This window comes from Achromobacter sp. NCFB-sbj8-Ac1-l (assembly GCF_052695805.1).
This window is the reverse complement of record NZ_CP199812.1, coordinates 1,472,254-1,587,096: the sequence shown is the minus strand read 5'-3', so window position 1 is coordinate 1,587,096 and position 114,843 is coordinate 1,472,254. Positions and strand designations below refer to the sequence as shown.

98 protein-coding genes and 1 pseudogene (2 of these 99 cut by a window edge) are annotated in these 114,843 nt (G+C 66.1%); 41 read left to right on the top strand and 58 right to left on the bottom strand.

Annotated elements, in window-relative coordinates; translation table 11 throughout:
- The 7 genes in view from ACUDP5_RS07275 to ACUDP5_RS07245 are tightly spaced (at most 28 nt apart) and all read left to right on the top strand, a layout consistent with a single transcriptional unit that may run on beyond the window.
- On the top strand, positions 1-955 hold the 3' portion of the coding sequence (locus ACUDP5_RS07275) for an alginate O-acetyltransferase AlgX-related protein (protein ID WP_263910665.1). 47 nt of this gene lie to the left of the window's left edge; 955 of the gene's 1,002 nt are visible here — the last part of the coding sequence; its start codon lies beyond the left edge, outside the window; it ends in the stop codon at positions 953-955.
- A gap of 28 nt (positions 956-983) precedes the next feature.
- On the top strand, positions 984-2,063 hold the full coding sequence (locus ACUDP5_RS07270; RefSeq protein ID WP_445658461.1) for an alginate O-acetyltransferase AlgX-related protein: 1,080 nt from the start codon (positions 984-986) through the stop codon (positions 2,061-2,063).
- A gap of 6 nt (positions 2,064-2,069) precedes the next feature.
- The gene (locus tag ACUDP5_RS07265) at positions 2,070-3,650 is read left to right on the top strand and encodes an MBOAT family O-acyltransferase (protein WP_263910662.1); all 1,581 of its coding nucleotides are present in this window, start codon (positions 2,070-2,072) and stop codon (positions 3,648-3,650) included.
- Between the two features lie 25 nt (positions 3,651-3,675).
- Positions 3,676-3,915 (top strand): acyl carrier protein, encoded by a 240-nt coding sequence (locus ACUDP5_RS07260; protein ID WP_263910660.1) that lies wholly within the window; start codon positions 3,676-3,678, stop codon positions 3,913-3,915.
- A 21-nt stretch (positions 3,916-3,936) separates the two neighbouring features.
- Positions 3,937-5,412, top strand: a complete 1,476-nt coding sequence (locus ACUDP5_RS07255) for an AMP-binding protein (protein ID WP_445658460.1) — start codon at positions 3,937-3,939, stop codon at positions 5,410-5,412.
- Positions 5,409-6,095 (top strand): alginate O-acetyltransferase AlgF, encoded by a 687-nt coding sequence (locus ACUDP5_RS07250; protein WP_445658459.1) that lies wholly within the window; start codon positions 5,409-5,411, stop codon positions 6,093-6,095. The genes ACUDP5_RS07255 and ACUDP5_RS07250 overlap by 4 nt, the downstream gene beginning before the upstream one ends.
- 9 nt (positions 6,096-6,104) lie before the next feature.
- Positions 6,105-7,235, top strand: coding sequence for an acyl-CoA dehydrogenase family protein (locus tag ACUDP5_RS07245; protein ID WP_445658458.1), 1,131 nt, complete (start codon positions 6,105-6,107; stop codon positions 7,233-7,235).
- 19 nt (positions 7,236-7,254) lie between these two features.
- Here the strand turns inward: ACUDP5_RS07245 and ACUDP5_RS07240 are convergent, their stop codons facing one another.
- The 5 genes from ACUDP5_RS07240 to ACUDP5_RS07220 all read right to left on the bottom strand — a co-directional run bounded on the left by ACUDP5_RS07240 (position 7,255) and on the right by ACUDP5_RS07220 (position 11,539).
- The gene (locus tag ACUDP5_RS07240; RefSeq protein ID WP_263910654.1) at positions 7,255-8,217 is read right to left on the bottom strand and encodes a DUF4434 domain-containing protein; all 963 of its coding nucleotides are present in this window, start codon (positions 8,215-8,217) and stop codon (positions 7,255-7,257) included.
- A 46-nt stretch (positions 8,218-8,263) separates the two neighbouring features.
- Positions 8,264-8,677: a YidB family protein gene (locus ACUDP5_RS07235; protein WP_445658457.1), complete on the bottom strand. Its 414-nt coding sequence runs from the start codon at positions 8,675-8,677 to the stop codon at positions 8,264-8,266.
- A 110-nt stretch (positions 8,678-8,787) separates the two neighbouring features.
- Entirely contained in the window at positions 8,788-9,984 is a 1,197-nt protein-coding gene (locus tag ACUDP5_RS07230) for a lytic murein transglycosylase (protein ID WP_263910652.1), read from the bottom strand.
- Positions 9,984-10,697 carry an MOSC domain-containing protein gene (locus tag ACUDP5_RS07225; protein WP_263910651.1) on the bottom strand — a complete coding sequence of 238 codons (714 nt, stop codon included), beginning with the start codon at positions 10,695-10,697 and terminating at the stop codon, positions 9,984-9,986. The genes ACUDP5_RS07230 and ACUDP5_RS07225 overlap by 1 nt, the downstream gene beginning before the upstream one ends.
- Positions 10,698-10,702: 5 nt before the next feature.
- Complete coding sequence (locus ACUDP5_RS07220) at positions 10,703-11,539, bottom strand: ferritin-like domain-containing protein (protein ID WP_445658456.1); 837 nt, start codon at positions 11,537-11,539, stop codon at positions 10,703-10,705.
- Between the two features lie 87 nt (positions 11,540-11,626).
- On the opposite strand from ACUDP5_RS07220, the gene ACUDP5_RS07215 reads away from it, so the two are divergent.
- Positions 11,627-12,772, top strand: a complete 1,146-nt coding sequence (locus ACUDP5_RS07215; RefSeq protein WP_445658455.1) for a GNAT family N-acetyltransferase — start codon at positions 11,627-11,629, stop codon at positions 12,770-12,772.
- Positions 12,773-12,854: 82 nt separating this feature from the next.
- On the opposite strand, the gene ACUDP5_RS07210 is transcribed toward ACUDP5_RS07215, so the two are convergent.
- Together ACUDP5_RS07210 and ACUDP5_RS07205 are read right to left on the bottom strand one after the other, a co-directional pair.
- Positions 12,855-13,325 carry a cyanophycin metabolism-associated DUF1854 family protein gene (locus ACUDP5_RS07210; protein WP_263910646.1) on the bottom strand — a complete coding sequence of 157 codons (471 nt, stop codon included), beginning with the start codon at positions 13,323-13,325 and terminating at the stop codon, positions 12,855-12,857.
- A gap of 21 nt (positions 13,326-13,346) precedes the next feature.
- Complete coding sequence (locus ACUDP5_RS07205; RefSeq protein WP_263910644.1) at positions 13,347-15,632, bottom strand: cyanophycin metabolism-associated ABC transporter; 2,286 nt, start codon at positions 15,630-15,632, stop codon at positions 13,347-13,349.
- 259 nt (positions 15,633-15,891) lie between these two features.
- Between ACUDP5_RS07205 and cphA (ACUDP5_RS07200) the strand changes: the two genes are divergently transcribed.
- The 5 genes from cphA (ACUDP5_RS07200) to ACUDP5_RS07180 all read left to right on the top strand — a co-directional run bounded on the left by cphA (ACUDP5_RS07200) (position 15,892) and on the right by ACUDP5_RS07180 (position 22,573).
- On the top strand, positions 15,892-18,507 hold the full coding sequence (gene cphA / locus ACUDP5_RS07200) for a cyanophycin synthetase (RefSeq protein WP_263910643.1): 2,616 nt from the start codon (positions 15,892-15,894) through the stop codon (positions 18,505-18,507).
- 61 nt (positions 18,508-18,568) lie between these two features.
- The gene (cphA, locus tag ACUDP5_RS07195) at positions 18,569-21,139 is read left to right on the top strand and encodes a cyanophycin synthetase (RefSeq protein WP_445658454.1); all 2,571 of its coding nucleotides are present in this window, start codon (positions 18,569-18,571) and stop codon (positions 21,137-21,139) included.
- A gap of 624 nt (positions 21,140-21,763) precedes the next feature.
- Positions 21,764-21,964 (top strand): CsbD family protein, encoded by a 201-nt coding sequence (locus ACUDP5_RS07190; RefSeq protein WP_025140133.1) that lies wholly within the window; start codon positions 21,764-21,766, stop codon positions 21,962-21,964.
- Positions 21,965-21,990: 26 nt separating this feature from the next.
- Complete coding sequence (locus tag ACUDP5_RS07185) at positions 21,991-22,155, top strand: DUF1328 domain-containing protein (RefSeq protein ID WP_006389411.1); 165 nt, start codon at positions 21,991-21,993, stop codon at positions 22,153-22,155.
- A gap of 79 nt (positions 22,156-22,234) precedes the next feature.
- Positions 22,235-22,573 (top strand): BON domain-containing protein, encoded by a 339-nt coding sequence (locus ACUDP5_RS07180; RefSeq protein ID WP_263910640.1) that lies wholly within the window; start codon positions 22,235-22,237, stop codon positions 22,571-22,573.
- Positions 22,574-22,699: 126 nt separating this feature from the next.
- Here ACUDP5_RS07180 and ACUDP5_RS07175 read toward each other — a convergent pair whose 3' ends face one another.
- From ACUDP5_RS07175 to ACUDP5_RS07130, 10 genes are all read right to left on the bottom strand, one after another.
- Positions 22,700-23,572 carry a PhzF family phenazine biosynthesis protein gene (locus ACUDP5_RS07175; RefSeq protein WP_445658453.1) on the bottom strand — a complete coding sequence of 291 codons (873 nt, stop codon included), beginning with the start codon at positions 23,570-23,572 and terminating at the stop codon, positions 22,700-22,702.
- Positions 23,573-23,635: 63 nt separating this feature from the next.
- Positions 23,636-25,033, bottom strand: coding sequence for a 4Fe-4S binding protein (locus ACUDP5_RS07170; protein WP_445658452.1), 1,398 nt, complete (start codon positions 25,031-25,033; stop codon positions 23,636-23,638).
- Between the two features lie 41 nt (positions 25,034-25,074).
- Positions 25,075-25,923 carry an FTR1 family protein gene (locus ACUDP5_RS07165; protein ID WP_263910635.1) on the bottom strand — a complete coding sequence of 283 codons (849 nt, stop codon included), beginning with the start codon at positions 25,921-25,923 and terminating at the stop codon, positions 25,075-25,077.
- Between the two features lie 14 nt (positions 25,924-25,937).
- Positions 25,938-26,231, bottom strand: coding sequence for a cupredoxin domain-containing protein (locus ACUDP5_RS07160; RefSeq protein WP_232786613.1), 294 nt, complete (start codon positions 26,229-26,231; stop codon positions 25,938-25,940).
- A gap of 62 nt (positions 26,232-26,293) precedes the next feature.
- On the bottom strand, positions 26,294-26,830 hold the full coding sequence (locus tag ACUDP5_RS07155) for an iron transporter (RefSeq protein WP_263910632.1): 537 nt from the start codon (positions 26,828-26,830) through the stop codon (positions 26,294-26,296).
- Between the two features lie 226 nt (positions 26,831-27,056).
- Complete coding sequence (gene phaR / locus ACUDP5_RS07150) at positions 27,057-27,623, bottom strand: polyhydroxyalkanoate synthesis repressor PhaR (protein WP_263910630.1); 567 nt, start codon at positions 27,621-27,623, stop codon at positions 27,057-27,059.
- 119 nt (positions 27,624-27,742) lie between these two features.
- Positions 27,743-28,480: a 3-ketoacyl-ACP reductase gene (locus tag ACUDP5_RS07145; protein ID WP_263910628.1), complete on the bottom strand. Its 738-nt coding sequence runs from the start codon at positions 28,478-28,480 to the stop codon at positions 27,743-27,745.
- A 76-nt stretch (positions 28,481-28,556) separates the two neighbouring features.
- Positions 28,557-30,194, bottom strand: a complete 1,638-nt coding sequence (phaC, locus tag ACUDP5_RS07140; protein ID WP_263910626.1) for a class I poly(R)-hydroxyalkanoic acid synthase — start codon at positions 30,192-30,194, stop codon at positions 28,557-28,559.
- 123 nt (positions 30,195-30,317) lie between these two features.
- Positions 30,318-31,082, bottom strand: coding sequence for a peptidoglycan editing factor PgeF (pgeF, locus tag ACUDP5_RS07135; protein ID WP_445658451.1), 765 nt, complete (start codon positions 31,080-31,082; stop codon positions 30,318-30,320).
- Entirely contained in the window at positions 31,070-32,077 is a 1,008-nt protein-coding gene (locus ACUDP5_RS07130) for an RluA family pseudouridine synthase (RefSeq protein ID WP_263910623.1), read from the bottom strand. The genes pgeF and ACUDP5_RS07130 overlap by 13 nt, the downstream gene beginning before the upstream one ends.
- Positions 32,078-32,184: 107 nt before the next feature.
- On the opposite strand from ACUDP5_RS07130, the gene ACUDP5_RS07125 reads away from it, so the two are divergent.
- On the top strand, positions 32,185-32,973 hold the full coding sequence (locus ACUDP5_RS07125; RefSeq protein ID WP_025140122.1) for an outer membrane protein assembly factor BamD: 789 nt from the start codon (positions 32,185-32,187) through the stop codon (positions 32,971-32,973).
- 48 nt (positions 32,974-33,021) lie between these two features.
- On the opposite strand, the gene ACUDP5_RS07120 is transcribed toward ACUDP5_RS07125, so the two are convergent.
- Entirely contained in the window at positions 33,022-35,106 is a 2,085-nt protein-coding gene (locus tag ACUDP5_RS07120; protein ID WP_263910622.1) for an ATP-dependent DNA helicase, read from the bottom strand.
- A 225-nt stretch (positions 35,107-35,331) separates the two neighbouring features.
- Here ACUDP5_RS07120 and tex point away from each other — a divergent pair, with 225 nt between their 5' ends.
- Both tex and ACUDP5_RS07110 read left to right on the top strand, forming a co-directional pair.
- Positions 35,332-37,713, top strand: a complete 2,382-nt coding sequence (gene tex / locus ACUDP5_RS07115; RefSeq protein ID WP_263910620.1) for an RNA-binding transcriptional accessory protein Tex — start codon at positions 35,332-35,334, stop codon at positions 37,711-37,713.
- Between the two features lie 351 nt (positions 37,714-38,064).
- Positions 38,065-38,568, top strand: coding sequence for a hypothetical protein (locus tag ACUDP5_RS07110; RefSeq protein ID WP_263910619.1), 504 nt, complete (start codon positions 38,065-38,067; stop codon positions 38,566-38,568).
- 103 nt (positions 38,569-38,671) lie between these two features.
- On the opposite strand, the gene ACUDP5_RS07105 is transcribed toward ACUDP5_RS07110, so the two are convergent.
- The 13 genes from ACUDP5_RS07105 to ACUDP5_RS07045 form a co-directional block, all read right to left on the bottom strand.
- Positions 38,672-40,024, bottom strand: coding sequence for a tryptophan--tRNA ligase (locus tag ACUDP5_RS07105; RefSeq protein WP_263910617.1), 1,353 nt, complete (start codon positions 40,022-40,024; stop codon positions 38,672-38,674).
- Between the two features lie 104 nt (positions 40,025-40,128).
- Positions 40,129-40,452, bottom strand: coding sequence for a DUF3325 domain-containing protein (locus tag ACUDP5_RS07100; protein ID WP_025140117.1), 324 nt, complete (start codon positions 40,450-40,452; stop codon positions 40,129-40,131).
- Between the two features lie 6 nt (positions 40,453-40,458).
- A complete protein-coding gene (locus ACUDP5_RS07095) occupies positions 40,459-42,087 on the bottom strand; it encodes a PepSY-associated TM helix domain-containing protein (protein WP_445658450.1) in 1,629 nt (542 codons plus the stop codon).
- Positions 42,084-42,365 (bottom strand): DUF3649 domain-containing protein, encoded by a 282-nt coding sequence (locus ACUDP5_RS07090; protein WP_445659137.1) that lies wholly within the window; start codon positions 42,363-42,365, stop codon positions 42,084-42,086. Before ACUDP5_RS07090 ends, ACUDP5_RS07095 begins: the two co-directional genes overlap by 4 nt.
- Before the next feature lie 23 nt (positions 42,366-42,388).
- Positions 42,389-43,021 (bottom strand): DUF4198 domain-containing protein, encoded by a 633-nt coding sequence (locus ACUDP5_RS07085; protein ID WP_445658449.1) that lies wholly within the window; start codon positions 43,019-43,021, stop codon positions 42,389-42,391.
- A gap of 145 nt (positions 43,022-43,166) precedes the next feature.
- Positions 43,167-45,677 carry a TonB-dependent siderophore receptor gene (locus tag ACUDP5_RS07080; RefSeq protein ID WP_445658448.1) on the bottom strand — a complete coding sequence of 837 codons (2,511 nt, stop codon included), beginning with the start codon at positions 45,675-45,677 and terminating at the stop codon, positions 43,167-43,169.
- A gap of 88 nt (positions 45,678-45,765) precedes the next feature.
- On the bottom strand, positions 45,766-46,734 hold the full coding sequence (locus ACUDP5_RS07075; RefSeq protein WP_263910610.1) for a FecR domain-containing protein: 969 nt from the start codon (positions 46,732-46,734) through the stop codon (positions 45,766-45,768).
- Positions 46,727-47,260 (bottom strand): sigma-70 family RNA polymerase sigma factor, encoded by a 534-nt coding sequence (locus tag ACUDP5_RS07070; protein WP_263910609.1) that lies wholly within the window; start codon positions 47,258-47,260, stop codon positions 46,727-46,729. Before ACUDP5_RS07070 ends, ACUDP5_RS07075 begins: the two co-directional genes overlap by 8 nt.
- 121 nt (positions 47,261-47,381) lie before the next feature.
- A complete protein-coding gene (gene zapE / locus ACUDP5_RS07065; protein ID WP_263910607.1) occupies positions 47,382-48,473 on the bottom strand; it encodes a cell division protein ZapE in 1,092 nt (363 codons plus the stop codon).
- Between the two features lie 81 nt (positions 48,474-48,554).
- Entirely contained in the window at positions 48,555-49,982 is a 1,428-nt protein-coding gene (lpdA, locus tag ACUDP5_RS07060) for a dihydrolipoyl dehydrogenase (protein WP_175195853.1), read from the bottom strand.
- 117 nt (positions 49,983-50,099) lie between these two features.
- Entirely contained in the window at positions 50,100-51,332 is a 1,233-nt protein-coding gene (gene odhB / locus ACUDP5_RS07055; protein ID WP_263910605.1) for a 2-oxoglutarate dehydrogenase complex dihydrolipoyllysine-residue succinyltransferase, read from the bottom strand.
- Between the two features lie 100 nt (positions 51,333-51,432).
- The gene (locus tag ACUDP5_RS07050) at positions 51,433-54,300 is read right to left on the bottom strand and encodes a 2-oxoglutarate dehydrogenase E1 component (RefSeq protein WP_445658447.1); all 2,868 of its coding nucleotides are present in this window, start codon (positions 54,298-54,300) and stop codon (positions 51,433-51,435) included.
- 328 nt (positions 54,301-54,628) lie between these two features.
- Positions 54,629-55,099 carry an Lrp/AsnC family transcriptional regulator gene (locus ACUDP5_RS07045; RefSeq protein WP_263910603.1) on the bottom strand — a complete coding sequence of 157 codons (471 nt, stop codon included), beginning with the start codon at positions 55,097-55,099 and terminating at the stop codon, positions 54,629-54,631.
- Positions 55,100-55,290: 191 nt separating this feature from the next.
- Here ACUDP5_RS07045 and ACUDP5_RS07040 point away from each other — a divergent pair, with 191 nt between their 5' ends.
- Positions 55,291-56,307: a 1-aminocyclopropane-1-carboxylate deaminase gene (locus ACUDP5_RS07040; protein ID WP_263910602.1), complete on the top strand. Its 1,017-nt coding sequence runs from the start codon at positions 55,291-55,293 to the stop codon at positions 56,305-56,307.
- Between the two features lie 65 nt (positions 56,308-56,372).
- Here ACUDP5_RS07040 and ACUDP5_RS07035 read toward each other — a convergent pair whose 3' ends face one another.
- Both ACUDP5_RS07035 and uraH read right to left on the bottom strand, forming a co-directional pair.
- Positions 56,373-57,578, bottom strand: a complete 1,206-nt coding sequence (locus tag ACUDP5_RS07035) for a urate hydroxylase PuuD (protein ID WP_445658446.1) — start codon at positions 57,576-57,578, stop codon at positions 56,373-56,375.
- A gap of 206 nt (positions 57,579-57,784) precedes the next feature.
- On the bottom strand, positions 57,785-58,135 hold the full coding sequence (gene uraH / locus ACUDP5_RS07030) for a hydroxyisourate hydrolase (protein WP_445658445.1): 351 nt from the start codon (positions 58,133-58,135) through the stop codon (positions 57,785-57,787).
- A 189-nt stretch (positions 58,136-58,324) separates the two neighbouring features.
- On the opposite strand from uraH, the gene puuE reads away from it, so the two are divergent.
- From puuE to ACUDP5_RS07010, 4 genes are all read left to right on the top strand, one after another.
- Positions 58,325-59,269, top strand: coding sequence for an allantoinase PuuE (gene puuE / locus ACUDP5_RS07025; RefSeq protein WP_263910598.1), 945 nt, complete (start codon positions 58,325-58,327; stop codon positions 59,267-59,269).
- 11 nt (positions 59,270-59,280) lie between these two features.
- Positions 59,281-61,062 (top strand): 2-oxo-4-hydroxy-4-carboxy-5-ureidoimidazoline decarboxylase, encoded by a 1,782-nt coding sequence (gene uraD, locus ACUDP5_RS07020; protein ID WP_263910597.1) that lies wholly within the window; start codon positions 59,281-59,283, stop codon positions 61,060-61,062.
- Between the two features lie 7 nt (positions 61,063-61,069).
- Positions 61,070-62,299, top strand: coding sequence for a M20 family metallopeptidase (locus ACUDP5_RS07015; protein WP_445658444.1), 1,230 nt, complete (start codon positions 61,070-61,072; stop codon positions 62,297-62,299).
- Positions 62,300-62,659: 360 nt separating this feature from the next.
- Positions 62,660-64,153, top strand: coding sequence for a purine permease (locus ACUDP5_RS07010; RefSeq protein ID WP_263910593.1), 1,494 nt, complete (start codon positions 62,660-62,662; stop codon positions 64,151-64,153).
- 70 nt (positions 64,154-64,223) lie between these two features.
- On the opposite strand, the gene ACUDP5_RS07005 is transcribed toward ACUDP5_RS07010, so the two are convergent.
- Entirely contained in the window at positions 64,224-66,275 is a 2,052-nt protein-coding gene (locus ACUDP5_RS07005) for an OPT family oligopeptide transporter (RefSeq protein ID WP_445658443.1), read from the bottom strand.
- 296 nt (positions 66,276-66,571) lie between these two features.
- On the opposite strand from ACUDP5_RS07005, the gene mdeB reads away from it, so the two are divergent.
- The 3 genes from mdeB to ACUDP5_RS06990 all read left to right on the top strand — a co-directional run bounded on the left by mdeB (position 66,572) and on the right by ACUDP5_RS06990 (position 72,391).
- Positions 66,572-69,259, top strand: a complete 2,688-nt coding sequence (mdeB, locus tag ACUDP5_RS07000) for an alpha-ketoglutarate dehydrogenase (protein WP_445658442.1) — start codon at positions 66,572-66,574, stop codon at positions 69,257-69,259.
- Positions 69,260-69,503: 244 nt separating this feature from the next.
- Complete coding sequence (locus ACUDP5_RS06995) at positions 69,504-71,801, top strand: NADP-dependent malic enzyme (RefSeq protein ID WP_263910588.1); 2,298 nt, start codon at positions 69,504-69,506, stop codon at positions 71,799-71,801.
- A gap of 137 nt (positions 71,802-71,938) precedes the next feature.
- Positions 71,939-72,391, top strand: coding sequence for a DUF2214 family protein (locus tag ACUDP5_RS06990; protein ID WP_263910586.1), 453 nt, complete (start codon positions 71,939-71,941; stop codon positions 72,389-72,391).
- A gap of 24 nt (positions 72,392-72,415) precedes the next feature.
- On the opposite strand, the gene ACUDP5_RS06985 is transcribed toward ACUDP5_RS06990, so the two are convergent.
- From ACUDP5_RS06985 to ACUDP5_RS06950, 8 genes are all read right to left on the bottom strand, one after another.
- A complete protein-coding gene (locus ACUDP5_RS06985) occupies positions 72,416-73,528 on the bottom strand; it encodes a hypothetical protein (RefSeq protein ID WP_445658441.1) in 1,113 nt (370 codons plus the stop codon).
- A gap of 124 nt (positions 73,529-73,652) precedes the next feature.
- Complete coding sequence (locus tag ACUDP5_RS06980) at positions 73,653-74,963, bottom strand: citrate synthase (protein WP_006393556.1); 1,311 nt, start codon at positions 74,961-74,963, stop codon at positions 73,653-73,655.
- Between the two features lie 19 nt (positions 74,964-74,982).
- Complete coding sequence (locus tag ACUDP5_RS06975; protein WP_263910584.1) at positions 74,983-75,243, bottom strand: succinate dehydrogenase assembly factor 2; 261 nt, start codon at positions 75,241-75,243, stop codon at positions 74,983-74,985.
- A 25-nt stretch (positions 75,244-75,268) separates the two neighbouring features.
- Positions 75,269-75,985, bottom strand: a complete 717-nt coding sequence (locus tag ACUDP5_RS06970; RefSeq protein WP_183003823.1) for a succinate dehydrogenase iron-sulfur subunit — start codon at positions 75,983-75,985, stop codon at positions 75,269-75,271.
- Between the two features lie 18 nt (positions 75,986-76,003).
- Positions 76,004-77,782 (bottom strand): succinate dehydrogenase flavoprotein subunit, encoded by a 1,779-nt coding sequence (sdhA, locus tag ACUDP5_RS06965; RefSeq protein ID WP_175191082.1) that lies wholly within the window; start codon positions 77,780-77,782, stop codon positions 76,004-76,006.
- Positions 77,783-77,785: 3 nt separating this feature from the next.
- Positions 77,786-78,169 (bottom strand): succinate dehydrogenase, hydrophobic membrane anchor protein, encoded by a 384-nt coding sequence (gene sdhD / locus ACUDP5_RS06960; protein WP_025141296.1) that lies wholly within the window; start codon positions 78,167-78,169, stop codon positions 77,786-77,788.
- A complete protein-coding gene (gene sdhC, locus ACUDP5_RS06955; protein ID WP_025141297.1) occupies positions 78,170-78,586 on the bottom strand; it encodes a succinate dehydrogenase, cytochrome b556 subunit in 417 nt (138 codons plus the stop codon).
- 121 nt (positions 78,587-78,707) lie between these two features.
- Positions 78,708-79,487 carry a GntR family transcriptional regulator gene (locus ACUDP5_RS06950; protein WP_175191121.1) on the bottom strand — a complete coding sequence of 260 codons (780 nt, stop codon included), beginning with the start codon at positions 79,485-79,487 and terminating at the stop codon, positions 78,708-78,710.
- A 382-nt stretch (positions 79,488-79,869) separates the two neighbouring features.
- Here ACUDP5_RS06950 and ACUDP5_RS06945 point away from each other — a divergent pair, with 382 nt between their 5' ends.
- From ACUDP5_RS06945 to ACUDP5_RS06875, 15 genes are all read left to right on the top strand, one after another.
- Positions 79,870-80,859 carry a malate dehydrogenase gene (locus ACUDP5_RS06945; protein ID WP_212318177.1) on the top strand — a complete coding sequence of 330 codons (990 nt, stop codon included), beginning with the start codon at positions 79,870-79,872 and terminating at the stop codon, positions 80,857-80,859.
- A gap of 189 nt (positions 80,860-81,048) precedes the next feature.
- The gene (gene prpB, locus ACUDP5_RS06940; protein WP_043542890.1) at positions 81,049-81,939 is read left to right on the top strand and encodes a methylisocitrate lyase; all 891 of its coding nucleotides are present in this window, start codon (positions 81,049-81,051) and stop codon (positions 81,937-81,939) included.
- A gap of 99 nt (positions 81,940-82,038) precedes the next feature.
- Entirely contained in the window at positions 82,039-83,259 is a 1,221-nt protein-coding gene (prpC, locus tag ACUDP5_RS06935; RefSeq protein WP_263910581.1) for a bifunctional 2-methylcitrate synthase/citrate synthase, read from the top strand.
- A gap of 79 nt (positions 83,260-83,338) precedes the next feature.
- On the top strand, positions 83,339-84,790 hold the full coding sequence (locus ACUDP5_RS06930; RefSeq protein WP_445658440.1) for a bifunctional 2-methylcitrate dehydratase/aconitate hydratase: 1,452 nt from the start codon (positions 83,339-83,341) through the stop codon (positions 84,788-84,790).
- 459 nt (positions 84,791-85,249) lie between these two features.
- On the top strand, positions 85,250-85,678 hold the full coding sequence (locus ACUDP5_RS06925) for a CopD family protein (RefSeq protein WP_445658439.1): 429 nt from the start codon (positions 85,250-85,252) through the stop codon (positions 85,676-85,678).
- A 35-nt stretch (positions 85,679-85,713) separates the two neighbouring features.
- Entirely contained in the window at positions 85,714-87,507 is a 1,794-nt protein-coding gene (locus ACUDP5_RS06920) for a THUMP domain-containing protein (RefSeq protein WP_445658438.1), read from the top strand.
- A 251-nt stretch (positions 87,508-87,758) separates the two neighbouring features.
- Complete coding sequence (locus ACUDP5_RS06915; protein ID WP_006393542.1) at positions 87,759-87,947, top strand: hypothetical protein; 189 nt, start codon at positions 87,759-87,761, stop codon at positions 87,945-87,947.
- 124 nt (positions 87,948-88,071) lie between these two features.
- Entirely contained in the window at positions 88,072-88,587 is a 516-nt protein-coding gene (locus ACUDP5_RS06910; RefSeq protein WP_445658437.1) for an RDD family protein, read from the top strand.
- Between the two features lie 149 nt (positions 88,588-88,736).
- Complete coding sequence (locus ACUDP5_RS06905) at positions 88,737-89,645, top strand: DUF2167 domain-containing protein (RefSeq protein WP_263910576.1); 909 nt, start codon at positions 88,737-88,739, stop codon at positions 89,643-89,645.
- Positions 89,646-89,665: 20 nt separating this feature from the next.
- The gene (locus tag ACUDP5_RS06900; RefSeq protein ID WP_445658436.1) at positions 89,666-90,391 is read left to right on the top strand and encodes a site-2 protease family protein; all 726 of its coding nucleotides are present in this window, start codon (positions 89,666-89,668) and stop codon (positions 90,389-90,391) included.
- A 70-nt stretch (positions 90,392-90,461) separates the two neighbouring features.
- Positions 90,462-91,334 (top strand): UDP-2,3-diacylglucosamine diphosphatase, encoded by an 873-nt coding sequence (locus ACUDP5_RS06895; RefSeq protein WP_263910573.1) that lies wholly within the window; start codon positions 90,462-90,464, stop codon positions 91,332-91,334.
- 128 nt (positions 91,335-91,462) lie between these two features.
- The gene (locus ACUDP5_RS06890) at positions 91,463-93,130 is read left to right on the top strand and encodes an acyl-CoA synthetase (protein ID WP_445658435.1); all 1,668 of its coding nucleotides are present in this window, start codon (positions 91,463-91,465) and stop codon (positions 93,128-93,130) included.
- Positions 93,131-93,176: 46 nt separating this feature from the next.
- Positions 93,177-93,698, top strand: a complete 522-nt coding sequence (locus ACUDP5_RS06885; RefSeq protein ID WP_263910571.1) for a gamma carbonic anhydrase family protein — start codon at positions 93,177-93,179, stop codon at positions 93,696-93,698.
- Between the two features lie 86 nt (positions 93,699-93,784).
- The gene (gene hslO / locus ACUDP5_RS06880; RefSeq protein ID WP_263910570.1) at positions 93,785-94,714 is read left to right on the top strand and encodes an Hsp33 family molecular chaperone HslO; all 930 of its coding nucleotides are present in this window, start codon (positions 93,785-93,787) and stop codon (positions 94,712-94,714) included.
- A 110-nt stretch (positions 94,715-94,824) separates the two neighbouring features.
- A complete protein-coding gene (locus tag ACUDP5_RS06875; RefSeq protein ID WP_445658434.1) occupies positions 94,825-95,568 on the top strand; it encodes a TadE/TadG family type IV pilus assembly protein in 744 nt (247 codons plus the stop codon).
- 67 nt (positions 95,569-95,635) lie between these two features.
- Here ACUDP5_RS06875 and ftsB read toward each other — a convergent pair whose 3' ends face one another.
- From ftsB to ACUDP5_RS06855, 4 genes and pseudogenes are all read right to left on the bottom strand, one after another.
- Complete coding sequence (gene ftsB, locus ACUDP5_RS06870) at positions 95,636-96,112, bottom strand: cell division protein FtsB (RefSeq protein ID WP_445658433.1); 477 nt, start codon at positions 96,110-96,112, stop codon at positions 95,636-95,638.
- 64 nt (positions 96,113-96,176) lie between these two features.
- Positions 96,177-97,463, bottom strand: coding sequence for a phosphopyruvate hydratase (eno, locus tag ACUDP5_RS06865; protein WP_175191069.1), 1,287 nt, complete (start codon positions 97,461-97,463; stop codon positions 96,177-96,179).
- A gap of 4 nt (positions 97,464-97,467) precedes the next feature.
- Positions 97,468-97,751: pseudogene (locus ACUDP5_RS06860) on the bottom strand (DUF1330 domain-containing protein).
- A gap of 202 nt (positions 97,752-97,953) precedes the next feature.
- Positions 97,954-99,606, bottom strand: a complete 1,653-nt coding sequence (locus tag ACUDP5_RS06855) for a CTP synthase (protein WP_175191068.1) — start codon at positions 99,604-99,606, stop codon at positions 97,954-97,956.
- A 205-nt stretch (positions 99,607-99,811) separates the two neighbouring features.
- Here ACUDP5_RS06855 and ACUDP5_RS06850 point away from each other — a divergent pair, with 205 nt between their 5' ends.
- Positions 99,812-100,834 (top strand): hypothetical protein, encoded by a 1,023-nt coding sequence (locus ACUDP5_RS06850; protein WP_445658432.1) that lies wholly within the window; start codon positions 99,812-99,814, stop codon positions 100,832-100,834.
- A gap of 78 nt (positions 100,835-100,912) precedes the next feature.
- Here the strand turns inward: ACUDP5_RS06850 and ACUDP5_RS06845 are convergent, their stop codons facing one another.
- The 9 genes from ACUDP5_RS06845 to ACUDP5_RS06805 all read right to left on the bottom strand — a co-directional run bounded on the left by ACUDP5_RS06845 (position 100,913) and on the right by ACUDP5_RS06805 (position 112,148).
- On the bottom strand, positions 100,913-102,703 hold the full coding sequence (locus ACUDP5_RS06845; protein WP_445658431.1) for an aminopeptidase P family protein: 1,791 nt from the start codon (positions 102,701-102,703) through the stop codon (positions 100,913-100,915).
- Positions 102,704-102,711: 8 nt separating this feature from the next.
- Positions 102,712-103,530 (bottom strand): M55 family metallopeptidase, encoded by an 819-nt coding sequence (locus ACUDP5_RS06840; RefSeq protein ID WP_263910564.1) that lies wholly within the window; start codon positions 103,528-103,530, stop codon positions 102,712-102,714.
- A complete protein-coding gene (locus tag ACUDP5_RS06835; RefSeq protein ID WP_445658430.1) occupies positions 103,527-104,645 on the bottom strand; it encodes a DmpA family aminopeptidase in 1,119 nt (372 codons plus the stop codon). The genes ACUDP5_RS06840 and ACUDP5_RS06835 overlap by 4 nt, the downstream gene beginning before the upstream one ends.
- Before the next feature lie 181 nt (positions 104,646-104,826).
- Positions 104,827-105,726: a glutathione ABC transporter permease GsiD gene (gene gsiD, locus ACUDP5_RS06830; RefSeq protein ID WP_263910562.1), complete on the bottom strand. Its 900-nt coding sequence runs from the start codon at positions 105,724-105,726 to the stop codon at positions 104,827-104,829.
- A gap of 7 nt (positions 105,727-105,733) precedes the next feature.
- Entirely contained in the window at positions 105,734-106,654 is a 921-nt protein-coding gene (gsiC, locus tag ACUDP5_RS06825; RefSeq protein ID WP_263910561.1) for a glutathione ABC transporter permease GsiC, read from the bottom strand.
- 88 nt (positions 106,655-106,742) lie between these two features.
- The gene (gene gsiB / locus ACUDP5_RS06820; protein WP_263910560.1) at positions 106,743-108,296 is read right to left on the bottom strand and encodes a glutathione ABC transporter substrate-binding protein GsiB; all 1,554 of its coding nucleotides are present in this window, start codon (positions 108,294-108,296) and stop codon (positions 106,743-106,745) included.
- Between the two features lie 66 nt (positions 108,297-108,362).
- Positions 108,363-110,249: a dipeptide ABC transporter ATP-binding protein gene (locus tag ACUDP5_RS06815; protein ID WP_445658429.1), complete on the bottom strand. Its 1,887-nt coding sequence runs from the start codon at positions 110,247-110,249 to the stop codon at positions 108,363-108,365.
- A 46-nt stretch (positions 110,250-110,295) separates the two neighbouring features.
- On the bottom strand, positions 110,296-111,276 hold the full coding sequence (locus ACUDP5_RS06810; protein ID WP_263910557.1) for an isoaspartyl peptidase/L-asparaginase: 981 nt from the start codon (positions 111,274-111,276) through the stop codon (positions 110,296-110,298).
- The gene (locus tag ACUDP5_RS06805; protein WP_445658428.1) at positions 111,273-112,148 is read right to left on the bottom strand and encodes a MurR/RpiR family transcriptional regulator; all 876 of its coding nucleotides are present in this window, start codon (positions 112,146-112,148) and stop codon (positions 111,273-111,275) included. Before ACUDP5_RS06805 ends, ACUDP5_RS06810 begins: the two co-directional genes overlap by 4 nt.
- Before the next feature lie 192 nt (positions 112,149-112,340).
- Here ACUDP5_RS06805 and ACUDP5_RS06800 point away from each other — a divergent pair, with 192 nt between their 5' ends.
- Positions 112,341-112,799, top strand: a complete 459-nt coding sequence (locus tag ACUDP5_RS06800; protein WP_445658427.1) for a GNAT family N-acetyltransferase — start codon at positions 112,341-112,343, stop codon at positions 112,797-112,799.
- 82 nt (positions 112,800-112,881) lie between these two features.
- Here ACUDP5_RS06800 and ACUDP5_RS06795 read toward each other — a convergent pair whose 3' ends face one another.
- The 3 genes from ACUDP5_RS06795 to ACUDP5_RS06785 all read right to left on the bottom strand — a co-directional run.
- Complete coding sequence (locus tag ACUDP5_RS06795; RefSeq protein WP_263910554.1) at positions 112,882-113,535, bottom strand: CoA transferase subunit B; 654 nt, start codon at positions 113,533-113,535, stop codon at positions 112,882-112,884.
- Between the two features lie 12 nt (positions 113,536-113,547).
- Positions 113,548-114,246: a CoA transferase subunit A gene (locus tag ACUDP5_RS06790; RefSeq protein WP_445658426.1), complete on the bottom strand. Its 699-nt coding sequence runs from the start codon at positions 114,244-114,246 to the stop codon at positions 113,548-113,550.
- Positions 114,247-114,504: 258 nt separating this feature from the next.
- A protein-coding gene (locus tag ACUDP5_RS06785) for an acyl-CoA thioesterase (RefSeq protein ID WP_263910553.1) crosses the window boundary here: on the bottom strand, positions 114,505-114,843 show its 3' portion. It continues 111 nt past the right edge of the window; 339 of the gene's 450 nt are visible here — the last part of the coding sequence; its start codon lies beyond the right edge, outside the window — the gene reads right to left on this strand; its stop codon occupies positions 114,505-114,507.

The following is a 114,843-nucleotide window of genomic DNA, read 5'->3' as shown; positions in this document are numbered from 1 at the left end:
TTCGGCCCTGTGCGGCGCGCTGCTGGCGCTGGCCGCAGCAGGCGCCCAGGCGCAGCAAGCCTCGTCCATCGTGATCCAGGGCAAGGACAATTGGCTGTTTCCCGGTTGGGGCAGCCTGACGCAGGTCGATACCCGCGGCATCGACGCCTCGACGCAACTGGTGCGCGAAACCCGCGATGCCCTGGCCGCCAAAGGCATCCAGCTGGAAGTGCTGATCCTGCCGGACAAGACCTTGTTCTACCAGGACAAGCTGCCGGATGGCACGACCCTGAGCGCCGAGGTCAAGAAGCGCTACCAGACCATCCAGGACAAGCTCAAGGCCGCAGGCGTGTCCACCTTCGACGACGAGGCCGTGCTGCGCCGCGTGAAGGACAGCGGCAAGGACGTGTTCTACCGCACCGACCAGCACTGGACCCAGGCGGCCGCCGACGCCACCGCCGAAGCGCTGGCCCAGCGCATCCAGCAGGACGTCAAGACGCTGGCCGGCAAGCCCGGCACCGGCATGCCGCTGGGCAGCGTGGTCAACGAGCGCCGCTACGGCGACCTGGCAGAGCTGTTTCTGACGCCCGACCAGCGCAAACAGGCCGGGCGCGAGACCTTCACGGTGCGCCGCCAGGCCGACAACCAGAGCCTGATCGATGATGCGCCGGCGCCGGTGCACGTCACCGGCCACAGCATGGTACAGCCGTACTTCGGCTTTCCGCAGAAGCTGTCCAACGTGCTGGACCGCCCCGTTTCCGTGAACTGGAAGCCCGGCAATGTCGGCCAGTGGATCATGCTGCTGGAATACCTGGAGTCGCCCGCGTTCAAGCAGAACAAGCCGCAGGTGCTGGTGTGGCAGATGTTCGAGCCCACCTTCGCCCAGGGGCCCGACGCCAAGGGGCTGTGGGACAACGCGTCCATCATGACCGCCGACAGCTGGCGCAGCCGCATGAAGGCGGCGGTGGGGCGCTAGCATCGTGGCGCAAGCGGACAAGGCGACATTGCCCCCGGCTTCCGGACACCGGCTGCACGCCATCGTCTTTGGCGTGCTGCTGGCGCTGGGCCTGGGCTGGGGCGCATGGTGCCTGGTTCAAGCCAGGCTGACCGCGGCCGACGTCGCGCCGTCGGCCTGGATGAACGGCACCGCGGGCACGGCATTGAACAAGTCATTGCGCCTGCCCGCGCAGGCCAGCCTGGACACCTGGAATTCCTCGGTGCGCTACCGCATGCTGGGAGCGCTGGGCGACCAGGTCGCCATGGGCTGCCCCCAATGGCTGTTCTATCGCGACGGCCTGCGGCCCCAGCCCGGCGTGCACGTATTCGACGAGCGCCTGCGCCTGATGCGGCATTGGGTCGAGGAACTGCGCCGCCAGCAGGTGCAGGTGCTGGTGGTGGCGGTGCCCGACAAGTCGCGCATCGAGGCCGACCATCTTTGCGGCCAGACCGTATCGCTGCCGATGCGAGGCACCCTGGATGCCTGGCAGGACGCCCTGCGCGCGCAGAACGTGCCCTTCGTCGACTTGCGCCAGGCGCTGCAAGCCGCGCAGGCGCCGCGTTTTTTCCGCACCGACGTCCACATGAACGCGACCGGGGCCCAGGCCGCCGCCCGACAGGTGGCCGAGGCCGCCCTGCCCTTGCTCAAGGGTCCCGGCACGCAGGCCTTCAACGAAGAAAAGCCGGGGCCGTTGCAACCCCGCATGGGCGACCTGATCGTGCTGGCCGGGCTGGAACACGCACGGCCGGGCTGGCGTCCCGAACTGGACCTCGCCGCGCCGCAGAAGATCGAGCCCGTGCGCGGCGGCGGCCTGCTGGACGAGACGCCACCGGTCGAAGTGCTGCTGGCGGGCAGCTCGAACGGCCGCCGCAGCAATTTCGCCGAGCGCCTCGGAATGGGGCTGGGCCGCGAGGTGTGGAACCTGAGCCTGGACGGCGGGCAATTTTCCGGGGCCTTGCAGGTTGCGCTCAAGCAGCGCGAACAATGGCCCAAGAGCTTGAAACTGGTGATCTGGGAGTTTTCGGAAATGGCGCTGTCGCTGCCCCTGACCGACGACGAGAAATCCGTACTGGCCCGACTGCCCTGACCCGAGATGCTATTCAATTCCTACCTGTTCCTGTTGGTCTTTCTGCCCGTGACGCTGGCCGTGTACTACGGCGCCGGACGGCTGAACCTGCGGCTGGCTGCCCTGTGGCTGTGCCTGACGTCGTTCGTGTTCTACGGCTGGTGGAATCCGCAGTTCGTGGTGCTGCTGGCCGGCTCCATCGCCTTCAATTACCTGGTGAGCCTGTTGATCCTGCACACGGCCAGCCGGCCGCGGCTGCAAGGACTGATCGTGGGCCTGGGCGTCGGCGCCGACCTGGCGCTGCTGTTTCACTACAAGTATTTCGCCACGCTGCTGAACTTCCTGAACGACCTGGGCATGACCAGTTCGACCATGGATTCGATCATCCTGCCGCTGGGGATCTCGTTTTTCACGTTCACCCAGATCGGCTATCTGCTCGACTGCCGCGCCGGCGTCGTCAAGGAACGCAGCCTGCTCAGCTACGTGCTGTTCGTGACCTTTTTTCCGCACCTGATCGCCGGCCCGATCCTGCATCACAAAGAGATGATGCCGCAGTTCGCGCAGCCGGAAAACTACCGCTTCAAGGCCGAGAACCTGTCGGTGGGCGGCATGCTGTTCGTGATCGGCCTGGCCAAGAAGGTACTGCTGGCCGACGGCATCGCGCCCTACGCCGATGCCGGTTTCGCCGCCCCGGGCGACCTGCAGTTCTGGGGCGCGTGGGGCGCCAGCCTGTGCTACGCGCTGCAGCTCTATTTCGACTTTTCCGGTTATTCGGACATGGCGCTGGGGCTGGCCAAGATGTTCGGCATCCGCTTCCCGCTGAACTTCAATTCGCCCTACAAGGCGGGCAGCATCATCGAATTCTGGGCGCGCTGGCACATGACGCTGACGCGCTACCTGACGGCGTACCTGTACTACCCCGTGGCCATGGCCGTGTCCAAGTGGCGCACCGACCGCAACCTGCCCGTGGGCACCGAAGGCGTGCGCACGCTGGGCGGCTTCATCGGCAGCATCGTCAGCCCCACGCTGTTCACCATGGCGCTGGCCGGCGTGTGGCACGGCGCAGGCTTCCAGTTCCTGGTGTTCGGCCTGCTGCACGCGATGTACCTGTCGGTGAACCATGCCTGGCGGATTTTCGTGGTGGGCCGAAAGCCCGCGGCGGCGCGCAACCTCAATGTGTTCAAGCGCGCCGCCTGCGTGCTGCTGACCTTCGTGGCCGTGCTGGTGGCGCAAGCGTTCTTCCGAGCCCATGGCGTGGGCGACGCGATGCTGCTGATGCAGGGCATGATCGGGCTGCGCGGCATGGAACCGCTGGACCTGGCCACCCACGCCAGTGGCCTGGCCTGGGGCGACGCCTGGCGCGTGCTGGTCGGCCATCACATGCAACTGATCTATGCTGTGGTGCTGCTGGGCATCGCCTGGTTCACGCCGAACGCCCACCAGATCCTGGGCCGTTATTCGCCCGCGCTGTTCAAGCCCCAGGAAGCGCCCTCGCCCTGGATGCGCTGGCGCCCCAACCTGGCGTGGCTGACGGTCATGCTGGTCCTGCTCTTTTTCTGCCTGGTCAACCTGCACAAGGAAACCCGGTTCCTCTATTTCCAATTCTGACCGCGGCGCGGTCGCGGAGCACGCTATGGACATCAACGAGATCGAAGCCAAGGTGGCCGACCTGATCGAAGGCATCATCCTCACCAAGGTCGACCCCGACACCCTGCTGATCGAATCCGGGCTGATCGACTCGCTGTCGGCAGTGGATGTGGCCCTGGCCGTCGAACGCCAGTTCGGCTGCAAGATCCCGCCGACCGAGATCGACGTGCACCTGGAATCGGTACACACGCTGGCGGCCTTCATTGCGGAGCATCCGCGCGCCTGACGCTCCCGGGAGGGCTGGACGATGCGTTTCGATTTCAACGCCTACGATTTCGTGGACACCGCCGCCGGCGCCGAGGCCGTGGCGGTGGTGGACGCCCAGGGCGCCTTGACGTGGGGCCAGCTGCAGGCGGCCACGCAGGCCTGGGAACAGGCGGCGCGGCAGGCTGGCGTCACGGCGGGCGTGCCGCTGGTGATCTCCGGCCACAAAGAGGCCGCGTTTCTCGTGGCCATCCTGGGTTGCCTGCGGTTGAAGGTGCCGTTCGTGCCGGTCGACGTGATCAACCCGCCCGAGCGCATCGCCCGTATCGGCGAGCTGGTACGGGCCGGCTTGCGCTATGACGCGCAGGCTGGCGGATTCGTCCCGGGCAGCGCTGCCCCGGCGCCGCTGGACGAGGCCGGACTGGCCTACATCATGTTCACCTCGGGCAGCACCGGGGACCCCAAGGGCGTGCAGATCGGGCGCGAAAGCGTGACGCTGTTCGCCGGCTGGATCCGCGACTGCCTGAACCTGGGACCCGCCCCCGCGTTCATGGACCAGATGCTGTTCAGCTTCGACTTCTCGCTGTTCAACTGGGTCGGCGCGCTGGAACTGGGCGGCACCTGCGTGCTGTGCCCGCGCGAGACCATCGCGCAGCGCGACACCTTCGTGGGCTACCTCGCCCACACCGGCATCAACGTCTGGGCGTCCACGCCGTCATTCGTGCGCCAACAGCTGTTCAATCCCGACTTCGACCGCGCCCACCTGCCGCAACTGCGCGCCTTCGTGTTCGGCGCCGAGTCGCTGACGCCGACGCTGGCCGAAGAACTCTGGCAGCGCTTTCCCGATGTGCGCATCATCAATTCCTACGGCCCCACCGAAGCCACCTGCTCGACCACCTGGGTCGAGATCGATGCGGACCTGCGCGCTCGCGCGCCCAATCCTTTTCCCATCGGCCGCGCCAAACCCTACGCCGAGGTCTTCATCGAGAACGGCGAAATCAGCATCGTCGGGGACCACGTCATGCGCGGCTATCTGAACCGCCCTGACCTGAACGCCCAGCGCATGTTCACCCGCAACGGCAAGCGCGGCTACCGCAGCGGCGACCTGGGAGAGATCGACGCTGCCGGCCTGGTGACGTTCCGGGGCCGGATCGACGACCAGATCAAGATGCACGGCTACCGCATCGAGCTGGCCGAGATCGACGCCGCCATTGCCGCCCTGCCCGCCGCGCGAGCCGGGGCGACGGTTGCGCTGCGCCGCCCCGATGGCGCTATCATCCGATTGATCGGGTTCGTCGAACCCGCCGAGGCCGGCCCCGCAGGCCTGCAACCGCTGCCCGCGGCGCTGCAGGACTGGAAGGCCACCCTGGGCCGCCGGCTGCCCCCTTACATGATTCCGTCCGAACTGGTGGCCTGCCACCGCTTCCCGACGACCAGCACCGACAAGGCGGACCGCAAGCAGCTCGAACGCTTGTACCTGGAGGCCCGCCTGAGCAAGAAACCGGAGTCCCAAGCATGACCCGTCATGTTCGTTTCCCCGTCCTCGCGTTGGCATTGACGCTGGGTCTGGCCGCCGGCGGCGGCGCGGCGCATGCTGAAGGCGCGTTTGCCCAGTTGTACGCCGCGCGCCCGCCCGCCGGATCGTCGTTCGTACGGGTCGTGAATCCGGAAGTCGGGCCGTTCCGCGTGCAGGTCGCCAACGGCCCGTCGCAGGAAATCGGCCCCACCAAGCCTGCCAGCACCTACGCCATCGTCAAGGGCAACCAGCCCTTCAACGTGCTGGTCGACGGCAAGCCGATCGCCAGCCTGCAAGTGGCGCCCGACACCTTCAGCACGCTGGTGGTGCACCGCGATGGCGTCAAGGTCACCTATGCCCTGGTGGACGACAGCAACGGCGCGCAGGACGCGCTCAAGGCCGAATTGCGCTTCTACAATCTGGCGGCCGACTGCCCCGGCGCCACGCTGGCGGTCAGCCCCACCGGGCCCACGCTGTTCCAGGACGTCAAACCCGGCGCCGCCGCAGCGCGGGCCATCAATCCTGTCAGCGCATCGCTGGCGGCCGGCTGCGGCACGGTGCTGTCGCCGTCCGTGCCCCTTCCCGCCTTGCAGCCCGGCGATCACTACAGTCTGTTCCTCACCGGCGGTCCCACCGCCCCCACCTTGAGCGGCCAGGTCAGCGCCACGGACCCCTATAGCAAGTAAGGAGGCCGCATGCGCCGCGTATTCAGGGATGATCACGAGCTGTTCCGCGACCAGGTCCGGCGCTTTGTCGCCGAAGAGATCGCGCCCCACTACGCCGATTGGGAAAAGGCCGGCATCGTGCCGCGCGCGCTGTGGCGTCGCGCGGGCGAAGAAGGCCTGCTCAATTGCGCCCTGCCCGAGCCCTACGGCCTGGGCGGCGACTTCGGCCATGCCGCCGTCGTCATCGAAGAACTGGCGCGCGCCAACTACCTGGGCATCGGCTTTTCGATCCACTCCGACATGGTGTCGCCGTATCTGCAAGCCTTTGGCACCACCGCCCAGAAAGAACGTTGGCTGCCCGCCATGACCCGCGGCGAAGTGATCGGCGCCATCGCGCTGACCGAACCCGGCGCAGGTAGCGACCTCAAGGCCGTGCGCACGCGCGCGCGCCGCGATGGCGACCATTACGTCCTGAACGGCCAGAAGACCTTCATCACCAACGGTGTCAATGCCGGGCTGGCCATCGTGCTGGCCAGCACCGATCCCGACCTGGGTGCGCGTGGCCTGTCGCTGTTCTGCGTCCAGGAGAACCTGCCCGGCTTCACCAAGGGTCCGGCGCTCAGCAAGATCGGCCAGCACAGCCAGGATACCTGCGAGCTGTACTTCGACGACGTGCGCCTGCCGGCCGACTGCCTGCTGGGCCAGGAAAACGCCGGCTTCGAATACATGACGCAGGAACTCGCACGCGAACGCCTGGCGATCGCGCTGCGCGCGGCCGCCTCGCTGGAGGGCATGTTGGACGAAACCGCCGAGTACACCCGCAACCGCAAGGTCTTCGGCCGGCGTGTCTTCGACTACCAGAACTCGCGTTTCAAGCTGGCCAGCGCCCGAGCCCAGAGCACGATGCTGCGGGTGTTCCTGGACGACTGCCTGGCCCGCCACATGGCCGGCGAACTGGACGCCACCACCGCCGCCATCGCCAAGCTCAACGCCACCGAAATACAGGGCGCCGTGCTGGACGATCTGCTGCAGCTGTATGGCGGCTACGGTTATATGGCCGAATACGGCATCGGCCGCGCCTGGGCGGATGCTCGCGCGCTGCGCATCTTTGGCGGCACCAGCGAGATCATGCGGGAAATCATCGGCCGCAGCTTTCTCTGAGCGCTGGCGGCCGGCGGCGTCAGACGCGCGCCGCCATCCAGGCGCGCATCAGCGCACGGGCTTCGGGCGTATCGCCGATGACCCAGGGGTCGACGGTGAAGGCGACGACCCGCTTGGCGCCGTAGCCGCGCGCCACCTGCCACTGCTGCTTGACCCGGTCGAAGTCGGCCGAGCGCGCCTTGAAGGTCGTGCCGTCGGTGCTGCCGGACGGCAATTCCTCGAACAACTCCATGACCAGGTCGAACGAGGCCCGGCGCTTGAGCAGCATGTCGTGCAGGGGTTCGAGCGACTGGTAGTTCGCCAGCCCCGCCACGCCCACGCCGTCCTGGATCATGGGATGGATGGCCACGTGGTCCAGCACCCGCGACCACAGCTGGGTCAACGAACCCTCGCCGCCCAGGCGGCTGAAGTAGGTAGAGAGGGTCGGCACGCGGTAACTGGTGGCCTGCGCGGCACGGGAGAAGGCGTCCAGCCACGGCACCAGCAGCGCCTGGCGCTCGGGGCGCGACCAGTTGTACTGCTCCAGTTCATAGGGCAGATACCAGCCGCGGAAGTTACGACGCTTGGACCAGGCCGCGCCATGCATGTAGGCCACCCCGCGGTCGCGGGTATGGTCCAGGTAGGCGGCCAGCGCCGTGTCGTCCGGCGAGGCCAGCATGTTCCACCAGCGCTGGTCGTAAGGCAGGCCCACATGCACGCCCAGTCCGCTGCGCTCGGCTTCGTCGAAGATCACGTCCAGCATGGCCTTGGGCGCCATCCAGTCGTCCGGGCGACCGCCTTCCAGGCCGGTCCATTGCAGGAAGATCTCGCGGCAGCCCAGCCGGCGATAGGCGGCGATGCGACGGCGCCAGTCGTCGGCGGTCAGGTCCAGGTGGCTGAGCCACAGCTGCAGGAAGGTCGCGTTCAGCGAGATGGGCGGCGCACAGGCCGCCAGCGGTGCAAGCGCGCCAAGCGCCAGCGCCTGCAACAGGCGCCGACGCAACAGGGACCGGGGCAGCGGGCGCGTCAGGAGCGTGTCTCCTGCCGCATCAGACGCGGTTACCGAACAGGCCGGACAGCGAGCCCAGCAGATCGGCGGGGTTGAACCCCTGGCCCGGCTGGACCGCGCCATCCGGCGTGGCCTTGTCGACCAGCTGCGGCAGCAATGCGGACAGCGAACCCAGCACCGAACCCGCGTCCTGGCCGGTCTTGGCGGCCAGTTCATCGACCACGCCCGGGTCCAGCACGCGCCCCAGCTGGTCGGCGCTGACGGGCAGGTTCTGACCCTTGCCGATCCAGGAGGCGACGATCTCGCCCAGGCCGCCCTGCTGGAAGCTGGCGATCAGGCCGGACAGGCCGCCGGGGTACTTGTTCAGTTGTTCGATCAGGGCGGGCAGCAGCGAGGCCGAGCCCCCTTGCTCACCGCCGCCAGCCATCGAGGCCAAGGTATCCAATAGACTCATCGCCGTGCTCCAAAAAGTCGGAAATCCAGTATAGGCCCAGGCCGGCGCAAATCCGGCCGCCGCCTCGGTCCGGACACCGATCTTTGCAAAACTTGTCTTTGCCGCCCCGCTCAGCCCCCATTTCGCAGGGCGTTCAACGCCTTCCGGCCAGCCCGGCCGTCCGCCGGCAGGCCCAGTTGCCGCTGGGCCGCCTGCAGCGCTTCGCGGGTGCGGGTGCCGATCATTCCATCGGGTTCGCCCAGTTCATAGCCGCGCGCGATCAGCAGGCGTTGCAGTTCGCGGCGCTCGGCCCGCGACAAGCCCGGATCGTCCGTCGGCCAAGCCTGGACCAGCGGCCCGCCTCCGCGCAAACGGTCGGACAGGTGCGCGATGGCCAGCGCGTAGCTCTCGGCCGCGTTGTATGAATACAGCGCGTCGAAATTGCGCGTCACCAGGAATGCCGGCCCCTTGGGGCCGGCCGGCAGCAGCAGGCCCACCGGTATGTCGCCCGGCGGCAGTGGGCGACCGTCGGCGCGGGTCACGCCCTGCTTGGTCCAGGACGACAGCGGACGCTTGTTCTTGCGCCCGGCCCCGGCCGTGTTCAGGCCCGCGGGCAGCTTGACCTCGTAGCCCCAGTCCAGGCTGCTGTTCCAGCCGGCGCGCTTGAGGAAGTTGGCGGTGGACGCCAGGGCGTCGGGCACGCTGTCGATCAGGTCGCGACGGCCATCGCCGTCGAAATCCACCGCCAGCCGCAGGTAGGTCGACGGCATGAATTGGGTCTGGCCGAACGCCCCCGCCCAGGAACCGGTGAATTTTTCGGGCGCAATGTGCTCGTCTTGCAGGATCTTGAGCGCGGCGTAGAACTCGCCGCGAAAGTAGGCCTGGCGCCGTCCGAAGCACGACAGGGTGGACAGGGACGTGAGCAGCGGCCGCCCGCCGAGCGTGCGGCCGTAGTTGCTTTCGACGCCCCACACCGCGGCGATGGTGGCCGGGTCCACGCCGAAGCGGGCCGAGGCTCGGTCCAGTTCGGCGCGCCAGCGTTCGATGCCGGCCCGGCCATCGGCCACGCGCTCATCATCGACCAGCGCCGCCATGTAGTCCCAGATAGGCGTCTTGAATTCGGGCTGCGCATCCAACAGGCCGATCACCGCCATGTCGGGCACCAGGCCGGCGGTCTGCGCATCGAAGGTGGCGCCGGACACGCCCGCCTTGGCGGCCGGGGCGCGCAACTGCGCCAGGCACGAAGCAAAGGCATCGGCGGCGTGGGCGCCTGCGCTCGGCAACGCCAGCGCGGCGACTGTCAGGGCGGCGGCAAGAGAGGGTTTCATCAACGAGGGGGGGCTCCAGGGGATTCGGCCGCGTCGCCTTCCAGGCGGCGCTTCCAGTCTTCGATTTCGCCCACGCGGGCGCGCTTCTCGAACAGGGCGCGCCAGTTGGGAGACAGTTCGGGCAGCGCGGCCAGTTCGGCCAGCACGGCCGCATCCAGCACGCGGCGGTTCAGGATGTCCTGCACCCGCGCCAGGGTCCATTGGGGATGGGGGCGGTCCTGCAGCGACAAGGTGTCGCCAGGCGCGAGCCAGCCTTCGCGCAGCACGCGGTAGTACCACCCCGTCTTGCCGCTGGCCTGTACCTGCGCCGACATGCCGGGCCAGGCAAACCGATGGTTCAGTTTCCAGCACGGTTGGCGAGCCTGCGATACCTGGATCAGCGCCTCACCCGCGGCAAGCACGTCGCCCACGCAGACATCGCTTTCCGTCATGCCCGTGGTGGACAGGTTTTCGCCGAAGGCACCCGGCGCGTCCAGCACAGCGCGCGGGCCGATCGCTTCGCGCCAGGCCGGATAATGTTCGCGCGCATAGTGGTGCAGCGCCTTTTCAGGGCCGCCGTGAAAGCGGCGGTCGGCCTGCGCGTCTCCCAGCAAGCCTTCGGGGCCCAGCCACAGGCGCGTGGCCACCGGATGCTTGTCGATGCCGCTATCGCGGCCGGAATCGCCCAGCGGGCGCACCGCGCCGGTGAGCAAGGCGTCAATGACGATGCGCATGTCGATCACCCTGCCTGCAACGCGGCCAGCTCGGCCTCGTCAAAGCCGGCGGCGCGGCGCGCCGCCAGGTTGAAGGGACCACGTTGGCGCGGCGCGTCGTAGCGGGCGGCCAGCTCGGCATGGCAGGCCACCGGCGTCTTGCCCTGTTCGGCGCACAGCCGCTTGTACCAGTCGTTGCCGATGGCCACGTGGCCGATCTCGTCGCGCAGGATGATGTCGACGATGGCCGCGCTTTGCGCGTCTCCGGCGCCGGCCAGCTTGTTGCGGATCAGCGGCGAGGCATCGAGCCCGCGCGCTTCCAGCGTGCGGGGCACCAGCGCCAGGCGGGCCAGCAGATCGTCACGCGTACGTTCGGCCATGTCCCACAGGCCGTTGTGGGCGGGGAAATCGCCATAGGCGTAGCCCAGGCCGGCCAGGCGCTGGTTCAGCAGGTCGAAGTGATGGGCCTCTTCGCTGGCCACCCGCAGCCAGTCGCGGTAGAACGCGTCGGGCATGCCGGCGAAACGCCACAGGATGTCCAGCGCCAGGTTCACCGCGTTGAATTCGATGTGCGCCAGCGCGTGCAGCAGCGCGGCGCGGCCTTCCAAGGTCGCCATGGAACGCTGCGGCACCTGCGCGGGCGGCACCAGTTCGGGGACCGCGGGCCGGCCGGGCAGGACGGCGGGCGCGACATACTGCCGTGTCCGGTCCAGCGGCGCGTCGGCATGGATGGCGCGCACCCGCGCCAGCTTGTCCGCCCAGTCGGTGGCGGCCAGCGCCTGCAACGCCTGGGCGCGCAGGCAAACCGTGCCTGGCGCGTACGGACCCGTCCCGTCCGTGGGAAGGATCGAATGGCTGTCCATGAGGATTCCCGGTACAGAGGCGGCCCGCGGCCGCCCGAAAAACAATGACAATGCGCCAAGCGCTGACGAAGACTTTATCATTCGCCCATGGATTCGCCGCTACGCCTGACCATCGAGACCGACCTGTCCCGCATCGACGCACAGCAATGGGACGCCCTGGCCGGCGACCAGCCGTTCCTGCGCCATGCCTTCCTGTGCGCCTTGCACGACACCGGCTGCGCCGCGCCGGATACCGGCTGGGCACCGCATTACCTGGCACTGTGGCGGGACGGCCAGCTGGCCGGCGCCGTGCCGCTCTACCTGAAATCCCATTCGCGTGGCGAGTACGTGTTCGACTACGCCTGGGCCGACGCCTTCCAGCGCCACGGCCTGCGCTACTACCCCAAGCTGCTGTCGGCCATTCCGTTCACGCCCGTCACCGGCCCGCGCCTCCTGGCCGCCAATGACGAAGACCGCGACACGCTCGTGCGCGGTCTGGTCGCGTTCGCCCAAGACGTGCAGGTGTCCTCGCTGCACCTGCTGTTTCCTGCCGCCACCGACCTGCGTGCCCTGCGCGAGGCCGGCTTCATGGTTCGCGAAAGCGTGCAGTTCCACTGGACCAACGCAGACTACGCCGACTTCGATGCGTTCCTGGCCACGATGAGCCACGACAAGCGCAAGAAGATCCGCCAGGACCGCAAGAAAGTCGCCCAGGCCGGGCTGGATTTCCAGTGGCGGCGCGGCGCGCAGATCCGCGCCGAAGACCTGGATTTCTTCTACCAGTGCTATTGCCACACCTACTTCAACCACGGCAATCCGCCCTACCTGAACCGTGAGTTCTTCCAGCGCGCCTATCGCGAACAGCCAGATGCTTTCGTGCTGGTGCTGGCCGAACGCGACGGCCAGCCGGTGGCCGCGGCCCTGAACCTGGTCGGCGGCGACGTGCTCTATGGGCGCTACTGGGGCGCGACGGAGTACGTGCCGGGGCTGCATTTCGAGACCTGCTACCTGCAGGCCATTGCCTACTGCATCGCTCATGGCCTGAGCCGCTTCGAAGGCGGCGCCCAAGGCGAACACAAGATGGCGCGCGGGCTGCTGCCCACGCCGACGTGGTCGGCGCACTGGGTCGCCGATCCGCGCTTCGCGGCCGCGATCCAGCACTTCCTGGACGAGGAAACCGCCGCGGTGGACGACTATCTGGGGGAATTGGAAGCGCACACGCCATTCAAGCGGCCGGCTGCCGACGGAACCTGAACAGGCGGGACGTTGGCGGCGCGCCCTCTGGCGGCGCCCCCGTCGCGCTGAGCAACAGCGGCGCGGCCGTGCGCCCGCGCAATCAGAGAAAGCGGTCCAGCAGCTTGCGGCTGTGCTTGTCCAGCGACGGCACGTCGCGCACCAGATAGAAGATGCCGTGGCTGTCGGCGATCAGCAGCGTGTGCTGGCTCAACCGGCGGATGTCTTCTTCGCCGCGCAGCGTGAACGTGGTGGGCCCGCGGTCGGTCTCCACCTTCCAGGTGCTGGGCGTGGCGTAGGTGGACACGCTCACCAGCTTGCGGATTTCGGGCATGAACTCGCGGCCCGCAAGCTCTTCCTCGATCAGCGCGCGTTCGGCGGGCGGCACGTCGGCCAGGTGTTCGATCCAGACCAGCTCGTGGCCGTCGCTGGTCACCAGCGACAGGCCGCGGTCGGCCTCGCTGATGGGAAAGGCCCGCACCGGGATCACACCCTCGTGGGTAGCGCCGTCGGCGCCCTGGTACACCAAACGCCCGAACGCATTGCGTTGCAGCTGAAAAACGGGAAGCGTCATGACGATTATCTCGATTCCGTGTCAGGCCACGGCGGCCATGTCGTCGCTGCCTGAGGCCTGTGCATCGGCTTCGGCCTGGCGCGCCTGCGCCTGGTAGAGGCGGTAGTACGCCCCTTCACGCGCCATCAGTTCCTCGTGCGGCCCCTGCTCCACGATCTGGCCACGGTCCAGCACGACCAGGCGGTCGGCCTTGCGCAACGTGCTCAGGCGGTGGGCGATGGCAATAGTGGTGCGGCCACGCACCAGATTGTCCAGCGCCTTCTGGATTTCCTTTTCGGTGGTGGTATCGACCGAAGAGGTCGCTTCGTCCAGGATCAGGATGCGCGGATCGATCAGCAACGCGCGGGCGATCGAGATGCGCTGGCGCTCGCCGCCCGACAGGGCCTGGCCGCGCTCGCCCACCAGCGAGTCGTAGCCGTGCGGCAGGCGCAGGATGAACTCGTGGGCGTGCGCGGCACGGGCCGCGGCCACGATCTCGTCGCGCGTGGCCTCCGGCTTGCCGTAGGCGATGTTCTCGGCAATGGTGCCGAAGAACAGGAAAGGCTCTTGCAGCACCAGGCCGATATTGCGGCGGTAGTCGGAAACACGCACCGAGCGGATATCCGCGCCGTCCACCAGGATGGCGCCCTCGGACACGTCGTAGAAGCGGCAGATCAGGTTGATCAGCGTGCTCTTGCCCGAGCCGCTGTGGCCCACCAGGCCGATCATTTCACCCGGGGCGATGGTCAGGTCCAGGCCGCGGATGACCTGGCGGTTGCCGTAGCGAAAACCCACGTCGCGCAGTTCGATGCGGCCGTTGATGTGCGGCAGCTTGGCGGGATTCTGCGGTTCCGGCACGCTGGACACGTGGTCCAGGATGTCGAAGATGCGCTTGGCGCCGGCGGCGGCCTTCTGGGTCACCGAGACGATGCGGCTCATGGAATCCAGGCGCGTGTAGAAGCGCCCGATGTACGCCAGGAAGGCCGCCAGCACACCCACCGTGATCTGCTTTTGCGAGACCTGCCAGATACCGAAGATCCAGACCACCAGCAGGCCCACTTCGGTCAGCAAGGTCACGGTCGGAGAGAACAGCGACCAGGTCGTGTTCACCCGGTCGTTGACTTCCAGATTGCGGTTGTTGGCTTCACGGAAACGCGCCACTTCGCGCTTTTCCTGGGCAAAGGCCTTGACCACGCGGATGCCGGGAATGGTATCGGCCAGCACGTTGGTGATTTCGGACCAGATGCGGTCGACCTTCTCGAAGCCGTGGCGCAGGCGGTCGCGCACCGAGTGGATCATCCAGATGATGAACGGCAGCGGCACCAGCGTGACCAGCGCCAGCCACGGATTGATCGAGAACAGGATCACCGCGGTCATGACGATCATCAGGATGTCATTGGCGAAATCCAGCAGGTGCAGCGACAGGAACACGCAGATGCGGTCGGTTTCGCTGCCGATGCGCGAGATCAGGTCGCCGGTGCGCTTGCCGCCGAAGTATTCCAGCGACAGTTGCTGCAGGTGTTCATAGGTGGTGGTGCGCAGGTCGGCGCCGATGCGCTCGCTGACCCAGGCCAGGATGTAGGTGCGGGCCCACCCCAGCCCCCATGCCAGGAAGGCGGACCCCAGCAGCCCGCCCAGATACAGGCGGACCTTGCCGTAATCGATGGGCGCGCCGTTCTGGAACGGGATCAGCACGTCGTCCATCAGTGGCATGGTCAGGTAAGGCGGCACCAGCGTCGCGGCGGTGCCCAGCAGCGTCAGCAGGAAGCCGGCCAGCAGGGGCAAGCGGTAAGGGCGGGCAAAGCGCCACAAGCGCAGCAGCGCCCAGGTCGAGGACGGCGCCGCCTGCTCCTGGTTGCAGGTCGGGCATTCGTCCTGCCCGGCGGGAATGGCGTTGTTGCAGATGGTGCACTGCCGCTCGGCGGCCTCGTCCGAGGGCTGGCCGGACAGGCGGATGGCCTGCTGCGCCTCGAACTGGCCCAGCAGCCGCAGGGCCGCCGGATTGCGCGCCAGCGTGAAACGCCAGATACCCAGGCGCGCGGTATCGTCGTGCAGCTCGAGCACCGCGGCGCCGGCATGGTCCGAAAGATTAAGGGACAGTTGAGGGCCAAAAGCCCAGGAATCCCAGCCGGTATCGGCCGGATTGCGGGCAATCAGCCGGCGGTCGGTGACCGCCAGCAGGCCCGGCTGGAACTTCAGGCGCTGGTCCAGGTCTATTTCAACCGAGGCCAGCAAGGTTTCGCCCGGCGCCAGTTCAGCGCGTAATTCGTCCCGCCAACGGGCAGGAAACGCATCGGCAGGGCCGGAAAGCAGGTGTGGTTTTTTCATTAGAACGCATACCGGGCCAGGACTCTGCCCTACAAGGCGGCGACCGTTCCCAACACCGGGCTGAAAACGTGTCCCTTCCTTACAACACAACGAGTTCACGCCTTTGAAGGCGTCGTATAGTATCAGCCGATTTTTCTAATTAGGAATATCTGGGATCCCCCACTCGTTGGCATTATTCTTAAGGCGCAACCCCAATAAATTCGCGGTCTTGCATAGGGGCGTCCGCGCGTGCCAACCTGCTTCTCAAGTAAATTAAAACATGAAAAAGAAAGACATTGAATTTCTCGATGTCGTGGCTTTGCGCGGCCCGAACATTTGGACGTACCGTCCGGTCCTTGAAGCGTGGGTGGATATCGGCGAACTGGAGGACTACCCCTCCAACACGATCCCCGGCTTCTACGAGCGCCTGACCGCATGGCTGCCGACCCTGATCGAGCACCGCTGCAGCCCGGGTGTGCGAGGCGGCTTCCTGGCCCGCCTGAAAGAAGGCACCTGGCCCGGCCACATTCTTGAGCATGTCACGCTCGAACTGCAGAACCTGGCCGGCTTGCGCGGCGGTTTCGGCAAGGCGCGCGAAACCTCCACCCGCGGCGTCTACAAAGTGGTCGTGCGCGCCTGGCAGGAACAAGTCACCCGCACCGCCCTGAACGAGGCCCGCGACCTGGTCATGGCCGCCATCGAAGACCGCCCGTTCGACGTCGACGCCACCGTGGCCCGCCTGCGCCGCCTGGTCGACCGCCATTGCCTGGGCCCCAGCACCGCCTGCATCGTCGATGCCGCCGACGACCGCGACATTCCCTATATCCGCCTGTTCGAGGGCAACCTCGTGCAGTTCGGCTATGGCGCGCGCCAACGCCGCATCTGGACGGCCGAAACCGACCGCACCAGCGCCATCGCCGAAGGCATCTCGCGCGACAAGGACCTGACCAAGGAATTGCTCTCGACCTGCGGCGTCCCCGTGCCCGAAGGCCGCCTGGTCGACAGCGAAGACGATGCCTGGTCGGCTGCCGAAGACATCGGCCTGCCGGTCGTGGTCAAGCCCTATGACGGCAACCACGGCCGTGGCGTGTTCACCAACCTGACCACGCGCGAAGAAGTCGTGTCCGCCTACCGCGTCGCGGTGGACGAAGGCAGCGGCGTCATCGTCGAACGCTTCGTGCTGGGCAACGAGCACCGCCTGCTGGTGGTGGGCAACCGCATGGTAGCCGCCGCCGCCGGCGAACCCGCCTGGGTCACCGGCGACGGCAAGTCCACCATCACCGAGCTGATCGACAACCAGATCAATACCGACCCGCGCCGCGGCCGCACCGAGAACCACCCGCTGAATCCGGTGCGCCTGGATTCGGCCGCGCAGCTTGAAATCGCCCGCCAGGGCCTGTCCGAAGACAGCGTGCCGGCCGATGGCCAGCGCGTGCTGGTGCAGCGCAGCGGCAACGTCGCCTTCGACGTGACCGACCGCGTGCACCCCAGCATCGCCGCCACCGTCACCCTGGCCGCCCGCATCGTGGGCCTGGACATCGCCGGGGTCGACCTGGTCGCTGAAGACATCTCGCGCCCGCTGGACGAACAGCGCGGCGCCATCGTCGAAGTCAACGCCGGTCCCGGCCTGCTGATGCACCTGAAACCGGCCGACGGCACCCCGCGCCCGGTGGGCCGCGCCATCGTCGACCACCTGTTCCCCGAAGGCGATGCAGGCCGCATCCCCATCGTGGGCGTCACCGGCACCAACGGCAAGACCGTCGTCGCCCGCCTGGTGGCCCGCCTGCTGCACCTGTCGGGCAAGCGCACCGGCCTGGCCTGCAGCGAAGGGCTCTACCTTGACCGCCGCCTGGTGCAAAAGGGCGACCGCGCCGATTTCGCCTCGGGCACGCGCCTCTTGATGAATCGCAACGTGGACGCCGCCGTCATCGAGAACGACAGCGGCGTGATCCTCGGCCAAGGCCTGGCCTACGACCGCTGCCAGGTCGGCGTGGTCACCAACATCGACGACGCCGATCACCTCGGCGACTTCGACATCAACGAAACGGAACGCATGTTCAATGTGTTCCGCACCCAGGTCGACGTCGTGCTGCCCACCGGCACCGCGGTGCTCAATGCGCGCGACCCCCGCGTGGTCGAAATGGCCGAGCTGTGCGACGGTGCCGTGATCTTCTTCGGCATCGATCCCGCCCTGCCCGCCATCGCCGCCCACCTGCAACAGGACGGCCGCGCGGTATACGTGCGCGACGGCGCCATCGTGCTGGCGCAAGGCGCCCGCGAAGAACGCCTGGCCGCCGTGGCCGCGATTCCCCTGACTCATGGCGGCCGCGTGGCCTTCCAGGTCGAGAACGTGCTGGCCGCCGTGGGCTCCGCCTGGGCGCTGGACATCCCCGTGGAACTCATCCGCGCGGGCATCGAGACCTTCGACATCGACCAGGCCGATGCGCCCTGGCAATTCACTCTGTTCGAACGCAACGGCAGCACCGTGGTGGTGGACGACGTGCACAACGCGTCCGCCCTGCGCCCGCTGATCGCGGCCATCGACCAGTTCCCGTCGACCACCCGCGCCGCCGTCTATTCGGCCGGCGCCGACCGCCGCGACGCCGACCTGATCGAACAAGGCCGCCTGCTGGGCGACGCCTTCGACCGCGTCGTGCTCTACGACGACGCCACGGTCGCCAGCAAGCGCCCGGCCGGCCAGGCGCGCGCGTTGCTGCGCCAGGGTCTGGAACAAGGCAGCCGCGTCAAGCAGATCCTGGACGAACCCGACCACGGCCGGGCCATCGAAAGCCAGCTGGACGGCATCGCCGCGGGCGATTTCGTCCTGCTGCAATCCGACGAGGCGTTCTCCGGCCCCACCATCGATCTCGTCCGCCGCTGGATCCAGCAACACTGACATCACTGTGCGCGCCCCGGCTCAGGCCCCGGCGCGCGTAAGCTAGACAGGAATACCTGCCATGGAAGTTTCCCGTATCCGAGCACTGCGCGGCCCCAATCTGTGGAGCAAGAACACCGCGATCGAGGCCATCGTTTCCTGCGCCGACGCCGAATGCTCCATCGATAACCTGCCCGACTTCGAAGCCCGTCTGCGCGCGCGCCTGCCGCAAACCGGCCTGCTGCGCCCTGAAGGCCACCAAGGCGCGGTATCGATCGCCCACGTGCTGCAGATCGTCGCGCTGACGCTGCAAGCCTATGCCGGCTGCCCGGTCACGTTCGGCCGTACCTCGTCCACCATCGAGCCAGGCGTGTTCCAGGTCGTGGTGGAATACAGCGAAGAAGAAGTCGGCCGGCTGGCCATGGACCTGGCGCAGGCACTGGTGCGTGCCGCCCTGGACGACACCCCGTTCGACCTCGCCGACGCCCTCAAGCGCCTGCGCGAACTGGACGAAGACGTGCGCCTGGGCCCCAGCACCGGCTCCATCGTCAACGCCGCCACCGCCCGCAACATTCCCTATCGCCGCCTGACCCAGGGCAGCATGGTGCAGTTCGGTTGGGGCAGCAAGCAGCGCCGCATCCAGGCCGCCGAAACCGACCTGACCAGCGCCATTTCCGAATCCATCGCGCAAGACAAGGACCTGACCAAGATGCTGCTGGACGCCGCCGGCGTGCCAGTCCCGCTTGGCCGCTCGGTCACCACCGCCGAAGACGCCTGGGCCGCAGCCCAGGAACTGGGCGGCCCGGTGGTGGTCAAGCCGCGCGACGGCAGCCAGGGCCGCGGCGTGGCCGTCAACATCGAAACGCGCGAGCGCGTGATCCAGGCCTTCGAGGTTGCCGAGGAAATCAGTTCCGAGGTCATCGTCGAACGCTACATTCCCGGCCACGACTTCCGCCTGCTGGTGGTGGGCGGCGCACTGGTGGCGGCCTCGCGCCGCGACCCGCCCCAGGTCACCGGCGACGGCGTGCAGACCATCCGCCAACTGGTGGACCAGGTCAACGCCGACCCCTTGCGCGGCGACGGCCACGCCACCTCGCTGACCAAGATCCGCTTTGACGACATTGCGCTGGCCACGCTGAAAAAGCAGGGCTTCGACGCCGACTCGGTGCCGCCGCCCGGCACCCTGATCTTCCTGCGCAACAACGCCAACCTCAGCACCGGCGGCTCGGCCACCGACGTCACCGACGAAGTGCATCCGGAAATGGCGGCGCGCGCGGTATCCGCAGCCCGAATGATCGGCCTGGACATCTGCGGCGTGGACGTCGTCGCCGAAAGCGTGCACTACCCGCTCGAAGAACAGAACGGCGGCGTGGTCGAAGTGAACGCGGCTCCCGGCCTGCGCATGCACCTGAACCCCTCGTTCGGCAAGGGCCGCGCGGTGGGCGAAGCCATCATCGCCAACATGTACGCGGACGGCGACGACGGCCGTATTCCCGTGGTGGCCGTGGCCGGCACCAACGGCAAGACCACCACCGTACGCCTGACGGCGCACATCCTGGGCGTGGCCGGCAATCGCGTCGGCATGACCAATTCCGACGGCGTCTACGTCGACAACCTGCGCATCGATACCGGCGACTGCAGCGGCCCGCGCAGCGCCCGCAGCGTGCTGATGCACCCGGACGTCGACGCCGCCGTGTTCGAAACGGCGCGCGGCGGCATCCTGCGCGAAGGCCTGGCGTTCGACCGCTGCAACGTGTCCATCGTCACCAACATCGGCATGGGCGACCACCTGGGGCTGGGCTACATCAGCACGGTCGAGGACCTGGCCGTGGTCAAGCGCGTGATCGTGCAGCACGTGCACCCCAGCGGCACGGCGGTGCTCAACGCCGCCGACCCCATCGTGGCCGACATGGCCGCCAGCTGCCCCGGGTCCATCACCTACTTCGCCGAAGACCGCAACCACCCCGTCATGGCGACGCACCGAGCCCAGGGCCTGCGCGTGGTCTACCGCGATGGCGATGCCATCGTGGCGGCGCAAGGCAGCGAGGAAACCCGCTTCCCGCTGGCCGAGATTCCGCTGACCCGCAACGGCACCATCACGTTCCAGGTCGAGAACACCATGGCCTCGATTGCGGCCGCCTGGGCGCTGAACCTGGACTGGGACATCATCCGCCGCGGCCTGGCGACCTTCATCAACGACGCCCAGACCGCGCCCGGCCGCTTCAACGTGTTCGACTATCGCGGCGCCACCGTGATCGCCGACTACGGCCACAACCCGGACGCCATCCTGGCGCTGGTGCGCGCGGTCGATGCCATGCCGGCGAAGCGCCGTTCGGTGGTGATCAGCGGCGCAGGCGACCGCCGCGACGAAGACATCCGGATGCAGACCGAGATCCTGGGCGCAGCCTTCGACGATGTGCTGCTCTACCAGGACCAATGCCAACGCGGCCGCGAAGACGGCGAGGTGCTGGCCCTGCTGCAGCAAGGCCTGGTGGGCGCCAGCCGCACCCGCCACATCGAAGAGATCCACGGCGAGTTCCTGGCGATCGACACGGCCCTGGCCCGGCTGGGCGCAGGTGACCTGTGCCTGATCCTGGTGGACCAGGTCGAGGAAGCGCTGGACCACATCGCCCGCCGCATCAAGGAAGCCTGACGGAAAGCCTGGTTCCGCCCGGCAAGGCCGGGGCAAGCAAACGAACGGGGCGCCCTTGGGCGCCCCGTTCTCATTGGCATGGCCGCGCGGCTCGCCGCCGCACGATGCCACGCTAGCTGGTGGCGTGGACCAAGGGCGCCTCGGCCTGATACCGGTCCGTGACGTGCGTGCACCCCAGCGCCGCCCATGCGGCCAGCGTCAATAACACCGCGCGGCAGAATCGTTGCGTCATGCCTGTTCCCTCCTGAGTTGAATGCCGGCGCTTGCGTGGCCCGGGGCCTCGCACAAGCGGCCAGGACCGACTATACCGGCGCCTCACCGCCACGGCCAGCACGCGCAAAAAGCACCCCAAAATCGCGCATTTTCCCGTTACTTGCCCTGCTCAAAACAGGACAATACGTTGCTCAACTGTAACTCCCTCTCTGCGTACGGCCTGCCCGAATCCCGTCACGCAACCCATGCTTTGCCCCGTCCCCGGCCGTTACATTTACCCACAGCGTCCTTTGACAGGCCGCGAGAGGCACCTGTACCTTGAACCCAAGCTGATCAGTGTCCAACTCACCCGCGACTGCCAGGTTTATCGGCCATAAACCCACGCAGCCGCCACTACGAAGAGAGGTCACCATGAATAACGACATCATCGCTGGCAAGTGGAAGCAGCTGTCCGGTAAGGCCAAGGCCGCCTGGGGTGAACTCACCGACGACGAGCTGACCCGTACGGAAGGCAACGCCGAACGCCTCGCTGGCCTGATCCAGGAGCGCTACGGCAAGACCAAGGAACAGGCCGAGAAGGACGTGCGCGATTTCTTCGATCGCAATCGTTGATCCCTCGCCACCCAGGAGAAGCTGACATGTTGCACTACGCCGTTGTTTTCTTCGTGATTGCGATCATCGCGGCCGTCCTGGGCTTCGGCGGCATCGCCGCCGGCGCCGCAGGGATCGCCAAGATCCTGTTCTTCGTCTTCCTGGTTCTGGCGCTGCTGTCCATTCTGGGCGGCGCATTCAGGAAGAAATAGAGCCATCGCACCCAAAGATTTTCCGCTAGCCGTTGCGTACCACCGAACGCGCTGAAACCCCTACACAAGGAGCATAACTATGGAATTCCGCAAGCTGATCGCCGCCGCCGCACTGGGTACGGGCGCTGTCTTCACTTCCATGGCCTTTGCCGCCAATGACGGCAAGCCCAAGCAATCCGTGGGCGAATACGCGTCCGACGCGACCGTGACCACCAAGGTCAAGGCAGCCTTCGTCGCCGACAAGCAGTTGAGCGCCTTGGACATCGCCGTGGAGACCACCGACGGCGTGGCCAAGCTGACCGGTACCGTCGGCACCTCCGCCGAAGCCGATCACGCCGCCACCGTGGCCCGCGGGGTCGAAGGGGTCAAGCAGGTCATGAACAACATCAAGGTCGACCCGGCCAAGAACAAGAAGTAAGCGCCGTCACCTTGACGCAACCTCCGCGGCGCCTGCGTGCAAACGCAGGCGCCGCGTTGTTTTTGGCGCCAGGCGGTCGTCCGGCCCGGTCAGCCGCTTGAGCCGCCGGCACGCCTCGCGGCGGACCTAGACGTTGACGGTACCGCGACCGATTTCAAGCGCGCGCCCGCCGACCTGGATGCGCCCATCGGCCTGCACGTCCAGCAAGAGGCGGCATGGCCGGCCCATCTGGTCGCCCTGCTCGACCAGGATGCTGGCCGGCAAGGCGCGGCCCTGGTGCCGCAGCCAACCGCCCAGGTTGGCGCACGCCGAGCCCGTGCCCGCGTCTTCGTCCACGCCGCCGCCCGCCTTGGCGAAAAAGTAGCGCGCCACCACCACGTCGCGCTCGTCCTGGCGACGCCCCGTGTCAAAGGCAAACAGGTAGCAGGTCTTGCGGCCCAGGCTGCTGGCCTGCCAGCGATGCAGCTGCGTGGCGTCGGGACGCGCGCGGCGCACGGCCTCGACGCTCTTGAGCGGCACCAGCAACTGATCGGCGCCGGTATCTACCCAGATCGGTTCGCCCAGCAAGTCATCGGGCTGCAATCTCACCAGTGCGGCAATGTCGGCGGCCGGCAATTCGGGCGGCGCCGTGCGCACGCCGTCGGGGCACGGCGCGGTGAAGGTCCAGGCATCGCCATGGGCCGTCACCGGCACGAGGCCGGCCTTGAATTCCAGCGTCAGGGCATCGCCGGATTTCAGCAGGTCCCGCAGCACCTGCGACGTGCCGATGGTGGGGTGCCCGGCGAACTTCATTTCGTAGCCGGGCGTGAAGATGCGCACCCGCGCATCAGCCTGTTCAGAAGGCAGGATGAAGGTGGTTTCGGAGAGGTTGAATTGCGCCGCCAGGTTCAGCATGGTGGCATCGTCCATGCCGCGCGCGTCTTCGAAGACGCATAGCGGATTGCCGCTGAAGGTGCTGGAGGCGAAGACGTTGATGAGACGAAACGCGTAGATGGCCATGATCGGATGAAGCGAGGGAAGCCGCCCAGGCGGCGAAGGCCCTCACTTTATCGCATCGCGCGCTTACCAGATCGCGAAGAACAGCACCCAGGCCCAGCAGAATGGCGTCAGGCCCGCCAGCAACACCAGCCAGGCCAGTGCTTTCTTGAAGCGGCTGGCCGGACGCTGGTTCAACAGCCGGGCAAACAGCCGCAGGGTCCAGAGCACCGCCAGCGCCAGCAACGTGAAGCGCACCGGCGCCGCCCAGGCGGCGCGCACGCCTTCGTGCTTGAGCAGGTTGACCGTCGTGGCCGACAGGCCCAGGAACACGCCGATGCCGGCCGAAGGAATCAGCGCCTGCGCCAGCTTGTGCAAACCCGGGCGGAACCCGCCGCCGGCCGATTGCGTGGCCGAGGGCGCCGCCGGCACCAGGCGGTCGGCGATCCAGAGCGACAGGAAGCTGGCGCCCCCCACGACGACCGTGGCGCCGACCACGAACAACAGGATGCCCGCGCCATCAAGCCACGAGAAGCTGTCGTTCACTTCCGGATAGTGGGTCAGGATGAACCACGGCGCGTTGTCCATCAGGGGCCACAGGATGTCGTGCTCGACCAGCCAGGTGGCGGCCCATTGCTTGGCGGCCACGTACCAGGGGCTGGCGCTCCAGAGGAACGCGCCCATGGCGATGCCCATCAGGCCGAAGCACAGCAAGACGGTCTGCCAGGCGTCGCCCTCGGTGACGTTGACGATTTCTTCTTCGGGCGAACGCGGCGTCAGCGCAATGGCGCCGCGATAGCCGCTGCAGCGGCCGCACATGTGGCAGTCGCCGGCGCCCTTCATGTGCCGCAAGGGCACCAGCGGCGCACAGTTGATGGGTTCGATCCGGATGACCGGATGGCGCCACTTTTCTTCGTCGACCTTGAAGTGCCACGGCGCCAGCTTGGCCAGCACATTGAACACGCCATTGACCGGGCACAGGTACTTGCACCAGACGCGCTTGCTGCGGCCGTATCGCCAGCCGACGATCATGGCCGCCACCGTGGACCCGCCCAGCACCGCCAGCACCGCCAGCGGATACTGATACACGCTGACCAGTTGTCCGTAGACGGTGGTCAGCGCGAAGGCCACGAACGGCCAGCCGCCCCACCGCATCCACCTCGGGATGGCATGCCCCTGGCCGCGTTCGCTGGCCCATTCGGAGAGCATGCCCTCCGGACAGAACCAACCGCACCAGGCCCGTCCCAGGATCGGCATGGAAATCAGCACGAACGGCCACCAGACGCCCCAGAAGGCGAACTGCGCGACGATGGTGAGATTGTTGAACACCGATGCCGAATTGCCGGGCAACGGCATGACGGCCGGCACGATCAGCAGGAAAGCGTATATCGCAACAATGCCCCACTGCAGCTTGCGCAGCAGCGGGGCATGGTCTCGAAGAAAGTCGGCGATACGGGAGGTTGCCCGCCCGAGTGCAGCTGCCATGGTTAAACCTTCATGAATTCATTCCGGCAATCGCGTCGGAATCAGGAGGCCGCGCGGGCCGCGGCGACCGGGGCGGGCTTGCCGCCCACCCAGCGCAGCAGCGCCCACACCACGATCCAGTAAGCGACCCACAACAATACCGAGATCAAGGCCGGCAAGGCGCGGTACCCGGCAAAATCAGCCAGAATCTTGCCAAAACCCGTGCTGTCGCTGAGCAGCCACGAACTGTCCCAGACCGGGTCGATGATCGTCGGCAGCACGTCCAGCGAAATCAGGTGATCCAGGCCGCCCACCAGCAGCGAGCCGGCCAGCAGCAACAGCAGGATTTCGGTCACGCGGAAAAAGCGGCGCCACGTGATGAGCTTGCCGCCCAGTTGCAGCAGCCAGAAGGTCAACAGCGCCACGACAAAACCGGCCACGCCGGCCAGGGCCAGCATCAGCATGTTGCTGCCGCCCTCGCCCGCCGCCACCGTGCCATACAGGAACACCACGGTTTCGCTGCCTTCTCGGGCCACCGCAATGGCCACCAGCACGAACAGGCCCCACCAGTTGTCGCTGGCAACGGAAGAACGGGCCCCGCTTTCGAGTTCGCCCTTGAGCGTGCGGCCGTGCTTTTTCATCCAGACGACCATCTGCACCACCAGCGCGCACGCCGCCAGCGACATGACCGCCTGGAACCATTCCTGCCCCTCGTCACTGAGCCAGGACGACACGCCCAGCAGCACCAGCGCCAACGCAATGGCCAACGCCAGCCCGGCGGCCACGCCGCCCCACAGATACTTCAGCCCGCGCGCGCCTTCCGGTGTCGAGCGCAGCCAGGTGTACAGAATGCCCACCACCAGCATGGCTTCGACGCTTTCGCGCCAGACGATAAAGAGGACCTGTTCCATGTAATGCAGCCTGCCTATTCCTTGGCCTTGACGACCAGGGTGCCTTTCACCGACTGGTGAAAGTCATCGAAGAAGGGATACTCGCCGGGGCGCGAGATGGTGATGACCACGAAGGACTTGACCCCGGGGCCCAGCACTTTTTCCTTGCGCAGCGGAATGCTTTCGAATTCCACCGGTTCGTTGCTCTCGTTGATGAGCTCGATCTTGAAGCGGCCTGCCGGGACTTCCAGACGTGCGGGCTCGAACGTGCCGTCAGGCTTGAACGTCAGGGTGAAGGTGGGCAGTTCGTCCGCCTGCGCGGGCGCCATGCCCGCCAAGCCGGCCACGCTGATCAACAGCGCGGCAACCACGCGTAGCAGGCGGCGCACGATCAGTAACCGCCCTTCTTGCCGGTGCCGGCATAGACGAATTCATATTCCAGGTCGAACGGTTCGAACCACTCGCCCACGCCGGTTTCCTTGTCGATGTGGCGACCGAAGTGGCTCATCTTGTTGGCCGTCGGCGGCAGGATCGAATACTTCAGCTTGTACTTGCCCGGGCCTTCGAGCTTGATGTTTTCGCCGTAGTGCGGGCCGTCGTTGGCGACCATGGGCATGAAGGTGCCTTTTTGCACGTTCTGGCTGCCGACCTTCTGGATTTCGTAGTTGACGACCAGGTAGGGCACCCACTCGCCTTCGGGGAAACCGGTCTTGTTGCCGGCCGTGGCGTGGATGTCGGCCTCGAGGTGCACGTCGGAGTCCTTGGCGGGACGCATCATTCCGGGCGGGTCCATTTCGATGGGCTGCAGATAGACCGCGCCGATTTCCATGCCACCCTTTTCTACCGGCTTGCCGATGGGGTATTCAGCCGCTTGGGCGACGGACACGCTCAAACCGACAATGGCCAGCGCCAAGGCTTTCTTGATCATGGGATATTCCTCGAGACACGAATGAAACGGCGGTTCTGAAAAATATAAACAAGAACCGTTTGCATTAATGTAACGAATAAAACTGACAGATCCCTGAACCTGGCGCGGGTGAAAGAGACTGATTGTTGCGTCCCATCAGGCAAAAGAAAAGCCGGCGGGCAACTGCCACGCCGGCGTCTTGCATGCGGGATTCTCGACGATGCCCAAGCCCCCGCTCGGTGGTTCCTTACTTGCGCCCGCTGCCCGGCGTGCCGCCCGGCGTGAACGGGAAGGTCGAGAACATGGCGCGGGTCTGGTCCTGCATCTGGTCCTGCATCTGCACGAACAGGTTTTTGCTCTGGTCGATGTAGTTGTTCATCATGTTCTGCAGCATGGGCGTCTGCACGTTCATGAATTGCGTCCAGGCTTCGGGGCCGAACTGACTGCCGTACAGACCCTTGGACTGCTCGGCCATCCGCGTCTGGATTTCCATGAAGGCCTGGATGTTCTTTTCCAGGTACGAACCCATGATGCCCTGCATGGCATGGCCGTAGAAACGGATGATCTGCGACAGCATGTTCGACGAGAACATGGGCATGCCGCCACTTTCCTCTTCCAGGATGATCTGCAGGAGAATGCTGCGCGTGAGGTCTTCGGCGCTCTTGGCGTCGACGACCTGGAATTCCTCGTTGGCCAGAACCAGCTGCTTCACATCGGCCAGGGTGATGTAGGTGCTGGTCCGGGTGTCGTATAGGCGACGGTTGGGGTACTTTTTAATCAGGCGCAGGCTGGCGCCGGTTTGTGCTTGCGTCATGTTTGTCCCCGGATCGGGCGATCTCTAAGACTTCGAATAGGGTGGAGTGTAATGCCGGGAGCCTTCTCCCCGAAGCTCTGCGGCGCGGAAGGGCCGCCCGCCGGGCGGCCCGCGATGCGTCAGCCCATGTGCAGGCCGCCGTTGAGCGAGAAATCCGCTCCGGTGGAAAAGCCGGACTCATCCGAAGCCAGCCACGACGTCATGGACGCGATTTCCTCGGGTGTGCCCAGGCGGCGCACCGGGATGGTGGCGACGATCTTTTCCAGCACGTCCGGGCGGATGGCACGGACCATGTCGGTGCCGATGTAGCCGGGCGAAATGGTGTTGACCGTGACGCCCTTGCTCGCGACTTCCTGGGCCAGCGCCATGGTGAAACCATGGATGCCGGCCTTGGCCGTGGAGTAGTTGGTCTGGCCGAACTGGCCCTTCTGCCCGTTCACCGAGCTGATGTTGATGATGCGCCCCCATTGGCGCTCGACCATGCCGTCGATGACCTGCTTGGTCACGTTGAACAGGCTGTTCAGGTTGGTGTCGATGACCGCGCGCCAATCGTCGGCAGTCATTTTCCGGAACAGCCCATCACGGGTGATGCCCGCATTGTTGACCAGCACGTCCACCGGGCCCAGTTCCGCGGTGACGCGTTCGAACGCCTCTACCGTGGATTCCCAGTCAGAGACATTGCCGACGGAGGCATGGAACGTGTATCCCTGTGCCGCCTGCTCATCCAGCCATTGCTGGTAGTTGCGGCTCGGGCCGCAGCCTGCCACGACGCGAAAGCCATCTTTGGCCAAGCGTTGGCAAATAGAGGTGCCGATACCGCCCATCCCGCCTGTAACGTAAGCCAGTTTTCCGCTCATTGGACTTCCTCCTGTGTGCGACGGACGCCTCGTTGATTAACTTTCTTATTGGCCTGGGCCCACCGCGTGCGCGGCTTCAGGCGGCCCTGACCTTCACATACCTGCCCGGCGCCGGCTCGATCGGCCGGTACTGGGCATTGCCCGATTTCGTACGCGCCTTGACCTGCTTGCCGGAATGCCCGGCCAGCCACTCGGTCCAGTCGGGCCACCAGCTGCCCGGTTTTTCCTGGGCCTGCGCAAGCCAGGCCTTGGGATCGCCGGGCAAGGGATGCCCCGCTTGCCCGGTATTGTCCGCTACCCAGTAGCTGCGGCGCTTCTTGGCAGGCGGATTGATCACGCCTGCGATATGGCCGGACGCGCCCAGCACGAAGCGCTGCGGGCCGCGCAGCACCTGGGTCGACGCATAGGCCGAGACCCACGGCACGATATGGTCTTCGCGCGAACCAAAAATATACGCCGGCATCGTCAGTCGCGTCAGGTCCAGCGGCAAACCGGCGGCCTGGGCCCGGCCCGGCACCTTCAGGTTGTTCTCGAGGTAGGTATTGCGGAAGTACCAGGAGAAGAACGGGCCCGGCAGGTTGGTGCTGTCGCCGTTCCAGAAGAGCAGGTCGAAGGCCGGCGGCTTCTGGCCTTTAAGGTAGTTGCCGACGACGTAGTTCCAGACCAGTTCGTTGGGCCGCAGGAACGAGAAGGTGGTGGCCAGGTCACGCCCGGGCATCAGCCCGCCGGCGCCCAGTTGGTGGTCGCGCCACAGCGCATGCGCTTCGTCGACAAAGACGTTGAGGATGCCGGTATCGTGGAAATCGAGCAGCGAGGTCAGCAGCGTGAGGGACGCGACGGGATGCTCGCCGCGCGCTTCGGCCAGCGCCAGCGCCGAGGCCAGCATGGTGCCGCCGACGCAGAAGCCCAGGGCGTTGACCTGCGGCTGCCGCGTGATGTCGCTGGCCACGCGCAGCGCCTGCAGCACCGCGTTGTCGAGATAATCGGACCATGTGGCGCGATCGACGCCGTCGGTATCGCTGGCCAGCGGATTGCGCCAGGAAATCAGGAACACCGTAAAGCCCTGCTCGACCGCGTGACGCACGAAGGAGTTCTCCGGCTGCAGGTCAAGGATGTAGAACTTGTTGATGTTCGGCGGCACGATCACCAGGGGGCGTTCGTGCACCGTGGCGGTGGCCGGCGAATACTGGATCAGCTGGAACAGCGTGTTTTCGTACACCACGTCGCCCGGCGTGACCGCCACGTTGCGGCCGATTTCGAACTGCGTTTCGTCGGTCTGGGTGATGCGCCCTTTCTTGACGTCGCCAAGCAGGTTGGCCAGCCCTTCGTTCAGGGCACGGCCGGCGCTTTCGACGATGGACTGCTGGGCGTCGGGGTTCAGGGCCAGGAAATTGGAGGGCGACAGCGCGTCGACCCATTGCATGATGGAAAAGCGCAGGCGTTCGCGCAGGGGTTCGCTGACCTGGGCGGCATCCACCATGCGCGACATGGCGCGGGCGGACAGCAGATAGGTGTGCGCCATCAGCAGATGCGAGCCATTGGCGGCCCAGGCGTCGCCGGAAAAGCGGCGATCGGCCGGCGGAGTCAGCGCGCCGCGACGGGCGTCGTCGCACAGGCGCTGCCATTCGCGGGAGAATTCAGCCTGGATGTCGGCCAGGACGTCCGGAGCCACGCTCACCGGAAGGGGCCCTGAGGCGGAGAGATTGGCATTCACTTCGACACCTTGTTATCGAGACTTCCCGATTGATGTTGCATGTCGGGTAAGGGGCTGTCAATGCGGGTATTCAATGAGGCCGGCCAGCCTGACAGCCCTTTTATCAAGCCGCTTTGCGCAGGATCAAGCCGGGTCCAGCCAGGCCAGCAGCGCCATCCGTCCGGTCTCGCCGTCGCGCCGGTACGAGAAGAAGCGCCCTGCGTCTGTCACCGTGCACAGACCGCTCTGGGTGATCTCTTGTACCCCGGCGCGACGCAGCCGGAAACCGGCCAGGCCGGCGAGGTCCGCCAGCCATTTGCCCGGCACGCCGGGCCGAGGACGAAAGTAGGACTCAGTCGCGGGGTCATCCGCCATGAAGGCGTCCAGCACGTCGCGCCCGACCTCGAATGCGTCGGGGCCGATGCCCGGGCCGACCCAGGCACGCCAGGCCGAGGCCCGCGGCGCCTTGGCGCGCATGGCAGCCAGGGTATTTTCCAGCACGCCGCCCGCCAGGCCGCGCCATCCGGCATGGGCCGTCCCGAGCACGCGGCCATCGGCGTCGGCCATGACCACGGGCAGGCAGTCGGCCGCCATCGCGACCAGCACCCGGCCCGGCTGCGTCGTGACGCTGGCATCCAGCGCCGGTTCTGGCGGCACGTCCGCCTGGTCGGCGTCGATGACGTCGCTGCTGTGCACCTGACGCAGCCAGAGCGGTTCGGCCGGCAGCGCGGCGCGCAGACGGCGGCGGTTTTCGGCCACCGTGTCGGGGTTGTCGCCGGCGCGCAGGCCCAGGTTCAGGGTGTCGTGCGGGGCAACGCCCACGCCGCCCGTCCGGGTGGTGCAGAAATAGTTGACGCCGGCCCACGCGGGGCCGGTCACCACGGGCAAGCCTTGAATCACGCGTTCCATGTGATCGCTTCCTGGACCAGGGTCATGTCCGCCGGCACGGGGGCGGCGAATCGGACTTCGCCGCGACCGCCCGGATCGTCGAAATGCAGGGCGCGGGCGTGCAGCATCTGCCGCGTCGCGCCGGCAATGTTCTTGCCGCCATAAATGGTGTCGGCCAACAGCGGATGCCCCAGGCTGGCCATGTGCACCCGGATCTGGTGGGTGCGGCCGGTTTCGAGGCGGCACACCACTTCGGTGACGCGTCCGCCCGGATCCACCTGGCCGCGCCGGGCGGGGGAGTAATGGGTGATGGCAGGCTTGGGCGCCACCGGGCGTTCGACGCTCATGCGCACCGGCACCCGCGGGTCGCGGCCGATCGGGCGGTCGACCTTGCCGGCCGCCGCCGCCCAGCCGTGCGCCAGGGCGATGTATTCGCGGCCCATGCTGCGGGCCTGCAATTGGCGTACCAGGTGGGTCTGCGCGATTTCATTGCGCGCCACGACCATCAGGCCGGACGTATCCTTGTCCAGTCGGTGAACGATGCCGGCACGGGCCACCTGGGCCAACTCGGGGTAGCGGTGCAGCAGCCCGTTGAGCAGCGTGCCGCTCCAGTTGCCGGCGCCCGGGTGCACCACCAAGCCCGCGGGCTTGTTGACCACGATCCAGTCGGGGCTTTCGTCCACCACCGGGAAATCGATGGCTTCGGGGGCGAACGCGAGGGTTTCGGGGGCGGGCTGGGCCCAGACGGTGATTTCGTCGCCGGGGCCGACGGTCTGGCGGACCTTGCCGGGCGCGCCGTTGACATGAACGTTGCCGGCTTCGATCCAGCCTTGCAGGCGACTGCGGGAGTGGTCCGGCAGCAGGCCGGCCAGCACCTTGTCCAGCCGGTCGGCGCGCGTGCCCGACGGCACCGTTACAAGTTGCGGCTCACCCCGGTTTTCGCCCGGATTTTCGCCAGGAAGACCCAGGAGTTCATCGTCGGAAACGAGATCTGCGCTGATGGCTGTATCAGACATGGAGACAAATCATATAATCAGCCTGCCATGCTAACACCAAGGATACGATTCTCGTGATTCACCACTCCGCAGCTCCCTTGAACCCCGCCTCCCGAAGCGGGTCGGTTTTGCGCGTGGTTATCGCGCTATTTGCCGTTATCGCCATTGCCGGTTGCGGCTCGACCAACAGCAAGTACGACAAGACCACCAACTGGAGCGCCGAACAGCTGTACGCCGACGCCAAGGCGGAAATCTCGTCCGGGGGCTGGAAAGAAGCCCGCGAGCGCCTGACCGCCATCGAAAGCCGCTACCCCTTCGGCGTCTACGCCCAGCAGGCCTTGCTTGAGCTGGCCTACGTCAACTGGAAAGACGGTGAAAACGAACAAGCCCTGGCAGCCATCGACCGCTTCCAGCAGCTCTACCCCAATCACCCCGGCACCGACTACGCGCTTTACCTGAAGGGCCTGATCAACTTCACGCCGGCCAGCGCCTTCATGAGCAGCCTGACCGGCCAGGATCCGGCCGAACGCGACCCCAAGGGCCTGCGCGCGTCCTACGACGCCTTCAACGAGCTGATCAAGCGCTACCCGGACAGCAAGTACACGCCTGATGCCGAAAAGCGCGTCGCCTGGCTGGTCAACACCATCGCCATGAACGAAGTGCACGTGGCGCGCTACTACTACGAGCGCGGCGCCTACATCGCCGCGGCCAACCGCGCGCAGACCGTCATCACCGACTTCGAAGGCGCACCCGCCACCGAAGAAGCGCTCTACCTGATGGTGCAGTCCTACGACAAGCTCGGCATGACCGAACTGAAGAACGACTCGCAGCGCGTGTTCGACAAGAACTTCCCCAACAGCTCGTTCAAGGACAAGGGCCTGAAGGCCGACAAGAGCTGGTGGAACCCGTTCAACTGACCGGCCACCGCATGGGAAAGAAGCCCCTCGATTTCTCGAGGGGCTTTTTTATTCCTGCTTGCGGCGGTAGAAGGCCAGGACTTCTTCCAGTTCGCGCGTTCGCGCGAACGGCGGCAGGCCGCGCCATAGCTGCTTGCCGTAGGGCTTTTCAACCAGGCGGGCATCGCCCACCATCAGCACGCCCCAATCGGCTTCGGTGCGGATCAGGCGGCCGGCGCCCTGCTTGAGCGAAATGGCGGCCTCGGGCAACTGGTATTCCGAGAACGGATTGCCGCCCTGGGCGCGACAGGCCCGCAGGCGCGCCTCGATGACGGGGTCGTCGGGCGGCGCGAACGGCAGCTTGTCGATGGCCACCAGGGTCAGGACGTCACCGGGCAGGTCGATGCCTTCCCAGAAGCTCGCGCTGCCCACCAGCACCGGGTGGGTCAGCTTGCAGAAGCGGTCGAGCAGGTCGCGGCGCGTGCCCTCGCCCTGCTTGAGCAGCGGCCAGTCATGGCCGGCGTCGTCGAAGGCGTCGGCCAGCAGGTTGGCGACCTTGTCCACCGCGCGCAGGGTCGTGCACAGCACCAGCGTGCCGCCGGGGCTGGCCTCGAGCAGCGGCAGCAGCGTCTGGACGAAGCGGTCCAGGAACTGCGGCGACTGGGGTTCGGGCATGCCGCGCGGCACGAACAGCAAGGCCTGCTGCGGGTAGTCGAAGGGCGATTCCCACTTGCCGGTGCGCGCGCGTTCCAGCCCCAGCTGGCTGGTGAAATGGTGGAATTCGCCGTTCACGGACAGGGTGGCCGACGTCATGATCCAGGCCTGGCCCGGCTTGCGGTATTTGGAGAAGGCCTGGGCCACCGACAGCGGGGCGGAATGCAGGCGCACGTGGTGCAGGCCATGTTCGACCCAGCGCACCGCGGGGCCGGTCCATTCGACCGCGGCGGCGGCGCCTTCGAGAAGGGCGGTCGGCGTGGACAGGCCATCGCCCAAGGCGGCGGCGGGCGGCTCGGGCGCCTGGTTGTCACGCCCCCAGCCTTCGTCGTCCAGGCCCGAACCACCGCGGCCGGGCGTGGCCCAGCGTTTCAGGCGCACGGAAATCTCGGCGCCGGTGCGCGCGGCGGCGACCAGGTCGGGGTGCCGCTCGGCGACGGACCCGAGCGCGTTGGTGGCGGTATCCACGGCTTCGCGCAGCACGGCCAGCGCGGTGTCGAACTCATCGGCGTTGGGAATGGCCTCGAACGTGGCCTTGCGGCCCGGCAGGCGTTCCAGCGGCGCACAGGCCAGCCGCAGTTCGCGCGCGGCGGTTTCCAGGTGGCGCGAGATGTCGCTCCATTTCGTGGCTTCGCGCGCATAGGCCAGGCCGGCAACTTCCAGCGCGCGGCCGAAATCCATGAGCTGGTGCGTGGACACGCTGCTGCCCAGAAAGCGCGTGGCGGTGTCCGGCAACTGATGCGCTTCGTCGAAGATGACGGTGTCGGCTTCGGGCAGCAGGTCGGTGACGCCCTCTTCGCGCAGCACCAGGTCGGCCATGAACAGCGCATGGTTGACCACCACCACGTCGGCTTCCTGGGCCTGGCGGCGGGCCTTGACCACGAAGCAATCGCGGATGCGCGGGCATTCCTGGCCCAGGCAGTTCTCGCGGGTCGAGGTGACGCGCTGCCAGATGTCGGCGTCTTCGGGCACCTGGGCCAGGTCGCCGCGATCGCCGGTCTTGGAAATGCCGGCGAACACCTGGATCTGACGCAGCTGCTGGATCTCGCTGCGCGACTTCAGGGCCCGGTCGTCGCCTTGCAGGCGGTCCAGGTGATAGTGGCAGACGTAGTTGCCACGGCCCTTGAGCAGCGCGGCCGTGACCGGTGCGGCCAAGGCGGCCCGCACGCGCGGCAGGTCGCGGGAAAAAAGCTGGTCCTGCAGGGTGCGGGTACCGGTGGAAATCAGCACCTTGCCGCCCTGGATGAACGCGGGTACAAGATAGGCCCAGGTCTTGCCGATGCCGGTGCCGGCCTCGGCCACCAGCGTGGCGCGGTCGGAGATGGCCTGGCCGATGGCCTGGGCCAGCTCGACTTGCGACGGGCGTGGCTTGTAGCCGGGCATGGCCGACGCAAGCGGCCCGTCCTCGGCGAAGAATTCGGATATGTCCAGGTCCAGCATTGAAACAGCCTAGTGTCGAAATCAACCGTGCCGGTCGACGGTCGGGGCGCCAGACACTGATGGTGGGAAAGGACCAAATGATACCCGCTGCGGCCGCGCTTTTCCGGTTGCCGTGTCGCGGTCGCCCCTGCTCGCAGGGACGGATCGGTCACCCCTGGCACGTTCTGTAACAGTGGCTTATGGCACAATCCGCCCCTTGTTTTTCCTTTTTGCCGTCGTATCGAGATGTCTGAAACTTCCGTTATCACGAACGTCGCCGCCGGCGTCGACAATGCCCGTATCGTTGCCCAGCTCGCCACCGAGCTCGGCGCACGCGCCTCCCAGATCGCCTCGGCGGTCGAACTGCTGGATGACGGCGCCACCGTGCCCTTCATCGCGCGCTACCGCAAGGAAGCCACCGGCGGCCTGGACGACACCGTCCTGCGCAACCTGGAAGTGCGCCTGGGCTATCTGCGCGAGCTCGAAGAACGCCGTGGCGCGATCCTCGAATCCATCTCGCAGCAAGGCAAGCTCACGCCCGAACTGCAGCAGGAAATCTCCACCGCCGATACCAAGCAGCGCCTGGAAGACTTGTACGCGCCGTACAAGCCCAAGCGCCGCACGCGCGCCCAGATCGCCCGCGAAGCCGGCCTGGAGCCGCTGGCCGACGCCATCCTGGCCGATACGGCTTGCGACCCGGCCGCGCTGGCCGCGCAATACCTGAATCCCGAAGCCGCGATCAACGACGCCAAGACGGCGCTGGATGGCGCGCGCGACATCCTGGCCGAGCGCTACGCCGAAAACGCGGACCTGCTGGCCGACATGCGCGAGCATCTCTGGTCCACCGGCCTGCTGTATTCCAAGATGGTCGACGGCAAGGAAACCGAAGGCGCCAACTTCCGCGACTGGTTCGACTTCAGCGAACCGCTGCGCACGCTGCCTTCGCACCGCATCCTGGCGCTGCTGCGCGGCCGCCAGCAAGGCGTCCTGGAAATCCGCCTGGGCCTGGAAGCCGAACTCGAAGCGCAACTGCCGCACCCCTGCGTCGCACGCGTGGCCAACTTCCTGAAGCTGGGCAATGGCCTGTTCGCACTGGACGCCTCGCCGCGCGCCCGCTGGCTGGGCGAAGTGTGCCGCTGGACCTGGCGCGTCAAGCTGGTCACGGCGTTCGAAAGCGAGCTGATCGGCCGCCTGCGTGAAACCGCCGAGGCCGAGGCCATCCGCGTGTTCGCCGCCAACCTCAAAGACCTGCTGCTGGCCGCGCCGGCCGGCCCCAAGGCCGTGCTGGGCCTGGATCCGGGCATCCGCACGGGCTGCAAGGTGGCGGTCATCGACCAGACCGGCAAGGTTGTCGACACCACCACCGTCTACCCGTTCGAACCGCGCCGCGACCGCGACGGCACCATCAATACGCTGGCCGCGCTGGTGGCCCGCCACAAGGTCGACCTGATCGCCATCGGCAACGGCACCGCCTCGCGCGAAAGCGAGAAGCTGGTGGGCGACATGATGGAACGCTTCCCTGACCTGAAGGTCACCCGCGTGGTCGTGTCCGAGGCCGGTGCATCCGTGTACTCGGCGTCCGAGATGGCCGCCCAGGAATTCCCCGACCTGGACGTGACGCTGCGCGGCGCCGTGTCCATCGCGCGCCGCTTGCAGGACCCGCTGGCCGAACTGGTCAAGATCGATCCCAAGGCCATCGGCGTGGGCCAATACCAGCACGACGTCAACCAGCGCGAGCTGGCCCGTTCGCTGGACGCCGTGGTCGAAGACTGCGTGAACGCCGTCGGCGTGGACGTCAACACCGCGTCCGCCGCGCTGTTGGCGCGCGTGTCGGGCCTGAACTCGTCGCTGGCCAAGAACATCGTGGCCTGGCGCGACGAAAACGGCGCCTTCCCCACGCGCGACATCCTGCGCAAGGTGCCGCGCTTTGGCGACAAGGCCTTTGAACAGGCTGCGGGCTTCCTGCGCATTCCCAACGGCGACAACCCGCTGGACGCCTCGTCGGTGCACCCGGAAGCCTACCCGGTGGTCGAGCGCATCGTCGCCAAGATCAAGGCCGAAGTGAAGCAGATCATTGGCCAGCGCGATGCCCTGAAGGGCGTGTCGCCGTCCGACTTCACCGACGAACGCTTCGGCCTGCCGACGGTGCGCGACATCTTCGCCGAACTCGAAAAGCCCGGCCGCGATCCACGCCCGGAATTCAAGACCGCGCAGTTCAAGGAAGGCGTCGAGACGCTGAACGACCTGTTCCCGGGCATGGTGCTGGAAGGCGTCGTCACCAACGTGGCCAACTTCGGCGCGTTTGTCGACATCGGCGTGCACCAGGACGGCCTGGTCCACATTTCGGCGCTGGCCGAGAAATTCGTGAAGGATCCGCGCGACGTCGTGCGCGTGGGCCAGACGGTCAGCGTGAAGGTGCTGGAAGTGGACGTGGCGCGCAAGCGCGTGGCCCTGACCATGCGCATGAACGACGCCGCCGTGCCCGCACGACGCGGCTCGGACGCCCCGGCCAAGGGCGGCGACCGCCCCGGCCGCCGTCCGCAAGGCGACAGCGGCCGCGGCAACGCGGGCGGCGGCGCCGCGATGAACAGCGCCATGGCCGACGCCTTTGCCAAGCTCAAACGCTGAACCCGCGCTGGCCGCCCATCACCAGGCGGCCAGGATGCGACACGAAGGACTCCAACCGGCGCTCAGGCGCCGGTTGTCATTTCAGGGCGTCATTTCAGGGCGTCATTTCAGCGTCGTCATTCAACTAAGGACTTTCCCGCAATGCATGGATTTCCTTGCGATCCCTCAAGCCTGCCGCAACAAAAATAAGAGAAAATATCGAATTGTGTCCAAATAATAAAACGCCGTTGGCATCGGACCCACGCGGCGAAGGCAGACCCACGATCAGGCGAGCGGCGGCGCAAGCGTCTATCGGGTAGAAGTACAAGAACAACATGCGCCATACCCTGAGAGACCGGAGATCCATCCGCCATGCGCAATACCCTTACGCTTGCCGCCAATGAAGCGGCAACCATTACCGAAAAAGAAGCCAGCCTGAGCGGCGCGTACAACGAAGTCACGCTGGGCCAGTACGCCCACCTGACCGTGGACGGCGCCGAAGTCACTTTCAAGCACATCACCCTGGAACGCCTGGGCAGCCGCGTCATCGAACTGGTCAACGGCGCGCAACTGCACGTGGGTGCGCTGGGCTTTGCCAGCATGGGCGCCAGCATCGTCTACCGCATCGGCGCTGGCTGCGCGCTGATCTTCGACGCCAGCCAGTGGGACCCGGAAGTCGTCGCCAACACCACCTTCGATTTCGCCAGCCAGGGCAGCGGCACGCTGAAGTATTTTCCGTTCATCAACCCGGAATGGCTGGACTGCCCGAACGTCACCGGCTATTCGTCGGGCGACATGCTGGAGATCGCGGGCCAGGGCAGCGCTCAGCGCTTCCAGGTGCGCGACGGCCGCATCGTGAGCAGCGTCACGCGCTGAACCAGCGCCACCCGGTCCCAAGAAAAAGGCGCCGCTGACGCGGCGCCCTGACCCTGGCGGCGGACCTCTGCAAGCGGCGCAATGCGCGCTGCCTGCGCCGCGATCATTCCTGCGACATCGACACCAGCGCCTCGCGGGCCTTGGCCAGCAAGGCCTGGGCATCGCCCTGGGCGCCGGCCGGTGCCGTGGCCACGGTCACGCCGTCAAGCACCGCCGCCGGGCCGGCGTCGGTCGCTTGCAGCACCGTGTCGGGCGTTTCGGACTGCAGGCGGCGCATCAGCGCGCCGGCTTCCTTGGGGTCGGCAAAGCCTTGCGACAGCAGCAGCTCTTCGCCGTCGGCCGCCAACAGGCGGAAGCGGAAGCTGCCCTCTTCGTCGCGGAAACTGACGAAACGCGCGCCCTTGCCCTTTTCCTTCTTGACCTGCGAGTTCTTGGCCGGCGCCTGCGCGTTCAGGTTGCGCAGGCCCACGGCTTCGCGCAGTTCGCGCATCATCGGCACGGCCAGCTTGCGAGCCTTGACGGCGCCGGCCTGCAGCACGTCTTCGATGCGGCCGGGGTTGGCCATCAGGTCGAAGTAGCGCTCACGCATCGGCGCCAGCAGGTTTTCCAGATGGTCGTACAGCGCCTGCTTGGCCTCGCCCCAGCCCAGCCCTTCTTCGAGCTGCTTGCGGAACGCGGCGGCCTCGGCCGGCGTGGCGAAGGCGCGGTAGATGGTGTACAGGTGCGAACCTTCGGCATCCTTGGGCTGGCCCGGTTCAAGCGAGTCGGTCACGATGCGCATGATCGAGGCGCGCAGCGCCTTGGCGCCGCCTTCGAACAGCGGAATCGTGTTGTTGTAGCTCTTGGACATCTTGCGGCCGTCCAGCCCCGGCAAGGTGGCCACGTCTTCTTCAATGGCGACCTCGGGCAGCGTGAAGTAGTCGCGGCCGTACAAGTGGTTGAAGCGCTGGGCGATGTCGCGCGCCATTTCCAGATGCTGGATCTGGTCACGGCCCACCGGCACCTTGTTGGCGTTGAACATCACGATGTCCGCCGCCATCAGCACCGGGTAAGAGAACAGCCCCATCGTCACGCCATCGTCGGGGTCCACGCCCTTGGCCACGTTCTGGTCGACCGACGCCTTGTAGGCATGCGCGCGGTTCATCAAGCCCTTGGCCGTGACGCAGGTCAGCAGCCAGCTCAGCTCGGGAATTTCGGGAATGTCGGACTGGCGGTAGAACGTGACGCGTTCGGGGTCCAGCCCGACCGCCAGCCAGGTGGCCGCGATCTCGAGCCGCGAGCGGGCGACGCGGGCCGGGTCATCGCACTTGATCAGCGCGTGGTAGTCGGCCAGGAAGAAAAACGCGTCGACACCCGGCTGCGTGCTGGCTTGGACCGCGGGGCGGATCGCGCCAGCGTAGTTGCCAAGGTGGGGGGTTCCGGAGGTGGTGATGCCAGTGAGGACGCGGGTATTCATGGACGATGAGGCGGTTGCGTGGAGAAAGGCCCAGTGTAACGTGCCGCGCGCCCGTGCCCTGCCTGCGACAGACCGCCCCCGGCTGGCTGGCGCCGTGCCGGCGCCTACAGGACGGCCAGCACCGGCGCGGCCAGCGCGCACAGGCCGCCCGCCGTCAGGGCGGCGCGCGGACGGAAGGTCAGGAACCAGATCAGCAGCAGGCCCGCGATGCTGAGAATGCCGATCCATTCGACCGTGCCGTAGCTCCAGCCCCAGACCGCGGCCGACGCGCACAGCGACAGGGCCAGTGCCCCCCAGCCAAATGCCCGCAGCGGCAGCCGGTGGCGTCGCGGCAAGGCACGGTCGAACAGGTCTTCGTAGTGACGGTCCATGCCCAGGCACAGGGCAGAGAACCCTGCGTAGGCCAGGCAGAAGGCGGCAAGCGTCATGGCGTATCACCTCGGTTCATAGGCGGCTTCGGAAGTGGGATGCGCATGGCCGGCCGTCCGGACGGAGGCCTTCGCAGCCGTCTTGGACGGCGCCTTGCGGGCTCGCGCAGCCTTGCGCGCCATCCAGGCCAGCAGCAACGCCCCGGCCAGGCAGGTCAGGTCGAACCCCGCCATGACCCAGTCGCCGGCCGGCAACGACACGCCCAGGTGGCGGGACGTGGTGAACGCATTGACCACCGGCACCAGCGCCAGCGACGCGGCAGCCGCGGACAGCAGGTCTTGCCACTTGCGCTTCTGGAACACGAACGCATACACCAGCGACAGGCCCCAGGCGGCGAAGAACGCGCGCGTTTCCCAGAGCTGACGGCCGGGCAGGTCGACGGGCAGCAGGCGATTGGCCCAGAAGAACGCGGCCACCGCGATGAACAGGCCGGCAATGGTGCCGGCATTCAGGCCGTCCACCAGCCGCAGCGAAAAGGCTTCGCGCGCGCCGGGCCGCGCCTTCTGGCGCCGCTTCGAAATCCACAGCACCAGGCCGCTGCCGACCATGGCGGTGCCGGCCAGGCTGACCAGGAAATACAACCAGCGCAGCAGCGGTTCGGCGAACAGGCCCAGGTGCAGGCCGACGATCACGCCGGCTGTGCGCACGGTGGGGCTGAGTTCATCCTGCCCTTCCTGCACGGCGCCGCTCACCCCGTCGAAACGCAGATAGGGCGATAGCCGGCCGTAGGACACGCCATCGGCCGCGTCGCGGGTCACCGTGACCGTGGCGCCCGCGTCGCCGGGATTGTTGACCGTGACGCGGCCCACCCGGCCGTGCCAGCGCTGTTGCGCCTGGTCCACCAGCGGGGCGATGTCGACCAGCGGCGCCGGCTCGTTGCGCGGCGGCGTGACCTTGAACGACGCGAACACGTCGTCGGTATATTGGCGCGGGTTTTCGTACACCGCCAGGATCCCGGCGGGCATCAGCATGGTCATGAACAGCACCAGCCCGCTGAAGGTGATCATCAGGTGAAACGGCAAGCCCAGCACCGACAGTGCATTGTGGCCGTCCATCCAGGCGCGCTGACCGCCCTTCTTCGGCCGGAAGGTGAAGAAGTCGGCAAAGATCTTCTTGTGCGTGATGATGCCGCTGATGATGGCCACCAGCATGAACATGCCGGCGATGCTGGCCAGCCAGCGGCCCCACGGGAACGCGGTTTCCAGTTCGAAGTGGAACCGGTAGAAAAAGTCGCCGCCGCGTGTTTCCCGCCCTTGCACCGCCTGACCCGTGTGCGGATCGAGCTTGACGCGCACGAAGCCGCGCTCGCCAGGCTTGGGCTTGGGCACCTGGTACAGCATCGAGATCACCGGCTCGCGATCCGACGGCGGCGTGATGAACCAACGCTTGGCGTCGGGCGCGTGCTCGGTCAGGTAACGCTGTGCCAGCGTCACGGACTCCAGCACGGGCGCCTTCTGCGCCTGGATTTCCGGCTGCATCCAGCGGGTGATCTCAGGTCGGAAGAATGCCAGCGTGCCGGTCAGGAACATCGCGAACAGCACCCAGCCGAAGATCAACCCCGACCAGGTGTGCAGCCACGACATGGATTGGCGCAGGCCTTCTTCGCCTTGCGCTTTTCCGGTGTTCGGTTTCATGCAGCCCCCACCAGCCCGTGGGCCAGGAACAGGCCGCCAAAGACCGCTGCCGGCAGCACGATGCCCGCCCAGGCGCGCCAGGCGTTGCGGGTGGCAAACACCCAGATCACGCCACAGGTGTAGACCACGAAGGACAGCATCTGTGCCGTGACGACGGCGTCGGCCCGTTGCAAAGGCAGCCACACAGCCAGGCAGGCCGCAGCCGCCGAGGCCAGGCCGTAGCCGCCAAGAATGGCGGCCACCGTCCGGGAGGCCACGGCAAAACGGTAGCGCATCATGCCTGCGCCGGCTGCGGGAGCTTTCACTTGTTCACGTTGAAGGTCAGGGTGGAAACGTAGCGGACCTTGGTATAGGCCTTGCCGTCGGTCTGGCCGGCCTCTTCCACGACGTGGGCGGCTTCCAGCACGTACTGGCCCGGCCACGGGGTGGTGATCTCGATGCGGCCGTCTGCGTCGCTGTGGAAACGCTTTTCCCACTTGGGCGGACCGAACACGGTGACTTCGGTCTTGGCCAGGGGTTTGCCCTTGAAGTGCAGCACGAACGTGTTGCTGCCCGCGGCGGCCGGCACCAGTTCCAGGTCCAGCTTGCCTTCGGTGTCGTTGCGGCCGGCCTTGGCGCCGTACTGCATCAGCGTTTCCTTGAACTGGATCGGCTGCGACAGCCGCACGTCGCCCTTGCCGCTGGCGGGAAACTCGACGAAATCCGCGCCTTCGGCCGAGGCCTTCAGCGCCTTGCCGTCGGCGCCGGTCACCACGGGCGCCACCAGCACCTTGCCCAGCAGGCCATCGCGCTTTTCGCGCAGGTCGTCCGCCCATTCGCCGAAGTAGGCTTTCGCCGGGCCCTGATCGGCCCGCTCCAGCCAGACGAAGTGCGCCTGCGCCGCGCCGGCGCTGCCCAGCAGCGCGATGGCTGCCAAAGTCCTTGCGAATTTCATTGTCGATTTTCCTGTTGTCTGCGCCGATCTGGGCCCGCCCCGCGGCGGATGGGGTGTCGGCAGGGTCTGAATTATAACCATTCTCACTACGAAAAAGTACTCGCCCCGGACACCCGCGATCCTGAGCGGGTCCCGGGGGCCAGGCTTACCAGCGATAACGCAGGCTGGCCTTGATCGAGCGCTGGTAGCCGTACCAGCACCACGAATCGCCCGAGCACGAGGCGATGTATTCCTTGTCGAACAGGTTCTGCACGTTCAGCGCCACCTGCATGCCCTTGAGCGAGGGGGACATGCGGCCCAGGTCGTAATCCAGCATCAGGTCGAACAACGTGACCGACGGCACCTTGATGGTGTTGGCGTCATCCACGTAGGACGAGCCGATGTAGCGCACGCCGCCCCCCACGCCCAGGCCGGCCAGCGGACCGCCCTGCAGCTGATAGCGGGCCCACGCCGACGCCTGCTGCGACGGCACGCCCACCGGCGACTTGCCCTTCAGGTTGAAGCCGGTCAGGTTGGGGTTGGCCTTGGAATAGGCGTTGTCCAGCAGCGAGTAGCCGGCCAGCAGCGTCAGGCCGCGCATGGGCTCGGTCTTGGCTTCCAGCTCGATGCCCTGCGTGCGCAGTTCGCCCGCCTGTACCTGGCAGCGGGCGTTGGACGTGCCGCACAGGTGCGTCGGATCCGGATCGGTGGTGGTCATGTTCTCGCGGCGAATGTCGAACGCCGCCACCGACAGCATCGTGGCGCTGCCCGGCGGCTGGTACTTGATGCCCACCTCGTACTGGTTGCCCTCGATCGGCTTGAACGGCGCATTGTTCCAGCCCGTGCCCGACTGCGGCTCGAACGATTCGGAATAACTGAAGTACGGCGCCACGCCGTTGTCGAAGTTGTAGATCACCCCGAAGCGGCCGGTGAACGCCTCGGCGCTCAACGACGACGGCGCGACCCGGCCGGTGGCGATGGTGGTGGTCTCGCCGACGTTGCGCGACCAGTCGTAGCGCCCGCCCAGCAGCACCGAGAGGCGGTCGATCTTGATCTGATCCTGGAAGTACAGGCCGGTCTGGTATTGCTTGTTGGTGGCATCGGTGGAGAACGCCGGCCTCGGGATGTTCTGGTGGTTGTCCGGGTTCAACACCTCCAGCGCGGGCGCCGTGCCAAAGCCCGACAGCGTGTCGGTCTTGACGTGCTGGTAGTCAAAGCCCAGCAGCACGGTGTGGCCGAACTTGCCCGTGTCGAAACGCGCCTGCAGGTTGTTGTCGATGGTCAGCGCGCCGACATCCACGTCGGTGGCGATCGAAGCACGCTGCTGGTACAGGTAGCGCTTGTCGGTGTAGCCGTAGTTGGCGGTGGACGCGCCGTAGATGCTGCGGTACTGCGCTTCGGAACGCGTCCAGCGCAGGCTCTGCGAGGCCTTGAACGTGTCGTTGAAACGGTGGTCCAGCACGTAGCCCAGCGAATAGCTCTTGCGGTCGCTCTTTTCGAAGTTGGCGTCGCCGTCGTAGTAGTCCGGCCCCAGGCGTTTGCCATCAGGCGCCGAGAACAGCGTGCGCATCGGCGACACGCTGCCATACGACCCCATGTCGGGATCGCGCTGGAAGTTCGTCAGCACGGTCAGCGAGGTGTCGCCGCTGGGCTTCCAGGTGAAGGCCGGCGACACGAAATAGCGGCGCTCCTTGGTGTCCTTGACCTGGCCGTCGGACATGTAGCCCGAACCCACCAGGCGATACAGGTACTTGCCTTCCTCATCCAGCGGACCGCCGAAATCGACGTTGGCCCGCCGGTAGTCATAGTTGCCGACCTGCAGCTCGACTTCGCGCTGGGCTTCTTCCAGCGGCCGCTTGCTGACCTGGTTCACCACGCCGCCGGGGCCACCCTGGCCGTACATCACCGACGCGGGGCCTTTCAGCACATCCACGCGTTCCAGGCGGTAGGCATCGACCTGCGGCAGCGCATCGCGGCCGCCGAACACGCGCAAGCCGTCCAGGTACGTCGAGGCCGAGAAGCCGCGCACGTTGAACTGGTCCAGGCGCGTGGCGGTGGCGCCGCGCGATTCCGTGGCCACGCCCGGGGTGTAGCGCAGCACCTGGTTCAGCGTCTGCGCGCCCTGCTCCGAGATCTGCTCGCGGGTGATCACCGACACCGATTGCGGCGTCTCGATCAGCGGCGTGTCGGTCTTGGTGGCACTGACGCTGGCGCCGGCCACATAACCCACGGTGGGGGCCAATGCACTGATCGAATTGCCCGACACCGTCACGGGCGCCAGGGTGTGGGTCCCGCCCACCGGCGCGGACGGCGCCGGCACCAGCGTCCAGGTATTGCCCGCCTGACCGCGCGCCTGCAGACCGCTGCCCGACAGGATGCGGGCGAAACCGGCGCCCACCGAATAGGCGCCGTCCAGCCCGTCCGAGCGCAGGCCACGCACCTGGGCCGGATCGAACGACAGCACCACGCCCGCGCTGCGCGCGAACTGGGTCAGCGCATCAGCCAGCGGGCCCGGGGCGATCTGGAAGGAACGGGGCGCTTGCGACTCGGCGGGAGCCGGCTGGGCCCAGGCGGCGGGCGCGGCGGCCAGCAAGGCCCCGGCGCAGGTAGCGGCAAGCACGGCCAGGCGGCCGGTGGTCAAGGTAGCGCCCAGGCGCGGGCAAGATGAAGCGGACACGAAAACTCCCTGTACGTAGGTCTCTATCTCTGCCTTTCCGTACGGGAATCAAAAACCTGCAGGACGACGTGAAAAAAAGTTGTAACGGTCAGGTCTCGCGCGGCCCGACCTGCAGCCAGTACTGCGTGTGACGGGTCACCACGATGGGCAGGGCCGGCTCCAGCGCCTTCAGCGCGCGCTCGGCGTCGTCCAGGGGAAACACGCCCGACAACCGCAGCCCGGCCACCGCCGGATCCACCCGGATCACCCCCACGCGCTGGCGTGCCAGGTACTGCGCGAAATAATCCAGCCGCCAGTCCTTGGCCACCACCAGGCCATCGACCCAGGCGAGCCGGTCCGGGTCGGCGGCATGCCGCTCGATGCTGTCGTGGTCACCGTAGTGCAGCCGCTCGCCCGCCTCGGCCTGCGCGGCCTGTCCGTCACGCTGCAGCGATACGCTGCCCGCGTACACACCCAGGCGGGCGCCGCTGCCCGTGCGGCGCACGTCAAAGCGCGCCTGCTCGGCCACCAGCACGCCATAGCCGGTGTCCACCCGCAGCGCCGCGGCACCCGGGCGCGATTGCGCGTTGACCAGGATTTCGCCGCGCAAGAGATGGATGCCACGCGCTGCGCCATCCAGCCGCAAGCGCAGCGCGCTGTCGCTGTTCAGGGTGACGCTCAGGCCGTCGGCCAGCGCCACCGAGCGCCGCTCGCCCACGCCCGTGCTCAGGTCCGCGGCCAGGCGCTGCCACGGCGTGTGGTGGTAGCCGGCCCAGACCGCCACCCCTACTCCGGCCAACGACAGCGTGGCGCGCAGGACATTGCGCCGCCCGGACGACGCCGGACCGTCCAGCGCCACATGGGCCAGTGCGGCCGGCACCCGCCGGGCATCGCGGCCGATGGCTTCCAGCCGCTCCCAGGCCTGGCGGTGCGCGGGATCCTGCGCAAGCCAGGCATGACAGGCCTCGCGCTCGGCGGCAACGTCCACGCCGGACTGCAGCCTGGCCCACCAGGCAATGGCCTGGCGCACCACCGGGTCGGCCGGCGCGGCCCCCGCGCGGTTGGCGGCGCTAGTCATAGAACGCCATATAGCAGGCGGACATCGCCCGCACCATGTACTGCTGGACCGAACTGAGCGACACGCCCAGCCGCGCCGCGATCTCGGGATAGGTCAGCCCATCCAGCTGCGACAGCAGGAAAGCCGAGCGCGCCTTGGGCGGCAGGCTGTCCAGCAGGCGGTCCAGCTGCATCAGCGCCTGCATCTGCTCGGCCTGGGTCTCGGGTGACGGCGCATAGGCCTCGGGCATGCCGGCCAGGTAGGCCAGATAGGCGTTTTCCAGGGCGGCGTGGCGTTGGTGATCGACCACCAGGCCCTTGGCGATGGTGGTGAGCAAGGCTCGCGCATCGTCCGCGCGCACGCTCTTGCGCCCCTGCATCACGCGCACGAACACGTCTTGCGCCAGGTCTTCGGCGCGATGCGCGCAACCCAGCTTGCGGCGCAGCCAGCCGAACAGCCATGGCCGATGGTCCCGATACAGGCCGTCGACGTGCGTGGCGGGAACATCGGCGTGAGAAGCCGGCGAGGAAACGAAAGTGGAAGACACGTGAAGACTGCGGCGCGGGGACCTGGAGTCTTCAAATGTTAATTGATAATGACTTGCATTACTAATTTTAAGCAGGCAAATCGCGCCGCGCCCGCACCGGCGACGGACGCGTGCGGCATAACTACAACGTTACGGTCAGGCGGCGTTCGGATTCCAGGTACTCGCGCGACTGCATTTCCAGGATGCGCGAGACTGTGCGGTGGAACTCATTGGCCAGCGCGCCTTCGGTGTAGATCTCTTCGGGCTCGCATTCGGCCGACATGATCAGCTTGACCTTGTGGTCGTAGAACACGTCGATCAGCCAGGTGAAGCGACGGGCCTCGGAAGCCTGGCGCGGCCCCATGCGCGGCACGCCCGACAGGATCACTGCATGGAAGCGGTTGGCCAGCTCCAGGTAGTCGTTCTGCGAACGGGGGCCGCCGCACAACGTGGCGAAGTCAAACCACACCACCGAACCGGCCAGCGCCAGCGCGCGGATCTCGCGGTGCTCGATATGCAGCAGCGGTTCCTGCGGCGGCGTATCGGCCAGGGTGTTGAAGGCCTCTTGCAGCGCCTGTTGCGCGTGTTCGTCCAGCGGCGAGTGGTAGCACTGCACCTGTTCGAGCGAACGGCGGCGATAGTCGACGCCGGCATCGACGTTCATCACGTCCATGCGCGCCTGGATCAGTTCGATCGCCGGCATCACGCGGTCGCGGTGCAGGCCGTCCGGGTACAGCGTGGACGGCTCGTAGTTGGACGTCATCACGAACGACGTGCCGTATTCGAACAGCTTGAACAGCAGGCGGTGCAGGATCATCGCGTCGGCCACGTCGGACACGTGGAATTCGTCGAAACAGATCAGGCGATAGCGCTTGGCCACGCGCTTGGCCACCTCGTCCAGCGGATCCTGCATGCCTTTCACTTCTTCGAGCTCGCGGTGCACCCCGCGCATGAACTCGTGAAAGTGCAGGCGCGTCTTGCGCACCACCGGCACGGTGGCGTAGAAGGCGTCCATCAGGAAGCTCTTGCCGCGCCCCACCCCGCCCCACAGGTACACGCCGCGCGGCACGTCCGGACGGTTCAAGAGCTTCTTGAGCGCGTTCGAGCGCATCGCCTTGAACTTGACCCATTCGTCGTAATAGCGCTGCAGCCGGTCGATCGCCTTTTTCTGGGCGGCATCGGGCTTGTAGCCGCGTTCGGCCAGGGCATGTTCGTAGTATTCGCGGACGTTCATGGATGGGGCAGGTCAAGCGGATGAAAAAAAGGGCGGGTCCGAGAACCCGCCCCCTTGGCTATGCGACAGCGCGGCGCAGGATCAGAAGTTCAGGGCGCGCTTGTCGACGGCCAGCGCCGCTTCCTTCACGGCTTCCGACAGCGTCGGATGTGCGTGGCAGATGCGGGCGATGTCTTCGGCGGCGCCACGGAATTCCATGATGGTCACGGCTTCCGAGATCAGCTCCGAGGCCATCGGACCCACGATGTGCACGCCCAGGACCTCGTCGGTCTTGGCATCGGCGATCACCTTGGCGAAACCGGTGGTGTCGCCCAGCGCACGGGCACGGCCGTTGGCCAGGAACGGGAAGCTGCCGGCCTTGTACTCGCGGCCTTCGGCCTTGAGTTGCTGCTCGGTCTTGCCGACCCAGGCGATTTCCGGCGAGGTGTAGATCACCCACGGCACGGTGTCGAAGTTGACATGGCCATGCTGGCCGGCGATGCGCTCGGCAACCGCCACCCCTTCTTCTTCGGCCTTGTGCGCCAGCATCGGGCCGCGCACCACGTCGCCCACCGCCCAGACATTGGGCAGGTTGGTCTTGCAGTCGCCGTCCACGGCCACGAAGCCGCGTTCGTCCAGCTTCAGGCCCACGGCGTCGGCGTTCAGGCCGCCGGTGTAGGGCACCCGGCCGATCGAGACGATCAGCTTGTCCACGACCAGCTTCTGCTCGGCGCCCTTGGCGTCGACGTAGGGCACGGTCACCGACTTGGCGGTCGCCTTGATCTCGCCGATCTTGACGCCCATCTGGATGTTCAGGCCTTGCTTGGTGAAGGCCTTCAGGGCTTCCTTGGCCACTTGCGCGTCAGCGGCGGCCAGGAATTCCGGCATCGCTTCCAGGATGGTGACTTCCGAACCCAGGCGGCGCCACACGCTGCCCATTTCCAGGCCGATCACGCCCGCGCCGATCACGCCCAGCGTCTTGGGCACGGCGCCGATGTTCAGTGCACCGTCGTTGGACAGCACGACCTTTTCGTCGAACGGCAGGCCGGGCAGCTCGCGCGCCGACGAACCCGTGGCGACCACGACGTGCTTGGCAACCAGGTCTTCTTCGGTGGTGCCGGTGACCTTGATGGCCCAGCCGCCGTCGACCTGGCCGCTGAACGCGCCCTTGCCGTGGAAGAAGGTGACCTTGTTCTTCTTGAACAGGTACAGGATGCCGTCGTTGTTCTGCTTGACCACCGAGTTCTTGCGGCCGATCAGCGTGTCGAGCTTCAGGCTCACGCCCTTGACTTCGATGCCGTGCTCGGCGAAGTGGTGGTTGGCTTGTTCGAAGTGCTCGGACGATTGCAGCAGCGCCTTGGACGGGATGCAACCGACGTTGGTGCAGGTGCCGCCGGGGGCCGGGCCGCCTTGGCCGTTCTGCCAGGCGTCGATGCAAGCCACCGACATGCCGAGCTGCGCGGCACGAATGGCGGCGATGTAGCCGCCGGGGCCCGCGCCGATGACGACGACGTCAAATTGTTTGGACATAGTGTTCTCGCGAATGAGGAGGATGTGGAACTCGCCCCGGCCCGCGCAAGCCGGCTCGGAGCCGGCCGGGCGCCGCGGACCGAGGGTCGCGGCGGCGCCGGGCGCGGGGCGCCGAGATTACAGGTCCAGCAACAGGCGCTGCGGATCTTCCAGGGCGTCCTTCATGGCGACCAGGCCCAGCACGGCTTCGCGGCCGTCGATGATGCGGTGGTCGTAGGACAGGGCCAGGTAGTTCATCGGGCGGATGACGATCTGGCCGTTTTCCACCACGGCGCGGTCCTTGGTGGCGTGCACGCCCAGGATGGCCGATTGCGGCGGGTTGATGATCGGGGTCGACAGCATCGAACCGAACACACCACCGTTGGAGATCGAGAAGGTGCCACCGGTCATTTCTTCGATGCCCAGCTTGCCGTCGGCAGCGCGGCGACCGAAGTCGGCGATGGTCTTTTCGATGTCAGCGATGGACAGCTGGTCGGCGTTGCGCAGGATCGGCACCACCAGGCCACGCGGGCTGCCGACAGCGATACCGATGTCGAAGTAGCCGTGATAGATGATGTCCTTGCCGTCGATCGAGGCGTTGATCAGCGGGAACTTCTTCAGGGCGGCCACGGCGGCCTTGACGAAGAACGACATGAAGCCCAGCTTGATGCCGTGCTCTTTCTCGAACTTGTCCTTGTACTTGTTGCGCAGATCGATGACCGCTTGCATGTTCACTTCGTTGAACGTGGTCAGGATCGCGTTTTCTTGCTGCGATTGCAGCAGGCGCTCGGCGATGCGGGCGCGCAGGCGGCTCATCGGCACGCGCTGTTCCGGACGGCCATCCAGCGACAGCGTGGTCGGGGCGGGAGCAGCCGGGGCCTTGGCCGGCGCAGCCTTGGCGGCGGGGGCGCTGGCGTTCAGGGCGTCGCCCTTGGTGACGCGGCCGTCACGGCCGGTGCCGGCCACGTTGGCGGCGTCCACGCCCTTTTCGGCGAGGATCTTGGCGGCGGCGGGCGACGCCACGCCAGCGGCGGCGGTCGAGGCGGGGGCCGCGGCGGCCGGGGCGGCAGCGGCTTGCGCGGCCTTGGGCGCTTCGGCGGCGGGGGCGGTCGCGGCGGCGGCGGCCTTGCCGGCGGTGTCGATGCGGGCCAGGACTTCGCCCGAGGTGACGGTGCTGCCGTCGCCCTTGACGATTTCAGCCAGCACGCCCGAGGCGGGGGCCGGCACTTCCAGCACGACCTTGTCGGTTTCGACTTCGATCAGGATTTCGTCCGCTTCGACGGCAGCGCCGGGCTGCTTCTTCCAGGTCAGCAGGGTCGCTTCGGAAACGGATTCAGAGAGTTGGGGGACGACGACGTCGGTGATAGCCATTTTGTTTGTTCCGTAAAGTGTGTGTTCTTGTGGGGACGGCGCGGCAAGGGTCGAAACAGGGTTCCAGCCACTTGCCGCGCGGCACGCGCATCCAGCGGGTTTACTTCGTCAGCATGACCTTGAACTTGGGCGCAAAGGCCGTTTCGATCAGGGCCTTCTGCTGCTCCTGGTGCTTGGCCAGGTAACCCACGGCCGGCGACGCCGAAGCGGCGCGACCTGCGTAGCCCAGCTTCTGGCCTTCGACCATGTTCTCGTACACGTGATGCTGCACGTAGAACCACGCACCCTGGTTCTGCGGCTCGTCCTGCACCCAGATGACTTCCGTCGCCTTCGGGTACTTGCGCAGTTCGGTCTCGAAAGACTTGTGCGCGAACGGGTAGAGCTGCTCGACGCGGACGATGGCGACGTTGTCGGCGCCACGCTCGCGGCGGGCGTTGACCAGGTCGTAGTACACCTTGCCCGAGCAAGCCAGCACGCGCTTGACCTTGCTGGCGTCGATGGCCTCGTCGACTTCACCGATGACCGGGCGGAAGCTGCCGCCGGCCAGGTCGGTCAGGGGCGAACCGGCGTCCTTGTTGCGCAGCAGCGACTTCGGCGTGAACAGCACCAGCGGCTTGCGGAACGGGCGGATCATCTGGCGGCGCAGAACGTGGAAGATCTGCGAGGCCGAGGTCGGCTGGACCACTTGCATGTTGTTGTCGGCGCACAGCTGCAGGAAGCGCTCGATGCGGCCCGACGAGTGCTCGGGGCCTTGGCCTTCGTAGCCGTGCGGCAGCATCAGGGTCAGGCCCGACTGGCGGCCCCACTTGGCTTCGCCGGAGCTGATGAACTGGTCGATCACGACCTGGGCACCGTTGACGAAGTCGCCGAACTGGCCTTCCCAGATGGTCAGCGTGTTCGGTTCAGCGCTGGAGTAGCCGTATTCGAAGCCCAGCACCGCCTCTTCGGACAGCACGGAGTCGATCACGGTGAACGGCGCCTGGCCTTCCGAGACGTTCTGCAGCGGGATGTAGGTGCCGTCGTTCCAGCGTTCGCGGTTCTGGTCGTGCAGCACGGCGTGGCGGTGCGTGAACGTACCGCGGCCCGAGTCCTGGCCGGTGATGCGGATGGCGTAGCCCGAGGACACCAGGGTCGCGAAGGCGAGGTGCTCGCCCATGCCCCAGTCCAGGTTCATTTCGCCCTTGGCCATGGTGCGGCGGTCGTTCAGCAGCTTGGCGACCAGCGGGTGCACGGTGAAGCCTTCCGGCACGGTGGTGATGCGTTCGCCGATGCGCTTGAGTTCAGCCAGCGGCACGGCGGTGTCGGCCTGGTCGGTCCACTTGGCGCCCAGGAACGGCGACCAGTCGATCGCGTACTTGCTCTTGTAGTCGGTCAGCACCGGCTCGATGGTGCGCTGGCCGTCTTCCATCAGCTGGCGGTAGTCCTTGACCAGTTGATCGGCTTCGCCTTCGGCCAGCACGCCTTGCGTGGTCAGCTTGTCGGCGTACAGCTTGCGCGTGCCGGGGTGGTGGCCGATGCGCTTGTACATCAGGGGCTGCGTCAGCGAGGGGGTGTCTTGCTCGTTGTGACCCAGCTTGCGGAAGCAGACGATGTCCACGACCACGTCGTGGCGGAACTGCAGGCGGTAGTCCAGGGCCAGCTTGGTGACGAACACGACGGCTTCGGGATCGTCGCCGTTGACGTGGAACACCGGCGCTTCGATCATCTTGACCACGTCGGTGCAATACAGCGTCGAACGCGAGTCACGCGGGTCGGACGTGGTGAAACCGATCTGGTTGTTGATGACGATGTGCAGCGTGCCGCCCGTACCGTAGCCGCGGGTCTGGGCCAGGTTCAGGGTTTCCATCACGACGCCCTGGCCAGCGAAAGCCGCGTCACCGTGCACCAGCACCGGCAGCACTTGCTTGCCTTCGGCATCGCCGCGGCGCTCTTGGCGGGCGCGTGCGCTGCCTTCGACCACGGGGTTGACGATTTCCAGGTGGGACGGGTTGAACGCCAGCGACAGGTGGACGGGACCGCCACGGGTCGAAAGGTCGCTCGAGAAGCCGTTGTGGTACTTCACGTCGCCGTCGGTCAGGCCTTCGGCGTGCTTGCCTTCGAACTCGGCGAACAGATCGCCGGGCATCTTGCCCATGATGTTCACGAGCAGGTTCAGGCGGCCGCGGTGGGCCATGCCGACCACGATTTCCTGGACGCCGTTTTCACCGGCGTGGTTCACCACTTCGTCCATCGAGGCGATGAAGCTTTCGCCGCCTTCCAGCGAGAAGCGCTTCTGGCCGACGTACTTGGTGTGCAGGAAGCGCTCGAGGCCTTCGGACTCGGTCAGCTGCTGCAGGATGTGGCGCTTTTCTTCGACCGAGTAGGCGGGCGCGCCCAGGGTGGTTTCCAGGCGTTCCTGGATCCAGCGCTTGGCGGCGGGGTCGGAGATATGCGTGAATTCGGCACCGATGCTGCGGCAATACGTGTCGCGCAGCGCCTTCAGGATGTCGCGCAGCGTCATGGTGCTGGCGGTCGTGAAGTAGGTGTTGGTGGCCGAGTAGGTCTGGTCCAGATCGGCTTCGGTCAGGCCGTAGAAGGCCGGATCGAGTTCGGGGATCGGGGGACGTTCCTGGCGCTTGAGCGGATCCAGGTCAGCCCAGCGCGAGCCCAGCGAGCGGTAGGCGGCAATCAGCGATTGCACCGACACTTGCTTGGTGGCGACGCTCAGGTCGGGTTCGGCGGTGCGTTGCACGAAGGCATTGGCCTTGGCGCGCTGGGCGAACGATTCGACGATGGGAGCGTGGGCCTGGTCGCGGGTGGATTCCTGGCCGTCGGTAGCGGGAGCATGTTGCAGCTGGTCGAAGTATTCGCGCCAGTTGTCAGGTACCGAACCGGGATTGTCGAGGTAGGCTTCGTAAAGCTCCTCAACATAAGGGGCGTTACCCCCAAAGAGATAAGACGTGGATAGAGATTCTATTTCCGAAGACATATCGCTTCACCTTTACGAGTGCTTCACTCGACACGATGCAGGAAAACCTTCCGCGGCACGGGCTTCCCGTTGAGCGGATAGCAGGGGCAGAAGGCGCGTACAAGCCTTGATAGCCGTATGGATGAAAGTATAACCCTTTGAGTTTAAGGGCGTCTTCTTGCGTTTGCGTGACGCAAAAGCGTTCGCGGAATGGCTTCATGCGGTGTTGGAATGTCCGTCGAACCCCTGCAATTACGCCGTCTACGCACCACCAAATTCCGTTAACCAAAAATGCCGCATTGCGGCATTTTTTTTCGCTCTGTTGTTCAGGTGTTGTGCATTTGCCTCGTCACACCGGCAGTTCGGTGGTCGACAGGATCTCTTTGAGCACGAAAAAAGTGCGTATCTGGCGCACCCCGGGCAGCTTGATGATCTCGCCCGCGTGCAGCTTGTTGAAGCGTTCGAGGTCGCGGATGCGCAGCATCAGGAAGTAGTCGAACTCGCCCGCCACCAGGTGGCATTCCAGGCAGCCGCTGATGCCGCGCGCGGCCGCTTCGAAGTCGGTGAAGGAGTCCGGCGTGGAGCGGTCCAGCACCACGCCCACGATGACCAGGGTGGCCATCTCGACCTCGGCGGGTTCGAGCAGCGCGACCGTCTTCCTGATGATGCCCTCGGCCTTCAGCTTTTCGACTCGCCGCAGGCAGGCCGCGGGGCTGAGATGCACGCGCGCGCTCAGGTCCAGGTTGGTGATCTGGGCGTCCTGCTGCAAGAGACGCAGGATGTTGCGGTCGATGCGATCCAGCCCGGCAGTGGCATTCATTAGATGCGTCCCTGAAAATTTAATTTCTTTGGATACTTATTTTTATAAATATTAAATCCAAAAATAATCCATGAAGAAAATTTAAATCTTCTATTTAAAAAAAATACGCAATTGACCGCAAAAGCCTGCGATTCCTATGATTTTTCCATCCGCGGCCCCTTCGCCCCGGACCCCGACTTCCAGGAGCCCGCATGGATCTGCAACGCTTTCCCCGCCACCGCCTGACCTTCGGCGACACCCCCATCGAGAAGCTCGACCGCCTGTCCGCCCACCTGGGCGGCAAGGTCGAGATCTACGCCAAGCGCGAAGACTGCAACAGCGGCCTGGCCTTTGGCGGCAATAAGCTGCGCAAGCTGGAATACCTGATTCCGCAGGCCTTGGAACAAGGCTGCGACACCCTGGTCACCATCGGCGGCATCCAGTCCAACCACACCCGCATGGTGGCGGCCGTGGCCGCCAAGCTGGGCCTGGCCTGCGTGCTGGTGCAGGAAAACTGGGTCGACTATTCAGACGCGGTCTACGACCGGGTCGGCAACATCATGATGAGCCGGCTGATGGGCGCGGATGTGAGGCTGGTGGACCAGGGCTTTGACATCGGCTTTCGGCGCAGTTGGGAAGAGGCCCTGGAAGACGTGCGAAAACGCGGCGGCAAGCCCTACGCGATCCCGGCGGGCGCGTCCGATCACGAACTGGGCGGGCTGGGCTACGTGGGCTTTGCCGAGGAAGTCCGGCGCCAAGAGGCCGAACTGGGCTTCACGTTCGACTACATCGTGGTCTGCGCCGTCACCGGCAGCACGCAGGCCGGCATGGTGGTCGGCTTTGCCGCCGACGGCCGCGCCGACCGGGTGATCGGCATCGACGCCTCGGCCACGCCCGACCAGACCCGCGCCCAGATCCTGCGCATTGCGCGGCGCACCGCCGACCTGGTCGGCCTGGACCGCCCCATCGCCGACAGCGACGTGGTGCTGGACACCCGCTATGCCTACCCCGCCTACGGCCTGCCCTCGGCCGAGACCAACGACGCCATCCGCCAGTGCGCCCGCCTGGAGGGCATGATGACCGACCCGGTGTACGAGGGGAAATCCATGCAGGGCATGATGGACATCGTGCGCCGCGGGGAAATCCCGGCGGGCTCGCGGGTGCTGTACGCGCATCTAGGGGGGGTGCCGGCGATCAACGCCTACAGCTTTCTGTACCGCAACGGCTGAGGCAGGATTCTGCGCGGCCGGCTTTGGCGCGATGGGCTGGCCCGCGGGAGATTTGCGCTGACCTTCTATTGCGTCTTGGCCCCGGCCTGGAACCACGCCCCCAGCAGCGCGCGTTCGTCCTCGGTCATGCCTGTGGAATTACCCATCGGCATGATCCTGGACACCACCGCCTGCTGGTACACCGCCTGCGCATGGGTGGCGACCTGCTGGGGCGAATCCAGCCGCACGCCCTTCATCTGCACCTGCTCGCCATGGCACAAGAGGCAGCGTTGCTCGAACACCTGGCGCACCTGGGCATACGACACCGCGGTCGGCGCCGGCGCCGCAACGGCGGCAGCGATCGGTGCAGGCTGCATCCAGACGATGGTCAGACCCAGCACGGCCACGCCCAGCAACGCATAAGGCCAGGGGTTGCGTGCATTGCCGAGCTTGAAGCGATGGCGCACCACGAAGAACTGCCGGATGGCTGCGCCGCCCAGCATGATGAGCAGCAGCACGATCCAGTTGTAGGCATGCGTGTACGTGAAGCTGTAGTGGTTGCTCATCATTGCGAACACCACCGGCAGCGTGAAATAGGTGTTGTGCACGCTGCGCTGCTTGCCGCGCTGGCCGTTGGCCGGATCCACCGGCTTGCCCGCGCGCATCGCGGCCACGTTGCGGCGCTGCCCTGGAATGATCCAGAAGCACACGTTGGCGCTCATGGTGGTGGCCATCATGGCGCCCACCAGCAGGAAGGCGGCGCGGCCCGCGAACCAGTGGCAGGCCAGCCACGACGCCAGCACGATGAACAAGGCCACCAGCACGCCGACGATGCGATCGCCGTGCTTGCCGCGTCCGAACAGACGACAGATGCCGTCGTACACGAACCAGAACGCCACGAAGAAGGCCAAGGCCACGATCACCGCGGTCGACGGCGCCCAATCCATCCTGGAGCGGTCGATCAAGTACGTGCTGGCATTCCACAAATAGGACATGGAGAACAGCAGGAAGCCGGTGACCCAGGTGCTGTAGCTTTCCAGGAACGACCAGTGCAGGTGTTCGGGCAGCTTCTTGGGCTGCACCGCGTACTTCTGCATGTTGTAGAAGCCGCCGCCGTGCAGCGCCCATTGTTCGCCACCCACGCCTTTTTCAAGGGATTCCGGGTCGCGCGGTTTCTCCAGGCTGTTGTCCAGCATGACGAAGTAGAACGACGTGCCGATCCAGGCGATGCCGGTGATGATGTGGGCCCAGCGCAGCAGCAGGTTGACCCAATCCAGGTAGTAGCTTTCCATTCATGCCCCTCGCAGCGGGCGGGCCGGCAAAGGCACCGCCACACTGCCTACCACCGCGGGCGCTGTAAGCAGAAGACAGATCGCGCACAAGGCCGGCAGGCCCCGCACCGCTGCGATCGAGATCGACAGGATTGTATGCAGGTTTTGTTTACGAAACCATGCCGACGGGCGCGGCCGCGCATCAGGAATACCCTGATGCGCGAGGCTCAGGAGCCGCGATAGGTGGAGTAGCTCCAGGGGCTGACCAGCAGCGGCACGTGATAGTGCTGGTCGGGATGCGCCACGCCGAAGTCCAGGCTGACGCGGGTGAGGAAGTTGGGTTCGGGCAGGGCCACGCCCCGCGCCTTGAAGTAGCCCGCCACGTAGAAGACCAGGCGATAGGTGCCGGCCTTCAGGTCGCCATCGGCAAACAGCGGGCCGGCCGTACGGCCGTCGGCATTCAAGGTGTGGCGGCTGATCGGCGTGGCCGCGTCGCCATCCGTGGCATACAGCGCCACCGACATGCCGGCGGCCGGGCAGCCGTGCATGGTATCGAGTACGTGCGTGGTCAAGCCCATGGTGTCTCCTGGTGCCGGGGCGGTACCCGGCCGTCTCATGGTTATCCTGGATGATGTACAGAAATTGTATACACGTTCTTGCTTTCCAGCTATCGTTTAGCCCATCATGAACGATACGGCGCTGGCCGCTCGGCCAGCCCGCCCAGATCAACCGCCGCCGGTGCCCGCCGGCCCCAAGCCTCACCCGCCATGGCCCTCTACGATTCCACGCTGCCCTACCCCCGCGACCTGGTCGGCTACGGCCGCAACCCGCCGCATGCGCAATGGCCCGACCGCGCACGCATCGCCGTGCAGTTCGTGCTGAACTACGAAGAAGGCGGCGAAAACCATGTCCTGCATGGCGACGCCGGGTCCGAACAGTTCCTGTCCGAGATGTTCAATCCGGCCAGCTACCCCGACCGCCACGTCAGCATGGACGGCATCTATGAATACGGGTCGCGGGTCGGTGTCTGGCGCATCCTGCGCGAATTCGAAAAGCGCCAGTTGCCGCTGACCGTCTTCGGCGTCGGCATGGCCTTGCAACGCCACCCCGAACTGACCGCGGCCTTCGTCGAACTCGGCCACGAAATCGCCTGCCACGGCTGGCGCTGGATTCACTACCAGAACGTCGACGAAGCCACCGAACGCGAACACATGCGGCTGGGCATGGACGCCATCACCCAGCTCACCGGCCAGCGCCCGCTGGGCTGGTACACCGGGCGCGACAGCCCGCGCACCCGCCGCCTGGTGGCCGACTACGGCGGCTTCGAATACGACAGCGATTACTACGGTGACGACCTGCCCTTCTGGATGCAGGTGCAAAAGACCGACGGCAGCGTCGCGCCGCAACTGATCGTGCCCTATACGCTGGATTGCAACGACATGCGCTTCGCGCTGCCGCAGGGGTACTCGCATGCGGACCCCTTCTTCCAGTACCTGAAAGACAGCTTCGACGCGCTTTATGCCGAAGGCGACGAAGCGCCCAAGATGCTCAGCATCGGCATGCACTGCCGCCTGCTCGGGCGCCCGGGTCGCATCACCGCGCTGCAACGCTTCCTGGACCACATCGCCCGGCACGACCGCGTCTGGGTGTGCCGGCGGCTGGATATCGCCCGGCACTGGAAGACCGTTCATCCCTACACCCCCAACCGTTGAGCCCCGCCACCATGGCCCTTACCCTGGAACAACTCAATGCCGCCGCGCCCGATGCGGCTTGCGCAATGCTCGACGGCGTGTACGAGCATTCGCCCTGGATCGCGCGCCAGGCGCTTGCCGCCCGCCCTTTCCGATCGCTCGCGCACCTGCAGGACCAATTGCAGCGCGCCGTCGACGCCGCACCGTGGGATGCGCGCCTGGCGCTGATCCGCGCTCACCCGGAACTGGCCGGCCGCGCCACGCTGCGCCAGGACCTGACCGCTGAATCGACGAACGAACAGACGCAGGCGGGCCTCACCCAGTGTTCGCCTGAAGAATTCGCACGGCTGCAGCAACTGAACACCGACTACAACGCCCGCTTCGGCTTCCCGTTCATCCTGGCCGTGCGCGGGGCGCGCGGCACCGGTCTCACCCGCACGCAGATCATCGACGAATTCGCGCGCCGGCTGGACAACCCGCCCGACATCGAGCGCGACGAAGCCCTGCGCCAGATCCATCGCATCGCGCAATTGCGCCTGGCCGACAAGTTCGCCCAGGACCTGACGCTGGGCAACGACATCTGGGACTGGCAGGAACGCCTGGCCGCCCACAGCGACCCCGGCTACGCCGAAAAGGGCCAGCTCACCGTCACCTACCTGACCGACGCGCATCGCGCCTGCGCGCAGCGCATCTCGCACTGGATGCGCGATTGCGGCTTCGACGAAGTCGAAATCGACGCCGTCGGCAACGTGGTGGGGCGCTATCACGCCGATCGGCCCGACGCCCTCACCCTGATGACCGGCAGCCACTACGACACCGTGCGCAACGGCGGCAAATACGATGGCCGGCTGGGCATCTTCGTACCGATGGCCTGCGTGCGCGAGCTGCATCGCCAGGGCCGGCGTCTGCCCTGCCACCTTGAAGTCATCGGCTTTGCCGAAGAAGAAGGCCAGCGCTACCGCGCCACCTTCCTCGGCTCGGGGGCACTCATCGGCGATTTCAAGCCGCAGTGGCTGGACCAGAAAGACGCGCAAGGCATCACCCTGCGCGACGCCATGCAGCACGCCGGCCTGTGCATCGACGACATCCCCAAGCTGCGCCGCGATGCCAGCCGTTACCTCGGCTTCATCGAAGTCCACATCGAACAGGGACCCGTGCTGTACGAAATGGGGCTGCCGCTGGGCATCGTCACGTCCATCAATGGCAGCGTGCGCTACCAGGTGCAGGTGCTGGGCGTGGCTTGCCACGCCGGCACCACGCCCATGAACCGGCGCCGCGATGCGGCGGCGGCCACCGCCGAACTGGCGCTGTATCTCGAACGGCGCGCGGCCCGCGACGGCGATTCGGTCGGCACCATCGGCATGCTGGAAGTGCCCAGCGGCTCGATCAACGTGGTGCCCGGCGAATGCCGCTTCAGCCTGGATCTGCGCGCGCCCAGCGATCCGCAGCGCGATGCCCTGGTCAATGATGTGCTGGCCGAACTGGCGGCCATCTGCGAGCGGCGCGGCGTGCGCTACACGCTCGAGGAAACCATGCGCGCCTCGGCCGCGCCCAGCGCGCCCGACTGGCAGCAACGCTGGGAGCGCGCCGTGGATGCCCTGGGCGTGCCCGTGCACCGCATGCCCAGCGGCGCCGGCCACGATGCCATGAAGCTGCACGAGGTCATGCCGCAAGCCATGCTGTTCGTGCGCGGCCAGAACGCCGGCATCAGCCATAACCCCCGCGAATCCACCACCCGAGACGACATGCAGCTGGCTGCGCTTGCCATGCAAGGCCTGCTGGACGATCTTGCCCACGACCTCTCATCCCGCTGAACACCCCATGACAGATTACGCCCGCCTCGACGCCTGGGTCGATGCCCACTTCGACGAAGAAGTCCGCTTCCTGCAATCCCTGGTGCGCGTGCCCACCGATACGCCGCCCGGCAACAACGCGCCACACGCCGTGCGCACCGCCGAACTCCTGCAAGACTTCGGCTTCGACGCCGAAGCCCATGCCGTGCCCGCCCAGGAAGTTCACGACTACGGCCTGCAATCCATCACCAACCTGATCGTGCGGCGCGAGTACGGCCCCGGCCTGCGCGTGGCGCTCAATGCGCACGGCGACGTCGTGCCGCCAGGCGACGGCTGGCAGCACGACCCTTATGGTGCCGAGATCGACAACGGCAGCCTCTATGGTCGCGCGGCCGCGGTCAGCAAAAGCGACTTCGCCAGTTTCACCTTCGCCGTGCGCGCGCTGGAAGCCGTGGCCCGGCCCAGCCATGGCGCGGTCGAACTGCACTTCACCTATGACGAAGAATTCGGCGGCCTGCTCGGCCCCGGCTGGCTGCTTGGCCAGGGCCTGACCCGGCCCGACCTGCTCATCGCGGCCGGCTTCAGCTACGAAGTCGTCACCGCACACAACGGCTGCCTGCAAATGGAAGTGACGGTGCACGGCAAGATGGCCCATGCCGCCATTCCGGCCAGCGGCGTGGACGCGCTGCAGGGCGCAGTCAAGATCCTGAATGCGCTGTATGCACAGAACACGCTTTACCAGCAGGTCACCTCGCAGGTGCCGGGCATCAGCCACCCCTACCTGAATATCGGACGCATTGAAGGGGGGACCAATACCAACGTGGTGCCGGGCAAGGTCAGCTTCAAACTCGACCGCCGCATGATCCCCGAAGAGAACGCGGCCGACGTCGAGGCCGACATCCGCCGCATCATCCAGGAAGCCGCCGCACAATCGCCCGGCATCACGGTCGAGATCAAGCGCCTGCTGCTGGCCAACGCCATGCGTCCCCTGCCCGGCAACCAACCGCTCGTCAGCGCCATCCAGAAGCACGGCGAAGCCATCTTCGGCGAGCCGATACCCGCGATGGGCACGCCGCTTTACACCGACGTGCGGCTGTATGCCGAAGCCGGCATTCCCGGCGTGATCTACGGCGCGGGCCCGCGCACGGTGCTCGAATCGCACGCCAAGCGCAACGACGAACGCGTCGTGCTCGAAGACCTGCGGCGCGCCACCAAGGTCATCGCCCGTACGCTGGCCGACTTGCTCCGGCCGGCCTGACGGCCAGGATCCGATCGGCAGGCGCTGTCCGACATGGCCTGACCAAGAGGATCTGACCCACAAGGTTTGACCCAAAGGGTCTGACCGACCGATCCGGCCGATCGCCGGCCAGTTGAAGCGGGCCGGCGAGCCGCCACGCTTCAAACGCTCTGCCTGCCTCACCCGCCCGTCCGCGGGCGGCGCACTGGCGCGCTGCCCGCGTCAAAACAAGCCGCAGCTTCCCCGCACCGCCGCCCCCTCATCTGCACCGGGTTTTCCTCTATTCAGCCCGCCATTTGTTTTGTATACATTTTCGGTACACATTCAGGCATCACAGGAATTCTCCCCGACCGACTCCCTACTCCGCCAGGAGATTTGGCTATGCAGGCTGCATCCCGCGTGTCCCCCGAGGTTCATCCCGTCGACCAGCGCCTGCCTGCCGGCAAGCTCGCGGCGCTGGGTCTGCAACATGTGCTGGTGATGTATGCGGGCGCCGTGGCGGTGCCGCTCATCGTCGGCCGTGCCCTGAACCTGTCGCCCGCCGAAGTCGCGATGCTGATTTCCGCAGATCTCTTCTGCTGTGGCCTGGTCACGCTGATCCAGGCGTTGGGCGCCACGCAGTGGTTCGGCATCAAGCTGCCGGTGATGATGGGCGTCACATTCGCGTCGGTGGCCCCCATGGTGGCGATGGCCAACGCCCATCCGGGCGCGGCGGGCGCGCAGACCCTCTTTGGCACCATCATCGGCGCAGGCATCGTGTCCATATTGATCGCACCGCTGATCAGCAAGATGCTGCGGTTCTTCCCGCCCGTGGTCACCGGCACCATCATCACGCTCATCGGCATCACCTTGATGCGCGTGGGCATCAACTGGATTTTCGGCAATCCCGCCGGGCCGACTGCGCCGGTCATCGTCGATCCGGCTTACGCGCAGTGGCTGGCGCAGGCCACGTCACCGGGCAGCCCGCTACCGCCCGTGCCGCAAGGCTTTGCCATCATGCCGTCGATGCTGAACCCGCGCTATGCCGATCCGGCCGGGCTGGCCGTGGCCGCGCTGGTACTGCTGACCATCCTGCTGATCGTCAAGTATGGGCGCGGTTTCGTCGCCAATATTTCGGTGCTGCTGGGCATCGTGATCGGCGCGGTGGCCGCGTCGGCGCTGGGCATCATGACCTTCGAGAAAGTCGGCCGCGCCGAATGGGTCGACGTGGTGCTGCCGTTTCACTTCGGCATGCCGCAATTCGACCCGATGCTGATCCTCAGCATGTCGCTGATCATGGTGGTCGTGATGATCGAGTCCACCGGCATGTTCCTGGCGCTGGGCGAAATGACCGGCCGCAAGGTCGGCCAGCAGGACCTGGCCCGGGGCTTGCGCACCGACGGCCTGGGCACCGTGATCGGCGGCGTGTTCAACACCTTTCCGTACACCAGTTTTTCGCAGAACGTCGGGCTGGTTGCCGTGACCGGCGTGAAAAGCCGCTATGTCTGCGTGGCCGGCGGCGTGATCCTGATCGTGCTGGGCCTGTTGCCCAAGATGGCCGCGCTGGTGGAATCGCTGCCCACGGTGGTGCTGGGCGGCGCGGGCATCGTCATGTTCGGCATGGTGGCCGCGACCGGCATCCGCATTCTGTCCGGCGTGGATTTCAAGGGCAATCGCCACAACGCCATGATCGTGGCGGTGTCGATCGGCATCGGCATGGTGCCGCTGATCGCGCCCGACTTCAAACAGTGGCTGCCGCACTCGCTGCATACGCTGCTGGAATCCGGCATTTTGCTGGCATCGATATCGGCCGTGCTGCTCAATGCCTTCCTGAACGGCGCCGCCTGCGACGAACGCGCCGTCATTGCGGCGGCGCTGCAAGCCGAAAAACACTGACGCCGGCCATTGCGGGGATGGGCGCGGCGCAGCCATCCCGCGCCGCCCCTCTTCTTGCTGCGCTGCCGGTCTACGCCAAACGCATCACGCGGCGCCAGAACAGCACCGCCACCGCAGCAAACACCGCCAGCCCCAGGAACGACGCCGTGCGGGCAAAGCCTTCGCCGGCAATCGCCAGCGGCGCGTCGGTGCCCGCGGCGCCGATGATGGCGGCCATCACCACGCCCACCAGGCTTTCGCCCACGATCAGGCCCGAGGCAATCAGCACGCCGCGGCGGTTGGCCGCATCGGCGAACTGCTCGTAGGGCTTGCCCGCAGCCTGGGCGCGGCGGCGCAGTGCGCGCTCCAGCAGCCAGGCCAGCACCGCGCCGGCGACGATGGGCGCGGCCACCGTGGGCGGCAGGTAGATGCCGATGCCCACCGCCAACACCGGAATGCGGGCCACCTTGCAGGTGCGCTTCAAGACTTCATCCACCGCAATCAGCGCCACGCCCACCGCCATGCCGATCAGGATCATGGTCCAGTTCAATTGGTGCGTGAAGATGCCGCGCGCAATCGCCAGCATCAGGGTCGCCTGCGGCGCCGACAGCGCCTGGCCGGGGTCCATGCCTTCGCGCGGCATGGCGTCGGCAAAGCCGTAGGCGTTGTAGAGCAGTTCCAGCACCGGCGAAATCACCGCCGCCCCCACCACGCAGCCGATCAGCAGCGCCACCTGCTGGCGCCAGGGCGTGGCGCCCACCAGCCAGCCAGTCTTGAGGTCTTGCAGGTTGTCATTGGAAATGGACGCCACCGCCACCACGGCAGACGTACTGAAGATCGCCAGCGCGATCGCCATCTGCACGCCGTTCTGCACCGCCAGCAGCTCGCCGCCCAGGGCCAGCATCAGCAGCGACACCAGCACGATGGCCACGATGCCCACGCCCGAGATCGGGCTGGTCGACGAGCCCACCAGGCCCGCCATGTAGCCGCAGGCGGCTGCCACCAGGAAGCCGAACACGAAGGCGAACAGCACCGCGTAGGCCACCAGCTTCCAGACCGCGGTGGCCGACAGCGGCGCCCCCGTCAGGAACACCTGGAACGTGATGACCAACACCGCCACCAGCACCAGCGTGACCACCGAGATCCAGCCCGCCGACAGGTCACGCTCGGTGCGCGGCGCCTGGCCGGCACGGGCCGCGCCCGCGCGGGTCAGCGCCGAGAACGACGCCTTGACGCCGCGCGCCATCGGCATGAACAGCGTGGCCAGCGTCCAGATCGCGCCCACGCCGATCACCCCGGCGCCAATGAAGCGCACCTGCGAGGCCCACAGGCCGGTGGCGAATTTTTCCAGCGACATATTGGCGGGAATGTCGGCCATGGCGGTCAGGATGGGCACCGCGATGCCCCACGAGATCAGCAGCCCGACCAACATCGCCAGGCCGGCCACGATGCCGATCAGGTAACCCGCCCCCAGCAGCGCCAGCGAAAAGCCCATCGGCAACCGGAACACGGCCCCGCCCAGCGAAAACCAGCCGCTGACGCCGTCGCCCAGCACCCGCAGGCCGCTGGCGGCGAAGCTGACGGCCGCCGCCACCACGCCGCCGCTGACGATATCGCCCATGCCGGTGGCCGCCGGCCTGGCCGGCGCGCGCCCGGCTTCTTGCGCGGCGTCCTGCGCGCGTTCGGCGCTGCCCACGCGCAGGATCTCGGCCGCGGCCACGCCTTCGGGATACGGCAGGTCGCTCTGCACCACCATCACGTGGCGCAGCGGAATCGTGAACATCACGCCCAGCATGCCCCCCGCGGCGCAGATGCCCAGGGTCTGCCAGAACGGAAAGCCCTGCCAGTGGCCCATCATGACCAGGGCGGGCAGGATGAAAATGATGGAGGACAGCGTGCCGGCCGCCGAGGCCTGCGTCTGCACCATGTTGTTTTCAAGAATGTTGGCGTCCTTGAACAGGCGCAGCACCGACATGGAAATCACCGCCGCCGGAATGGCCGACGAAAACGTCAGGCCGACTTTCAGGCCCAGGAATACGTTGGAGGCGGTGAAGATGATGGTGATCAGCGCGCCCAGCAGCACGCCGCGGAACGTCAGTTCCGGTAGCGTGACCTCAGCCGGGACGCGGGTGGGTTCAGTCATGGAAGTCTCCCTTTACTGGCCGGGACGCGACCCGCCAGCAAGGATGGGCGCACCCCGGCTATCAGGGCGTGTCCGCCCTGTTGGTTGCCGGTTTGTTTTTTCTGAAGCGCGAATTCTAGCGCCTGAACGTCCACCGGGTGGTCACCAGCCGTAAGTGGCATCCGGCAGCAGATCCTGCCGCCGACCAGGATATCGGCAACCGATTATGCTGAAAGCCAGGGTTTCTTCCCCAGGTTTTGATAACCCATGCCCCTGGGACAGGTCTAGCATGGACGCTACAAGGAGACAAAACCATCATGTGTGACGCCAGCCATTCGCCCGTCGGGCAAGACCTTCGGCAAGACGCCGACCCTGCCGAAACCGCCGAGTGGCGTGACGGCCTGCAGTCCCTGGTCGAGGCCTCGGGCGCCGACCGGGCGGGCTATGTGCTGGACAACCTGCTGGGCCACGCCGCCTCGCTGGGCCTGCGCGCCAACAGCCAGACGCGCACCGCCTACCTGAACACCATTCCCGCCGACCAGGAACCGCCCTTTCCCGGCAACCTGGCCGTCGAAGAGCGCATTGCCCGCATCAACCGCTGGAACGCGCTGGCCATGGTGGTGCGCGCCAACCAGGCGCACGGCGAACTGGGCGGCCACATCGCCAGCTACGCCTCGGCGACCGACCTGTTCGAAGTGGGCTTCAACCATTTCTTCCGCGCGTCGACACCGGAAGGCCCGGGCGACCTGGTCTACATGCAGCCTCACTCGGCGCCGGGCGTGTACGCCCGCGCCTACCTGGAAGGATTCCTGAAGGAAGACGACCTGGCGCACTTCCGCCAGGAAATCACCGCCACCTCGCGCGGCCTGCGCGGCCTGTCGTCGTACCCGCATCCATGGCTGATGCCGGACTTCTGGCAATTTCCCACCGGGTCGATGGGTATCGGCCCCATCAACGCCATCTACCAGGCCCGCTTCATGCGCTACCTGGAGCACCGCTCACTGGTGCCCGGCGGCGACCGCAAGGTCTGGGGCATCTTCGGCGACGGCGAAATGGACGAGCCCGAATCCATCGCCGCCCTGACCCTGGCCGCCCGCGAAAAGCTCGACAACCTGGTGTTCGTCGTCAATTGCAACCTGCAACGCCTGGACGGCCCGGTGCGCGGCAACGGGCGCATCATCGATGAACTGGAAACCCTGTACGCGGGCGCCGGCTGGAACGTCATCAAGCTGGTCTGGGGCAGCGACTGGGACGCCCTCCTGCGGCGCGACACGACGGGCGCCCTGGCGCGCGCCTTCGCCAACACGGTGGACGGCCAGTTCCAGACCTTCGCCGCCAACGACGGCGCCTTCAACCGTGCCCACTTCTTCAACCAGAATCCCGAGCTGGCCGCGCTGGTGGCCGACTGGTCCGACGACGCCATCGACCGCCTGCATCGCGGCGGCCACGACATGGTCAAGATCCATGCCGCCTACCACCGCGCCGCGCACCACCGCGGCCAGCCCACCGTGATTCTGGCGCAGACCAAGAAGGGCTTCGGCATGGGCGCGGCGGGCCAGGGCAAGATGACCACCCACCAGCAGAAGAAACTGGACGACGAGGCGCTGCTGGCGTTCCGCGACCGGTTCGCCCTGCCGATTTCCGATGCCGACTGCCTGGCGCTGAAGTTCTACCGACCGGCCGACGACAGCGCCGAACTGCGCCACCTGCAAGCCCGCCGCGACGCCCTGGGCGGCCACATCCCCCGCCGCAACACCGAGGCGCCGCGCCTGGCGCCGCCGGCGGTCGAGCAATGGGCGCGTTTCGCGCTGGCCGCCGACGGCAAGGAAATGTCGTCCACCATGGCCATCGTGCGCATGCTGACCGCGCTGCTCAAAGATCCCGAGATCGGCTCGCGCATCGTGCCCATCGTGGCCGACGAGGCCCGCACCTTCGGCATGGCCAACCTGTTCCGCCAGATCGGCATCTATTCGGCGCAAGGCCAGCTGTACGAACCCGAGGACATCGGCTCGGTGCTGTACTACCGCGAAGCGCGCGACGGCCAGATCCTGGAAGAAGGCATCACCGAAGCCGGTGCCATTTCGTCGTGGACGGCCGCGGGCACCAGCTACTCGGTGAACGGCCTGCCGATGCTGCCCTTCTATATCTATTACTCGATGTTCGGCTTCCAGCGCATCGGCGACCTGATCTGGGCGGCTGCCGACCAGCGCACCCGCGGCTTTCTCGTCGGCGCCACCTCGGGCCGCACCACGCTCGGCGGCGAAGGCCTGCAACACCAGGACGGATCGAGCCACATCGTGGCGGCCACGGTGCCGAACTGCCGGGCCTACGATCCGGCCTACGCCTACGAGGTGGCCGTCATCGTCGAATACGGCATGCGCCGCATGCTGGACGAGCAGCGCGACGAATTCTTCTACCTGACCGTCACCAACGAAAACCTGGCGCAGCCCGACCTGCCGCAGGAAGGCAACGCGGCAGAGGGCATCCTGCGCGGCATGTATCGCCTGCGTGCCGCCCGCAAGCAGGCGCAGGTGCGGTTGCTGGGCGCTGGCCCGATGCTGCGCGAAGCCGAGCTGGCCGCCGACCGCCTGCGCGACGACTATGGAGTGGATGCCGAAGTCTGGAGCGTGACCAGCTTTTCCGAACTGGCCCGCGACGGCCGCCAGGCCGAGCGCGCCCGCGTGCTGGGCCTGGACGCCGCCCCGGACGCGGACTGGGTGCGCACCTGCCTGGGCGACAGCAACGCCCCGGTGGTGGCCGCCAGCGACTACGTGCGCGCAGTGCCGGAACAGATCCGCGCCTGGGTCCCGGCCCCCTACCGCACGTTGGGCACCGACGGCTTCGGGCGCAGCGACACGCGCGCCCAGTTGCGCGACTTCTTCGAAGTCAGCGCCGACTGGATCGTGCTGCACGCGCTGGACAGCCTGGACCGCCAGGACCAGGCGGCCACGCTGCGCAAGACGCTTCACGCCGAATCTCGGACCAATCCGCCCTGGGCGCAATAAGCCCCTGAAAGGCGAAGGAAAAAAGCCCCGACCAGGGCTTTTTTCTCATTCGCCGCCACACGGCGAAAGCGGCGCGGCTTGATCAAAATCGCACGCTCGCTGCGGTGCAGCAACCAATTGGCGCCGCTTTCTGTTGAAATACGGGTGTTCCCTAAGCATTTCCCAAAGAATACGGCGGGCCGAGAGCCCGCTTTTTGCTTTCCGTTTTCACCCTCCAAAGTTAGCGCCGAAAAGGCTGTATCCCATGGACGAAACCCTCACCAAAATGGCGTTGGATTACCACGCCTATCCCACCCCCGGCAAAATCTCGGTCACCCCGACCAAGCCCCTGGCCAACCAAGACGACCTGTCGCTGGCGTACTCGCCCGGCGTGGCGGCCGCCTGCATGGCCATCTTCGACCAGGGCGACGACGCCGCGTCCAAGTACACCTCGCGCGGCAACCTGGTGGGCGTGATCACCAACGGCACCGCCGTGCTCGGCCTGGGCAACATCGGCCCGCTGGCCGCCAAGCCCGTGATGGAAGGCAAGGGCTGCCTCTTCAAGAAGTTCGCCGGCATCGACGTGTTCGACATCGAACTGGCCGAGAACGACCCCGACAAGCTGGTCGACATCATCGCGGCGCTGGAACCCACGCTGGGCGGCGTCAACCTCGAAGACATCAAGGCGCCCGAGTGCTTCTACATCGAGAAGAAGCTGCGCGAGCGCATGAAGATCCCCGTCTTCCACGACGACCAGCACGGCACCGCCATCATCTCGTCGGCCGCCATCCTGAACGGCCTGAAGGTCGTGAACAAGGACATCGGCTCGGTCAAGCTGGCGTGCTCCGGCGCGGGCGCTGCCGCCATCGCCTGCCTGGACCTGCTGGTGCACCTGGGCGTCAAGCGCGAGAACATCTACGTGGTGGATTCGCGCGGCGTCATCTGGGAAGGCCGCGATGAAAACATGGAAGCCAACAAGAAGCGCTACGCGCAAAAGACCGACGCGCGCACGCTCGCCGACGTGGTCAACGGCGCCGACGTCTTCCTGGGCTGCTCCACCGCTGGCGTGCTCACCGCCGACATGGTCAAGACCATGGCCGACCGCCCGCTGATCCTGGCGCTGGCCAACCCGGAACCGGAAATCCGCCCGGAAGTCGCCAAGGCCGCGCGCCCCGACTGCATCATCGCCACCGGCCGTTCTGACTACCCGAACCAGGTCAACAACGTACTGTGCTTCCCCTTCATCTTCCGCGGCGCCATGGATGCCGGCGCTTCGCGCATCACCGAAGAAATGAAGCTGGCGTGCGTGAAGGCCATCGCTGAACTGGCCCAGGCCGAACAGAACGACGAAGTGGCCCGCGCCTATGCCGGCCAGGAACTCGCATTCGGCCCGGACTACATCATTCCCAAGCCGTTCGACCCGCGCCTGATCGTCCAGATCGCCCCGGCCGTGGCCCAGGCCGCCGCCGATTCCGGCGTGGCCGCCCGCCCCATCGAAGACATCGAAGCCTACCGCCAGAAGCTGATGGGCTTCGTGTACCACTCGGGCCAGCTGATGCGTCCGCTGTTCGCCCAGGCCAAGAAAGCGCCCAAGCGCGTCATCTACGCCGATGGCGAAGACGAACGCGTGCTGCGCGCCGTGCAGACCGTGGCCGATGAAAAGCTGGCCTTCCCGATCCTGATCGGTCGCCCGTCCGTCATCGAGATGCGCATCAAGAAGTTCGGCCTGCGCCTGATCGCCGGCCAGCACTTCGAAATCGTCGATCCCGAAGACGACAGCCGCTTCAACGAAACCTGGAACGCCTACTACCAGCTCAAGGGCCGCGAAGGCGTCACGCCGGCCATCGCCAAGGCGATGATCCGCAAGCACAACACGCTGATCGGCGCGATGCTGCTGCGCCGTGGCGATGCCGACGCGCTCTTGTGCGGCGTGGCCAGCAAGTACGACAACCAGCTCAAGTACATCGACGAAATCATCGGCAAGAAGGAAGGCCAGACCTACGCCGCCCTGAACGTGCTGATGCTGCCCGACCAGACGCTGTTCATCACCGACACCCACGTCAACGAGAACCCGACGGCCGAGGAAGTCGCCAGCATCACCATCCAGGCTGCCGACGAAATGCTGCGTTTCGGCGTGGTGCCCAAGATCGCCCTGCTGTCGCACTCGAACTTCGGCAGCCGCGTCACGGAATCGTCGCGCAAGATGGCCGCTGCGCGCCAAATGGTGCAGGACCGCGCGCCCGACCTCGAAGTCGACGGCGAAATGCACGCCGACGCCGCCCTGTCGGAAAAGATCCGCGTGCTGGCCTACCCGGACAGCACCCTGAAGGGTCCGGCCAACCTGCTCGTCATGCCCACGCTGGACACCGGCAACATCACGTACAACATGCTGAAGATGACCGGCAGCAATGGCGTCGCGATGGGCCCGATCCTGCTGGGCGCCGCGCGCCCGGTGCACATCCTGACGACCAGCGCCACCGTGCGCCGCATCGTCAACATGACGGCCCTGGCCGTGGTGGATGCGCAGCAGGAAGCCGCCGAAGCCGCCAAGAAGCGCCGCTGATCGCCCATCCGCGATGAACGCGTAGCAAAGGCGCCCCTCGGGGCGCCTTTTTTTTCCCTGCGGCAAGCCAGCGGGATGGCCCCATCCAAAGACGGATGGTAAAAATCGGGCTGACCCTTTTTTCCTGGAGCCTTCCCATGCTGCTCGACGCCTTCCTGGCCTGGTTTCACTACCTGGCGATCTTCGTGCTGGTGGTGGTGCTGACCGCCGAAGCGGTGCTGCTGCGCCCCGACCTCACGCCCGCGGCGTTAAAGCGCCTGGTGGTCTATGACCGCCTCTACCTGGTCAGCGCGATCGCCGTACTGGTCACGGGCGTGCTGCGCCTGACCCTGGGCATCAAGGGCGCTGCCTTCTACATGAGCAATCCATGGTTTCACGCCAAGATCACGCTGTTCGTGATCATCGGCCTCTGTTCGGCCCCGCCCACCGTCGCCTTTCTGCGGTGGGCAAAGCAGGCGCGTCAACAGCCGGGCTTCGTACCCGATGCGTCCGCCATCAAGCGCGCTCGGCGCTGGATCATGATCGAGTCGCACCTGTTCATCTTCCTGCCGCTGTTCGCCGTGCTGATGGCGCGTGGCATTCACCTGTAATCGTCGCGCCGCTGCCCGTTCAGTTCAGGGGCAGCGTGCGCGGACCGGCGTTTGCGGCGCCTGGTCGCCGACGCTGAACGTGGCGAAGTGAAATACGCCCACGGTCTCGTTCTTGGCAATGCCCACGACCTCGCCCGTCAGCGTCTGCATCACGGACATGCCTTCGGGCACGTCCGGCTGGCCGGCGCGCTTGGCCACCTGGCCATTCCAGGGGCTCAGAACCAGCACGCCGGGATATGGCTCGCGCTGATCGCCCCGGCCGCGCCGCATGGTCTGGACCTGCGTGCCCGCGGCATAACTCAGGTCGCCCAGCTGCGTCGGGCAAGCCAGTTCCGCGTCGCTGACCCGGAACAGGTGCCGATCCTCATCCAGATAGATTCGGGGATTGCTCAGCGACAGCCCGAAAACCTTGACCGCCACGGGGTCCTTGACCTCGATGCGCCAGCGGTCCGGATCCCTCGAGCCGTCGGTATAGACGGTGCCGGTCGAACCATAGACGATGGACCCCGGCGCGATGTCCAGGTGCTCGACTCGGTTGCCCTGGCCCAGCACGCATTTGTTCAACGCAGTCATGGCGCCGTCGCGCGCCACGTCGATCTCGATGTCCTGGGTGGCGTCGCATTGCCACCCCAGCACCGCCTGGCTGCCCGTGCCGCGCAGAAGCACCGTGCGGGGGTAACGCCCCAGCAAGGCATAGGTGTCCTTGTCGTAATCGGAATCCAGATAGCGCGTCGCGGTTGACGCCAGCACACCGTACATCGGCACGGGCTGTGGGAAGAGAGCCTCGACGTAGGTCTCGAGCTGGCCTTCGTCCTGCAGTTTCAGCCGTGTGCCCGTGGGCATGAGAATGCCCCCTACCGTCGTCGGCTGCTCCAGCGTGACCTTGCGCGCGGCCTCGGCGCGGTCGCTTTCGCGCCCGACCTGCCAGAACACGGCCTGCACCCAGGCATAGAACGCGAACGGCACCAGCAGCACCAGGAACACCAGGCTGGATGTCTTCCAGTACTTGCGAACCGTGCGGCGTGCGCCTGAACTGACCGCCACGACCAGCAGCCAGCCCAGCAACACCAGGCCGGCCAAAAAGCCGCAGGAAAGCAGGATGTAGAAGCCAGCTGAAGGGAGCGCTATCGGAATCATGGCGGCAATGATATCGCCAAAACCGTGCCCCTATCCTGCCGCTGCCGCGTCCGGCAAGGCCCCGCCAGACGCGGGCAACAAAAAACCGCCCGAAGGCGGTTTCTTGTTCATGCCAGGCTGCGAATCAACGCTTGTCCATCGGGGGCACGTCGCGCGTGACCGAACCGGTGAACAGCTGACGCGGACGGCCGATCTTGTAGTCGGGGTCGGACAGCATTTCGTTCCACTGGGCGATCCAGCCCACCGTGCGGGCCAGCGCGAAGATGGCCGTGAACAGCGAGGTCGGGATGCCGATGGCGCGCTGGACGATACCCGAGTAGAAGTCCACGTTCGGGTACAGCTTGCGCTGCACGAAGTACGGATCGGACAGGGCGATGCGTTCCAGTTCCATGGCCAGCTTGAACAGCGGGTCGTTTTCCAGGCCCAGGGCCGAGAGCACTTCCTTGCAGGTTTCCTGCATCAGCTTGGCGCGCGGATCGTAGTTCTTGTAGACGCGGTGGCCAAAGCCCATCAGGCGCACGCCCGAGTTCTTGTCCTTGACCTTCTCCATGAACTCGCCGACCTTGGCGATGCCGCCGTTGGCTTGCAGTTCTTCGAGCATCTGCAGGCACGCTTCGTTGGCGCCGCCGTGGGCCGGGCCCCACAGGCAAGCGACGCCGGCCGAGATGGCTGCGAACGGGTTGGTGCCCGACGAGCCGCACAGGCGCACGGTCGAGGTCGAGGCGTTTTGCTCGTGGTCGGCGTGCAGGATGAAGATGCGGTCGAGCGCGCGCTCGACGACTTCGTTCACCTTGTAGTCTTCGCACGGCGTGGCGAACATCATGCGCAGGAAGTTGCCCGTGTAGGACAGGTCGTTCTGCGGGTAGATGAACGGTTGGCCTTGCGAGTACTTGTACGCCATCGCGACCAGCGTCGGCATCTTGGCGATCAGGCGGATGGCCGAGATGTGGCGATGCTGCGGGTTCGTGATGTCGGTCGAGTCGTGGTAGAACGCGGACAGCGCGCCCACCAGGCCCGTCAGGACGGCCATCGGGTGGGCGTCGCGGCGGAAACCACGCAGGAAGAAGTGCAGCTGCTCGTTCACCATCGTGTGATGGGTCACTTGCGAATCGAAGTCGGCCTTCTGTTCCTGGTTGGGCAGTTCGCCGTTCAGGATCAGGTAGCAGATGTCCATGAAGTCGCAATTGACGGCCAATTGCTCGATGGGGTAACCGCGGTACAGCAGTTCGCCCTTGTCGCCGTCGATGTACGTGATGCCCGATTCGCAGGCAGCCGTCGACATGAAGCCGGGGTCAAACGTAAACATGCCCGTCTGGCCGTACAGCTTGCGGATGTCGATCACATCCGGACCGACCGTGCCCTTGTAGACAGGGAACTCAATGGGTGCGCTGCCATCCGAGAAGGATAGAGTGGCTTTTTTGTCAGACAGGTTCATGTTCATTCCTCTCAATTAATCACAGTGCGCGCATCTGGCCAATAATGCCCCGAAGCCTGGGAGTGTCCAGGGCGCCTTCGAGTTCCTTGCGGGCCAGCAGCAGGTCGAGAAGGTCGTTGTCTCCCATCTCGAACAGCTGGGTCAATGCGGCCACATCATCGTCGGTAAGTTCGGCCTCGTAAGCGTCCAGATACCGGGTAATGATCAAGTCGTTTTCGAGCAGGCCGCGGCGCGCCCGCCAACGCAGACGCGCCCGTTCCAGTTCAGTAAGCCTGCTCATGGTGACACCTTCAATACATTCACTACTAGACCGTACGACGGACCATCAGTTCCTTGATCTTGCCAATCGCCTTGGTCGGGTTCAGTCCCTTGGGACAGACGTCGACGCAGTTCATGATGGTGTGGCAACGGAACAGGCGGAACGGGTCGTTCAGGTTGTCCAGGCGCTCGCCCGTGGCTTCGTCGCGGCTGTCGGCGATGAAGCGGTAGGCTTGCAGCAGGCCGGCCGGGCCGACGAACTTGTCCGGATTCCACCAGAACGACGGGCAGGAAGTGGAACAGCACGCGCACAGGATGCACTCGTACAGACCATCCAGCTCTTCGCGGGCCTCGGGCGACTGCAGGCGCTCTTTTTCGGGCGGCGGCGTGTCGTTGATGAGGTACGGGCGAACCGAGTGGTACTGGTTGAAGAAGTGCGTCATGTCCACGATCAGGTCGCGGATGACGGGCAGGCCCGGCAGCGGGCGCAACACGATGGGTTCCTTCAGTTCGCGAAGGTTGGTCGTGCAGGCCAGGCCGTTCTTGCCGTTGATGTTCATGGCGTCGGAACCGCACACGCCTTCACGGCACGAGCGGCGCAGCGCCAGGCTGTCATCGACGTCGTTCTTGATGCGCACCAGCGCATCAAGCAGCATCTTGTCGGTGGGCTGGAGTTCGACTTCCAGCTTCTGCATGTACGGGCGCTCGTCCTTGTCCGGATCGTAGCGGTAGATTTCGAACTTGACGATTCTCTTGGTGCTCATAGTGGGCTCTATCCGGACTTAGAAGGTACGCGCCTTGGGCGGGAAGGACTCGACCGTCAACGGCTTCATCTGCACCGGCTTGTAATCCAGGCGGCTGCCTTCGGAGTACCACAGCGTGTGCTTGAGCCAGTTTTCGTCGTCGCGGGTCGGATGGTCGTCCAGCGCGTGGGCGCCGCGGCTTTCCGTGCGGTTGGCGGCCGACTTGATCGTGGCGCGGGCCACTTCGGTCATGTTGGCCAGTTCCAGCGCTTCGACGCGCGCGGTGTTGAACACCTTGGACTTGTCCTTGAAGTAGATGTTGTCCGCTTGCTTGGCCAGGTCTTCGATCTGGGTCACGCCTTCGTTCAGCAGTTCCAGCGTGCGGAACACGCCGCAGTGGCGCTGCATCGAGAAGCGGATGGCGTTGCCGATGTCTTGCGTCTTCTCGCCCGAGGTACGCGCTTCCAGCTTGTTCACGCGGTCCAGCGAGAATTCGACGGCCTGCTGCGGCACGTCCTGGTGGGCGTGCTGGCGTTCCGGGTGCGAATTGACGATGTGGTTGCCGGTGGCGCGACCGAACACGATCAGGTCCAGCAGCGAGTTCGTGCCCAGGCGGTTGGCGCCGTGCACCGACACCGCGGCGCATTCGCCGATGGCGTACAGGCCGTTGACGATCTTGTTTTCGCCGTTTTCGCGCGTCAGCACCTGGCCATGGTAGTTGGCCGGAATGCCGCCCATCTGGTAGTGGATGGTCGGAACGACGGGGATCGGTTCCTTGATCGGGTCGACGTTGCCGAACTTGATGGCGATTTCGCGGATCGAGGGCAGGCGCTTGTTGATGACGTCGGCGCCCAGGTGGTCAAGCTTGAGCACCACGTAGCTGCCGTCCGGACCGCAGCCACGGCCTTCCTTGATTTCCTGGTCCATCGAGCGGGACACGAAGTCGCGCGGGGCCAAGTCCTTCAGCGTGGGCGCATAGCGCTCCATGAAGCGTTCGCCATCCTTGTTCAGCAGGATGCCGCCTTCGCCACGCACGCCTTCGGTGATCAGCACGCCGGCGCCGGCCACGCCGGTCGGGTGGAATTGCCAGAATTCCATGTCCTGCAGCGGGATGCCCGCGCGGGCGGCCATGCCCAGGCCGTCACCGGTGTTGATGAAGGCGTTGGTGGACGCAGCCCAGATACGGCCGGCGCCGCCGGTGGCCAGCACCGTGGTCTTGGCTTCCAGGATGTAGATTTCGCCCGTTTCCATTTCGAGGGCGGTCACGCCCACGACGTCGCCGGCTTCGTTGCGCAGCAGGTCCAGCGCCATCCATTCGACGAAGAACTGGGTGCGCGCAGCGACGTTGCGCTGGTAAAGGGTGTGCAGCAGCGCGTGGCCGGTGCGGTCTGCGGCGGCACAGGCGCGCTGGACCGGTTTTTCACCGAAGTTGGCGGTGTGGCCGCCGAACGGACGCTGGTAGATGGTGCCGTCGGGGTTGCGGTCGAAGGGCATGCCGAAGTGCTCGAGCTCGTACACGGCATTCGGGGCTTCGCGGCACATGAATTCGATGGCGTCCTGGTCACCCAGCCAATCCGACCCCTTGACGGTGTCGTACATGTGCCAGTACCAGTTGTCTTCGCTCATGTTGCCCAGCGAGGCGCTCACGCCGCCCTGCGCGGCAACCGTGTGCGAACGCGTGGGGAACACTTTGGACAGCACCGCAACCGACAGGCCCGCTTGGGACAGTTGCAGCGAACAACGCATGCCGGCTCCACCGGCGCCAACGACCACCACATCAAACTGGCGGCGCGGCAAGGATTTCAGGACAGAGACCACGGCTTAGATGCTCCAGAGGATTTGCGCAAAATAAATGACCGTACCGATCAACCAGAGGATCGTCAGCACTTGCAGCAGCAGGCGCAGGCCCACCGGCTTGACGTAGTCCATCCAGATGTCGCGCACACCGATCCAGGCGTGCCAGGCCAACGCAAAGAAGGCAAGGGAGGCCAGGATCTGGCCAACCGGAATGAAGCCCACGTAGAAATTGAACAGCTTGACCCAGTGTTCGTACGTGAAGGCAGGCATCGTCAGGATGCCGATGAGCAGTACCAACGTATACACGGCCATGATGACGGCGGTGATGCGCTGGATGATGAAGTCCATGACGCCATAGTGAGCGCCGACGACCAGGCGCTTGGGTCCGTAGTTTTTAGCGGCGGCCATTTACAGCACTCCGAACAGTTTGAGACCGAACACCAGCGTCAGCGCCAGGCTGACACCGAAGACCACGCCGGCGCTTTTCTTGGCCGACAGCTTGTCGATACCGATGTGCAGGTCGAGCAGCAGGTAGCGGATGCCGGCACAGAAGTGGTGCAGGTAGCCCCAGATCAGGACCAGGAAGACAAGCTTGACGATCGGGTTGGCCGCGAACGAGGCGATCCAGGCGAACGATTGCGGCGCGGCCACGCTCGCTGCGAACAGCGGAACGATGACCAAGGGCAAACAGAGGAACAGCAAAATGCCGCTGATGCGGTGCAGGATGGACAGCTTGCCGGCCAGGGGCAGGCGATAGGAGAACGCAACTTGGGCAAGCCCAATATTGCGAAACTGCGGACGTGGCTTGGCAGCGGTGTCGGACATGACGGCCTCGGTGTTTCGGAACTAGGGAATCGTGACGGCGCAAATGCCGTGGCCCTTGCGGGCAAACACGGTATTTTCGCCCAGAGATCGGGTTGGTATCAAATCGTAGGTAAAAAGCTCATCAATTCAGACTATTGCGGTAGTGGTATCGATCGGTCAAGTACAAGCCCCGCCGAATTTCCATGGGGCGGTCACCATAGGTGTACGAGACACGATCCACCTGCAACAACGGCGTGCCGGCGGCAACATTAAGCAGCGTACAGACTTCGGCCGGCGCGGCAACCGCGCGCAGCTTTTCGTCCGCGCGCACCATGCTGACGCCGAACTCGGATTCAAACAGGCCATAGAGCGGCGCCTTGTTGGCGGTCAGCAGCTCGAGGGTAAGGCCGCGGAAGATGGACCCCGGCAGCCAGATGTCGTCCAGCACGGTGGGTGTCTGCCCCATGGACAGAAGGCGGCGGATGGACACCACGGTTTCGCCGGCGCGCAGGTCCAGCGCGCGTGCGATCTCGGCGGGCGCCCGCAGGCGGCGGCATTCGAGGATTCGGCTTTCGGCGCGGCCAGGCTCGCCTTCTTCGTCGGCGGCCAGGCGCAGGAAGCGGTAGCGCACGCGGGCTTCATGGTGGGTGGCGACGAAGGTGCCCTTGCCCTGGCGCCGCAGCAGCAGGTGTTCGGCGGCCAACTCGTCGACCGCCTTGCGCACCGTGCCCTGGCTGACCTGGAAACGGGCAGCCAGGTCGATTTCGCTGGGGATGAGTTCGCCGGGCTTCCATTCGCCGCGGTCCAGGCTCTGGACGAGCAGATCCTTGATCTGGCGGTACAGCGGACTGAAAGCGGCTCCCTCGCCCGTTGGACGGGCGGCGCGTGTGCGTAAGGAGGTTTCGGGCCGGGGGTCTGCCATGGATCGTCTTGGTCGTGTCATGTTCATCCGGAGAATGGAAAGGCAACGCAAAGGATTGCGGTTCCATCCACAATGCGCTGCTGCGGTGCCGGTGTTCTGGCCTGATACAGGCGCAGCAGCCGGCGGTGCTGCGACGCATTCGAACAAACGCTCTATTGTGGCATATCGGGCGCGGCGCTGTCCAACGTCTTATGTCTTATATAAGATATAAGATCAATTGACGCACACGTAAATTCGATCTAGGATTCCTGGCTGTCCGGCGACGCGCCCGCCCTGGGGTGTAACGACCTGTCCAGGCGCCCTGCTTGCGCTGTCTTTGCCGCTCAACGGATTACACTGATTGGTGAGATTTTTTCTCGCCACACCATTACGGAGAACGTCCATGTCTAAGCCTGCCTTGCGTGTCGCCGTCACCGGCGCCGCCGGCCAAATCGGTTACGCACTGCTGTTCCGCATCGCCTCGGGCGAAATGCTGGGCAAAGATCAGCCCGTCATTCTGCAGCTGCTTGAAATTCCTGACGAAAAAGCGCAAAAGGCCCTGAAGGGCGTCATCATGGAACTGGATGACTGCGCCTTCCCGCTGCTGCAGGAAGTCACCGCCCACAGCGACCCCCGCACGGCATTCAAGGATGCGGACGTGGCCCTGCTGGTTGGCGCCCGCCCGCGCGGCCCCGGCATGGAACGCAAGGACCTGCTGTCGGTCAACGCCCAGATCTTCACGGCGCAGGGCAAGGCCCTGAACGACGTCGCCAGCCGCAACGTCAAGGTCCTGGTGGTCGGCAACCCGGCCAACACCAACGCCTACATCGCCATGAAGTCGGCGCCGGACCTGCCCGCCAAGAACTTCACCGCCATGCTGCGCCTGGACCACAACCGCGCCCTGTCGCAACTGGCCGCCAAGTCGGGCAAGGCCGTGGCCGACATCGAAAAGCTGGTCGTGTGGGGCAACCACTCGCCCACCATGTACCCCGACTTCCGCTTCGCCACCGTCGGCGGCCAATCGCTGGCCAAGCTGATCAACGACGACGCCTGGAACCGCGACACCTTCATCCCCACCGTGGGCAAGCGTGGCGCCGCCATCATCGAAGCCCGTGGCCTGTCCTCGGCCGCATCGGCCGCCAACGCCGCCATCGACCACGTCCGTGACTGGGTCCTGGGCAGCAACGGCAAGTGGGTCACGATGGGCATCCCGTCGGATGGCTCCTACGGCATCCCCGAAGGCATCATCTACGGCGTGCCGGTCACGACCGAAAACGGCGAGTACAAGCGTGTCGAAGGCCTGGAAATCGACGCCTTCTCGCGCGAGCGCCTGGACTTCACGCTGAAAGAGCTGCTCGAAGAGCGCGACGGCGTCAAGGACCTGCTGAAGTAAGCAGCGCTTGAGTCAAGGATTGGGCCCGTTCATGCGGGCCCAATCCTTAAGCAGGACCGCTTTTGCCAGACCGAGACATACACCTGTCCCTTTGCCCTGCCCGCCGACGATTGTCGCGAAGGGGACAGATTTATGTTCCGGACCCGCGCTAAGGTCGTGGGCCAACCAGAAGAAAGACGGAGACCTCCCATGTCCAGACCCGAATCCGCCGGCGCCCTGTTCCGCCGCGCCCTCGCCGAAGAAAGCCCGCTGCAGATCATCGGCGCCATCAACGCCAACCACGCGCTGCTGGCCAAGCGCGCCGGCTATCGCGCCATCTACCTGTCCGGCGGCGGCGTGGCCGCGGGTTCACTGGGCCTGCCCGACCTGGGCATCAACACCATGGACGACGTCCTGACCGACGTGCGCCGCATCACCGACGTGTGCGACGTGCCGCTGCTGGTCGACATCGACACCGGCTTCGGTCCGTCGGCCTTCAACATCGCCCGCACCGTCAAGAGCCTGATCAAGTTCGGCGCTGCCGCCTGCCATATCGAAGACCAGGTCGGCGCCAAGCGCTGCGGCCATCGCCCCGGCAAGGAAATCGTCAGCACCGAAGAAATGGCCGACCGCGTCAAGGCGGCCGCCGACGCCCGCACCGACAGCGACTTCTACCTGATCGCCCGTACCGACGCCATCGCCTCGCACGGCGTGGATGCCGCCATCGAGCGCGCGCTGGCCTGCGTCGAAGCCGGCGCCGACGCCATCTTCGCCGAAGCCGCCTACGACCTGCCCACCTACGACCGCTTCGTCAAGGCCGTCAAGGTGCCGGTGCTGGCCAACATCACCGAATTCGGCAAGACGCCGCTGTTCTCGGTCGAAGAGCTGAAAAGCGTGGGCGTGGGCATGGTGCTCTACCCGCTGTCGGCCTTCCGCGCCATGAACAAGGCCGCCGAAGCCGTCTACACCGCCATCCGCCGCGACGGTCACCAGAAAAACGTGGTCGACTTGATGCAGACGCGCGAAGAACTGTACGACCGCATCGGCTACCACGAGTTCGAATCCAAGCTGGATGCCCTCTTCCAGAAGGGCAAGGCGTAACCCGCGCCGTCCGCCAACCGCATCCGGCGCCGCGGCATCCCTGCGGCGCCTCGCTACCTCCCATTGCATCGACCACCGCGAAAGGAAAGGAGTAGACACATGAGCACGGCTCCCAAGAAGCAAGCAGCCAAACAGGACGCAGCCAAGCCGGAAGTCAAGCCGCAGGCCGCGCCGGAAGAAAAGGCTGGCTTCAAGCCCAAGAAATCGGTCGCGCTGTCCGGCGTCGTCGCCGGCAACACCGCGCTGTGTACGGTTGGCCGCAGCGGCAACGACCTGCACTACCGCGGCTACGACATCCTGGACATCGCGCACACCAGCGAATTCGAGGAAATCGCCCACCTGCTGGTGCACGGCAAGCTGCCCAACAAGGCCGAGCTGAAGGCCTACAAGGAAAAGCTGCGCAGCCTGCGTGGCCTGCCCGTCACGCTGCAGGACGCGCTGGAAGCGCTGCCGGCGGCCAGCCACCCGATGGACGTCATGCGCACGGCCGTCTCGGTGCTGGGCTGCGTGCTGCCCGAGAAAGACGACCACAACACCCCGGGCGCGCGCGACATCGCCGACCGCCTGATGGCCAACCTGGGCTCGGCGCTGCTGTACTGGTACCACTACAGCCACAACGGCCGCGTCATCGACGTGCAGACCGACGACGACAGCATCGGCGGCCATTTCCTGCACCTCCTGCACGGCGAAAAGCCCAGCGAGGACTGGGTCAAGGCGATGCACATCTCGCTGAACCTGTACGCCGAACATGAATTCAACGCGTCCACGTTCACCGCCCGCGTCATCGCCGGCACGGGCTCGGACATGTACTCGTCCATCACCGGCGCCATCGGCGCGCTGCGCGGTCCCAAGCACGGCGGCGCCAACGAAGTCGCCTTCGACGTGCAAAAGCGCTACGAGACGCCGGACGAAGCCGAGGCCGACATCCGGCGCCGCGTCGAAGCCAAGGAAGTCATCATCGGCTTCGGCCACCCGGTCTACACCGTGTCCGACCCGCGCAACAAGGTCATCAAGGAAGTCGCCAAGAAGCTCTCCAAGAAGGCCGGCAGCACCAAGATGTTCGACATCGCCGAACGCCTTGAGACGGTCATGTGGGACATCAAGAAGATGTTCCCCAACCTGGACTGGTTCTCGGCCGTCAGCTACCACATGATGGGCGTGCCCACCGCCATGTTCACCCCGCTGTTCGTGATTGCACGCACGGCGGGCTGGTCGGCCCACATCATCGAGCAGCGCATCGACAACAAGATCATCCGCCCCACCGCCAACTACGTGGGTCCGGAAGACCAGAAGTTCGTGCCGCTCGACAAACGCAAGTAAAGACCATGGGCCTGCCGACGCTTTCCCCCGCGCCGCGCAGGCCCCGGGCCGCCTGTACTCACTCAGGAGAGGTACCGATATGTCTGCCCCGATCTCCAACGTCCGTCCCGCGCCCGACCAGGTCCTGGTCGACATCGCCGACTACGTACTGAACTATGAAATCCAGAGCGGCCTGGCCTACGAGACCGCCCGCAACTGCCTGATCGACACCCTGGGCTGCGGCCTGGAAGCGCTGGAATATCCCGCGTGCCGCAAACTGCTGGGCCCCATCGTGCCCGGCACCGTCGTGCCCCACGGCGCCAAGGTCCCCGGCACCCAGTTCCAGCTCGATCCCGTCCAGGCTGCCTTCAACATCGGCACGATGATCCGCTGGCTGGACTTCAACGACACCTGGCTCGCCGCCGAATGGGGCCACCCGTCCGACAACCTGGGCGGCATCCTGGCTACCGCCGACTGGCTCTCGCGCACCGCCATCGCCGCCGGCAAGCCGCCCCTGACCATGCGCGACGTGCTCACCGGCATGATCAAGGCCCATGAAATCCAGGGCTGCATCGCGCTCGAAAACTCGTTCAACAAAGTCGGCCTGGACCACGTCGTCCTGGTCAAGGTCGCCTCGACCGCCGTCGTCGCCCAGATGCTGGGCCTGGACCGCGACGAAGTCATCAACGCCGTCTCGCTGGCGTGGGTCGACGGCCAGAGCCTGCGCACCTACCGCCACGCCCCCAACACCGGCAGCCGCAAAAGCTGGGCCGCCGGCGACGCCACCAGCCGCGCCGTGCGTCTGGCCCTCATCGCCCGCACCGGCGAAATGGGCTACCCGTCGGTGCTGAGCGCCAAGACCTGGGGCTTCTACGACGTGCTCTTCAAGGGCCAGCCCTTCAAGTTCCAGCGCCCCTACGGCAGCTACGTCATGGAAAACGTGCTGTTCAAGATCTCGTTCCCGGCCGAATTCCATTCCCAGACCGCCGTCGAATGCGCCATGCAGATCCACGACCGCCTCAAGACCCTGGGCAAGACCACGGACGACATCGAAAAGATCACCATCCGTACCCACGAGGCGTGCATCCGCATCATCGACAAGAAAGGCCCCCTGAACAACCCCGCCGACCGCGACCACTGCATCCAGTACATGGTCGCCGTCCCCCTCCTGTTCGGCCGCCTGACTGCCGCCGACTACGAAGACGACATCGCCCGCGACCCGCGCATCGACATCCTGCGCGACAAGATCGTCTGCGTCGAAGACCCCGCCTACACCCGCGACTACCACGACCCCGACAAACGCTCCATCGCCAACGCCCTGACGGTCGAATTCACCGACGGCTCGACCCTGGACGAAGTCGTCTGCGAATACCCCATCGGCCACAAACGCCGCCGCAGCGACGGCATCCCCCTGCTGGAAGCCAAGTTCAAGACCAACCTGGCCCGCATGTTCCCGGCCCGCCAACAAGCGAAAATCCTGGACGTGTCCCTGGATCAAGCCAAGCTGGAGGCGATGCCGGTAAACGAGTACGTCGACCTCTACGTGATCTAACGGCAGGCAACGCCCGCCACCAAAAGAATATCGTCCCAACACGCTGCGCGCCCCAAGCAACACCCCCACCACCCGCGCGCAGCGACCACCCTCACGACGCCCAGAAGCGCGTAAGCCCAAGAAGGCCGCCCGCGCGGCCGATTTGGGCGGGCCCCGCAAACCTCTCCCACCCCACCCGGTGCAGCAGCGCCCCGACCCTCGAAACCCATAGCCCCTCGGGGCGGCGGCTTGCGGAGCGGGCAACCTCGATGCGCCCGAGGGAATTCGAAGGGAGCCGAAGGCGGACGAGAATGACGAAGGGGCAGTCCGGCGCCCGCGCGCCGGACCGCAATCGTGGGCGCCCGCTCCGCAAGCCGCCGCCCCGAGGGGCGACCTACGAAGAAGAACAACGCCCCAAAAGAATGCCCTCCCCCCAGCATTACAATGCCAGCTCCCCCAAAACAAACACCGGACCCCCACATGGCAATGCTCTGGGTAAAGACCTTCCACATCGTCTTCATCGCCTCCTGGTTCGCCGGCCTGTTCTACCTGCCCAGAATCTTCGTCAACCTCGCCCAGCAATCCGACTCCGCCGTCCAGGCCACCCTGCTGGGCATGGCCCGCCGCCTTTACCGATTCACCACCATCCTCGCCGTCATCGCCGTCATCTTCGGCATGTGGCTCTACCTGGGCTACGGCATCGGCGTCGGCCCCGACAACGGCTGGATGCATGCCAAGCTCTTTTTCGTCCTGCTCGTCATCGGCTACCATCACGCCTGTGGCGTCATGCTGCGAAAATTCGAACAGGGCAAGAACACCCGTTCGCACAAGTTCTATCGCTGGTTCAACGAAGTTCCCGTCTTGCTGCTCTTGGTGGTGGTGGCGCTGGTCGTCGTCAAACCCTTCTGATTCCCCCTACCCTTTGCACATTCGCCAGGATTCGTATGTCCGCTGATGACCAGGACCGCCCGCGCAAGACGCTGACGATCAAGAAAACCGCACGCGACGCGCACGCCGAAGAGGCCCCCAAGCGCGTGCGCACCGGCGCCCGCGCCCGCCTGGTCGCCCAGAACGAGCGCACCAAGGAAAGCATCGAACGCCAGAAGGACCCGGAAGGCTATCAACGCCGCCAGCAGGAAGAAGCCGCGCGCTACGCCCGCAAGCCCGCCGCCGGCGGCCGCGGCGCTGCGGACCGCAGCGCCTCCGACCGCAACCCACCTGCCCGCGGCCAGGCCTCGCGCGGCCAGGATGCGCGAGGCCCCGGCAGCCGCGCCCCGTCGTCCGACCGCAATCGCGGCGACAGCCCGCGCCGCGACGCCGCCCCCAGCACGCGATCCGGCCGCCCGCCGCAGCGCGCGCCGCGCCTGGATGACCAGTACATCGCGCCCGCCACCCCGGCCGGCCGCTTCTACGACCCCTTCGAAGACGACGGCCCCGCCCCCGAATTCGCGACCGAACCCGACTACGATGACGCCGCTGACGTGGGCCACGCCCCGCCCGGCCGCCACGACGACGCACACGACCACGATCATCGCGACCGCGAGCCCGTCGTCGAGGTGCGCAGCCGCCGCCCCCGCGAAACCCGCCAGGCCGAAACCTTCAAGGTGTTCGCGCCCTGCCCGCAGGGCCTCGAAGAAGCCCTGACCGCCGAAATGCAGGCCCTGGGCTACGAAGACGCCCAAGCCGGCCGCGCCGGCTGCTCGTTCACTGCCGACTGGTCCGGCGTGCAGCGCGCCAACCTGTATTCGCGCCTGGCCACCCGCATCCTCGTGCAGGTCGCCCACGCCGAGATCTCGCACGAAGACGACATCCTCGACCTGGCCCGCGATACCCCCTGGGAACGCTGGTTCGGCGCCGAACAGACCCTGCGCGTCGACACCTCCGCCATCAAGAGCCCGGTGCAGAGCCTGCAGTACTGCAATCTGCGCGCCAAGGACGGCATCTGCGACCGGCTGCGCGAACTGGAAGGCGAACGCCCCAGCATCGACACCGTGCGCCCCGACGCCCGCGTGCACCTGTTCCTGACCGGCCACACCGCCACCCTGTACCTGGACACCTCCGGCGAATCGCTGTTCAAGCGCGGCTGGCGCCTGGACAAGGGCGAAGCGCCCCTGCGCGAAAACCTGGCCGCCGGCATGCTGGCGCTGGCGGGCTGGGACCCGGCCGCGCCGCTCCTGGATCCCTTCTGCGGCTCGGGCACCATCCTGATCGAAGCGGCCTGGATCGCCCTGGGCGTGCCCCCCGGCATCTCTCGCCCGTTCGGATTCGAGCGCCTTCGTGACCACGACGCCTACCGCTGGCGCGACCTGAAGGACGACGCCCGCTCGCGCATCCTGCCGCAGCTGGACGCCCCTCTGGTCGGGTACGACCTGGACCCCCAGGCCGTGGAATTTGCCCGCAACAACGCCGAGCGCGCCTGGCTGACGGCCGATTCCATCCGTTTCGAAGTGGGCGACGCCCGCCACATCGAAGCCCCGGCCGACCATGGCTGGATCGTCACCAACCCGCCCTACGGCGAGCGCATGCTGACCGAGCCGGACGCCGACCTGTGGCGCGACTGGGCCACCTGCCTGAAGCGCAACTTCGCCGGCTGGCAATTGCACGTCATCACCAGCGACATGACCCTGCCCAACCAGATGCGCCTGAAACCCAAGCGCCGCGTGCCGCTGCACAACGGCGCCCTGGACTGCCGCCTGTTCGGCTTCGAGCTGGTCGCCGCCGGCTACCGCGACGCCTGACCTTCCCCTACCCCGCCCGGGGGCTTGCCCCTGGGCGGCGGCCTGCCTGACCCCGCCCCCTGCTCGTTGTAAAAGCGCCGCAACATGGCGCCCGTATCTTTGCTTATGGTGCCCCGCAGCGCCGATTTGGGGCATCATCAGCACCATGGTGTTGCCGAAATGCACCGGACGCTTGCACAGTTTCAGGGTTAACCCTATAATTCGGGTAATCCCTAGTAGCTAAACAACTGTGCAAGCCCGTGGAGGCTATTGTGATCAACCCGAACAACACCATCCGCCTGACCGACGAACTCGAGCGTCAACTGATGCTCCAGGCCATCGAAGAACAATTCCGCCCGCATCCGATGCGTGCGTTGGCCGCAGGCCTGCGTAAGCTGGCCCACGGCGTCCGTGCCCTGGCTGGCAAGACGAGCGCCAAGAACGCGCACTCCGCCGCCTGAGCATGGCCCAAGGCCTTCGGGCCTGACCGTTTTCCCCTTGGGGGCTGCATAGCCCCTTTTATAGACCCGCCCTTACCGGCGGGTTTTTTTTATGGTCGGCCGCTTTGTCGGATAATACCGGCCCATGACCGACACCCTCCTTGACCAGACTCCCAACCGGCTGCGCCGGTTTGCCTGCATGATGTACGAAGCCGTGCTGCTGTTTGGCGTGGTGTTCCTGACAGGCTACCTGATGGACACGCTGACCCAGAGCAAGAATGCGCTGGAACTGCGATCAGCCCGCCAAGCTTGGCTGTTCGTGGCGATCGGCGCCTATTTCGTGCTGTGCTGGCGCCGCCGTGGGCAGACCCTGCCCATGAAGACCTGGAACATCCGGCTGGTCGACCGCGACGGCAACACGCCGTCCACCCCGCGGCTGGTGTTGCGCTACGTGCTGGCCTGGCCGCTGGTGCTGGCGGGCGCCGCGCTGGTCAAGCTGGCCGCCATGGCCACGGGCTGGGCGTCGGTCGACATGTTCATCGTCGCAGCCCCTTTCGCGATCTTCGTCTGGTCCTGGTTCGACCCCGATGGCCAGTTCCTGCATGACCGCATCCTGGGCACCCGCCTGCGCAATGCGCCGAATCGCAAGAAGGCACGCTGACATCCGGCAAGGGCGGGCGCTGACCGCCTGCTGAACACACCTGCTTACAAACAGCAAAATCGTGCGCCGATTTTGGCGTTGGCTTTCAGAAAGTTGAAAGTCGCCCGCAAAGACAATGAGGCCCCTTTCACAGACGCCTCAAAAAAATCATGCGCGCTTTCCTTTCCCGCCTGTCGCTGGCCGCTGCCAGCGTGCTGTTGTTCCTGCCCCTGGGCGCGTCCGCCCAGAACGCCGCCGCGCAGCAGGAAATCGAAGCGGCCATGAAAGCCGCCTTCGCCGCGGCCCAGGAAGGCCCGGCCGACGTCAAACTGGGCGACCAGGCTGTCGTGCACCTGCCCGAATCCATGTTCTTCGTGCCGCGCGCCCAGGCCGACCGCCTGATGGCCGCCTACGGCAACGGCAAGGACCCCTCGCTGCTGGGCGTGGTCATGCCCAAGAGCGACGATGACGACTGGGTCATCACCGTGAACTTCGACAAGGCCGGCTACATCAAGGACGATGACGCCAAGAACTGGAACGTCAACGAGCTGCTGGACAGCCTGCGTGAAGGCACTGAACAGTCCAACGAAGAACGCAAGAAGCGCGGCTTTCCCGAACTGGTGATGGACGGCTGGGTCGAATCGCCCAAGTACGACAGCAACTCGCAGCGCCTGGTCTGGTCGGTGGCCGTCAAGCACAAGGGCGAAACCGCCAACGACAACCCCACCGTCAACTACAACACCTACGCGCTGGGTCGTGACGGCTACATCACGCTGGACCTGATCACGCAGAAGAGCCTGGTGCCCAAGGACAAGACCGCCGTGCTGACGCTGCTGGACAACCTGAAGTACGTCGAAGGCAAGCGCTACGCCGACTTCAATTCGTCGACCGACAAGGTGGCCGAATACGGCCTGGCCGCGCTGGTGGCCGGCGTGGCCGCCAAGAAGCTGGGGCTGTTCGCCGTGATCGCCGCCTTCCTGGCCAAGTTCGCCAAGGTCGGCATCCTGGCCGCCGCGGCGCTGGGTGGCGGTCTGTGGAAGCGCATGCGCGGCAAGAAGGCCGATCAGGCCCAACCCTGAGCCGGCTTGCGTCCTGAACGATGAAGCTGATCCTGCTGTTGCTGTCGGGCTTCAAGTACCTGAAGTTCGGCAAGCTGCTGGCCACCGGCGGCACCATGCTGCTGTCGGTGGCGGCGTATGCCCTGGTGTTCGGCTGGCGCTACGCCGCGGGCTTCGTCCTGTTGCTGCTGCTGCACGAAATGGGGCACTACATCGCCGCGCGCCAGCGGGGCCTGGATGTGGGCGCCCCGGTATTCATCCCGTTCGTGGGTGCCTGGATCCAGCTCAAGGACATGCCGCACGACGCGGATACCGAGGCCTACGTGGGGCTGGGCGGCCCGCTGGCCGGCACGGTGGCGTCGCTGGCCTGCTACTTCGCGGCGCGCAGCACCGGCAGCGACCTGCTGCTGGCGCTGTCGTATGCGGGTTTCTTCATCAATCTGTTCAACCTGATCCCGCTGTCGCCCTTTGACGGCGGCCGCATCACCGCGGTGCTGTCGCCACGCATCTGGTTGGTCGGCGTGCCGGTGCTGGTGGCGCTGTTCTTCTGGCGTCCCAGTCCCATCCTCATCCTGGTGGCCGTGCTGGCCTTCCCCAATGTGCTGCGGGCCTTCAAGTACGACCCGACGCTGCCCGAGAACCAGGCCTATTACGGCACCTCGCTGGAAAGCAAAGTGACCTATACCTGCGCCTACCTGGGCCTGGTGTGCTTGCTGGCCATCATGGCCCACGACGTGCACGACATGCTGGGACATCTGCGCGGCTGACCGGTGCCGTCACAACAGCGTCACGGATTCTTCATGTCCCCGTCATCGCGGGGTGGTCTCATTCCCAGGCATGACGACAGCCCACATGGATACGACCGTGAACGAAATCCGCCCCACGCATTGGCGCGCCCTCTGGATTTCCGATATTCACCTGGGTACCGCCGGGTGCAAGGCGGAGTTCCTGCTGGATTTCCTTGAGCACAACGAGTCCGACACCCTTTACCTGGTGGGCGACATCGTCGACGGCTGGCAATTGCGCAAGCACTGGCACTGGCCCCGCGCCCACAACGATGTGATCCAGCGCATCCTGCGCAAGGCGCGCAACGGCACCCGGGTGGTGTTCATCCCTGGCAACCATGACGAATTCGCCCGAGAATTCGCCGGCTTTGCCTTCGGCGACATCGAAATCCTGGATGAAGACGTGCACGTCACGGCCAAGGGCCTGCGCCTGCTGGTGCTGCACGGCGACCAGTTCGATGGCGTGATCCAGCACAGCCGCTGGCTGGCGCATCTGGGCGACGGCCTCTATCAACTGGCGCTGTGGATCAACCACCACTTCAACCGCCTGCGCCACCGACTGGGGCTGCACTACTGGTCGCTGTCGCAGTATCTGAAGCACAAGGTCAAGAACGCGGTGTCGTTCATCACCGACTTCGAGGAAGCGCTGGCCGGCGAAGCCCGCCGCCGCGGCCTGGACGGGGTGGTCTGCGGCCACATCCACAAGGCCGAGCTGCGCGACGTCGGCGGCATCCTGTATTGCAACGATGGCGACTGGGTGGAAAGCCTGTCGGCCCTGGCCGAGACCCATGACGGCCAGTTGCAGCTGCTGGACTGGGCCGCCATCCAGGCCGAACGGCAGGCCGATCCAGCCCAGCGCAAGCCGCGTTCCCTGTCGCTGCCCGCCTTGCCTTCCGCCCTGCGCCGCCAGGGCAAACACCCGTGATAACCCTTATACGTCCCCGTTACGCAACGGGGATATTGCAGTTCACGGCCCTCTAGGTCATGCTTGCAGTTGGGGCAACGGGCAAAAACAGACCCGTTCACGCTGCAACATGCTTACAACATAGGGCCATGAACGACCAATATCAGGCGCTCTACCAATCATTCCGCTGGCTGGTTCCCACCCAGTTCAACATTGCGGAAGCGTGCTGCCACCGCTGGGCATCCAGTAGTCCGGATGCGCGGCGCATTGCCATCTACTACGAAGATGAAGCCGGCAACCGCGAGGTCTGGACCTATGCACGGCTGGCCGAGGCCGCCAATCAGCTGGCCAATGGCCTGGTGAAGATGGGCGTGGGCCGGGGCGACCGGGTCGGTGTGGTTTTGGGGCAACGCCCGGAAACCGTCGTCGCCCACATGGCCATCTACAGCGTGGGGGCGGTCGTGCTGCCGTTGTCCGCGCTGTTCGGCCCCGAAGCCCTGCAAAGCCGCCTGTGCGATTCGGACACCCGCGTCGCCATCGTGGACCACGCCTCCAGCGCCAACCTGCTGGCCGTCAGCGACCATTGCCCCGCCCTGCAGCAGATCATCGGCATCGGTTTCGCCGACGAGCGCGTGCTGCCCTGGCGCAGCCTGCTGGCGCGCCAACCCAGTGAATTCAAGCCGGTGCCCACTCGCTCATCGGACCCGGCCATCCTGCTCTACACGTCCGGCACCACCGGTGCGCCCAAGGGCGCCCTGCTGCCGCACAGCGCGCTGATCGGCAACCTGCCGGGCTTCGTGGCCTCGCAAGACTGGTTTCCGCGACCGGCCGACGTGTTCTGGTCGCCGGCCGACTGGGCCTGGACCGGCGGCATGATGGACGCACTGCTGCCCACGCTGTATTTCGGCCATCCCATCGTGGGCACGCGCGGACGCTTCTCGGTCGAGCGCGCCTTCGAATTGATGGAACGCTACCAGGTCACCAACACCTTCCTCTTCCCCACCGCGCTGAAGATGATGATGAAAACGGTGCCGGAGCCCCGCAATCATTACCAACTGGCCCTGCGCTCCATCATGAGCGCCGGCGAGAGCGTGGGGGAAACCGTCTTCGAATGGTGCCAGTCCGCGCTGGGCGTGACGCCCAACGAAATGTTCGGCCAGACCGAAATGAACTACGTGGTGGGCAACAGCCAGAAGCGCTGGCCGGCCAAGCCGGGCAGCATGGGCCGCCCCTACCCGGGCCACCGCGTCGCCGTGCTGGACGATGCGGGCCAGCCCGTGGCGGCCGGTGAAACCGGCGAAATCGCGGTCAACCGCTACGACATCCACGGCTACCCGGACCCCGTCCTGTTCCTGGGGTACTGGCGCAACGACGCCGCCACCCAGGCCAAGTTCCAGGGCGACTGGTGCCTGACGGGCGATCTGGCCCGGGTCGATGCCGACGGCTACCTCTGGTATGCGGGCCGGGCCGACGACATATTCAAGTCGTCGGGCTACCGCATCGGCCCGGGTGAAATCGAAAGCTGCCTGATCGGCCATCCGGCCGTGGCGAACGCCGCCGTGGTGCCCAAGCCGGACGCCGAGCGTGGTGCGGTGGTCAAGGCCTACGTGGTGCTGACCCCGGAATTCGCCCAGCGCGACCGCAGCGACATCATCGAGAACCTGCAGGAACATGTGCGCGAGCGCCTGGCGCCCTACGAGTACCCCAAGGAAATCGAATTCGTCGAAGCATTGCCCATGACCACCACCGGTAAAATCCAGCGTCGCATCCTGCGCCTGCGCGAAGAAGAACGCGCGCGGGCCGCCAAGCCACACTGACGGCGGGCGGGCCCGCCTGGCCCGCCGCCGCATCCGGAGACACGGCATGCCCATTTACCAGCTCGACGACCTCATTCCCCGCATCGATCCCGCCGCCTACGTGGCCGACAGCGCCGACATCATCGGCAACGTCACCCTGGAGGCCGGCGTCAGCATCTGGTCGCATGTGTCCATTCGCGGCGACAACGACACGATCCTGATCCGCCAGGGCACCAATATCCAGGAAGGCAGCGTGCTGCACGTGGATACCGGCTGTCCCATGACCATCGGCCCCAATGTCACCGTCGGCCACCAGGCCATGCTGCACGGCTGCACCATCCATGAAGGCGCGCTGGTCGGCATGCAGGCCATCGTGCTGAACAATGCCGTGATCGGGCGCAACTGCCTGATCGGCGCGGGCGCCATCATCCCCGAAGACCGGGTCATTCCCGACAATTCCCTGGTCATCGGCATCGGCAAGATCGTGCGCGAGCTGTCGCCCGAAGAAATCGCCAACCTGCACCAGAACACGGCCCATTACGTGGCGCGCGGCCAACACTACAAGACGGCGCTCAAGCGGCTGGCCTGACGCCCCCTGGGAAAGCGTCCCCCCGCCCGCAACGCCCCTGCTGCCGGCAGGGGAAATCGGGGCGCCTGATCGGCTAACATTCCTCCATGACCGATCAGCTTAAAAAATACCTCCTCGAAGACCGTAGCGTCCGCGTTCAAGCGGTGCGCCTGACGGATACGTGGAAGGCCGTCCAGGCCAACCACGACTACCCGCCCGCCATCACCCATCTCTTGGGTGAACTGGTCGCGGCGTCGACCCTGCTCGCCGCCAACATCAAGTTCGACGGCTCGCTGGTGCTGCAGATCCAGGGCGACGGCCCGATCGCCTTGCTGGTGGTCGAATGCCGCTCCGACCTGAGCCTGCGCGCCACCGTCAAGGTGCGCGAAGGCCATGAAGTCCCGGCCGACGGCACCATGCAAAGCCTGCTGAACCCCGGCGGCAACGGCCGCTTCATCGTGGTGTTGGACCCCCAGCGCAAGGTGCCGGGCCAGCAGACTTACCAAGGCATCGTGCCGCTGGAAGGCGAAACGGTGGCCGAAGCGCTGCAGCACTACATGAAGGCGTCCGAACAGCTGGACACCCGCCTGTGGCTGGGGGCCGATGCCGACCACGCCGCCGGCATGCTGATCCAGCGCCTGCCGTATCACGGCGGCTCGGACGCCCCGATCCTGAGCGAACAGGCCGCCGCCGAGACCTGGGACCGCGCGGTGGCGCTGGCCAGCACGCTCAAGCGCGACGAGCTGCTCGCCACCGAGATCGACACCCTGATCCATCGCCTGTACTGGGAAGAAACCCTGGTGGCGTTCGACCCGCAGCCGGTGCGCTGGCACTGTCCCTGCACCCGCGAGCGCGTGGCCAACATGCTGCGTTCGCTGGGCGAAGAAGAAGTGAACGACATCCTGGCCGAACGCGGCCAGGTCGACGTGTCCTGCGACTTCTGCGGCAAGCCCTACGCCTTCGACGCCGTCGACTGCGCCGCCCTTTTCACACCCAATACGTCAGCCCCGGGTGACACCCCGCCGACGGTGCACTGATTTGGCGCAGCCCTCGGAACGCCGCACACGATAGCGCGACCTGGCGGCAACGCCTTCCCTCGGCTTCTACGGATCGACAGGCGGTCATGCCCGCGCCACACTGGCCGGCCATGACCGCCTTTTTTCTTGCCCGTCCGCGCGCCACGCGCCCGCTTCAATGCGGGGCAGCCGCCATCGAATTCGCCGTTGCCGCGGCCGCCGTGCTGCTGGCAGGCCTGCTGACGACCGAGGCGGCCCGTTGGCAAGGGGTGCGCCAGGTGGCTCACCTGGCGCTGATGGAAGCCGCCCGCGCCGGCGCCACCTCGCATGGCGACCCGACACGCATGCGCACGGCCTTTCTGCAGGCGTTGCTGCCACTGCACGCAGACGCCCAGGGCCAGGCGGGCGCCCGCCGACGCCAGGGGCGCGAGCTTGACCGCCTTGCCGCGATGATGGGCACGCCTGCCTGGCGCATCGAAATCCTGCAGCCCGACGCCCAGGCCTTTCGCGACCATGCCCGCCCAGGGCTGGAGACGACCGCTCCCCGCGGCTTGCGCGCCATCGACCACAATTACCAGGCCCTGCAACACGCGCGCCGCCCCTTGCCCGACGGTCGCGACATCTTCCGCGCCAATACCCTGAAGCTGCGCCTGACCTATCTGTACCAGCCCATGCTGCCCCCGTTGCGGGTGTTGCTGGCCGCGCTGGCCCCGGCCGACGGCAGCTACGCCCATGTCGCGCAGGCACATGGCCTGGCGGCCATCGGCATGGAACTTGAAATAGAGATGCAGTCACACCCGGTGGATTGGTCCGCCGGCAAGCCGTACCCGGCCGGCATGGTGGCGGGCGCATGCCGCAGCCTGCGCTGCTCTTGACGCGGACAGCAGCGCGGCCGTCGCTGGCGCTGCGCGACGTCCGGCGGCCATCGCTTGCGCGATGTTGCTATTGCTGGCGGGAGGGGGTGACGTTGGCCGGCTTGGCGTTGCCCGGCCGGGTGGCGGCAGGCTGCGACGTGCCAGGCTTGGCGGCCGCGGGCTTGGCGGCAGCCGGTTTGGGTGCCCCGGCCGGCGCGCTGGCGCGCGTGGCGGTGGCGGGCTTGTTCGCGGCGTCGGTCGCCAGCGATGCACCGCCTGCGGGAGGCTGAATGTTCTGCGGCAGGATATGCACGAAAACCTCGCCGTCGCGCATCATGCCGAGTTCACCGCGGGCGCGCTCTTCGATGGCGCCCGAGCCGTTGTCCAGATCGCGCACCTCGGCCTCGAGCGCCGCGTTGCGCGCGCGCAGGCCTTCGTTGGTTTCGCGCTGGGCCGATACCTGGCGTTGCAGGTCCCAGACCTTGAACCACCCGCCCTTACCCAGCCAAAGCGGGTATTGGATCAGGCCTAGCAGCACGAACAGCACCAGGAACAACAGGCGCATACGCGGGAACCCTCAGCAGTCGTGGCGTGAAAGTGGCCGCGGCAGGCGCCGCGGCCGGCTTGCGTCAACGCAGGTTGTAGAAGGCTTCCAGGCCGGGGTACGAGGCAACCTCAGCCAGCTCTTCTTCGATGCGCAGCAGTTGGTTGTACTTGGCCATGCGGTCCGAACGCGACAGCGAGCCGGTCTTGATCTGCATGGCGTTGGTGGCCACGGCGATGTCGGCAATGGTCGAATCTTCGGTTTCGCCCGAACGGTGCGACACGACGGCGGTGTAGCCGGCGCGCTTGGCCATTTCAATGGCGGCGAAGGTTTCGGTCAGGGTGCCGATCTGGTTGATCTTGATCAGGATCGAGTTGGCGACGCCCTTCTGGATGCCTTCACGCAGGATCTTGGTATTGGTGACGAACAGGTCGTCGCCCACCAGTTGCACCTTCTTGCCGAGCTGGTCGGTCAGCAGCTTCCAGCCGTCCCAGTCGTTTTCAGCCATGCCGTCTTCGATCGAGATGATCGGGTACTTGTCGCACCAGGTGGCCAGCAGGTTGGTGAATTCCTGCGAGGACAGCGAAATACCGCCTTCGCCGGCCAGCGTGTACTTGCCGTCGCGGTAGAACTCGGAGCTGGCGCAATCCAGGCCCAGGGCGATCTGCGTGCCCGGCTCGTAGCCGGCTTCGGTGATGGCCTTCAGGATCAGCTGGATGGCGGCTTCGTGGCTGGCCACGTTGGGCGCGAAACCGCCCTCGTCGCCCACGGCGGTGGACATGCCCTGGCCGTGAATCAGCTTCTTGAGCATGTGGAACACTTCGGCGCCCCAGCGCAGGGCTTCGCGGAAGCTGCCCGCGCCCACCGGCAGAATCATCAATTCCTGCAGGTCGAGCGTGTTGTTGGCGTGCGCGCCGCCGTTGATGACGTTCATCATCGGCACGGGCATGCTCATGGGGCCGCTGCCGCCGAAGTAGCGGTACAGCGACAGGCCGGATTCGTCGGCGGCAGCGCGGGCCACGGCCATGCTGGCGGCCAGGATGGCGTTGGCGCCCAGGCGTTCCTTGGACTCGGTGCCGTCCAGCTCGATCAGGGTGCGGTCAACGAAGGTCTGTTCCTGGGCGTCCAGGCCCATCAGCGCTTCGGAGATCTCGGTGTTGAGGTTTTCAACGGCGCGCAGCACGCCCTTGCCCAGATAACGGCTCTTGTCGCCGTCGCGCAGCTCGATGGCTTCGCGGGCGCCGGTGGATGCACCCGACGGCACGGCCGCACGGCCCATGGCGCCGGATTCCAGCAGCACATCGCATTCCACGGTGGGGTTGCCGCGCGAATCCAGAATCTCGCGGCCGATGATGTCGACGATTGCACTCATGACTTTACATTCCCTGAACGATAAACATATTCATGACGGCCGCGCCTTCGCGGGCATTGCGGGCACGGCGGTACTGCCAGGAGTCGTAGAAAGCCTGGGCGGGGCCATGGACGGAAATTCCATGACGACGGTGCGGCCAGGCTCACGGCCCTCAAGGTGCTTGGATTGTCCGCCCCGCACCAGGATCTTGGCATCGTACGCGCGCATGGCGAGCGTGGACAGACGCTTGTAGTCCTCGTACTGCGCGGGCTTGGTCACCGTGACGTCGGCGATCAGGTAAGCACTCATGGGGTTCCTTCAGGGCAGTGGGTTGACGGGTATCAGCCGCCGGATACGGGCAAGCTGCCAGTGTCGCCCAAGGCGGCCCGGCAACGCATATCCGATGCTAATTGGTTGTATCCGAAAGAAGCGCCGCCGTATAGGGCGGCGCGGGGCAGACGGCCCGCGGCCGCGAGGATCCGCATGCGGAACTCGCGGCCGCAGGCGCGCATCAGGCCTCCTGGCCGCGGCGAGCCTTTTGCTCGATGGCGGCGCGGATGTAGCTGGAGAACAGCGGATGGCCATCGCGCGGGGTCGACGTGAATTCCGGGTGGAACTGGACGCCGACGAACCAGGGGTGGTCGGGCAGTTCCATCATTTCCGGCAGATTTTCGGTCGGCGTGCGCGCGCTGATCACCATGCCGGCCTCTTCCAGGCGCGGCACGTAGACGTTGTTGACCTCGTAGCGGTGACGATGGCGTTCGTTGACTTCGTCGCCGTAGATGGTCTGGGCGCGGGTGCCCGGCTTGATCGGCACGCGTTGCGCGCCCTTGCGCATGGTGCCGCCCAGGTCGGACGAATTGTCGCGCTTTTCGACCTTGCCTTCGCGGTCCATCCATTCGGTGATCAGGGCCACCACGGGGTGCGGCGCCGACGGATCGAATTCGGTGCTGTTGGCGCCGCCCAGGCCGGCCACGTGGCGCGCGAACTCGATGACGGCCAGTTGCATGCCCAGGCAGATGCCCAGGTAGGGCACGCCGTTTTCACGGGCGTAGCGGATGGCGGCGATCTTGCCTTCGGTGCCGCGCTTGCCGAAGCCGCCCGGCACCAGGATGGCGTCCAGATGCTTGAGCTGGTCGGTGCCGCGGGTTTCGATGTCTTCCGAGTCGATGTACTCGATGTTGATCTTCGAACGCGTATGGATCCCGGCGTGCACCAGCGCTTCGGTCAGCGACTTGTACGATTCGGTCAGGTCGACGTACTTGCCGACCATGCCGATCGTGAGCTGGTGCTCGGGGTGTTCCAGCGCCTCGACCAGGTTGTCCCACATGGACAGGTCGGCCGGCGGCGGGGTCAGGCCCAGCGCTTCGCAGACGATGTTGTCCACGCCTTGCTTGTGCAGCATGGCCGGGATCTTGTAGATCGAATCGGCGTCCCAGACGGAAATGACCGCATCCAGGGGCACGTTCGAGAACATCGAGATCTTGGCGCGCTCGTCGTCGGGGATGGGACGGTCGGCGCGGCACAGCAGCGCGTTCGGGTAGATGCCGATTTCGCGCAGCTTCTGCACCGAGTGCTGGGTGGGCTTGGTCTTGAGTTCGCCGGCGGACGCGATGAACGGCACCAGCGTCAGGTGCACGAAGGCCGCGTTGTTGCGGCCCATGCGCAGGCTCATCTGGCGCGCGGCTTCCAGGAACGGCAGCGATTCGATATCGCCCACGGTGCCGCCGATTTCAACGATGGCGACATCGGTATTGCCGTTCCAGGCGGCATCGGCGCCACGGGCGATGAAGTCCTGGATTTCGTTGGTGATGTGCGGGATGACCTGGACGGTCTTGCCCAGGTAGTCGCCGCGGCGCTCTTTGCGCAGCACCGATTCGTAGATCTGGCCCGTGGTGAAGTTGTTCACCTTGTGCATGCGAGCCGAAACGAAGCGCTCGTAGTGGCCAAGGTCCAGGTCGGTTTCGGCGCCGTCTTCCGTGACGAACACTTCACCGTGCTGGAACGGGCTCATGGTGCCCGGATCGACGTTGATGTAGGGGTCGAGCTTGAGCATGGTGACCTGCAGACCACGCGACTCGAGGATGGCGGCAAGCGACGCAGCGGCGATGCCCTTGCCCAGGGAAGACACCACTCCGCCGGTGACAAATACGTATTTGGTCATCGTAATAAGCGCCCGGGACGAGCGGGCGCGTGCGGGAAATTTGGATTATAGCCGGGAGGCGAAACTTGTCTGGGTTTTCCCCTAGCGACGAGGAGTAACATTTGCCGGCCCCTGCCCGGGCCCGCCCGCGGCAGGGGCGGTCGAGCGCTTCGTGCTATGTTCGTCCCCGATTTTCTCTGCCCGACCGGAAACCCACCCGCCCCCAATGACCGCCCTGTCCCACCGTTCCCCCTCCCTGCCCTGGCGCCTGGCCACCGCCGCGGCCTGCCTGAACCTTGTCTACGCCATCCTGCTGCAAGCCTACATCGTGCTGGCGTCGCCATTTGCCGAGCGGATGCGCGAGGTCTACGCGCGCCCCGAGATGCTGGCGCCCGCCGTGGCGCAGATGATCGCAGGCGCCCTGCTGGGCGGCCTGGTGGCCTGGTGCACCGCGCAGCGCTGGCTGGCCCGCCAGGGCGCGGGCGGCGTGGACCGTCCGGGCAAGATGGTGGCCGTGCTGCTGGCGGTATTGCTGGTCTACAACGTGCTCAATTCCGCGGCCCTGATGCTGTTGCAGCAAGGCATGTTCTGGCTGATCGTGACGTACAAGGAATGGCTGGACGAGCACCTGGGCTTTTACCGCGATATCACGCGTGCGCTGGTGATGGGCGTGCCGCTCAAGCTGGCCGGCATCCTGCTGGGGGGCCTGGGCAGCTGGCTGGCCGTGCGCGTGGCCGCCTGGAGCGTGACGCCCGCCGTCGGCGCCGGGGCGCGGCCCTACCTGGCCCGCCATGCGGCCTGGATCGCCGGGGCCACGCTCTTGCTGTGGCAGGTGCACGTGTCCCTGGCGCTAGGCGCTTTCCTGCAGATGCAGACGCTGTCGGCCGACCTGGTCCAGTACGCATTCGGCTACTGGCTGTTGCCCGCGGTGGTGATGGCGGCGGCGGTGCTGGCCTGCCGCAAGTCGGTGCCCCAGGCGCTGGGCGCGGCGGGCGTCGGCCGCGCCGTGGCGCATGGCAGTTTCGCCTTCTGGATGGCCCAGGTGCTGGGCGTCGGCCTGGCCATCCTGGCCCTGCGCACCATGACCTGGAGCCAATTGGCGCGCGCTTCGTCGTCCACCGGCGCCACCGTGTTCTCGCTGGCGGTGTACCTCGCGCTGCTGGTGCTGGGCTGCGTCATTGGCGCGCGGCTGTTCTACCGCCGCCGCGAAGCCGAACGGGATACCCTGCTCGATGCCGGGCGGGTCTGAACGGCTGCAACACAGCCCGGCCGGCCCCCACGAAAAAAGGCCCCGCGGGGCCTTTTTTCCATTCGCCGGACGATGCGGTCAGATCGCCGCGGTACGGCGTTCCAGCCAGGCCAGGGCCTCGCCCTGCACCAGCGGCGACAGGCGCTCGAACACCGTCTTGTGATAGTCGTTGAGCCAGGCGATTTCGTCCGTGCGCAAGAGCGTCGGCTCGATGCAGCGGGTGTCGATCGGGCACAGCGTCAGGGTCTCGAAGCACAGGAACTCGCCCAGTTCGGAGGTCAGCCAGCTGCGGTTGGCCACCAGGTTCTCGATGCGCACTCCCCAGCGGCCCGGGCGGTAGATGCCCGGTTCGTTCGACGTGATCATGCCGGGTTCCATGGCCGTGTGCGGGCCCGGGGCCGCGCGGTACGAGATGACCTGCGGGCCTTCGTGCACGTTCAGGAAGTAGCCCACGCCGTGGCCGGTGCCGTGGCCATATTCGGCACCGCCTTCCCAGATGGGCGCGCGGGCAATGGCGTCCAGCATGGGTGACGGCGTGCCGCGCGGGAACGCGGCGCGCGACAGCGCGATCATGCCCTTGAGCACCAGCGTGAAGTCGACCTTCTGGTCGGCGTTGGGCGTGCCCACCGCGACGACCCGGGTGATGTCGGTGGTGCCGCCCAGGTACTGGCCGCCCGAATCGATCAACAGCAGGCCGTCGCCGTCGATGACCGAATGCGATTCGGCGGTGGCGCGGTAGTGCGGCATGGCGCCATTGGCGTTGAAGCCGGCGATGGTGGCGAAACTGGGGCAGACGTAATCGGGCCGACGCGCACGGGCGGCGGTGATCTGCTCGTCGATGGTGAGCTCGGTGATGGTCTCGCGGCCCAGCGCGCCTTCGAACCAGGCGAAGAACTCACAGAGCGCGGCGCCGTCCTGCGCCATGGCCTGGCGCACGTTGGCCAGCTCGGCGTCGGTCTTGCGCGACTTGAGCAGGGTGGACGGGTTGATGGCTTCGACGCGGGGCACGGCCGGGTCCATCGCGTGGAACACGCCGCAGGTGACGCGGGCCGGGTCGATCAGCAGTCTCTGGTCCCGTTCCAGCGAGGCCAGCGCGTCGGCGGCCTGGGCGTAGCCCGCCACCTCGACGCCATCGGCGGCCAGGACGGCGCGCAGGGCATCATCGACTTTGCCTTCGGCCACGAACAGCGTGGCGTGATCCAGCCCGATCAGGGCGTGGCCGACAAAGACGGGGTTGTAGTCGACGTCGGCGCCGCGCAGGTTGAACAGCCAGGCGATGTCGTCCAGCGTGCTGACAAAGTGCACGTCGGCGCCATGGCCGCGCATGGCATGGCGCACCTGGGCCAGCTTGTCGGCGCGCGACACGCACGCCTGCGGCGCCACGTGTTCGTAGATGGCGGCCGTGGGCAGGCCGGCGCGGTCGGGCCAGACGTCGTCCAGCAGGTCGGCGCGGATTTCCAGCGTGGCGCCCGACGTGGCCGCGGCCACCGACAAGGCGCGGAAGGCCGCCAGGCCCAGCACCTGGCCATCGACACCGATGACGTCACCCGGGCGGGTGTTGGCGGCCAGCCAGTCCACATGCCCCGGCGTGGTGGCCACGGCGATTTTCATCAGTTTCACCCCGGTGCCGGCCAGTTGCGCTTCGGCCTGCACCCAGTAGCGGCTGTCGACCCACAAGCCGGCGAAATCCGCCGTGACGACCAGCGTGCCCACCGATCCCGTAAAGCCCGACAGCCAACGCCGCCCCTGCCAGCGCGCGGGCAGGTATTCGGACAGGTGCGGGTCCGAGGACGGCACGATATAGGCGGAAAGGCCGCGGCGGCTCATGGCCTGCCGCAGTTGGGCAATACGGGCGTCGGTGCTAGACATGGGTTTCCTTAGCGCAACATGAAAGACATGGCGGCCAGGCTGTTCAGCGTGCGGATGGCAGCCTGCATGCTGTCCGTGGTGAACCGCAGCGTCACGCCATCCACGCGCTCGAGCGTGGGCCACATGCAGAACAGGTCAGCCAGCGCCGAGGTCTGCGTCTGCAACCGGCATTCTATAGGGGCGGGGATGCGGAAAGGAACGGCCTTCTTGATGTTTCTGACCGCGGTTTCGGCGGCCGCGGTGATGGCGCGGCGCGAGGCGGCCGGCGACAAGGTCACGCCGCTGCCCTGCCCGTGGGCCACCTTGGTCTGCACCCATTGGGCGCCGGGGAACAGGTCGGTGTTTTCCGAGATGAAGACGTCGTCGCCCGTGGCCAGGATGACGGGCACGCCCATTTCGCCTGCCAGCGCGCCGTACAGGCCGGCTTCGCCCAGTTCCATGCCGTTGATGAAGACGCGGGCGAAGGCAAAGCTGTTGATCGTATGGGCCAGGACGCCGCGGCCCTGCGAGCGCGAGTGATAGCCGATCATGAAGACGGCATCGCAGCCCTCTTCCAGCCCGCCCATCATGCCCAGGTAGCGCGGCTTGCCCAGCACCAGGCGGGCACGTTCGTCCAGGCCGTCCGGCAGCAGGTTGCGAAAGCCGCCGTGCGAATCATTGACCAGGATCTCTTCGGCGCCGCCGGCGATCGCGCCTTGCACCGCGGCGTTGGCCTCGGCGGTCATCCAGGCGCGGGCGCGCTCGTATTCGCCGTTGCCGGCGCGGATCTGTTCAGCATGAAAGACGCCGGCGACGCCTTCGATATCGGTGGAAATGAGGATCTTCATGGGAGTGCCTTGGTGGGATTCTGGAATTCGGTGTCGGCCAGCCACTGCCGCCAGTCGGGCGCAGCGTCGCGGATGGCGGTGCGGACGTGGCCGTCGCGGCCCTGCACGCTGTCGGCACGCCACAGAGCAGCGATGATGGCCTGCTCGCAGGCCTCGGCGGCGGCTTCGAACAGCGGATCGATACGGGCTTCGTGCAGCATGGCGATGGCCGGCATCGGGCGTTCGGCTTCTTGCGGCACGGTGTAGGCCGTGGAAAACGCCAGCGCGAGGTCGCCGCTGCCGTGGCCGAACACCGAACCGGTGCGCGCCAGGCCCGCGCCCGCGCGCAGCGACAGGCGCCGCAATTGGCGTGCATCCAGCGGCGCATCGGTCGCCACCAGCAAGATGATGGAACCCTTTTCCGGCACGATGGCGGCGTTTTCGCCCGCCTGCGCCAGGTTGCCTTCCAGCTGGCCCGCCAGTCGGCGGCCGAACGGCCGGCCCGCCACGATCAGGTTGGGCAGGCGGCCAAAGTTGGACAGCACCAGCGCGCCGACCGTATAGCGCTGCTCCGGCTGAATCGTCGCCACCCGCGAGGCCAAACCAATACCGCCCTTGAACGAAAAGCAGGACATGCCGCGGCCCGCGCCCACCGCGCCTTGCGCCGGGTGCTTGCCCGCGGCGGCCAGCGCATCGGCGTAGTGCGATTCCTCTACCGCCAGCGCCTGGATGTCGTTCAGGTAGCCGTCGTTGCACTCGAAGACCAGTGGGTTGACCGTCGCCATGCCGCGACCGATGCCGGGGTTGGCCGCCACCGCCGCGCGGATCTGGGCGTTGGCCACCGTGCCCACGCCAAAGGTGTTGGTCAGCGCGATCGGCGTTTCCAGCACGCCCAGTTCCTGCACCTGCACCAGCCCCGTGCTCTTGCCGAAGCCGTTCAGGATGGTGGCGGCGGCCGGCACCTTGTCGAGGTAAGGATCGCCGGCATGCGGCTTGACCACCGTCACGCCGGTCTGCCGAGCGCCGTCGGCCAGCGTGCAGTGACCGACGGTGATGTCGCCCACGTCGCAGATCGAATCCAGCGGCCCCGACGGCAACGTGCCGATGCGAGGGATGTCCTGCATTTGTCTATCCATGATGACTGCCTGTCCAGAGGACCCCGAATGCAGGCCCCGAAATGCGAAACGCCGCCGTCCTGCGTGGCCGGTGCGCCTGCCTGGTGGCAAGCGCCGGAACGCGGGCGGCGGCGAGATGGGCGCCCGCCACGCCCAGCCCGGTACCGATGGGGCGAGGCGGGCGGCAAGCCATTGCGTGTGCCTACTTGCGGTCGATCTTGGGATCGAGCGCGTCGCGCAGGCCGTCGCCCAGCAGGTTGAACGCCAGGACGGTCAGGAAGATCGCCAGCGCCGGGAAGATCGCCACGTGCGGGGCGATCACCATGTCGGCGCGCGCCTCGTTCAGCATCGCGCCCCACTCGGGCGTGGGAGGCGATGCCCCCATGCCCAGGAACGACAGGCTGGCCGCGGTAATGATCGAGGTGCCGATACGCATCGTGCCGTACACCACGATCGGCGAGATCGTGCCGGGCAGGATGTGGCGCATGATGATGGTCCAGTCGGACGCGCCCACGCTCTTGACGGCTTCGACGTAGGTCATCTGCTTGATCGACAGCGTGTTGCCGCGCACCAGGCGGGCAAACGCCGGCACGCTGAACACGGCCACGGCCACGATCACGTTGACCATGCTGGAGCCCAGGATGGCGACCACGCCGATGGCCAGCAGCATGCCGGGAAAGGCCAGCAGCACGTCGGAGATACGCATCGTGATGCGTTCCCACCAGCCTTCGTAGTAACCGGCCATCAGCCCCATGAAGGTGCCGACGACGGCGCCCATGGCGACGGACAGGAAACCGGCGGCCAGCGAGATGCGCGCGCCCATGATGATGCGGCTGAAGATGTCGCGGCCCAGCGAATCCACGCCCAGCCAGTGGGTCAGCGACGGGCCGGCATTGAGCGCGTCGTAATCGAAGAAGTTCTCGGCGTCGAACGGCACGATCCAGGGGGCGAAAATCGCCACCACGACCAGCAGCAGGACGAAGATGCCGGCGCCCACCGCCAGCTTCTGCTTCTTGAATTTGCGCCAGAACTCGGTGGCGGGCGTGCGCACGTCGTTCTTGGGAACGGCGGCGATGGTCGCGGCGGGGGTCGTATTGCTCATGGCCGCCTCACTTGTAACGGATGCTGGGATTGATGACGCCGTACAGCACGTCGACAATCAGGTTGATCAGGATGAATTCGAACGAGAACAGCAGCACCAGGCCCTGGATCACCGGATAGTCGCGCTGGGTCACGGCATCGACCAGCAGGCGGCCCAGGCCGGGCCAGTTGAACACCGTCTCGACCACGATCGAGCCCCCCAGCAGGAAGCCGAACTGCAGGCCCATCATGGTGACGACCGGAATCAACGCGTTGCGCAGCGCATGCTTGATGACGACGCGGCGCTCGGTCAGGCCCTTGGCGCGGGCGGTCCGCACGAAGTCTTCCTGGATGACTTCCACGAAGGAAGCGCGGGTAAAGCGCGCCATCACCGCGGCCACGGCCGCGCCCAACGTGATGGACGGCAGGATGTAGTGTTGCCAGGTCGAGGCACCCACGGTCGGCAGCCAGCCCAGGTTCACGGAAAACACCTGCATCAGCATCATCCCCAGCGCGAATGCGGGGAACGAAATGCCGGACACCGCCAGCGTCATGCCCAGGCGATCGGGCCAGCGGTTGCGCCAGACGGCGGACACGATCCCGATGATCATGCCGAAGGTGACGGACCAGGCCATGCTTGCGACCGTCAGCCACAGCGTGGGCATGAAGCGGTCGGCGATTTCGGTCGAGACGGGACGCTTGGTACGCAGCGAGGTACCGAGGTCGCCTTGCAGCATGTGGCTGAAGTAGCGCACGAATTGCTGCGGCAGGGGCAGATCCAGCCCCAGTTCCTTGCGCACCAGTTCAACGGTTTGCTGGTCGGCCTCCTGGCCGGCGGCCAGTCGCGCCGGGTCGCCCGGAAGCATGTGCACGAACAGGAACACGACCACGGCTACCAGCAGCAGCGTGGGGATCATGCCCAAAAGACGTTTGACGATGTAGGTCAGCATTGAAATTCCTGCAACATCGGCGGGGACACCGCGTCCCCGCCGTATGTGGCCTTGCAAGGGCCTTGCGGCCCCGAGAGTTACCGCCGGATTACTGCTTCAGGTCGATGTCGCCGAACCAGAACGAGGTGTCCGGTTCCACGTACACGCCCGACAGGTTCTTGGACTTGACGTACAGGTTGTTCTGGGTCACCAGGAAGGCCCACGGGGCGTCCTTCCAGATGGTTTCCTGAACGGTCTTGTAGATCTCGGTCTTCTTGGCGCGGTCGGTCGTGGCCAGGGCTTGCTGGATGCCATCGTCAACCGACTTGTTCGAGTAGTACGAGACGTTGTTGAGCACCGGCGGGAAAGCGGGGGTGGTCAGCAAGGGACGCAGGCCCCAGTCGGCTTCGCCGGTCGAGGACGACCAGCCGGCGTAGTACATGCGGACCTTGGCGTCTTCCGGCTTTTGCACCTGCTGCACGCGCTGCACGCGTTGGCCCGATTCCAGCACTTCGACCGAAACCTTGATGCCGACTTGCGCCAGCTGCTGCTGCAGGAACTGCACCACCTTCACCGAGGTGCCGTCGTTGTAGGCGGACCAGAGCTGGCTTTCGAAGCCGTTGGGGTAGCCGGCTTCGGCGAGCAGGGCCTTGGCCTTCTTGATGTCGTACGGCCACGGGCCGGTCTTGTGGGCGAAGTCGACGCCGGTCGGCACGACGCCGTCGACGACGGTGGCGTAGCCCGAGAATGCGACCTTGGCCAGGGCATCCTTGTTGATGGCGTAGTTGATGGCTTCACGCACCTTGACGTTGTCGAACGGCTTTTGCTGCACGTTCATCGACAGGTAGCGGGCCATGATCGAGTTCTTGTGGTCGACCACGTCCAGCTTGTCGTTCTTGCTCAGCACGGCGGCTTGCTCGAACGGCACCGGGAAAGCGAATTGCGCTTCGCCCGTCTGCACCACGGCAGCGCGAGTGTTGTTGTCGGTGACGGTGCGGAACGTCAGGGTGTCGACCTTCGGGTAGCCCTTCTTCCAGTAGCCGTCGAACTTCTTGACCTTCAGGTATTCCGCCGGCTTCCATTCGACGAATTCGAACGGGCCCGTGCCCACCGGGTGGAAACCGATTTCCTTGCCGTACTTGGCCAGCGCGGCCGGCGAGATCATCATGGCGGCCGGGTGGGCCAGCGCGTTGATGAAGGCCGAGAACGGCTTCTTCAGGGTGATCTTGACGGTCAGCGGATCGATCACGTCGATCTTTTCGATGACGCTGAACTGGATGTAGCGCGACAGGCGGTTTTCCGGATTGGCCGGGCGGTCGAAGTTGATCTTGACGGCTTCGGCGTTGAACGGGGTACCGTCATGGAACTTGACGCCATCGCGCAGCTTGAAGGTGTAGACCAGGCCGTCTTCGCTGACGGTGTAGTCGGTGGCCAGGACCTTCTGGACCTTCAGGTCCTTGTCGAACTCGAACAGGCCTTCGTAGTAGGCCTTGCCGGCCGCCTGGTTCAGCGTGCTGTTGGTGTTGTACGGGTCGAGCGTTTCCAGAGCGATGGAGACGGCAAACGTCACGTCCTTGGCAGCATGCGCCAGCGGCGAAGTGAGCACGCCGAAGGCCACCGCGGCGGCGGCCATCAGTTTGGTGGGGCGCAGAACTTTCATCATTGCAACTCCTGGTTCCAAAACGGAATTAGGGGGTTTGGTGGAAGAAAAACAAGTACAACAACTGACTCAATACGCTCCGCCGACCGCATGGCGGGCGACGAAGTGATCGGTTCCTACCTGCACCAGCGGCTGCACCACCGGCTCGTCGTCGAGCCTGCGGATCGGGCTGGGAATCTCGTCGGACAGCAAGGTGCGCTTGAGATGGCGGCGCGCCGGATCGGCGATCGGCACGGCCGACATCAGCTTCTTGGTGTACGGGTGCTGCGGGTTCTCGAAGATCGCGCGGCGCGGGCCGATCTCGACAATCTGCCCCAGGTACATGACGGCCACGCGATGGCTCACGCGTTCGACCACGGCCATGTCATGCGAAATGAACAGGAACGAAATGCCCATGTCGCGTTGCAGGTCGATCAGGAGGTTCACGATCTGCGCCTGGATCGACACATCCAGCGCCGACACCGATTCGTCGGCGATCACGACCTTGGGATTCAGGGCCAGGGCGCGCGCGATGCAGATGCGCTGGCGTTGGCCGCCCGAGAATTCATGCGGGTAGCGCTGCGCCATTTCAGGCGGCATGCCGACGCGCTCGAGCAGTTCGGACACGCGGCGCTCGGCTTCGCGGCCCTTGGCCACGCCGTGCACCAGCAGGGGCTCCATGATCGAGAAGCCGACGGTCACGCGCGGGTCGAGCGAGGCAAACGGGTCCTGGAACACGAACTGGATGTCGCGGCGCAGGGATTGCAGTTCGCTGTTCTTCAAGCGCACGATGTCGCGGCCGCCGAAGCGGATTTCGCCGCCCTGGCTTTCCACCAGGCGCAGCAGCGAGCGGCCGGTGGTGGACTTGCCACAACCCGACTCGCCCACCAGCGACAGCGTTTCGCCGGGGTACAGGTCGAAGCTGACCTTTTCCACGGCGTGCACGCGGCGCTGCACACGGCTGAGGATGCCGCCGCGCAGGTCGAAACGCGTCACCAGGTTGCGCACGCTCAGGATCGGCTCGCGGTGGGCGGCCGGCACTTCCTGCGTGCTGGTCGCGCCGGGCTCGGCCACGGGTTGCGCCTTGCCATCGACTTGCAGCAGGGGAAAACGCGCAGGCAGGTCGGTGCCCTGCATCGCACCCAGCTTCGGCACGGCCGACAGCAGCGCCTTGGTATAGGCATGCTGGGGCGCGGCGAAGACGGATTCCGACGGACCTTCCTCGACCTTGTCGCCGCGGTACATCACCAGCACGCGGTCGGCCACTTCGGCCACCACGCCCATGTCGTGGGTGATGAACACCACGCCCATGTGCATTTCTTCCTGCAGCTGGCGGATCAGTTGCAGGATCTGCGCCTGAATCGTGACGTCCAGCGCGGTGGTCGGCTCGTCGGCGATCAAGAGCGCCGGCTTGCAGGCCAGCGCCATCGCGATCATGACGCGTTGGCGCATGCCGCCCGACAACTGGTGCGGGTAGCGGTCCAGCACCGACCTGGCTTCCGGAATGCGCACCTGCTCCAGCATGCGCAGCGCTTCGGCGCGCGCAGCGGCGGCGTCCTTGCCCTGGTGCTGGCGGATGGACTCGGCGATCTGGTCGCCGGCCGTGAACACCGGATTCAAGGAGGTCATCGGCTCCTGGAAAATCATGGCCATGTCGGCGCCGCGCACATTGCGCATGACGCGCTGGCTGGAGCCGGCCAGGTCGATCACCGAGCCGTTGCGCCGGCGCAGGGCCATGCGGCCCTGGGCGATGCGGCCACCGCCATGTTCCACCAGGCGCATGAGCGCCAGCGAGGTCACCGACTTGCCCGAACCCGATTCGCCCACGATGGCCAGGGTCTCGCCCCGGTCCACATGGAACGACAGGTTGCGCACGGCTTCGACCGTGCGCTCCGAACCCACGAAGCGCACCGTCAGGTCGTCGACCTGGACCACGCGGTTATCCGGCAGCGCCAGGCTGTTTGCGCGATCAACCATATCTTTAGTCATCCCCAAAACTGACAAAAACGAAACGCGGCGCCGCTCAGCGATAGATGGCGGCGACCGGCTTCTCACCGACGCGGGCGTAACCGCGGTACATGCCTTCCGTGTTGAACGGCAAGGCCACATTGCCCTGGGCGTCGACGGCTACCAGGCCGCCCTTGCCGCCGATGGTGGGCAGTTTTTCCATGACAACGCGGTCCGCCGCCGTTTCCAGCGACGCGCCGCAATACTCCATCTGGGCCGCCACGTCGTAGGCGGCAACCATGCGGATGAACATTTCGCCGGTGCCCGTGGTGGACACCGCGCAGGTCTTGTTGCTGGCGTAGGTGCCGGCGCCGATCAAGGGCGCGTCGCCGACGCGGCCGACCTGCTTGTTGGTGATGCCGCCGGTGGACGTGGCCGCGGCCAGGTTGCCCTGGGCGTCCAGCGCCACGGCGCCGACCGTACCGAACTTCTTGTCCGAATCCAGCGGATCGGCCGGAGCCGGCTGGCCGCGCGCGACCATGGCCTGGCCATCGTGGTCCAGCACCGCGGCTTCGGGCGTTTCGCGCTGCACGCGCAGCAGTTGCTCGCGGCGCGCTTCGGTCGAGAAATACGACGGGTCGACCAGTTCCAGGCCCGCGTCCTTGGCGAAGGCTTCCGCGCCCTCGCCCACGAAGAACACGTGCTTGCTGGTTTCCATGACGGCGCGCGCGGCGAACACCGGGTTGCGCACGCGATTGACGTTGGCGATGGCGCCCGACCGCAGCGTGGCGCCGTCCATGATGGCGGCGTCCAGTTCGTGGGTGCCGGCGCTGGTGAACACGGCGCCATGGCCGGCGTTGAACAGCGGACAGTCTTCCAGGAGGCGCACGGCTTCGGTGACGGCATCCAGGGCGCTGCCGCCGCGGGCCAGCACGGCCTGGCCGGCGGCCAGGATGGATTCGAGGGCGCTCAGGTATTCCTGTTCTTTCTCGGGCGACATGGCCGCGCGGGACATTGCGCCGGCGCCACCGTGAATGGCAATCACGGGTTGAATCATCGTTTACCTACTCCATGGATGAGCCACGGCATGACGGACTGGGTCACCCCAGCGGCGGCCGCGACGGAATTCTTGGCCCGATAGGCCACCGCGGCCGACAGGGCTTCGATCAGCCCCAGCGCCGCGGTTTCGGAATTGGGAATCAGCTGGCGCGCGGAAAACGCGTACAACACCACGGAAGCCGTGGGCGCCAGCGGAGACGTGGGTTTGTCGGTCAGCACCAGCACCGGCACGCCGGCTTGCTGCGCCGCGCCCGCCAGCGTCACCGTGTCGGCCAGATACCGCGGGAAACCGATGGCGATCACCAGGTCTTTGCTGGTCATGCGCGACATCTGGCGCGCGGCATGCGACACGCCGCCTGGGCCGGCCAGCGACTCGACCGAGTGCAGATGCATGCACAGGCCCCGCTGCAGCAGGCCAGCCAGAAAACCGCTGGCGCCAAAGCCGATGATGAAAACGCGCTCGGCGGCAAGAATCGCTTCCACCGCCTGGTCACAGGCGGCCGGGTCCAGCGATTGCAGGTTGCGCTGCGCGTTGCGGATGTCTTCTTCGAGCGTGGCCGCGAAGATCTGCACGGCGCTGGCCGAGTGCGCCAATTCCGTGCGCAGCTTTTCGACGGGTTCCAGCGCGGCTTCGAAGCCGCGCGCCAACTCGGCGCGAAATTGCGGGTAGCCCGGCAAGTCCAGGGCGCGTGCGAAGCGGTTGGCCGTGGCCACCGATACGCCCACCGCCGCCGCGAATTCGTCGATGGTCATCGTGGCGACGCGGAACTGGTGCGCCAGGACGTACTCGGCCATCTTGTGCTGCGTGCGGCTCAGCGCGGGCTGGGCCCGGGCGATCCGATCAGCGATCGTGATTACGGCCTTGTTCATCGTGGGGGTGGGGAGCGGGAGAGTAGCGGACGATTGTGTAAATCTGTTTACACATAAATTTTAGATAAGAAAATTCATTTTCATACTAAGGGTATACCCGTGAATTTATGTAACAGTGCTTCAAAAGAAACGGGGCCGGCTTGCGGTACCCTTATTGCCCTCCTTTCACTCCCGATTTCCGGAACCGTCCGCATGCCCGCCTGGATCAGCAAACCCCACGCCGAACTCACCCCCGCCGAGCTCTACGCCATCCTGCGCCTGCGCTCGGAAGTCTTCGTGGTGGAACAGAACTGCGTCTTCCTGGACATGGACGGCAAGGACCTGCAGGGGCAGACCGAACACCTGATGGCTTGGCAGGACGGCGCGCTGCTGGCCTATTGCCGCCTGCTCGAACCCGCGCTGAACGACGGCCAGGCCGTCATTGGTCGGGTGATTACGGCGTCGGCTGCCCGGGGCACCGGGCTGGGCCATGAACTGATGCGCCGCGCCAAGGCCGAAGCCGCCCGTCTGTGGCCCGGCCAGCCGGTGTACCTGGGCGCCCAGGCCCGGCTCAAGGCGTATTACGCCGGCCACGGCTTCGTGCCGGTCACCGAGGAATACATCGAAGACGGCATCCCGCACGTGGGCATGCTGTTGCAGGAAGCGGCCTGACGCGGTGCGCAGCGCTCCGCCTTTGCTGGCCCCAATGAAAAACGCCCCTTGCGGGGCGTTTTCGTTTTCAGGCCAGCGGCGTTTACTTGACCGCCGACACGTCCAGCTTGGCGCCGGTCTTGGACTGGATTTCATCCACCGTCACGCCCGGCGCCGTTTCCAGCAGCTTCAGGCCGTTGTCGGTGACTTCCATCACGCCCAGGTCGGTGATGATCAGGTCGACCACGCCCACGCCGGTCAGCGGCAGATTGCATTCGGGCAGCAGCTTGATGTCTTCGGTGCCGTCTTTCTTCTTGGCCACGTGTTCCATCAGGACCACGACGCGGCCGACGCCGGCCACCAGATCCATGGCGCCGCCCATGCCCTTGACCATCTTGCCCGGGATCATCCAGTTGGCCAGGTCGCCCTTTTCGGACACCTGCATCGCGCCCAGGATGGCCAGGTTGATCTTGCCGCCGCGGATCATCGCGAACGAGTCTGCCGACGAGAAGATCGACGAGCCAGGCAGCGTCGTGACCGTCTGCTTGCCAGCGTTGATGAGGTCGGCATCGACCTCGGCGTCGGTCGGGAACGGACCAATGCCGAGCAGGCCGTTTTCGGATTGCAGCCAGACTTCGACGCCCTTGGGCACGTGGTTGGCCACCAGGGTCGGCAGACCGATACCCAGGTTCACGTAAAAACCGTCTTGCAGCTCGCGCGCGGCGCGCGCCGCCATTTCATCGCGGGACCATGCCATGTCGTGTTCTCCTTAGGCCGGGCGAGTGGTGCGTTGTTCGATGCGCTTTTCCGGATTGGCGTTCAGCACGATCCGGTGCACATAGATGCCAGGCAGGTGGATCTGGTCGGGGTCCAGGCTGCCGGTGTCGACGATCTCTTCGACCTCGACCACGGTGAACTTGCCGGCCATGGCCACGTTCGGGTTGAAGTTGCGCGCCGTCTTGCGGAACACCAGGTTGCCGCTGCGGTCGGCGATGTGCGCCTTGACCAGCGACACGTCCGGCACCAGCGAACGTTCCATCACGTATTGCTGGCCGTCGAATTCGCGGATTTCCTTGCCGTCGGCCACGATGGTGCCCACGCCGGTGCGGGTGAAGAAGGCCGGAATGCCGGCACCGCCCGCGCGCAGCTTTTCAGCCAGCGTGCCCTGGGGCGTGAATTCAAGTTCGAGTTCGCCCGACAGGTACTGCCGTTCGAATTCCTTGTTTTCGCCCACGTACGACGCGATCATCTTGCGGACCTGGCGGGTGTTCAGCAGCTGGCCCAGGCCGAAGCCGTCGACGCCCGCGTTATTGCTGATGCAAGTGAGGTCCTTGACGCCCGAATCGCGCAACGCGGCGATCAGGGCCTCGGGAATGCCGCAGAGGCCGAAACCGCCCACGGCGATCATCTGGCCGTCCTTGACGATGCCTGCCAGCGCCTCCTGGGCGCTTGCAAAAACCTTGTCCATCGCTCCAACTCCTAATTAAGGTCGAACTGAAGAGAGCCACGCGTGGCGGCGAGCCCTGTTTTTCCTTGAGGCGCGGCTGCCGGTGACGCTTGCCGGCGGCATCGCAGCGGGGCCCGATGCCTGCCGGGTCGCGTTGCCGAGGGTGGCGCGCCCTTTTATTTCTATTATGGTTTGCGCTTGATTTTAACGGCATGCCCGGCAAATGCGCGCGCTGTTTCAAACCGCGCCACAAAGCCGGACCAAGCGCCACGCCTTGAACTACGCCGCCGGCTGGAACTGCGTGGCCATCCTGGCCAGCACTTCGGGCGGCCACGGTGCGGACGTATTGGCCACGTAATCCATCCAGACCAGCACGTTGCGGCCGCGCGCGTAGGGGCCGGCATCGTCGCCGACCTTCTCGAGCAGCAGTTCGAATTCGGCGCTGGAGCGGCCGATGCGAGTGACCTTGTGCGTGACCCGCACGGTCGCCGGATAGGTCAACGGACGCAGGAAATCGCAGGATGCATGGGCCAGGATGGCGCCATCATTGGCCGGCAATTCGAAGCCCGCGTCGTACAGGATCTGCATGCGGGCCTCTTCCATGAGGCGAAAGTACAG

Excerpts from the sequence above, each read along its gene's own strand:
- ACUDP5_RS07265 (WP_263910662.1), top strand. The coding sequence starts at position 2,070 with ATGCTATTCAATTCCTACCTGTTCCTGTTGGTCTTTCTGCCCGTGACG.
- ACUDP5_RS07260 (WP_263910660.1), top strand. The coding sequence starts at position 3,676 with ATGGACATCAACGAGATCGAAGCCAAGGTGGCCGACCTGATCGAAGGC.
- ACUDP5_RS07255 (WP_445658460.1), top strand. The coding sequence starts at position 3,937 with ATGCGTTTCGATTTCAACGCCTACGATTTCGTGGACACCGCCGCCGGC.
- ACUDP5_RS07250 (WP_445658459.1), top strand. The coding sequence starts at position 5,409 with ATGACCCGTCATGTTCGTTTCCCCGTCCTCGCGTTGGCATTGACGCTG.
- ACUDP5_RS07245 (WP_445658458.1), top strand. The coding sequence starts at position 6,105 with ATGCGCCGCGTATTCAGGGATGATCACGAGCTGTTCCGCGACCAGGTC.
- ACUDP5_RS07235 (WP_445658457.1), bottom strand. The coding sequence starts at position 8,677 with ATGAGTCTATTGGATACCTTGGCCTCGATGGCTGGCGGCGGTGAGCAA.
- ACUDP5_RS07230 (WP_263910652.1), bottom strand. The coding sequence starts at position 9,984 with ATGAAACCCTCTCTTGCCGCCGCCCTGACAGTCGCCGCGCTGGCGTTG.
- ACUDP5_RS07225 (WP_263910651.1), bottom strand. The coding sequence starts at position 10,697 with ATGCGCATCGTCATTGACGCCTTGCTCACCGGCGCGGTGCGCCCGCTG.
- ACUDP5_RS07220 (WP_445658456.1), bottom strand. The coding sequence starts at position 11,539 with ATGGACAGCCATTCGATCCTTCCCACGGACGGGACGGGTCCGTACGCG.
- ACUDP5_RS07215 (WP_445658455.1), top strand. The coding sequence starts at position 11,627 with ATGGATTCGCCGCTACGCCTGACCATCGAGACCGACCTGTCCCGCATC.
- ACUDP5_RS07210 (WP_263910646.1), bottom strand. The coding sequence starts at position 13,325 with ATGACGCTTCCCGTTTTTCAGCTGCAACGCAATGCGTTCGGGCGTTTG.
- ACUDP5_RS07205 (WP_263910644.1), bottom strand. The coding sequence starts at position 15,632 with ATGAAAAAACCACACCTGCTTTCCGGCCCTGCCGATGCGTTTCCTGCC.
- cphA (WP_263910643.1), top strand. The coding sequence starts at position 15,892 with ATGAAAAAGAAAGACATTGAATTTCTCGATGTCGTGGCTTTGCGCGGC.
- cphA (WP_445658454.1), top strand. The coding sequence starts at position 18,569 with ATGGAAGTTTCCCGTATCCGAGCACTGCGCGGCCCCAATCTGTGGAGC.
- ACUDP5_RS07190 (WP_025140133.1), top strand. The coding sequence starts at position 21,764 with ATGAATAACGACATCATCGCTGGCAAGTGGAAGCAGCTGTCCGGTAAG.
- ACUDP5_RS07185 (WP_006389411.1), top strand. The coding sequence starts at position 21,991 with ATGTTGCACTACGCCGTTGTTTTCTTCGTGATTGCGATCATCGCGGCC.
- ACUDP5_RS07180 (WP_263910640.1), top strand. The coding sequence starts at position 22,235 with ATGGAATTCCGCAAGCTGATCGCCGCCGCCGCACTGGGTACGGGCGCT.
- ACUDP5_RS07175 (WP_445658453.1), bottom strand. The coding sequence starts at position 23,572 with ATGGCCATCTACGCGTTTCGTCTCATCAACGTCTTCGCCTCCAGCACC.
- ACUDP5_RS07170 (WP_445658452.1), bottom strand. The coding sequence starts at position 25,033 with ATGGCAGCTGCACTCGGGCGGGCAACCTCCCGTATCGCCGACTTTCTT.
- ACUDP5_RS07165 (WP_263910635.1), bottom strand. The coding sequence starts at position 25,923 with ATGGAACAGGTCCTCTTTATCGTCTGGCGCGAAAGCGTCGAAGCCATG.
- ACUDP5_RS07160 (WP_232786613.1), bottom strand. The coding sequence starts at position 26,231 with ATGGCGCCCGCGCAGGCGGACGAACTGCCCACCTTCACCCTGACGTTC.
- ACUDP5_RS07155 (WP_263910632.1), bottom strand. The coding sequence starts at position 26,830 with ATGATCAAGAAAGCCTTGGCGCTGGCCATTGTCGGTTTGAGCGTGTCC.
- phaR (WP_263910630.1), bottom strand. The coding sequence starts at position 27,623 with ATGACGCAAGCACAAACCGGCGCCAGCCTGCGCCTGATTAAAAAGTAC.
- ACUDP5_RS07145 (WP_263910628.1), bottom strand. The coding sequence starts at position 28,480 with ATGAGCGGAAAACTGGCTTACGTTACAGGCGGGATGGGCGGTATCGGC.
- pgeF (WP_445658451.1), bottom strand. The coding sequence starts at position 31,082 with ATGGAACGCGTGATTCAAGGCTTGCCCGTGGTGACCGGCCCCGCGTGG.
- ACUDP5_RS07130 (WP_263910623.1), bottom strand. The coding sequence starts at position 32,077 with ATGTCTGATACAGCCATCAGCGCAGATCTCGTTTCCGACGATGAACTC.
- ACUDP5_RS07120 (WP_263910622.1), bottom strand. The coding sequence starts at position 35,106 with ATGCTGGACCTGGACATATCCGAATTCTTCGCCGAGGACGGGCCGCTT.
- tex (WP_263910620.1), top strand. The coding sequence starts at position 35,332 with ATGTCTGAAACTTCCGTTATCACGAACGTCGCCGCCGGCGTCGACAAT.
- ACUDP5_RS07110 (WP_263910619.1), top strand. The coding sequence starts at position 38,065 with ATGCGCAATACCCTTACGCTTGCCGCCAATGAAGCGGCAACCATTACC.
- ACUDP5_RS07105 (WP_263910617.1), bottom strand. The coding sequence starts at position 40,024 with ATGAATACCCGCGTCCTCACTGGCATCACCACCTCCGGAACCCCCCAC.
- ACUDP5_RS07100 (WP_025140117.1), bottom strand. The coding sequence starts at position 40,452 with ATGACGCTTGCCGCCTTCTGCCTGGCCTACGCAGGGTTCTCTGCCCTG.
- ACUDP5_RS07095 (WP_445658450.1), bottom strand. The coding sequence starts at position 42,087 with ATGAAACCGAACACCGGAAAAGCGCAAGGCGAAGAAGGCCTGCGCCAA.
- ACUDP5_RS07090 (WP_445659137.1), bottom strand. The coding sequence starts at position 42,365 with ATGATGCGCTACCGTTTTGCCGTGGCCTCCCGGACGGTGGCCGCCATT.
- ACUDP5_RS07085 (WP_445658449.1), bottom strand. The coding sequence starts at position 43,021 with ATGAAATTCGCAAGGACTTTGGCAGCCATCGCGCTGCTGGGCAGCGCC.
- ACUDP5_RS07075 (WP_263910610.1), bottom strand. The coding sequence starts at position 46,734 with ATGACTAGCGCCGCCAACCGCGCGGGGGCCGCGCCGGCCGACCCGGTG.
- zapE (WP_263910607.1), bottom strand. The coding sequence starts at position 48,473 with ATGAACGTCCGCGAATACTACGAACATGCCCTGGCCGAACGCGGCTAC.
- lpdA (WP_175195853.1), bottom strand. The coding sequence starts at position 49,982 with ATGTCCAAACAATTTGACGTCGTCGTCATCGGCGCGGGCCCCGGCGGC.
- odhB (WP_263910605.1), bottom strand. The coding sequence starts at position 51,332 with ATGGCTATCACCGACGTCGTCGTCCCCCAACTCTCTGAATCCGTTTCC.
- ACUDP5_RS07050 (WP_445658447.1), bottom strand. The coding sequence starts at position 54,300 with ATGTCTTCGGAAATAGAATCTCTATCCACGTCTTATCTCTTTGGGGGT.
- ACUDP5_RS07045 (WP_263910603.1), bottom strand. The coding sequence starts at position 55,099 with ATGAATGCCACTGCCGGGCTGGATCGCATCGACCGCAACATCCTGCGT.
- ACUDP5_RS07040 (WP_263910602.1), top strand. The coding sequence starts at position 55,291 with ATGGATCTGCAACGCTTTCCCCGCCACCGCCTGACCTTCGGCGACACC.
- ACUDP5_RS07035 (WP_445658446.1), bottom strand. The coding sequence starts at position 57,578 with ATGGAAAGCTACTACCTGGATTGGGTCAACCTGCTGCTGCGCTGGGCC.
- uraH (WP_445658445.1), bottom strand. The coding sequence starts at position 58,135 with ATGGGCTTGACCACGCACGTACTCGATACCATGCACGGCTGCCCGGCC.
- puuE (WP_263910598.1), top strand. The coding sequence starts at position 58,325 with ATGGCCCTCTACGATTCCACGCTGCCCTACCCCCGCGACCTGGTCGGC.
- uraD (WP_263910597.1), top strand. The coding sequence starts at position 59,281 with ATGGCCCTTACCCTGGAACAACTCAATGCCGCCGCGCCCGATGCGGCT.
- ACUDP5_RS07015 (WP_445658444.1), top strand. The coding sequence starts at position 61,070 with ATGACAGATTACGCCCGCCTCGACGCCTGGGTCGATGCCCACTTCGAC.
- ACUDP5_RS07010 (WP_263910593.1), top strand. The coding sequence starts at position 62,660 with ATGCAGGCTGCATCCCGCGTGTCCCCCGAGGTTCATCCCGTCGACCAG.
- ACUDP5_RS07005 (WP_445658443.1), bottom strand. The coding sequence starts at position 66,275 with ATGACTGAACCCACCCGCGTCCCGGCTGAGGTCACGCTACCGGAACTG.
- mdeB (WP_445658442.1), top strand. The coding sequence starts at position 66,572 with ATGTGTGACGCCAGCCATTCGCCCGTCGGGCAAGACCTTCGGCAAGAC.
- ACUDP5_RS06995 (WP_263910588.1), top strand. The coding sequence starts at position 69,504 with ATGGACGAAACCCTCACCAAAATGGCGTTGGATTACCACGCCTATCCC.
- ACUDP5_RS06990 (WP_263910586.1), top strand. The coding sequence starts at position 71,939 with ATGCTGCTCGACGCCTTCCTGGCCTGGTTTCACTACCTGGCGATCTTC.
- ACUDP5_RS06985 (WP_445658441.1), bottom strand. The coding sequence starts at position 73,528 with ATGATTCCGATAGCGCTCCCTTCAGCTGGCTTCTACATCCTGCTTTCC.
- ACUDP5_RS06980 (WP_006393556.1), bottom strand. The coding sequence starts at position 74,963 with ATGAACCTGTCTGACAAAAAAGCCACTCTATCCTTCTCGGATGGCAGC.
- ACUDP5_RS06975 (WP_263910584.1), bottom strand. The coding sequence starts at position 75,243 with ATGAGCAGGCTTACTGAACTGGAACGGGCGCGTCTGCGTTGGCGGGCG.
- ACUDP5_RS06970 (WP_183003823.1), bottom strand. The coding sequence starts at position 75,985 with ATGAGCACCAAGAGAATCGTCAAGTTCGAAATCTACCGCTACGATCCG.
- sdhD (WP_025141296.1), bottom strand. The coding sequence starts at position 78,169 with ATGGCCGCCGCTAAAAACTACGGACCCAAGCGCCTGGTCGTCGGCGCT.
- sdhC (WP_025141297.1), bottom strand. The coding sequence starts at position 78,586 with ATGTCCGACACCGCTGCCAAGCCACGTCCGCAGTTTCGCAATATTGGG.
- ACUDP5_RS06950 (WP_175191121.1), bottom strand. The coding sequence starts at position 79,487 with ATGGCAGACCCCCGGCCCGAAACCTCCTTACGCACACGCGCCGCCCGT.
- ACUDP5_RS06945 (WP_212318177.1), top strand. The coding sequence starts at position 79,870 with ATGTCTAAGCCTGCCTTGCGTGTCGCCGTCACCGGCGCCGCCGGCCAA.
- prpB (WP_043542890.1), top strand. The coding sequence starts at position 81,049 with ATGTCCAGACCCGAATCCGCCGGCGCCCTGTTCCGCCGCGCCCTCGCC.
- prpC (WP_263910581.1), top strand. The coding sequence starts at position 82,039 with ATGAGCACGGCTCCCAAGAAGCAAGCAGCCAAACAGGACGCAGCCAAG.
- ACUDP5_RS06930 (WP_445658440.1), top strand. The coding sequence starts at position 83,339 with ATGTCTGCCCCGATCTCCAACGTCCGTCCCGCGCCCGACCAGGTCCTG.
- ACUDP5_RS06925 (WP_445658439.1), top strand. The coding sequence starts at position 85,250 with ATGGCAATGCTCTGGGTAAAGACCTTCCACATCGTCTTCATCGCCTCC.
- ACUDP5_RS06920 (WP_445658438.1), top strand. The coding sequence starts at position 85,714 with ATGTCCGCTGATGACCAGGACCGCCCGCGCAAGACGCTGACGATCAAG.
- ACUDP5_RS06910 (WP_445658437.1), top strand. The coding sequence starts at position 88,072 with ATGACCGACACCCTCCTTGACCAGACTCCCAACCGGCTGCGCCGGTTT.
- ACUDP5_RS06905 (WP_263910576.1), top strand. The coding sequence starts at position 88,737 with ATGCGCGCTTTCCTTTCCCGCCTGTCGCTGGCCGCTGCCAGCGTGCTG.
- ACUDP5_RS06900 (WP_445658436.1), top strand. The coding sequence starts at position 89,666 with ATGAAGCTGATCCTGCTGTTGCTGTCGGGCTTCAAGTACCTGAAGTTC.
- ACUDP5_RS06895 (WP_263910573.1), top strand. The coding sequence starts at position 90,462 with ATGACGACAGCCCACATGGATACGACCGTGAACGAAATCCGCCCCACG.
- ACUDP5_RS06890 (WP_445658435.1), top strand. The coding sequence starts at position 91,463 with ATGAACGACCAATATCAGGCGCTCTACCAATCATTCCGCTGGCTGGTT.
- ACUDP5_RS06885 (WP_263910571.1), top strand. The coding sequence starts at position 93,177 with ATGCCCATTTACCAGCTCGACGACCTCATTCCCCGCATCGATCCCGCC.
- hslO (WP_263910570.1), top strand. The coding sequence starts at position 93,785 with ATGACCGATCAGCTTAAAAAATACCTCCTCGAAGACCGTAGCGTCCGC.
- ACUDP5_RS06875 (WP_445658434.1), top strand. The coding sequence starts at position 94,825 with ATGACCGCCTTTTTTCTTGCCCGTCCGCGCGCCACGCGCCCGCTTCAA.
- ftsB (WP_445658433.1), bottom strand. The coding sequence starts at position 96,112 with ATGCGCCTGTTGTTCCTGGTGCTGTTCGTGCTGCTAGGCCTGATCCAA.
- eno (WP_175191069.1), bottom strand. The coding sequence starts at position 97,463 with ATGAGTGCAATCGTCGACATCATCGGCCGCGAGATTCTGGATTCGCGC.
- ACUDP5_RS06855 (WP_175191068.1), bottom strand. The coding sequence starts at position 99,606 with ATGACCAAATACGTATTTGTCACCGGCGGAGTGGTGTCTTCCCTGGGC.
- ACUDP5_RS06850 (WP_445658432.1), top strand. The coding sequence starts at position 99,812 with ATGACCGCCCTGTCCCACCGTTCCCCCTCCCTGCCCTGGCGCCTGGCC.
- ACUDP5_RS06845 (WP_445658431.1), bottom strand. The coding sequence starts at position 102,703 with ATGTCTAGCACCGACGCCCGTATTGCCCAACTGCGGCAGGCCATGAGC.
- ACUDP5_RS06840 (WP_263910564.1), bottom strand. The coding sequence starts at position 103,530 with ATGAAGATCCTCATTTCCACCGATATCGAAGGCGTCGCCGGCGTCTTT.
- ACUDP5_RS06835 (WP_445658430.1), bottom strand. The coding sequence starts at position 104,645 with ATGGATAGACAAATGCAGGACATCCCTCGCATCGGCACGTTGCCGTCG.
- gsiD (WP_263910562.1), bottom strand. The coding sequence starts at position 105,726 with ATGAGCAATACGACCCCCGCCGCGACCATCGCCGCCGTTCCCAAGAAC.
- gsiC (WP_263910561.1), bottom strand. The coding sequence starts at position 106,654 with ATGCTGACCTACATCGTCAAACGTCTTTTGGGCATGATCCCCACGCTG.
- gsiB (WP_263910560.1), bottom strand. The coding sequence starts at position 108,296 with ATGATGAAAGTTCTGCGCCCCACCAAACTGATGGCCGCCGCCGCGGTG.
- ACUDP5_RS06815 (WP_445658429.1), bottom strand. The coding sequence starts at position 110,249 with ATGGTTGATCGCGCAAACAGCCTGGCGCTGCCGGATAACCGCGTGGTC.
- ACUDP5_RS06810 (WP_263910557.1), bottom strand. The coding sequence starts at position 111,276 with ATGATTCAACCCGTGATTGCCATTCACGGTGGCGCCGGCGCAATGTCC.
- ACUDP5_RS06805 (WP_445658428.1), bottom strand. The coding sequence starts at position 112,148 with ATGAACAAGGCCGTAATCACGATCGCTGATCGGATCGCCCGGGCCCAG.
- ACUDP5_RS06800 (WP_445658427.1), top strand. The coding sequence starts at position 112,341 with ATGCCCGCCTGGATCAGCAAACCCCACGCCGAACTCACCCCCGCCGAG.
- ACUDP5_RS06795 (WP_263910554.1), bottom strand. The coding sequence starts at position 113,535 with ATGGCATGGTCCCGCGATGAAATGGCGGCGCGCGCCGCGCGCGAGCTG.
- ACUDP5_RS06790 (WP_445658426.1), bottom strand. The coding sequence starts at position 114,246 with ATGGACAAGGTTTTTGCAAGCGCCCAGGAGGCGCTGGCAGGCATCGTC.